Genomic DNA, 115343 nt, shown 5'->3' with positions numbered 1-115343 from the left:
AGAACAAGCTCGGCCGCTACCTCAAGGGCCGCCAGGTGCAGCAGACCCACGGACTGGCCGAGACCATCGAGCAGCTGGAGCGCGAGGACGCCCGCGACCCGGAGTTCCGCAAGCGGGTCGCGGCCTTCATCGACGGTCTGATCAGCCACTACGTGCTGGACGGCGGCAAGCTGGTGGTCTGCCACGCGGGTCTGCCCGAGAAGTACCACGGCCGCACCTCGGGCCGGGTCCGCTCGCACGCGCTGTACGGCGACACGACCGGCGAGACCGACGAGTTCGGCCTGCCCGTGCGCTACCCGTGGGCCGAGGACTACCGCGGGCGCGCCGCCGTGGTCTACGGCCACACCCCGGTCCCGAACACGTCCTGGATCAACAACACCATCTGCCTCGACACCGGGGCGGTCTTCGGCGGCAAGATGACCGCGCTGCGCTGGCCCGAGCGCGAGATCGTGGACGTACCGGCCGAGCGGGTCTGGTACGAGCCGGCCAAGCCGCTCGTGGTCGAGGCGCCCGGTGGCCATGACGGGCGCCCGCTCGACCTCGCCGACGTCACCGGGCGGCGGATCGTGGAGACCGGGCAGATGGGACGGCTCGCCGTCCGCGAGGAGAACGCGGCGGCGGCCCTTGAGGTGATGAGCCGCTTCGCCGTCGACCCGCGCCTGCTCGCCTACCTGCCGCCGACGATGTCGCCCTGCGCGACCTCGCGGCAGGAGGGCTGGCTGGAGCACCCGGCGGACGCCTTCGCCGACTACCGCGAGAGCGGTGTCGCCCAGGTCGTCTGCGAGGAGAAGCACATGGGCTCCCGCGCGGTCGTCCTGGTCTGCCGTGACGAGGCCGCCGCGCGGAAGCGCTTCGACGCGCCCGAGGGCACGACCGGCGCGGTGCACACCCGTACCGGGCGGCCGTTCTTCGACGACGGGGCCGTCACCGAGGAGGTGCTGGCCCGGCTGCGCGCGGCCGTCACGGCGGCCGGACTGTGGGACGAGCTGTCCACGGACTGGCTGCTGCTCGACGCCGAGCTGCTGCCCTGGTCGCTGAAGGCGTCCGGCCTGCTGCGCAAGCAGTACGCGGCCGTCGGCGCCGCGGGCGGCGCGGTCTTCCCCGCCGCCCTGAGCGCGCTCGAAGCCGCGGCGGCTCGCGGCACCGACGTCGCGGACCTGCTGGGCAGACAGCGCGAACGGGCGTCGGACGCGGCGGCGTTCACCGACGCCTACCGCCGGTACTGCTGGACCACCGACGGGCTCGACGGCGTACGGCTGGCGCCGTTCCAGCTCCTCGCCGTCCAGGGCCGCAGCCTCGCCGCGCTCCCGCACGACGAGCAGTTGGCGCTCATCGACCGGCTGGTCGAGGCCGACCCCACCGGGCTGCTCAGGACCACCGGGCGGCTGCTGGTCGACACCACGGACGAGGAGTCGGTCGCGGCCGGAGTGCGCTGGTGGCTCGAACTGACCGGCGCGGGCGGCGAAGGCATGGTCGTCAAGCCGCTCGCCGCGCTGGTCCGCACCGAGAAGGGGCGGCTGGTGCAGCCGGGCATCAAGTGCCGCGGCCGGGAGTATCTGCGGATCATCTACGGTCCCGAGTACACCCGTCCGGAGCACCTGGAGCGGCTGCGGTCCCGTTTCCTCGGCCACAAACGCTCGCTCGCCCTGCGGGAGTACGCGCTCGGCCTGGAGGCGCTGGACCGGCTGGCGGCCGGCGAACCGCTCTGGCGCGTCCACGAGGCGGTCTTCGCCGTACTGGCGTTGGAGTCGGAGCCGGTCGACCCCCGGCTGTGACGCCGTGAGCTGTGCCCGTCGAACGGTCGGGCCGCCCACACCCCTCCGGTGGGCGGTCCGACCGGGCTCGATCCCCGTGTGCCGAACCGGTCCTACCCCAGCAGCCGCAGCGCCGTCGCCGACCGGCCGAGGCGTACGGTCTGACCCCAGGTCAGCTCCAGCGCGTCGGACTCCATGCCGTCGCCGAAGGCGACCAGACGGTCGGACTCGACGGTCAGCCGGAGCCGGTCGGCCGCGGCCAGCACGCCCGCGACCTGCGAAGTGCCGGTCGCGGGGGAGGGCCAGGCCTCGCGGACGAACCACAGCAGCCGCGGCTCCGTGGGACCCGGCAGCGGAAGGCCGCTGCCGCGTTCCTGCCACAGCGACCGCAGCCAACCCGTGGCACCCGTGCCTGTACCCACCAGAACGCCCGATGACGCCTGGGCTTCCGCGGGCGCGGCGTCGTCGTCGGGACCGAGCCGGTAGCGGGCGGTCTGGTGTCCCGGCGGTCCGAGGTAGATCTCGTTGAGCGCCAGCAGCCGCTGTGTGTCGTCGGCGACGGCCTCCACCATGGTCAGTTCGTCGGCCCGGCCGCCGCGCGCGGCGGAGTCGAGCAGCTTGCCCGCGTCGCCCGCCCGGTGCCGGACGAGCACGCCCGGATTACGGCCGGGGTCGGTGTCGATCCCCACCACCGGCTGCCCCGACAGGTACTTGGCGGCGTTGGCGACCAGCCCGTCCTGGCCGATCACCACGACCACGTCCTCCGGCGCGAAGAGGAAGCGGTCCAGATCGGCCCGCTCCACCCGCGCCTGCCGCCACCGCAACGGCACCGCCGCGGCCACCTCGGCGAGCGCGGCCCGCCCGCGCTGATGGCGTTCGCGCACCTCCTGGATGCTCCGGCCGCGCGAGGAGAGGAAGAACGCCGCCTGGCCGTGGGTGCCGTGCCGGGCCAGTAACTCCTCGTACTCGCTGACCCGGTGCACCAGCACCGCGCGCGGGGCGAGGCTCACCGCCGCTCACCACCGGAGCCCGGGACCGCGCCGCCGCCGCTGGGGCGCCCGAGCCGTTCCACCAGGCCGGTGAGCATGTCGGGGGTGAGCGTGAGGCTGTCGATCCGCGGCAGATTCTCCGCGACCCGGTTGAGCGCCAGCGCGTGCAGCGTCGCCGGATCCACGTCGCCGTGCACCCGCAGCCACCCGGCCTGTGCCTCGGCGCGCGCCGTACCCGCCTCGCGCGCCGCCTCGGCCTTCGCGCGGGCGAGGCGGACGAGCCGGGCGGCCTCGGCCTCGGCGCGCACGGCGTCGGCCGCCGCGTTCTCCTCCGCCTCGCGGCGCGCGTTCGTGCCGTGCTGCTCGACCAACTGCTCCTCGCGCCGGGCCAGTTCGATCCGGCTGGCCAACTCGTTCTCGGCGATGGCCCGTTCGCGCTCGACGGCGACGGCCCGCCGCTCGTACGTGGCCCGGTCCGCCTCCTGCTGGATCTGCTCGCGCGCGGGCGTCCGCAGCGCGCGCTCCACCTCGGGCTCCGGCCGGATCGCCACCACGCGTACGGCGACGACCTCGATGCCGGTGGTGGCCAGTCGCGGCTCGTCGGCGAGCCCGTCGGCGATCCGCTGCCGTACCGCCGCCACGCCATCGACCAGCGCGGACGCCAGCGCGGTACGGGCCAGGACGTCGAGCGCGTGCTGCTGGGCGGTCTCGGTGAGCAGGGTGGCGAGCTGTTCCAGCGGGGCGCCGCGCCAGATCCCGGTGTCGGGGTCGATGGAGAAGTCCAGGCGCTCGGCTGCGGTGGCCGGGGCGCTGATCCGGTACGTCACGGTCGACTGCACGCTGACGTCCTGGAAGTCGGAGGTCCTGGCATGGAAGGACATCGCCAACTCGCGGTCGTCGACCGGCACTTCGGAGAGGGCCGCGGTCAGTGACCGGTACCAGAAGCTGAGGCCGGGCCCGTCGTGCACGAGCGCGCCGCGCGAGTGGTGGCAGATGTGCGCGGTGGGCGCCGAACGCAGATGGCGCCAGCCGAAGCGCCTGGTGATGTCGGCCATGGTGGGCCCCTCCTTCTCGTCAGTGCGACGATATCGAGCGATCCTCTTATCGTCAAGAGGACGAGATGGGGAGTTCGGCGTACCCGCCGGGGTGCGCTGGCGCGGGCTGACGGGGCGCGCGCGGCGCGTCCTGCCGCCGGGGCGCGTGAATCGCGGGCGCGGTGGTCAGGATGGAGGCATGGGATTCCACGTCGACTCCGAGACCGGGCGGCTGCGCCGCGTCATACTGCACCGCCCCGACCTCGAACTGAAGCGCCTGACCCCCAGCAACAAGGACGCGCTGCTCTTCGACGACGTCCTGTGGGTGCGCAGGGCCCGCGCCGAGCACGACGGCTTCGCGGACGTGCTGCGCGACCGGGGCGTCGAGGTCCACCTCTTCGGCGACCTGCTGCGCGAGTCGATGCTGGTGCCCGAGGCCAAGAAGCTGGTCCTCGACCGGGTCTTCGACGCCAAGGAGTACGGACCGCTGGCCACGCCCCATCTGCGGGAGGCGTTCGACCGGTTGGGCGTCGTGGAGCTGACCGAGGCGCTGATCGGCGGCATGACCAAGCGCGAATTCCTGGAGCGCTTCGCCGAACCCGTCTCCGTCCGCTTCCACGCCATGGACCTGGACGACTTCCTGCTCGCCCCGCTGCCCAACCACATCTTCACCCGCGACACCTCGGCCTGGGTCTACGACGGCGTCAGCATCAACGCCATGCGGTGGCCCGCCCGGCAGCGCGAGACGGTGCACTTCGAGGCGATCTACCGGCACCATCCGCTGTTCTCCGGCGGCGGCTTCCACGTCTGGTCCGAGGGGCAGGCCGACTACCCGTCCACCATCGAGGGCGGCGACGTCCTGGTCATCGGCAGCGGCGCCGTGCTGATCGGGATGAGCGAGCGCACCACCCCGCAGGCCGTGGAGATGCTGGCGCAGGGGCTGTTCGAGGCCGGCTCCGCGCAGACCATCGTGGCCCTGGACATGCCCAAGCGGCGGGCCTTCATGCACCTCGACACGGTGATGACGATGGTCGACGGCGACACGTTCACGCAGTACGCGGGGCTGGGGATGCTGCCCTCGTACACCATCGAGCCGGGCTCGGGCGCGGGCGACCTCAAGGTCACCGACCACTCGCCCGAGCACATGCACCGGGCCATCGCGGCGGCCCTCGGCCTGGACTCCATCGACGTGCTCACCGCGACGCAGGACGTGCACGCCGCCGAGCGCGAGCAGTGGGACGACGGCTGCAACGTCCTGGCCGTGGAGCCGGGCGTGGTCGTCGCCTACGAGCGCAACGCGACCACCAACACGTTTCTGCGCAAGCGCGGCGTCGAGGTGATCGAGATCCCGGGCAGCGAGCTGGGCCGGGGCCGGGGCGGCCCGCGCTGCATGAGCTGCCCGATCGAGCGGGACGCGGTCTGAACGCCCGACCGGAGCTGAGGGGCGGCCCGAACGCCTGGTCGGAGGCGGGGCGGGGTCTGAACGCCTGATCTCGGAGGGGTGCGTGTGCGGCGCGGGAGGGGTCTGTATAAGAATGCCGATCTACGTATAGACTTCCAGTCTTGTTCGTCCCGCACCCCGACCTAGGAGTCCCCGCATGGCCGTCGACCTCAAGGGCCGCCACTTCCTCAAGGAGCTGGACTTCACGCCCGAGGAGTTCCGCCACCTGGTGGAGCTGGCCGCGGAGCTGAAGGCGGCGAAGAAGGCGGGCACGGAGGAGCAGCGGCTGCGCGGCCGTAACATCGCGCTGGTCTTCGAGAAGACCTCCACCCGTACCCGGTGCTCCTTCGAGGTCGCCGCCGCCGACCAGGGCGCGTCCACCACCTACCTCGACCCGTCCGGCTCGCAGATCGGACACAAGGAGTCGGTCAAGGACACCGCCCGCGTGCTGGGCCGGATGTTCGACGGCATCGAGTACCGGGGCAGCGGCCAGGACGTCGTCGAGGAGCTGGCCGCCCACGCGGGCGTCCCCGTGTGGAACGGCCTCACCGACGACTGGCACCCCACCCAGATGCTCGCCGACGTCCTCACCATGACCGAGCACAGCGCGAAGCCGCTCACCGGCATCGCATACGCCTACCTCGGCGACGCCCGCTCCAACATGGGCAATTCGCTGCTGGTCACGGGCGCGCTGCTGGGCATGGACGTACGTGTCGCCGCGCCCGCCACCCTGTGGCCGCGGGAGTCCGTGGTCGCCGAGGCCCGCCGCCTCGCCGAGGTCTCCGGCGCCCGCCTCACCCTCACCGAGGACGTCACCGAGGCCGTGCGCGGCGCCGACTTCGTCCACACCGACGTGTGGGTGTCGATGGGCGAGCCGAAGGAGGTCTGGGACGAGCGGATCGCGCTGCTCGCGCCGTACGCCGTCACCGCCGACGTGCTCGCCGCCACCGGCAACCCGGACGTGCGCTTCATGCACTGCCTGCCCGCGTACCACGACCTGGGCACCGCGATCGGCCGCGAGATCCACCAGCGCACCGGGCTGACCTCGCTGGAGGTCACCGACGAGGTCTTCGAATCCGACCGGTCGGTCGTCTTCGACCAGGCGGAGAACCGTATGCACACCATCAAGGCGGTCCTGGTGGCGACGCTGGCCTGAGCCCGGTGCCGCCTCGGTCCTGAGGCCAGGCCCGGCCGCCCCGGCGGTCAGTGCAGGGTGAACCAGACGGCCTTGCCGGTGCCGGTCAGCCGGCAGCCGGAGTCGGCGCTCAGCGCGCGGATCAGGATCAGGCCGCGGCCGTGCTCGGCCAGCTCGTCGTGGCACGGGGGGTCGGGCTGGGCGGGGATCAGGAGATTGAGGCCGACGGGGAAGTCCAGGCCCTGGTCGTGGACCTCGACCTGGAAGCCGTGCGGAAGCAGCTCCACGAACAGCTCGATCGCGCCCGGCGGGGTGTGCTCCACGGCGTTGGCGACGACCTCGGCGGTGAGGAGCTCCGCGGTGTCGGTGTCGGGGCCGGTGTCCTGACCGAGTTCGACCAGGACGGTACGGACCATGGCGCGCGCCAGCGGGACGGCGGCGGGGGAGTGCGGCAGGTCGATCCGCCAGACCGTCGGCCGGTCGGGGAACTCGCCTGCGGTGCGGGTGGGGCTGGTCATCGCTACTCCGATCCGGACGGGGCGGGGGCTCGCTCACCCCGATGTCCTCCACCTTAGGAATCGGACAATACGGTCAGCAGAGGCGTCCGGAAGGAGGTCGTAGGGACCAAAGGCCCGCGAGCGGACGGACCTCCTGCCCGTACCCGGCCCGCGCGCCGCTCTCGTTCCGCCCGTGTCCGCGCCCCGCCTCCTCCTTGTCTCGCCCTCCTGACGACAGTCACAAACAGGTGATAACGTCGGGACGAGGAGGCCGCGCATGAGTCCGTATCCCAGCTCCGCGAGCCCCACCGGCCACTGGCGCCATCTGCGCGTCGACCGGGCCGAGGGCGTCGTCACCGTCACCTTCGACCGGCCCGAGCGGCTCAACGCACTGACCTTCGGCGCCTACGCCGACCTGCGCGACCTGCTGGCCGAGCTGGCCAGGGAGGGCGGGACCCGCGCCCTGGTCCTCGGCGGCGCGGGCCGCGGTTTCTGCTCGGGCGGCGACGTGGACGAGATCATCGGCGCCACCCTGGCCATGGGCACCGGCGAGCTGCTGGAGTTCAACCGGATGACCGGACAGGTCGTCCGGGCGATCCGCGAGGCGCCCTTCCCGGTGATCGCCGCCGTGCACGGCGTCGCCGCGGGCGCGGGCGCGGTGCTCGCCCTCGCCGCCGACTTCCGGATCGTGGAGCCCTCCGCGCGCTTCGCCTTCCTGTTCACCCGCGTCGGCCTGTCGGGCGCCGACATGGGCGCCGCGTATCTGCTGCCCCGGCTCGTCGGGCTCGGCCACGCCACCCGGCTGCTGATGCTCGGCGACAGCGTCGACGCGGCGGAGGCGGAGCGGATCGGCCTGGTCAGCCAGCCGGCACTGGAGGGCGGCGCCGACGAGACCGCCGCCGCGCTCGCCCGCAGGCTGGCGGCGGGCCCGGCGCTGGCCCACCAGCAGACCAAGGCGCTGCTCACCGCCGAGTTGGACATGCCGCTGGGCGCCGCCGTCGAAATGGACGCCGCGGCCCAGGCGTTGCTCATGACCAGCGGCGACTACGCCGAATTCCACGCCGCCTTCACCGCGAAGCGCGAGCCGACGTGGGAAGGCCACTAGCGATGCCGGGCGGTCACCGGACCGCGGGCGCCCGCCGTCCCGAGCGCGTCGCCGTCATCGGCGGCGGCCCCGGCGGCCTCTACGCCGCCGCGCTCCTCAAGCGCCTCGACCCGGACCGCACGGTCACGGTGTGGGAACGCGGCGCGCCCGAGGACACCTTCGGCTTCGGCGTCGTCTTCTCCGACGAGACCGTGGGCGGCATCGAGAACGCCGACCCGGCCGTCTACGCCGCCATGCGCGAGGAGTTCGTCCGCTGGGAAGCGATCGACATCCGGCACCGCGACCGCCTCACCCGCTCCGGCGGCCACGGTTTCGCGGCCCTCGACCGGCGCCGGCTGCTCGCGCTGCTGTACGAGCGCTGCCGCGACCTCGGCGTGGACGTCCGCGTCCGCACCCCGGCCCCCTCCGCCGACCGGCTCGCCCTCGACCACGACCTCGTGGTGGCCGCCGACGGCGCCCACAGCGCCACCCGCGCCGCGCACGCCGACGTCTTCCGCCCCCGCCTGACCACCCACGGCTGCCGCTACATCTGGCTCTCCGCCGACCTCCCGCTCGACGCCTTCCGCTTCGAGATCCTGGAGACCCCGCACGGTGTGATGCAGGCCCACGCCTACCCGTACCGGCCGGGCGCCAGCACCTTCGTCGTCGAGATGACCGAGGACGTCTGGCGGCGCGCGGGCTTCGACCGCGAGGCCGCCGAAGCCGCCGAGGGTGCTGTCGGCGCTGTCGGCGCGGAGGGCGCAGCGAACGGGTCCGATATGGAAGCCGTCACCGCCGCCACCATCGCCGCCTGCGAAAAGCTCTTCGCCCGCCTCCTCGACGGCCGCGCCCTGCACGCCAACCGCTCCCGCTGGCAGCCCTTCACCACCGTGGTCAACGAGCGCTGGCGGCACGGCCGTACGGTCCTGCTCGGCGACGCCGCCCACACCGCGCACTTCTCCATCGGCTCCGGCACCAAGCTCGCCATGGAGGACGCCCTGGCGCTCGCCGCCTCCCTGCGCGAACAGCCCGACACCGAAACGGCGTTGGCCGCCTACGAGAGCGAGCGGCGGCCGGTGGTGGAGAGCACGCAGCGGGCGGCGCTGGCCAGCCTGGAGTGGTTCGAACGGCTCGGCAGCTACGTGGACCAGCCGCCGACACAGTTCGCGTTCAATCTGCTGACCCGCAGCCGCCGCGTCACGCACGGCAATCTGCGGCTGCGCGACCGGGAGTTCACCGACCGCGTCGAGCGCGGCTTCGGGGCGCCGCCCGGCACACCGCCGATGTTCACCCCCTTCCGGCTGCGCGGCCTGACGCTGCGCAACCGCGTCGTCGTGTCACCGATGGACATGTACGTGGCGCGGGACGGCGTGCCCGGCGACTTCCACCTCGTCCACCTGGGCGCGCGGGCCCTCGGCGGGGCCGGTCTGGTGATGACCGAGATGGTCTGCGTCAGCCCGCGCGGCCGGATCACCCCCGGCTGCACCGGCCTGTGGAACGGCCAACAGGAAGCCGCCTGGCGGCGGATCACCGACTTCGTCCACCAGCAGGGCGGCGCGGGCGGGACCGGCGCGGGTGCGAGCGGCCCGGACGGAACCGGCCCGGACGAAACCGGCGCTGGTGGGACCGGCGCCGGCGGAACCGGCACCGCCATCGGCCTCCAACTCGGCCACAGCGGCCGCAAAGGCTCCACCCGCCTCATGTGGGACGGCATCGACCAGCCGCTCCCCGACGGCAACTGGCCGCTGGTCGCCCCCTCGCCGCTGCCGTACCGCGAAGGCGTCAACCAGGTGCCGCACGCCCTGCGCGCGGACGAACTCGCGCAGATCCGCGACCAGTTCGCGGCGGCGGCCGAGCGCGGCGCCCGCGCCGGTTTCGACCTGCTCGAACTGCACTGCGCCCACGGCTACTTGCTCTCCTCCTTCCTGTCCCCGCTGACCAATCACCGCACCGACCGCTACGGCGGCGACCTCGCGGGGCGGCTCCGCTTCCCGCTCGAAGTCCTGGACGCGGTACGGGAGTCGTGGCCGCCCGACCGGCCGCTGACGGTACGGATCTCCGCCACCGACTGGGCACCGGGCGGCGCCACGGGAGACGACGCCGTCGCCGTCGCCCGCGCGCTGGCCGAGCACGGCGCCGACGCCGTGGACGTCTCCACCGGCCAGGTCGTCGCCGACGAGCGGCCCGCCTTCGGCCGTTCCTACCAGACGCCGTACGCCGACCGGATCCGTAACGAGACGGGCCTGCCGGTGATCGCGGTCGGCGCCATCTCCTCCTGGGACGACGTCAATTCCCTGCTGCTCGCGGGCCGCGCCGACCTCTGCGCGCTGGCCCGCCCGCACCTGTACGACCCGCACTGGACACTGCACGCCGCCGCCGACCAGTCCTACGAGGGCCCCGGCGCGCCCTGGCCCACCCCGTACCTCGCGGGCCGCCGCCCGCCGCCCACCGGCCGTACGGACGCGCCGAAACCCCGGCTGGCGCTGGACTCCTGAGCGCAAGGGGCCGGGCTACTGGTCCGCCACGAAGCGCGCCCCCTGGTCGCGCAGCAGCACATGCAGGGCCGTGAACACCGCCGCCGAGCGGATGCCCGGCCAGTCCGCGGGCAGCAGCGCCGGGGGCAGGCCGGGGTCGGCGTACGGCAGGCGGCGCCAGGTGTCGAGCGCGCGCAGATAGTCTCCGAAGGCCCGCTCGGGCGAGCGCTCCTCGGCCCCGGCCCCGGCCTCAGCCTCGGACTCAGCCCCGGCCCCGGACTCGGCCGACCACCTCCCCAGCACCGGCTCGTGCGCCGCCAGGAACGTGTGGTGCAGCGCGGCCAGCGCGTCCAGATCCCACCAGCGCCGTACCGCCTCCTCGGTCGCGGTGAAACCGAGGTGCGCGCCGCGGAACAGGTCGACGTACGGGGCCAGTTCGAGCCGCCGCAGCACGTGCCGGGTCTCCTCGTGCAGCGCGCCGGGCGCCACCCACACACCGGGCGCGGCCGTACCGAAGCCGAGACCGGCCAGCCGGGACCGCAGCAGATGCCGCTTGTGCCGCTCGGACTCCGGCACCGAGAAGACGGCGAGCAGCCAGTCCTCCGGGTCGGGATCGGGCGCGGCGCCGACCCCGTAGATCCGCCCGTCGCCGTCCGCGAGCAGCAGCCGCGCGTCGTCGGACAGCGCGTACGCGGCGGCCCCGCCGACCCGGTCGGGCACGAGGAGGCCGCGCCGCTTGAGCCGGGAGACCGCGGACCGGACCGACGGCGGGTCCACGCCCACCGCCCCCATCAGCCGGATGAGCGCGGCCACCGGCACCCGGCCCGCCAACTCCGCGCGCCCGTAGGCACCGTAGAAGGTGAGGATCAGGGAACTCGGTGTGTGCTGCTCGGTCACATGATCACCCTAGGGCGTCTCAGTCCAGGTCGCGCAGCCGGAAGCGCTGGAGCTTGCCGGTGGGCGTACGGGGGAGCGCGGGCACGAAACGGATCTCGCGCGGCGCCTTGTACGGCACGATCACACTCTTGGCGAAGTCCCGCAGCGCGCCCGCCGCCCGGTCCCCGCCGTCCACGCCCTCGTGCAGGACGACGAACGCCCGGACGATCTGCCCGCGCTCCTCGTCCGGCACCCCGATCACCGCAGCCTCCCGCACGTCCGGGTGCCGCAGCAGCGCCTCCTCGACCTCGGGCCCCGCGATGTTGTACCCGGCCGAGATGATCATGTCATCGGCGCGCGCCACGTAGCGGAAGTAGCCGTCGGCGTCCCGGACGTAGGTGTCGCCGGTCAGATTCCAGCCGTCGCGTACGTACTCCGTCTGGCGTTCGTCGGCCAGATACCGGCAGCCGGTCGGTCCGCGCACCGCCAGCAGCCCCGGCTCGCCGTCCGGCACCGGCCGCAGGCGCTCGTCCACGATCCGCGCGGTGTAGCCGGGCACCGGCAGCCCGGTCGCGCCGGGCCGGGCCGCGTCGTCGGCGGCGGAGATGAAGATGTGCAGCAGCTCCGTCGCCCCGATCCCGTTGATTAGCCGCAGTCCGGTCCGCTCGTGCCAGCCCATCCAGGTCGCGGCGGGCAGATTCTCCCCCGCGGACACGCAGCGCCGCAGCGACGAGACGTCGTACGACGGCAGGTCGCCGAGCATCGCGCGGTACGCGGTCGGCGCGGTGAACAGCACGCTGACCCGGTGCTTCTCGACCGCCGCCAGCAGCTCCTCCGGTCCGGCCCGCTCCAGCAGCAGCGAGGACGCGCCCGCGCGCAGCGGGAAGACCACCAGGCCGCCGAGTCCGAAGGTGAAGCCCAGCGGCGGGCTGCCGGTGAAGACGTCCTCGGGCACCGGGCGCAGCACCCGCGCGGAGAAGGTGTCCGCTATGGCCAGCACATCGCGGTGGAAGTGCATGCAGCCCTTGGGGTGCCCGGTCGTGCCCGAGGTGAAGGCGATCAGCGCCACGTCGTCCGCCGAGGTCGGCACCGCCTCGTACGTCTCGGCGCGCCCCTCGGCCAGCCGCAGCAGATCGTCGTCGCCGGTACCGCCGTACGGGGTGATCCGCAGCCCCGCCACGCGCGCCGCCGTCAGCTCCTCCAGATACGCGGCGTCGCACAGCGCGTGCGTGACGCGGGCGATCCGGCCCACCTCCGCCAGCTCGTGCGCGCGCTGCGCGGCCAGGACGGTGACGGCCACCGCGCCCGCCTCCAGCACGGCGAGCCAGCAGGCGACCAGCCAGGGGGTGGTCGGGCCGCGCAGCAGGACGCGGTTGCCGGGGACGACGCCCAGCTCGTCGGTGAGGACGTGCGCGATCCTGGCGGTCGTCGCGCGCAGCTCGGCGTACGTCCACTCCGAGCCGTCGGGCAGCCGGAGGCAGGGGGCGTCGGGGCGTCCGGTGGCGAGGAGTTCGGCGGCGCAGTTGAGCCGATCGGGGTAGCGGAGACCGCCGTCGGCTCCGGGGCCTTCACCGAGGGCGTCGCGGTCGTCGCGGTCGTCGCCGTCGTCGCCGTCCAGGCCGTCGAGGCGCGGCCACTGGTCGGACGGCGGAAGGTGATCGCGCGCGAAGGTGTCCACATGGGCTGACGGCAGCAGGTCCATGGCGACAGTGCCCCTCGACGAGTAAGCATCCAGCGGACGATTTCAGCGTAACGTGTTGATGACGGCAGTCAACAGGACGCGATAAAGCTGGGAGGCGGGGCGATGGAGGACGGGGTTTCCCGCGGTGCGGATTCCGACGGTCCGGCGGCCGGGGAAGGAGCCGTGGGCCGCGCCGGTGGGGGCGGCATCGGTGGGGGCGGCGGCGCCGGTGGCACCCGTGTGGCGTTCACCCTCGACCCGGCACGGGCGGCCTGGGCGGACCGGATCAGGGTGCTCGCGGCGGAACGCCTGAAACCGCTGGCCGAGGCCGGTGAGCCGGGCCGCGTCAACCGGCCGCTGCTGGCCGAACTCGGCGCGCTCGGACTCCTGGCCCGCGTCCTGCCGGGAGACGGCGCCCCGGTCTCCGCCCTCGATCTCTGTGTACTGCGGGAATCGCTGGCGCGCGAGTGCACCGAGGCCGAGACCGCCCTCGCCCTCCAGGGCCTGGGCGCCCATCCGCTGCTCACCGCGCCCGCCGTCGCCGCGCGCTGGCTGCCCGAGGTGACCTCGGGCCGGGCCGTCGCCGCCTTCGCGCTCACCGAACCGGGCGCGGGCTCCGACGCGGCGGCGCTGTCCCTGGCCGCCGAGCCGGACGGCGCGGGCCGCTGGCGGCTGACCGGCGAGAAGTGCTGGATCTCCAACGCGCCCGAGGCCGACATCCTCACCGTCTTCGCCCGGACGGCCCCCGGGCCGGGCCCCGGCGGCAGCGGCGCGCGCGGTGTCACCGCCTTCGCCGTCCCCGCTGACCGCCCCGGCCTGACCGGCGAACACCTCGACATGCTCTCGCCGCACCCCATCGGACGGCTGGTCTTCGACGGCGTCCCGGTCGGCGCCGACGACCTCCTCGGCGTGCCCGACCACGGCTTCCGTACCGCCATGGCCACCCTCGACCTCTTCCGGCCCAGCGTCGGCGCCTTCGCGGTCGGCATGGCGCAGGCCGCACTCGACGCGGCCGTCGCGCACGCGGGTGAACGCACCGCGTTCGGCGGCCCGTTGAAGGACCTCCAGGCCGTCGCGCACCCGCTCGCCGAGATGGCCACTCGCACCGAGGCCGCCCGGCTGCTGGTCCACGCGGCGGCCACCGCGTACGACACCGGCGCCGCCGACCTGACCGCCCGCGCGGCGATGGCCAAGCTCTACGCCACCGAGACCGCGCAGTACGTGGTCGACGCCGCCCTCCAGATCCACGGCGCCCGCGCACTGCGCCGCGGCCACCTGCTCGAACACCTCTACCGCGAGGTGCGCGCCCCGCGGATCTACGAGGGTGCCACCGAGGTCCAACGGACCATCATCGCCAGGGAGTTGTACCGATGAGCCTGCGCCGTATCAACCCCGCCGAACTCTCGCCGCCCACCGGCTTCTCGCACGCCGTCACCGCCACCGGCCGCAGCCTGGTGATGCTCGCGGGCCAGACCGCGCTGGACTCCTCCGGCGCGGTCGTCGGCGACGGTCTGCCCGCCCAGTTCGAGCGCGCCCTCGCCAATCTGCTGACCGCCCTGCGCGCGGCGGGCGGCACCCCGGCCGATCTCGCCCGGCTCACCGTGCACACCACCGACGTCACCGCGTATCGCGCGTGCGCCGCCGAACTGGGCCGGATCTGGCGGGAGTCGGCGGGCCGGGACTATCCGGCGATGGCGGTGATCGGGGTGGTCGGACTCTGGGACGAACAGGCCCTGGTGGAACTGGACGGCATCGCGGTGCTGCCGTAACGCCCTTCCTCGCGTAACCCCCTTCCTCGCCTAACCCCCTTCCTGGGCTGCGGACTTGGCGGCACTACGCGTCCACGCCGGTCCGATAGCTCTCGCGCGTCCACGCGCGGGCCCGGTCGGTGAGGGTGAAGCCGAGGCCGGGGCGGTCGGACAGGTGCATACGGCCGTCCCGGATCTCCAGCCGCTCGTTGAACAGCGGTTCGAGCCACTCGAAGTGCTCGACCCACGGCTCGTGCGGGTAGGCGGCGGCCAGGTGGAGATGGATCTCCATGGCGAAGTGCGGGGCGAGTTGCAGCCGGTGGTGGTCGGCCAGCGCGGCCAGCTTGAGGAACTGCGTGATCCCGCCGACGCGCGGCGCGTCCGGCTGGATGATGTCGCAGGCCCGCGCGTCGATCAGCGCCACGTGCTCCGCGACACTGGCCAGCATCTCCCCGGTGGCGATCGGCGTGTCCAGCGCGGCGGCCAGCGCGGCGTGCCCCTCCGCGTCGTACGCGTCCAGCGGCTCCTCGATCCAGGTGAGCCCGAACGACTCAAGTGCCCGCCCCAGCCGCGCCGCCGTCGGCCGGTCCCACTGCTGGTTGGCGTCCACCATCAGCGGTACGCCGTCGCCGAGATGGGCCCGTACCGCTGCGAGCCGCTTGAGGTCCTCGGCGCTGTCCGGCTGCCCCACCTTGATCTTGACGCCGCCGATCCCGCGCTCCAGCGAGGCCGTCGCGTTCTCCATCACCTGCTCGACGGGCGTGTGCAGAAAGCCGCCGGAGGTGTTGTAGCACCGCACCGAATCCCGGTGCGCGCCCAGCAGTTTGGCCAGCGGCAGCCCCGCCCGCTTCGCCTTCAGATCCCACAGCGCGATGTCGAACGCGGCGATCGCCTGCGTGGCCAGGCCACTTCGGCCCACCGAGGCGCCCGCCCACACCAGCTTCCCCCACAGCCGCCCGATGTCGTTGGGGTCCTCGCCCACCAACTCCCCGGCCACCTCCCGCGCGTGCGCGAACTGCCCCGGACCGCCGGCCCGCTTGGAGTAACCGAACCCGATCCCCTCGTGCCCGTCCTCCGTCCCGATCTCCGCGAAGAGCAGCGCGACCTCCGTCATCGCCTTCTGCACCCCCGTCAGCACCTTGGCGTCGCTCACCGGCACCGCCAGCGGCAGATAGACGGACGACAATCTGACCGACCGGATCCGGTCACCGGCGGGCGGTATCGACACCACGGAAATCCTCCCGATCACATATCTAAACGCCAAGCGCATCCCTGAACGCGCCCAGCATACGACCAGCCCCCGCTTCCCGACCCCCGATGAGTTCGACCGGCCCGCCCGGTCGTACCCGGGGTACATGAACTCCTCCAGAGAGACAGAAGCGATCGTCGGGCACACCCGACGTCCGGCGGAATCAGCCGCCGCAGCCGGGCCCGGGACCGCTGTGCCGACGGCTCCGAAGCGGACCGTCTCCGACCTGGTCACGCACGTGGGTCAGACACAGAACTGGGTCGCGAGCGCGTGTTCCGACGACGCGCTCGACGCACCGGTGTTCAACCCCGCGGGGGACGGGCGGTCCGGAACACGGTTCTGGATGTCCGGCATGCTCAACGAGGCGGTCGTCCACGGCTTCGACGCGCGGCGGCCCGAGGGGGTGGCGTGGAAGCCGGAAGCCCGGCAGGCCGATGTCACGGTGACCGGCCCGGCCCGATCGCTGCCCCTGACCCTGACCCGGCGGCTTCCCCTCGCCGACCGCGAAGCGACCGGCATCAGGATCGACGGCGAGACCGGCCTCGCCCGGCACTGGCTCGACAACACCGCCCACGTCAGCGGCTGACCGACGCCGCGACCGGCGTGAGCCGTCCGGATGCCGCCGCACCCTGCCCGGACCCGCTCAACAGCAGGTCAGACGAGGTGCGGCGGCATCCGCTTGTCAGATGTCGCCGAAGAGACCAGCGAGTGCGGTGACTGCCGCGATGAGCGGTTAATGGTCGCTGACCTGGGCGAATGACCAATCGGCTATTTCGCGTTCGTACAGCTTGATGGGGCCGGAAGTCCCAGAAAAGTCCCAGAGGGCTCCCAAGGAGACCAGGCGTTCTTTCCAGGTCATGCAGGCTATGCAGGCCGTGCTGGAGCTCAGCGGTTGAGGGCCTCTCGGGGATGACGGGGGCAGGGACAGGTCCAGGCGACTGTCGATGGTGTAGTTGGCGAGACGCGGTGAGCGCCGGATGGGGCGGTTCCCTGCGGACGCGGGCGCGACGCGGCCGGAGCGACCTGGGTGGAGCTGTCCTCGCGGGCGCCGGGGACGACCTGCAGATCGTGCGGTTTGCAAGGGCTGGCGGGTGTCGGCTGGGGTGCTGCCCGACCTCACAGCGTTCCGTTCTGCCTGGAGGCACTGTCCGGATCGCCGTTTCATACCAGGGGCAATGTGATGGTGGTGGCGGTTGACAGTGGACCGAATGGGGGGAGCGGAGACATGCGCGATTCGTTGGAGAACGTAAAACTTACGGCGGCCGTTCGGGGCTTGCGGGATCAGCTGATGGACGCTGTGAACGCCGCAGACGGCCAGCGCGTCAGGTTCGAGGTGGTCTGTAGCCGCAGCGGCTATCACCCTCATCGGCGTCTCCAGCACAATGGTCATGGGCCGATGGCAGCTTCGGGCGGGTCTCCGTGCAGCGGACGCGACCGCTCGTGCCGGATTAGCTCAAGCAGTCGCGAGATCCAGCGCCGCACTCGGCGCCGCGCGAGCACAAGGATAAATGGAGCATGCCCAGTGGCGGTGCGGTATCCAATGTGGGATCTGCGGACCCGGCAGCTGCGACACCGGCTCGGTGAAGGCTGGGTGTCCGATGTGGAGCTGGGCCTGCTGGATGGGGTTCCGGTGGCCGTCACCGCCAACAACTACACCGTGATTGTCTGGGACCTCGGCGACGGCACACCCCTTCATGAGACCCGAATGCCCCCCGCTCCCCATGCCATCGCCTTTGCCCCCGGCGGTGAGCTCGTCGTCGGCGCCGGGTACGAAGTGATCGTCCTGGAGCGCTGAAGTGCAATGGCACGTCAGCTCGGAACTTCAGGGCCGACGGCAGCGCACAGCTCGCGATGCGCAGGGCCGTCATCCGGCAATGACCGGCGAGGCATGCTGGTAGCCGGTCGGGTACGCAGGCATTGACCAGCTCCAGCGTCGTGACCGGCTCAGAAGTTCATTTCTGCAGCGTGGCACCTCGGCGACGATGCGTCAGGATCGAGCCTGCAGGGACTATCAAGGAGTAGCTCATCACGTGAAGAGTGCGCTGCTCGCAAGCCGTCACTCTTGGCGCAAAGTCCCAGAAAAGTCCCATGGACTCCGTCACGCCCCTCTGTGTTCGGCGACGGTCTGTCGGGCGACGTATTCACGGGTGCGGGCGTCGCCGGACATGCGGTAGAGGGCGGAGTTTGGTTCCCGGTCGCCACTCCGGGAGAGACGGTGGCGGTGGGTCCTGCCGCTAGACACCGGAACGGGCGCGACGCAGTAGAGCGCCGCTCTGTCCACGTCGAGGGCCATAGCTGCCGTCGGTCAACTGCAATGGAGGGGTTACATCCGTCGAGACCCTGCAATGAGTGGGCCGGGGTTCCGGATTCGGTATTGTTCCGGAACCCCGGCGTGGTTAGTTGATGGTGGCGATGTCGCTCCAGCCGGCGTTGCCGATCTGGGCGGGTGTGCCGGGTGTGCCGTCGAATTGTGTTATTCCGCCGGTGGTGTTGCCGAGTTGGTCGATGAGTTTTCCGGTGGTAGTGGTGGCGATGAGGTCGGGGACTGCGTCTCCGCTGATGTCGCCGATGCTGATGATGAGGGGGTAGTCGGCGGCGGCGTATCCGGTGCCGATCTGGGTTCTGGTGCCGAGTGTGATAATTCCGTTGGCGTCGACGGTGTTTGTGTAGGAGTAGACGAAGCCGGTGGCGTTGTTGCGGGACCACAGGGTTGCGTGGCCGCCATCACTGGGGGTGTTGCCGGGGGCGATGGCGGTGAAGGTGTCCCAGCCGCCATTGCCGACAAGCTGGGGTGCGCCGAGCTTGTTGCTGGTGGTGGTTCCGGGGAAGAACCACAGAAGGTTGTTGGTTTCGGCGGTGATGAGATCGGGGAGGCCGTCGCCGTTCATGTCGCCGGGTGCGATGAGCTGTGCGACGGCCGACCAGCCGGAGGCGTAGAGGGCACAGGTTGCGGCGTCTGCGGTGCAGGCCGGGCGGGCGACGATGCCGCGGTTGTCGTCGGAGAAGTACTGGTTGCCGTGGGCGGTGATCCCGGAGCCGTTGACGTTGTTCCCGTAGAGGTAGAGCTGGTTGTTGGTGCCCAGGGCCCACATGTCGTCGGTTTTGGTTCCGGATGCGGATCGTTGGGGGGTGGAGCGGTGGGCAATGAAGGCGTCGTTCCAAGTGCCATTTGTGTTGGGGCCGTTGGCGTTGTCGGAGGCGATGGTGGGTGGGACGTTCGCGGTGTTAGTGGGGTAGAAGCGCAGGCCGGTGGGGGAGCCGGTATAGGTGTCTTTGGTGATGGCGGCGAAGTCGCGGTATCCGTCGCCGTCAATGTCACCGGGCGTGACGCCCATGAGCGGGTTGTCGGGGACGTAGAAGCTGTAGCAGACGGCTCCTGATTCGTTGCCGGCTTTGTCGACGGCGGCGACGTTGAGGAAGTAGGTGCCCCAGCTTCTTGGGGTGATGGCGAGTTTGGTGTCGCCGAGGGCGTGGTTGCCGCCGTTGTCGGCGAGGTCGGATGCGGCGCCGAGGGTCCAGTCGAAGTGGTCGACGCCGCTGCCGGTGTCGGTGGCGGCGAGGGCGAAGTAGTCGGTGGTGCCGGCCTTGCTGACGGTGCCGCCGTCGGTGCAGGAGCCGGTGCCGGGCCCGGAGCCGTTGATGCTGACGTTGGTGGGTGCGGTGGTGTCGTACTTGAAGTGGCAGACCGCCGTGGTGGCGGAGTGGTTGATGCCGTCGTCGGAGCGTACTTGCCATCCGTAGAGATGGCCGTGGATGAGATTGCTTGCTGGGACGGCCTTCGTGGCGGTGCTGCCTGAGGTCAGCCAGGTGGTGTTGCTGTTGACCGGTGCGCCAGGGGTTCCGTTGCCCATGGAGATGATGGCGGTGGCTGGGCTGGTGCTGTCGTCCCAGAGCGCGAACTGGCCGCGGACGAGCTGGCCGTCGCTGGAGTCGGGGTCGGTGACCTTCGCGGAGAGGGTGAGATTGCCGCCGGCGGCGCCGTTGGGGATCCATCCATAGGCGTCGGAGCCGCAGCCTTGTGTGTCTCCACCGGGGCCGGTCCGCGGTGTGGGTGTGGCTTTGGTTTCGGTCGGGACGCCGGGAGTGGTGTTGTAGGTGAAGCTGAGGGTCGCGGTCTTGGCGAAGCGTTTGAAGCTGTCGCGGTCGCCGGTTCCTTCGCTGCCGACGAGTTCCAGGGTGATCATGCCGTCGGTGTCGTTGCTGACGGCCGAGGTGACATCGAAGGCGGAGTGGAACGCTCCCGCGCATCCGGTGTTGTAGGCGCCGCCGATGGGCTGGGTGTCCATCAGTGTGCCGGTGGTGCCGTAGTAGTTGTTCCAGGTTGTGCCGTCGTTGATGTGGGTGGCCATGGAGTACGCCCGCACGTCGTGGGCAGTGCAGCCGTAGCTGGCGGTGTAGGTCTCATCGACGTTGAGCGTGGCGCTGTGAACGGTTTTCGCGTCGATCCAAGTCCCCAGGAACCACTGGTAGATGCTGCGCTCGACGCCGTTGGGGGAGTCATAGCCCTGGTATCCGACGCCGATGCCACGGTTGTCGTAGTCCTCGTTGGACTTCCAGTTGGACGTCCCGGGGTGGCCCTGCTGGATGTAGGTGTAGTCGCCGGTCTTTTGTGATCCGGGAACCCAGGTGGGCGTGTAGCCGGGGTCGATGAACACTGGGTAGGTGGTGCCGGCACCGGTGAGCAGGTCCGGGTCGGGTGTGAGTTGCAGGTCGCAGCCGTCCACCGCGACTGTCACGGGCGCGACCTGTGCGCCGGGCGCAGGACCGGCTGCCTCTGAAGCCGTATCGTCGGCCGGTCCGGCCGTTGCCGTGGCGGCCTTCGAGGCAGCGGGTGCGGAAGCGGTGGTGGAGTCCCACATCTCGGGCGCCGGCGCGTGGAAGATCAGGGTTCCCGAGCTGTCGGTTGCGGAGATGTTCCCGGCGCTGTCGGTGCTGAGCGTCACGTTCGTGCTGTCCGTGGCCAGGTGCAAGGTGCTCAGCGCAGGGTTCTGCGCGGCTTCGGCGGTTTTGACGATGATGGTGTCGCTGAATCCGCCCTGGTCGTTGGCCTGCACGGACAGGTCGACGCCGGGCAGTACCTCGGCGTAGAGCGCGGTGGATCCGGTCACGGTCGGTGCGGGCAGTGCGGTGGGCCAGGTGAATGAGAGTTTCTTGCCTGCGTCGTCCATTGTTGCCAGGGGTGCGGTGCCGCCCCCGGAGAGCGTCAGGGTTGCGGTGGTGGCGGTTGTCCCGTACGTCCCGTCGGCGTTGTGATGGAGCGTCGGGTCGAGCTGAACCCAGGAACCCTCCTGCTGCATGCGCTGCGGTGACGCGCTGACGTTCTGGGTGAACGTGCCGTCGGGCTGCGCGGTCAGGGTGGAAAAGGCGTCGGTTGCGTAGTCCACCTGTACCGGTCGTCCGCTGGCACGAGCCTGGTCCGCGGCAGCGATCTCCGCCGATTGCAGCGGCCCCGGAGAAGCGGCCGGAGGCGAATCGTCGGCCTGCGCGGGAACTGCCAGCGTCAATAGGGAGGCGAGAATTCCGCTTACCGCGGCGATTCCCGTCAACCGGAGACGGCGTCTGCCGCGCACGTAAGTGATGGTCACAGGTTCCACTTTCGAGTAGGTCGGACAAGGCGGAGCCTGGACGCTAGTTGGGGGATACATCAGGCCACAAGGCGCTTTTTCTTTCTTCCTTGAGGCGGCCCGCCTGTTGGTTTTCGGTTCTCCCGGGGTTCACATGCGGGCCCCAGCGGCTTCTGGAGAGATCGTCCCGGCAAAGAATTTTCGCCGTCATGGGAATTCTTTTAGCGAATCATGACTCCATGGTTGGGTCGGTACGTCTAGGTTCAGCGGGTCATTGGGGAGTTCCGTGCGTGCCGCACGGATGTGGGGGGAAGTTGATGCACCGTCATCAGCGCGCTGCCGCGCGCCTGAAGCTGCTTTCGTGCGCCGCCGTGCTCTCGGTCACCTCTGCCCTGCTGAGCGCGGCCGGTGCAGTGGCGGACCCCACGCCTCCGCCACTGTGGTCACCCGGACCTTTGCCGTTCCAGCCCTCGGTGTCGGTCACCGACGCAACAGCGCAATCCGGTCCGACGAAGCAGCCCGCCGCCCTGCGCGCCGCGCAAAACGCCAGGCCGACGAAGAGCTCGGCACCTTCACCGGTGCGGTGGCCGGCAGCAACCTCCGCGGATGTCTCCCTCGCACAGGGCCGGCCAACCAGACCATCGGCGCTGACGCCGGCACGAATCCGCGCTCTCACCGCGGGACCGCTGAAAGCCCCTCAGCTCGCCGTCCGCACACCGGTCAAGGCTGCCGGTGTGCCGGTATACGTTGGGCCCGCCGGCGCCCTGGGTATGAAGGTGCTGCCCGCGACGGCCGCGACTCGCGCGGCCATCAAGGCGAACAGTTCGGCTGCGGTTCCTCAGGCCGTGCACACTGCGCTCGCCTCGCATGCGGTTGCCCAACGCGCCGGGGTGAACGGGCTGCTGGTGTCGCTGTCACGTACCGACGCCAGCTCGGCCACCGAGCGGGTCTCCGTCGGACTGGACTACTCGGGGATCAAGGACGCCTTCGGCGCCGGATACGGCGACCGGCTGCGGCTCTCGACGTACCCCGCGTGTCTCCTGACGACACCGCAGGTTGCCGCGTGCCGCGTCGGAACGCCGGTCACGGCTTCCGTCAACGACACCGCGCACGACCGCCTGGTCGCCGATGTCACCCTCCCCGCGACCACCGACCCCACCGCACTTCCGGATGCGGCCGGCGTGGTGACGACCGCGCAGGTACGCAGCGCGACGTCCGCGGTGGTTCTCCTCGGAGCGACGGCAGACACATCCGGATCTTCCGGAAGCTTCAAGGCGTCGCCATTGTCGTCGTCCTCGAAGTGGGGCAGCTCAGGGGCCACGGGTGCCTTCACGTACTCGTATCCGATCGCAGTCCCTCCTGCGCTGGGCGGGACTGCGCCCAATCTGGCGCTGACGTACAACTCGCAGGATGCGGACGGCCGTACGTCCCAGACCAACAACCAGGGTTCGTGGGTTGGTGATTCGTGGACCTTGTGGCCGGGGTCGGTGAGCCGTTCGTACCGGACGTGTGCCGATGACGGTCAGGGCGCGACGGATCAGGAGCAGTGCTGGGCGGGTGACAACGCGACCCTGACCCTCAATGGTGCCAGCCATGAACTGGTCCACGACGGTAGTACGTGGCGGCTGGCCGATGACGACGGCTCGGTGATCAAGGAGGTGACGGGTGCGTCCAACGGTCTCAACGGTGGTGTGTACTGGCAGCTCACCGACCGGTCCGGCACTACGTATCTCTTCGGCGCCGACCACCTGCCCACCGCGCAGGGCGGCACCGGCTCGGATGCCTCGACCAACAGCGCCTGGGGCGCCCCGGTATACGGCAACAACGACAGTGAGCCGTGTCACGGGAGCACGCTGGACGCGTCGTGGTGCACGCAGGGCTGGCAGTGGAATCTCGATTTCAGCATCGACGCGCACAAGAACATCACCGTTTATCACTACGCGGCCGAGACCAATTACTACGGGCGGGGCAGCGCTCACACGCCGACCGCCTACACACGCGGTGGTGCTCTGACGTCGGTCACCTACGGGCAGAACGTCGCCGACTACAAGGCCGGCCACAACCCGGCGGCGAACGTCACCTTCACCCGTGCGGCTGACGGCCGGTGTGATGCGACCGGGTTCACCTGCACGGGCGCCACATTGTCGACCGCGAATGCCTCGCACTGGCCGGACGTTCCGTACGACCAGAACTGTGGCTCCTCCTCGTGCTCGAACTACGCGCCGTCGTTCTGGACCAATGACCGGCTGACCGGGATCTCGACCCAGGTGTGGGACACCAGCCTGACCACCCCCGGCTACCGCACGGTCGACACCTATGCACTGGCGAACCAGGACTTTCCCGACCCGGCCGACGGGTCCACCGGTACGAACCCGCACGCTCCGACGCCGAAGGCGATGTGGCTGGACTCGGTGACGCACACCGGTGCCGACACCGGCGGTGGGGGCGCGGCGGTGCCCGAAAACCCCGTCACGTTCGTTGGGGCCTTCTACCCCAACCGAGTGGACGGGCTGATCCAGCCCGCTGTTGTTCCGCTCAACCGGAAGCGGATGACATCTATCACTACCGAGACGGGTGCCACCATCGCTGTCGCGTACAAGAACGACACGTGCAGCCGTACCAGTCCGCCGTCGGAGGACAACGACCACACCACTTGCTATCCGGTCCGGTGGCAACCGTCGGGTTACTCTGCTCCGATCCTGGACTGGTTCAACAAGTACCTCGTCGGTGAGGTCGACGTTTCCGACAACCCGACCACGAGTTCGCCCGCACAGGTCACTAGATACGACTACGCCCAGGACAAGGCGGCGTGGCGCCACGACGACGACGAGATCACCGCGGCGAAGTACCGAACCTGGGACCAGTGGCGCGGCTACTCCGAGGTCACCACCCGCACCGGCGCCGGCCCCGACCCGATCAGCGAGTCGACCTCCTGGTACCTGCAGGGCATGGACGGCGACCTCAACGCCAACGGGAGCCACAAGACCGTATCGGTCAGCCCCGCTCGCGGCGGCACCATCACCGACCGCGACGCCTGGTCTGGGCTGAGTTATCAGACCGAGACGTACGACCACGACGGCGGCGACGCTCGCAAGCGCACCATCACGATCCCCTGGATCTCACCATCCACCGCCACCCATACCCGTTTGGACAACCTTCCTGACCAGGACGCGTACTACACTGGCGCCTCCGCTGCGTATGACATGACGTGGGTGACCGGAACGAATTGGCGCACCGCGGGAACCTTCGTCACCTACGACGACGCCACTGGTCTAGCGATGTCTGTAGATGACCGTGGTGAGGTCAGTAGTTCCAACGAGGTTGTAACGCCCAGTGGCACGCCGGAGAAGTGCTCCCGAGCCACCTACGCCACCACACCCACAGGAGGGGCAACTGGGCTGCCCGCCGAGGTCGTGACCGTCGCTGGCGACTGCAATACCACGGTCAATGCTGCACACGGACTGTCGGACGTGAGAACATATTACGATAACTCCACGACCCTTGGGCAAGTGCCGGGCGCCGGGGACGTCACGTCGACGACGAGCCTGAAGGACTTCAGCGGTGCCGGCGGCACAGCTCATTGGACGACCCCTTCGAAGATTGTCTACGACAGTTACGGCCGCGTGATGTCGGCAACTGATGCCCTGAGCCGTACAACGTCCACGGACTATCTGCCGGTGGGCTCCATAGCTCTACCTACGTCAACGAAGGCCACCAACTCCAAGGGTTGGACCACAACTACCACTATTGATGTCGCCCGTGGCCTCGCGTTGTCGACTCTGGACGCGAACAAGCAGGTGACCAGTCAGATCTACGATGGCCTTGGTCGGTTGGTGAAGGTTTGGTCGCCCACTCATTCGAAGTCCGCGAATTATTCGACGCCCGATGTGCAGTACACGTACAAGGTGTCGGCGACGGGTCCGTCGTGGGTGGAGACGCGGACGCTGCGTGAGGATCTGAGTTACAAGGTTGACTACAAAATCTACGACTCTTTGCTGCAGCAGCGTGAGGAGCAGACGATCACCGCGGACGACACCGCTGGAGCCCGTTTGATCTCGGCGAGTTTCTACGACTCCCAGGGCCGAGTCGTGGCGTCGGATGCGGCGTTCTTCAACGACAAGAGCGATCCCACGGGGACGTTCGTGCTCCCGGTCGATGCCGAAGTGCCGAACGAGACCGTCACCCATTTCGATGGGATGGGCCGTCCCATCAGCTCGGTCGTGGAGTACAACGCCGTCGCGCAGGCGACGACGACCACCAGCTACCCGTCCGGCAATGAAACGGATGTCACGCCGCCGGCCGGGGCGACTCCGACGGCGACGGTCACCGATGCCCGCGGGCAGTCGGTCGAGTTGCGCCAGTTCCACGGCAGCACCCCGACCGGCAGCTTCGACGCGACCCACTACGGCTACGACGCCGCCGGGCGCCAGACCTCGCTGGCCGACTCCTCGGGCAACACCTGGACCACGGCTTACGACCAGCTTGGCGACAAGGTCAAGTCCACCGACCCCGACACCGGCACCACGGTCAACACTTACAACGACGACAAGGAACTCACCGAGACCACCGACGCCCGGCACACGCCCAGCGGAGGTGTCACCACCAGCTACGACAGCCTCGGCCGCGCCACCGACACCTACGCGATACCAGCGGCCGGTGGCACGGCCGTGCATCTGACGCACACCGCCTACGACCCGACCGGGGCGCTGGGCCAAGTCTCCGCGGACACCAGCTACGACAGTGCCGGGCGTGCCTGGACCAACACGGTCACCGGCTACACCGCCGACTACCTTCCCACCGGATCCACCACGACGATCCCGGCCGGTGCGGTCGGCAATACCGCAGCCATCAGCTACACGACCGGCATCACCTACGAGCCGGTCACCCGGAACGTGGACACCACCTCACTGCCTGCGGCGGGTCCGATGGCGGCGGAGTCTGTCAGCTACGGCTACGACGACAACGGTCTGACGCTCGCCTCCGGAGGTAAGGAAACCTACCTGGCGTGGATGGAGTACACCCATCTCGGCCAGCCGCTGCGGGCCCACATGGGCGTCACCCCTACCCAGGTCGATGAGACCTACAACTGGGAAGCCTCCACCGGGCGGCTGCTGAACACCGCGCTGGACATGCAGACCGGGGACACACCGGTCGACACCACCGCCTACACCTACGACCCGGCCGGGCAGATCACGTCCATCAGCGACATGCAGGACAGCGGTGGCACTGCGAAGACCGACACACAGTGTTTCGCCTACGACTACCTGCAGCGTCTGACGCAGGCGTGGACCGACACCGGCGGGACGACGACCGCACCGCTGCCGTCGATCATGGGTGAGGGCGGCTGCACCCACACCGCGCCCAGCACCGCCAACCTCGGCGGTCCGGACCCGTACTGGCAGTCCTTCGGCTACGACGCCACCGGCAACCGCACGACCGAGACCGACCACTCGACCACCGGTGACACCGGCCAGGACGCCACCACCACCGAGACCTACCCCGCGCCCGGTGCCGCCCACCCGCACGCTGTCACCAGGACCACGGTCGTCGGTGACGGCGGCGGGCAGCAGGACTTCACCTACGACCCGGCCGGCAACACCACCGAGATCGAGCTGGCTACCGCCAACAAAACCCTTGCCTCCGGCGCCACCCTCGCCTCCGGCAACAGCATGGTCACCAACACCATCCGCCTGACCATGCAGAGCGACGGCAACCTGGTGATGTACGCCCGCAGGTCCGGTCAGGCCGTGTGGTCCAGCAACACCCCAGGCAACGCCGGCGCCGTCCTGACGATGGGCACCGACGGCAACCTCACCGTCCACACCACCAGCGGCACCACCCTGTGGTCCAGCGCCACCACCGGGACCGGCGACCATGCCCGGCTGGACGACGACGGCCAGCTCCTCGTCCTCAACGCCGCCGGAACCTCGGTGTGGAAGACCCCGACCTGGACCGCGGACCGCGCCGCCGACGACCTGAAGTTCGCCTACGACGACAACGGCCGACTGGCAACCACCACCCAGTCGACCACCACCACGACCTACCACTACGACGCCGCAGGCAACCTCCTCACCCGCACCGACAACGGCATCACCACGGTCTTCCTCGGCGCCGATCAGCTCACCCTCAACTCCTCCGGCACTGCCACCGCCGACACCCGCTACTACACCGTCGCCGGAGCCCCCACCGCGGTCCGCACCGCCACTACCGGGACGACGACCACAAAGCTGCACTTCCAGGCATCGGATCCCCACGGCACACCCACCACGGACATCACTGCCGACAACACCTCGGTCACCCGCCGCGCCTATACCCCCTTCGGCCAGGACCGCACCATAGGCGGCAACCCCACTACCTGGCCCGGCGATCAGGGTTACGTCGGCGGCACCCCCGACCCCATCACCGGCCTCACCAACCTCGGCGCCCGCGAATACGACCCCACCCTGGGCCGCTTCCTCAGCCCCGACCCGCTGCTGGACACCGGCCGCCCGCAGCAGTGGAATGGCTATAGCTACGCTGACAACGCTCCCAGCAATGCATCCGACCCCTCCGGTGCAATGCTCTACGATGACAATTCCGGTCTGGGATTCGGGAATGCTAAAGGAATAAAGGATTATTACAGCAAAAACTTTCCGAGCGTCAAGTATAGCAAAGAGTATCAAACTAACGTAGTGAAGGATGGCCGTGGTAATACCTACCGGATTGGCGAAGAAAAGGGAATCACCGCGGATGAAGTCAGCACGCGAAAGTATCTAAATTCTGCACTGCGGTCGGCAGGGGAATACTCTGACGGAAGCGATGCAGGAAGCGGACAGCAGTATTTGCCTGTGAACCCGATCAAGGGCTCGCGGAAAGGGAGTGGAACAGCGGACCTAGTACGGCTCACCTGGCGCAATGGGTTGCTAACAAAAGTCGACGCAGTCGACATCTATACACCCGCTACACAAAAGAATGACGTAAGCCCGATATTGCGATCAATCAAAAACAAAGAGGGCCAGGGCGATGAAGTCGTCGTAAATATGAAAAATATCAACGAAGAGCAAGTGCGTGATCTAGTGCAATCTGTCTCGAATACAAGCTTCAAACTCGATAGAGTGACCATTATTAAGGAGTCGTCTAGTTTCTACGATGAGATTTCTGATCTATCCGGATCCGCGCTAAATTCCGGCTCACCGGATCTTAATACTGGATCGATCGGTGCTCCTGCCCCCAATCCTGACCCAGTTGGAGGCAGTGACGAGGGTACTTCAGGTGGGAACTCCTACACTGGCCCCTGTCACTGCGAGGGCGCGGATGGGGGTCCAGTAGGCGGTCCCGTCGATCCTTCACGAATCATTGAAGAACTGTTGGAAGGTGGCGGAGAAGATGGCGTAGCCTGAATCCTGCAGTGCGGAGATAAAATATTCGAATGGGGAAGTAATTTGCATTACTCTGTCATTGAATTGATTCGAGAATTTGGTCTCAGTGAATTTTCCGTTGAGCGGTCCGTCTCCCCGGATGGTGCAGTTCTCGAAGGATTTCGGCCTCCGCGGCAAAGTATTCGCGAAATTTGGTGCCGTCTTCGGGACATCCATGAGCGGACCGGGCTATGGCCATTTGTAAGTCACTCTTCGCCGGAAGAGTGGGAATGGGATAAAAATTCTCGGACCGATGCTCCGCATTGTAAGAATGGCATAGATTCTGACAGTGCGCGCGGCGGATCCAAGGGTATGCAATTCCTAAACCCTAGCAGCGAAGCCATCCGTCGACTCCTAGCGCTCGGGCTGAGTAACAACCCGAATCCCTATCCGTATGGTGAGCTCATGGAGGCGCATTTCTACCGCCAGCCTGAGTGGATTATCATGACTGAAGTAGCAGAATCCTTCATGCTTCCGACTGTGTTGGACGCACCAGCGGTTTCGAATTTAAAAAATTACGGAGATTTTTCTAGAGACCCTTATGGACGGCACGCTGCGGTTTGGCGGGAATGGTATGAGAGATATGGTGCAACTGTATACTATGTCGGATCATCGGCTGCGGTGCTCGATGTAACGAGCCCTCCTCAAGCTCCCAGTGAAAGGGCTCGGTTGGCTGTGGAACAGGTCGACTACTGTGGTGATTTGAATCAAGTCATTGGCGATAGTTTTGATATTGCGGAACGTCAAGCGCCGTCGCATCAGTGGTTCTTTTGGTGGGACTGAAAGGGGCGCATGTCTCCGTATTCCGATTGAACGTCGATACGCTGCCTGTGGGGACTAAGATTACCCAGTCGAGGAGTCGTTTTGAGAGGTTGCAGTTGAACGGCTTGCCCGATTCTATGTCGGGTGCACTGTAGGCGTCGAACCCATCTGGTTCCGAGGTCACTCCGCTGCGGGGTGACCCCATCCTGGCTGTGGGGACCGAGTCCGGAGTCGCTCGATGGCGTGCGGGCACGGGAGAGGTGCTCCCAGACCTTGATACGTCTGGTGGGGCGGTGTGGGACGTCGCTGCCGGGATTCCGCCGGACGGCAGGGGCGATGATTGTGGGAGCCGGGCACAGCCACGTGCTCTATCGATGGGATGCGGTATCGGGGGAACCGTTCGGCGAGCCCCTGGTGGGCCACGAGTGCATTGTGGCGGCCGTCTCGGTAATCCATACGGGTGGCGGCGTGAGCATTGTGTCCGGTGACGAGCGGGGGCGGGTCCGGCGTTGGGACGCGGTCTCGGGTGAGGCGATCGGCGACGTCACCGCTGCGCCTAGAGCGTCGCCGTCGCCCTCACAAAGGAGTTCCACCTGGCCGGCTACATAGAAGGCCGATGGCTGAAGAAGCGCCCGAACCCGAAAACGCACAAACGCGACCGCACCGCCATGTACGGCAAGTGCACCCGCTACCGGGTCAAGGGCATCCCCGGCGTCAAGGACCGCTCCTTTGACGCCCTCCAGGACGCCAAGACCTGGCTCGCCCAGGCCCAGACTGACGCACGCCGACGCGAGTTCGTTGATCCCCGCCATGGGGCCATCTCCCTCAAGGACTACGTCGCAACGCACTGGTGGCCCAGCCAGAGCGGTGACCCGTCCACGATCCAGCGGATCGAGCAGAGGGTACGGCGGCACATCCTTCCCCACCTGGGCGCTCAGCCGCTCAACGCGATCGGAGCGGAAGTCCTGCGACACTGGAAGAAGCGGCTGGAGAAGGACCTCGGTCCGACCTCCATCCGTCTGGTCTGGGCGACGCTCTCCAGCATCCTCCAGGCTGCCGTCGAGGACCGCCGCCTCGGGCGCGACCCCTGTCGCTCCAGCACGGTCGGCCTCCGCCCGCCGCACCTGGCAGGGTCGAAGCATGGCCGCCCGAACGGGCGTTGGCGGTACGGACCGCCCTGCCGGATCGCTACCAACTCCTTCTCGTGATCGGTGCCGGCCTTGGGCTCCGGCAAGGGGAGGCGTTCGGACTCGCCGTGGAGGACATCGACTTCGCCAAGGGAGTCGTGCACGTCCGGCGGCAGGTCAAGATGGTGCGGGCGAAGCTGTGTTTCGCGCTCTCCAAAAGACGTAAGGTCCGGGACGTACCGCTTTCGGCCAGCGTGGCCCGGACCATGCGGCAGCACATGGAGCGGTTCGTGCCAGTGCCGGTCGCGCTCCCCTGGGACGACCCGACTCCGGCCAAAACGCCGGTGGGAGCCAAACACCGGCGGCCGAGGACCCACTGCCTCCTGGTGACGGGACGCGAGCGAAAAGCCGTCAACCGGAACTACTTCAACTCCTATGTATGGAAGCCTGCCCTGGCAACGCCGGGCGTGATCGCCCCACTAGGGGAAGGCGTCGCCGACGGCGCTCGCGTGTGGGAACCGTCCAGGGAACACGGCTTCCACGCCCTGCGCCACTTCTACGCCTCCGAGGAACTGGAGCCGGCGAATCGATCGTCTCCCTGGCACGCTGGCTCGGGCACTCCGACCCCGGGTTCACGCTGCGGGCGTACTCCCACTTCCTGCCCCGCGCCGGCGCACGGGGCACTGCCGCCATCGACGCGATCTTCGCGTAGCCGCGGCCGGTCGGCAGAGCCTGTGGAGCGTGGCTCGTAGCCCGCCGCAGGTCCAAAGTCCCAGAGATGCCGCCGCGCCCCATCTCGGTTTGCTGAAACGCTGGTCAGACGGGGTGCGGTGGCATCCGGGTGTCAGATGTCGCGGAAGATCTCGATCTGGGCGCCGATGGAGTTGAGACGCTCGGCGAGGTCTTCGTAGCCGCGGTTGATGACGTAGACGTTGCGGAGGACGGAGGTGCCTTCGGCGGCCATCATGGCGAGCAGGACGACGACGGCGGGGCGCAGGGCCGGGGGGCACATCATCTCGGCGGCGCGCCAGCGGGTGGGGCCCTCGACCAGGACGCGGTGCGGGTCGAGGAGCTTGACGGCCGCGCCGAGGCGGGTCAGCTCGGTGAGGTAGATGGCGCGGTTGTCGTAGACCCAGTCGTGGATGAGGGTCGAGCCCTGGGCGGTGGCGGCGATGGCCGCGAAGAAGGGGACGTTGTCGATGTTGAGCCCGGGGAACGGCATCGGGTGGATCTTGTCGATGGGGGAGCGCAGCTTGGACGGGCGGACGGTGAGGTCCACCAGCCGGGTGCGGCCGTTGTCGGCGCGGTACTCGGGAGTCAGCTCGTGGTCGAGCCCCATCTCCTCCAGCACGGCCAGCTCGATCTCCATGAACTCGATCGGCACCCGCCGGATCGTCAGCTCCGACTCGGTGACGACGGCCGCGGCCAACAGGCTCATCGCCTCGACCGGGTCCTCGGACGGCGCGTAGTCCACGTCGCGGTCGATCGAGGAGACGCCGTGCACGGTGAGCGTCGTCGTACCGATGCCGTCGACGCGGACGCCCAGCTCCTCCAGGAAGAAGCAGAGGTCCTGGACCATGTAGTTGGAGCTGGCGTTGCGGATGACAGTGACGCCGTCGTGCCGTGCGGCGGCCAGCAGCGCGTTCTCGGTCACCGTGTCGCCGCGCTCGGTCAGCACGATCGGCCGGGTCGGGGTGACGCTCCGGTCGACCTCCGCGTGGTACGTGCCGTCCGTCGCGGTGATGTCCAGGCCGAAGTGGCGCAGCGCGTTCATGTGCGGCTGGACCGTACGGGTGCCGAGGTCGCAGCCGCCCGCGTACGGGATGCGGAAGCGGTCGGTGCGGTGCAGGAGCGGCCCGAGGAACATGATCACACTGCGGGTGCGCCGCGCGGCCTCGGTGTCCATCGAGTCCAGGTCGAGGCTGGCGGGCGGCACGATCTCCAGGTCGTTGCCGTCGTTGATCCAGCGGGCGCGGACGCCAATGCTGCCCAGCACCTCCAGGATCCGGTAGACCTCCTCGATCCTGGCCACCCGGCGCAGCGTGGTGCGCCCGGCGTTCAGCAGGGTTGCGCACAGCAGGGCCACGCAGGCGTTCTTGCTCGTCTTGACGTCTATGGCGCCGGACAGGCGACGCCCGCCGACCACCCGCAGATGCATGGGGCCCGCGTAGCCGAGGGAGACGATCTCGCTGTCTAGCGCCTCGCCGATGCGGGCGATCATCTCAAGACTGATGTTCTGGTTGCCGCGCTCGATACGGTTGACTGCGCTCTGGCTGGTCCCGAGAGCCTCGGCGAGCTGGGACTGTGTCCAGCCTCTGTGCTGCCTGGCGTCCCGGATGAGCCTGCCGATACGTACGAGGTAGTCGTCGGTCATATCGCCGAGGCTATCTCACATATGAGATGCGGCAACCGCAGATCGGCCGTCCGTGACGGACCCCACTCCCGCCGCGTGCCATCCGGCGTACGCCAGCGCGTGCCGCCCGTGCCCGCACCCGCGACCGCCATCACCGTACTCGCGGGTCACGGCCGCGCAACCCGGAGCGCCGCCCGGCCCACCATCCGACCGCGGAACCCGGCCCCCGCGGCCCGATGCGCACGCCCCGGCCACGCGCCGCCGCGGGCGTACGTCACACTTCCGATCATGCTCACGCGCATACGTTCCCCACGGCCCGCGCGGCCCCGGCCCGCGCACCGCGCGGCCGGTGCGGGACTGGCCGTCGCCGTACTCGCCCTGGCCGGAGCGCTCGCCGGGTGCGGCGGCGGCGCGGGCCCCTCGCAGGACCAGCCGAAGCTGCCCTTCGGGTGGTCGCCGAGCGGACCCTCCCGGACACCCCCGACCCGGGCGGAGACGACGGGCGCCGCGGCCACGCGGGGTACCGGATCGCCCTCGGCCGGCTCGACGTTCGCCCTCACGGCGCCGCCGGCGCGCGCGGGCGCGACCGCGGTGACGCCCGGCGTGAGCGGGAACGCGCGCACGTGCCCGACCCCCGGACACCCGTATCGCGTCTGCGGCCACTACACGCTGGTCCGGCCGACGATCGACCCGTCCGCGCCGTGCGTCGACAGCGACCAGGGGGTCCACGGCGGCACGACGTATGTGTGCCTCTACGGCTCCTGGGTGGAGCTCCCGAAGGTCCCGACACCGGCCACGCCGACGTAGCGCGGCCGCTGCCCGCTACCGCCCGTGCGGTACGAAGATCCGCTCGTCGTCGGCCGCGGCCCGCGGCGCCGGAATCCGGCGGCGCGCCACCCACCGCGGCGTACGCGGCAGGACCACGGCCAGCAGGCAGCACACCGCCATGCCGAGCAGCCCGGTGACGACGCCGAGCTTGGTGGCCAGGGAGACCTGCGGCAGGACGAACACGGCGATGTCGAGGCCGAAGGACGCGGCGCTCACCACCGTCAGCGCCGCCGCGACACGGTTCAGCCGGGCGTCCAGCGCCTCCGCGCGCTGCGAGGACGCGGCCAGCAGGGAGTTGCTGACGTAACCGAGGAGCTTGTCGGCGCGCTCCTGGGTGTCGTCGAGCCCGATCACCTGGCGCGCGGAGAGATAACTGGCCCGGTGCGCCTGCGTCGACTCGATCCGGTAGCCGTCGAGATGGTGGAAGTCGGCCCACAGACCGTCGAGGAACCGCCGGAAGGCGTGCACATCGGTGGTCTCGGGGTGGCCGTGCGCCAGGTCGGCCAGCACCCACCGCCCGGCGACGAGCGCGCCCACCAGCAGCGACTGCTGCGCCACCGCGATGTCCGTGGGCTCGGTCATGGTCAGCAGATCGTGCAGCGGCGTCGCCGGATCGCGGTCCCAGGCGTAGGTGTACGGCAGCAGGATCCGGCAGTCGGGGCCCGATATCAGCGCGGGGACCCGTGCGTCGGCCGCCCACGGCGGGTCCCGCGTCACGAAGTGGCAGTTGTAGCGCGCCGATTGACGGTCGATCGGCGAACCCGCCCCGGTCAGCGCGAGATCGGGCCGCAGTGCGATCCCCTGGACTAGACCACTGGCGACGGCCGCGGCCAGCACCGCCGTCAGGATCGGCGCGTCCGCCTCCCGCAGCGCCTGGTTGACGGTCGCGTCGAGCGCGTCGAGGTCGTGCAGCGCCATCCGCCGCAGATCGGCCTCGTGCCGCAGCGCGTAGACCACCAGCACCGTGCCCGCGGTCAGGATGCGCGCGTGGCAGGCCACGATCTCCGTGCCCGGCAGGCTGATCGCCGGTCCGACCATGCCGGTCAGGTCCATCTCGATGGTGGTGTCCGGGTTGTACGCCAGCGACCGCAGGCCCCCGACCACCGGCCGTAACTCGCCGTGGCCCGGCACCGCGACCAGCTCCAACGAGCTGACGGGTGAGCGGTGGTGCAGCGGATACGCCCGGCTCTGGAGGTGCAGCACCTCGCTCGCGCCGAAGCTCATACTGCCGCTCGTGCCGCCGCTCATGCCGCCGCGCCCGCGCGGCCGGTGCCGGAGCCGGGGGTCCAGGAGACCGCCACGTACTCCGGGATAAGGTCGGACTCGCTCACCGACACCCCGCCCAGATAACGCCGTTGCAGATCCTCGGGGCCCCGGTCCTCGATCGCCGTTCCCAGCAGCGACTCCAGCTCGTCGTGCGTGAGATGGCTCGCGTCCGCGGGCACCGACCTGCGCAGGAACCAGTCGCGCTGCTCGGCCAGGACACGGCAGCCCGCCGCCGCCGCGGGCCAGTAGCTGACCGCGGTCACCGCCGTCGTGCCGAAACCGGCACCCAGCGTCACCACCGACCGTGCCGCGTCCCCCGGCAGATAGAAGACGACGCCCTCCGCGACGTACGCGACCGGCCGACCGGCCGCCAACTCGCGTGCGGCGGAGGTCACTTCGGCACGGCCCTGCGCGCTGTTCAGATCGGCCGCGAGATGCCGCACCTCACGCTCCGGCGCGACACCGGACGCCGTCAGCTCCGCCGCCCGCCGCCGCTTGGCCGCCGCCATCTCCGGCAGGTCCACCTCCAGCGCCGCGGGGAACGGCAGCAGCCAGGGATACGAGGAGAAACCGGCCCCGCACACCACGAGCACCGTGTCCGGGTCGGCGCGCAGCGCCCGCGCGAGGGTGTCGGCGATGTAGCGTCCGCGCAGCGACACCACCAGGTCGTCGTGCGGGTACACCTCGTCGGCGAACTCCCGCCACAACTCCCTCACCGCGGGCCGGTCACCGTCCGGAATCCACGCGCCCGCCAGAGGATCCTCGGCGAGGTCGGGCTTGCGCGCCCGCGACTCGTTGACCAGATACGCGGTCAGTTCGACCCCACCGTGCTGCATGACCCGTCGACCCCCGAGTGTGTGACGTTGCGTCACCCACCTTGGTATCACGTCCCGTTGCCGTTGTGGATCTCCCCGTCGGCCGCACGAAGGGTCCCGCGGGTCAGGTCCGCAGTCGCGCCAACTCCGCTTCCCTGGCGTCGATGCACGGTCCGAGGTCGGTCACGGTCGCCAACCGGACCTGTCCGATGGGCACGTGGTGCCCGACGACGGTGACCGTGACGGATTCCGCATCCGCATCCGCATCCGCATCCGCATCCGCATCCGCATCCGCGTCGGCGTCCGTACCGGCATCCGCCACCGCCTCGATCCGCGCCGCCCACCACGTCCCTTCCGTCAGCACATCGGCCGCCCGCGGCGCACCGTCCACGACGACCTCCGCCCGCGACGTACGGCCCGCCCCGGCCTCCCGCGCCGAAGGGTCCTCGTCCGCCCGCGGGTACCCGTCCCGCTCCAGCCGCAGCGACTCGGCCAGGCTCACCGGCTCGGCGTCACGCACCGCGCTGGTCACCCAGACCGCCGCCTCGTCCTGCCCCAGCCGTCCGTGCCGCACGGTGATCCGCTGCCATACGTCGTCTCTTCTGTGGCCTTCGGCGAACCACGCCGGTTCCGGCGCGGGACCGGTCACCGCGCACACCCGGAAAGGCGGCGCCCCGCGCAGCGCGGCCATCCGCCGCGCCGCCTCGGCCAGGACCGCCGCGACCCTCGCGCCCTCGTCCTCCGTCGCATACCGCATGAGGGCATTGTCCCGGCACCCGTCAAGCGGGCACACCCCCGCGCGAGGCCCGCGCCCCGTCCCGCGTCCGACCCGCCGCACGGCACGCCCGTCGGTCACGCCGTCGGTCACGCCCGTCCACCCGCCCGTCCGACCCGGCGGGCGCCACGCCGCCGTCCCCGGGCGGGCCGGGCATGACCCAGCGGCGGTCATGTACTAGAGTTATCTCGACATCGAGATATCTGCTGAGGCGTACGACGACCGCACCGCACGAGGTAAGGGTTACCTAACCAGAGCCCACCTTAGCGGACCGGCCGGCGGGCATGTCACCGACATGCGGCCGGGCCGGGGGACCGCGGTGGTACGCGCGCAATGACGCAAGACGACGCATGAAGGAGACTGTCGTGTCGGCGAACAGCTTCGACGCCCGCAGCACGCTGCGCGTGGGCGACGAGTCGTACGAGATCTTCCGGCTGGACAAGGTGGCGGGCGCGGCCCGGCTGCCGTACAGCCTGAAGGTGCTGCTGGAGAACCTGCTGCGTACCGAGGACGGCGCGAACATCACCGCCGACCACATCCGGGCGCTGGGCGGCTGGGACTCCCAGGCCCAGCCGAGCCAGGAGATCCAGTTCACGCCGGCCCGCGTGATCATGCAGGACTTCACGGGTGTGCCCTGCGTCGTGGACCTGGCCACCATGCGCGAGGCCGTCAAGGAGCTCGGCGGCGACGCCGCCCGGATCAACCCGCTCGCCCCGGCCGAGCTGGTCATCGACCACTCGGTGATCGCCGACCGCTTCGGCACCGCCGACTCCTTCGCGCAGAACGTGGAGCTGGAGTACGGCCGCAACAAGGAGCGCTACCAGTTCCTGCGCTGGGGCCAGACCGCGTTCGACGAGTTCAAGGTCGTCCCGCCCGGCACCGGCATCGTTCACCAGGTGAACATCGAGCACCTGGCCCGTACCGTCATGGTCCGCGGCGGCCAGGCGTACCCGGACACCCTGGTCGGCACCGACTCGCACACCACCATGGTCAACGGCCTCGGCGTGCTCGGCTGGGGCGTCGGCGGCATCGAGGCCGAGGCCGCGATGCTGGGCCAGCCGGTGTCCATGCTGATCCCGCGGGTCGTCGGCTTCAAGCTGACCGGCGAGCTGCCCACCGGCACCACCGCCACCGACCTGGTGCTGACCATCACCGAGATGCTGCGCAAGCACGGCGTGGTCGGCAAGTTCGTGGAGTTCTACGGCGAGGGCGTCGGCGCCACGTCGCTGGCCAACCGCGCCACCATCGGCAACATGTCGCCGGAGTTCGGCTCCACCGCGGCGATCTTCCCGATCGACGAGGAGACGCTGAAGTACCTGCGGCTGACCGGCCGGGACGCGCAGCAGGTCGCGCTGGTCGAGGCGTACGCCAAGGAGCAGGGCCTGTGGCTGGACCCGGCCGCCGAGCCGGACTTCTCCGAGAAGCTGGAGCTGGACCTCGCCACCGTCGTCCCGTCGATCGCCGGGCCCAAGCGCCCGCAGGACCGTATCGTCCTGGCGAACGCCTCCCAGCAGTTCGCCCACGACGTGCGCAACTACGTGACCGACGACGAGGAGGCGGGCAAGGAGTCCTTCCCGGCCTCCGACTCCCCGGCCACCCACAACGGCGTGCCGACCAAGCCGACCGTGGTGACCGCCCCCGACGGCAGCACGTACGAGATCGACCACGGCGCCGTCACCGTCGCCGCGATCACCTCGTGCACCAACACCTCGAACCCGTACGTGATGGTCGCCGCCGCCCTGGTCGCCAAGAAGGCGGTCGAGCGCGGTCTGACCCGCAAGCCGTGGGTGAAGACGACGCTGGCGCCCGGCTCCAAGGTCGTCACGGACTACTTCGACAAGGCGGGCCTGACCCCGTACCTGGACAAGCTCGGCTTCAACCTGGTCGGTTACGGCTGCACCACCTGCATCGGCAACTCGGGCCCGCTGCCCGAGGAGGTCTCCAAGGCGGTCAACGAGGCGGACCTCGCGGTCGCCGCGGTGCTCTCGGGCAACCGCAACTTCGAGGGCCGGATCAACCCGGACGTCAAGATGAACTACCTGGCGTCGCCGCCGCTGGTCGTCGCGTACGCCATCGCGGGCTCGATGAAGGTGAACATCACCGAGGACGTCCTCGGCACCGACACCGACGGCAAGCCGGTCCGCCTCCAGGACATCTGGCCGACCGAGGCCGAGGTCAACGACGTGGTCGCGTCCGCGATCGGCCAGGACATGTTCAACGAGTCCTACCGCGACGTCTTCGCGGGCGACGCGCAGTGGCAGGCGCTGTCGATCCCGACCGGCGACACCTTCGAGTGGGACCCGCAGTCCACCTACGTCCGCAAGCCCCCGTACTTCGAGGGCATGACGATGGAGACCACCCCGGTCACCGACATCGAGGGCGCCCGCGTCCTGGCCAAGCTCGGCGACTCGGTCACCACCGACCACATCTCCCCGGCCGGCGCGATCAAGGCGGACACCCCGGCGGGCAAGTACCTCACCGGACACGGCGTCGACCGCCGCGACTTCAACAGCTACGGCTCGCGCCGCGGCAACCACGAGGTCATGATCCGCGGCACCTTCGCCAACATCCGGCTGCGCAACCAGATCGCGCCGGGCACCGAGGGCGGCTACACCCGCGACTTCACCCAGGCGGACGGCCCGGTCGCCTTCATCTACGACGCCTCGCGCAACTACATCGAGCAGGGCGTGCCGCTGGTCGTCCTGGCGGGCAAGGAGTACGGCTCCGGCTCGTCCCGCGACTGGGCGGCCAAGGGCACCGCGCTGCTCGGCGTCAAAGCGGTCGTCGCGGAGTCCTACGAGCGCATCCACCGCTCCAACCTGATCGGCATGGGCGTGCTGCCGCTCCAGTACCCCGAGGGCGCCTCCGCGGCCTCCCTGGGGCTCACGGGCGAGGAGACGTTCGCCATCTCCGGCGTGACCGAGCTGAACGACGGCACGACCCCGCGCACGGTGAAGGTCACCACCGACACCGGCGTGGAGTTCGACGCCGTTGTCCGGATCGACACCCCCGGAGAGGCCGACTACTACCGCAACGGCGGCATCATGCAGTACGTGTTGCGGTCGCTGATCCGCAAGTAACGATCAAGTGACGTTCCGCTACGGCGGATACGCAGAAGAAACCGCAGGCGGGCCGCGCTCCTCTCAGGGGAGTGCGGCCCGTCCGCTTATGTCCGTACATGCAGACCGGCTCGGCCCGGTTCGGCCTTCACTACTTGAACGCACTTCCGTGACAGTCGTGTTGACTAGTGAATACAAGATCCGGCGCGCTCGGGATCGGTGAGACATCCCACGTTTCGCGGAGGTCTCAACTCGGGAAAGCTTGCCGCCCAAACCATCATTCGATCTTGCCCTGCCGACTGCAAGTGGACTATACCTGTCGGCGTCCAAGGAACCCGCTCACAGCGGGGCGGGGCGGGGGGGAACGTCGGGCAGAAACACCCGGCGGCCTACGGTGACGTACCCCTCCTCGATGGATGCACGGCATCACTCAAGCTTCAACTGTTCGCGGTCGTCGGCGGATTCCGCTGCACCGCATGAGTCCTGATGAGAGCGAGGACTTGAGCATGGGATCCGAAATGAACCGCCGGGATCTGGTCAAGCGTTCCGCGGCGCTTGGCCTCGTAGCCATTCCGTCGGCCGGTCTGCTGAGCGCCTGCGCGTCCAGCGGCGGTGACAGCAGTAGCGACAAGCCCACCAAGAGCGCGACTGCGGCCTCGAAGGACAACCCCTTCGGCGTGAACGACTCCACGGCCCTCGACATCGTCATCTTCGACGGTGGTTACGGCCACGACTACGCCACCGCGCTCGGCAAGCTGTACGAGTCCAAGCACCCGGGCTCCAAGTCCAGCGTCCTGCCCACGCAGGACATCGCCGGCAAGCTCCAGCCGCGCTTCAACGCCGGCAGCCCGCCGGACGTCATCGACGACTCGGGCGCCCAGCAGATCAAGCTGGACGTCCTGCAGAAGAGCGGTCAGCTCGCGGACCTCACCCCGCTGCTCGACGCGCCCTACATCGACGACCCGAGCAAGAAGATCCGCGACGTGCTCCAGCCCGGCACGATCGAGACCGGCACGCTCGACGGCAAGATGTACTCGCTGAGCTACATCTACACCGTGTTCGGCCTGTGGTACTCCGGCAAGCTGTTCAAGGACAAGGGCTGGACCGAGCCCAAGACGTGGGCCGACTTCATCTCCCTTTCCGCGGAGATCAAGAAGGAGAAGATCGCGCCCTTCTGTCACCAGGGCAAGTACCCGTACTACATCAACGTCGCGATCATGGACCTCATCGCCAAGAACGGCGGCCTGGAGCTCCAGAAGCGCATCGACACGATGGACCCGACGGCCTGGGACGACCCGGCCGTCAAGGCGGGCATCGAGGCGGTCTACGAGATCGTGGACAAGAACTACCTGCTGCCCGGCACCAACGGTCTGACCCACATCGAGTCGCAGACCGCGTGGAACCAGTACAAGGCCGCCTTCATCCCGTGCGGCTCCTGGCTGGAGAACGAGCAGATGAAGGCCACCCCGAGCGACTTCGACATGAAGTTCATGCCGATGCCGTCGCTCACGGGCGACAAGCTGCCCTTCGAGGCGATCCGGGCGGGCGCGGGCGAGCCGTTCATCGTCCCGGAGAAGGCCAAGAACAAGGCCGGCGGCCTGGAGTTCCTGCGCATGATGCTGACGAAGGAGGGCTCCGGCAAGTTCGCCGCCGCCGCCAACTCCCTCACCGTCCTCAAGGACGGCGTCGGCTCCGACGTCCAGCTCCGTCCGGGTACCGCGTCGACCGTGACCGCGCTGAGCGCTGCCGGTGCGAACACGTTCAACTACAACTACCCGAACACCAACAGCGAGTTCGATGTCGCCCTGCAGAACCTGAGCGGTGAGCTGATGGCCAAGCGCCTCACCCCCGCCCAGTGGATCTCGAAGGCCAAGGCGCTCGCGGCCAAGGCCAAGAAGGCCTGACCCAGCGACGTCGTGCGGTGCGGGGGCCGGAATCCGTCCGGCCCCCGCACCGGCATAGCCCCTCGATCAGGAGCAGGATCCATGCAGCATCGCAAATACCCCTTCATTGTGGGCTTCCTCATCGTCCCGATCGTCCTGTATGTGACGTTCGTGATCTGGCCGTATCTTCAGACGATCGGCTACTCGCTCACGGACTGGAAGGGCGAGTCCCAGACCTTCAACTTCGTGGGCCTGGACAACTACACGACCCTGTTCCACGACTCCGTCTTCAGGACCGCGTTGTGGCACAACATCCTGCTGCTGATCTTCCTGCCGGTGATCACCATCCTGCTGGCGCTGTTCTTCGCCTTCATGGTGAACGTGGGCGGTCGCAGCACGGCGGGCGGTGTCCAGGGCGTCCGCGGCGCCGGGATCTACAAGGTCGTCTACTTCTTCCCGCAGGTCCTGTCGGTCGCGATCCTGATCGTGCTGTTCGGCGCGGTCTACCGCAGTGACTCGGCCGGTCTGCTCAACGGCGTCCTGGTGAAGCTGCACCTGGAGGACGCCAACAACCCCATCGAGTGGCTGAACGACCCCAACCTCGTGCTCTGGTGCCTGCTGGCGATCCAGGTCTGGGCGGGCGTCGGCTTCTACCTCGTGCTGTTCTCCGCGGCGATGCAGTCCATCCCCAAGGACATCTACGAGGCCGCGCTGCTCGACGGCGCGGGCCGCTCGCAGACCTTCTTCAAGGTCACCCTCCCGCTGCTGTGGGACAGCGTGCAGACCTCGTGGGTGTACATCTCGATCTTCGCGATGGACTTCTTCGCCCTGGTCTCCGGACTGACCCCCGGAACCGGCTACGGCGGTGGTCCCGACCACCACAGCGAGGTCATGGCGACCTACCTGATGCGCAACTTCCTGTCCTTCGGCAAGAGCGGTTACGCCTGCGCACAGGGCGTGATCATCATGCTGGTGACCTTGATCGTTTCCGCTGTCACGCTGCGGGTCTCCCGCCGTGACCGCATCGAGTTCTGAGCGGGGAAGCACCATGACCTCACCCATCACCGAGGCGCAGTCCGGCGGACTGCTGGGCCAGGTACCCGCTCAGGGCGGGCCCGGCAAGAAGCGCAAGGGCAAGGGAGCGGAGGAGGCCGGCTACGACGGAGCCGGCGGCCGGGTGCTCAACGTCTTCTCGCACGGCTTCCTTGCGGTCTGGGCGATCATGATCATCCTGCCACTGGCATGGATCATCCTCAGCTCGTTCAAGAACAACAGCGAGATCGGCTCCAGCGCGTGGTCCTGGCCCTCGCACTTCACCTTCGGCGCGTTCAGCCGCGCCTGGGACAAGGGCATCGGCGACTTCTTCCTGAACACCGTGATCGTGATGGTGTTCTCGGTGCCGCTGACCATGCTCTTCGGCTCGATGGTCGCCTACGTGCTGGCCCGGTACGAGTTCCCCGGCAACAGGTTCATCTACTTCCTGTTCGTCGGCGGCGCGATGTTCCCGTACTTCCTCGCGCTGGTCCCGCTGTTCTTCATGGTGAAGAACCTCGGCATGCTGAACACGTACCAGGGTCTGATCCTGGTGTACGTCGCCTACTCGCTGCCGTTCACGACCTTCTTCATGCACTCGTTCTTCAAGACGCTGCCAACGGCCATCCATGAGGCGGCGGTGCTCGACGGCGCCTCGCACACCCGGACGTTCTTCCAGGTGATGGTGCCGATGGCCAAGCCCGGTCTGCTGAGCGTCGGCATCTTCAACGTGCTCGGGCAGTGGAATCAGTACATCCTGCCGGTCACGCTGATGCAGCCGCAGACCAGCACCGACAAGGACCACTCCATGCTGGCCCAGGGCCTGGTGAACCTCGCGCTGTCGCAGGGGTACTCGGGCGACTACCCGGCGCTGTTCGCCGGCATGGTGATCGCGATGCTGCCGGTGCTGGTGGTGTACCTGTCCTTCCAGCGCCAGGTCCAGGCCGGACTCACCGCGGGCACCCTGAAGTAGCCCGCGGCGGCGCCCCCGAGCGCCGTTGAGCAGGCCGTACGCCGCGAGGAGCGGCTCCGCGAGGGCGCGGAGCCGCTCCTCGGCGTTGGCGACCGATTCGCATAACGGTGTGGCTCTCCCCCTTGACGGGACATCACCCCAAACACTCAACTTAGAGTTCACATGTTGTAGACGACGGGGTCTCACCGATGTGGCAGGTACGACATCGGTCCGGGTCCCCGTCCGTGCGGGCAGCCGGGACGCTCCGGCTGCCGGGCAGGAGTGGATGTCGTGGTCGAGACTCCGGGATCGCAGTCGTCGCTGCACCGGGCCAACCTGGAACGCGTCGTGCGTGCCGTACGGCTGGCCGGGTCACTCACCCAGGCGGAGATCGCGCGCAGCACCGGCCTGTCGGCCGCGACGGTCTCCAACATCGTCCGCGAACTGCGGGACAACGGCACGGTGCAGGTGACGTCGACCTCCTCGGGTGGTCGGCGGGCCCGCAGCGTGGCGCTGTCCGGTGACGCCGGCATCGTCGTAGGAGTCGATTTCGGCCATTCGCATCTCCGGGTCGCGGTCGGCAATCTGGCCCATCAGGTGCTGGCCGAGCAGTCCGAGCCGATCGACGTGGACGCCTCCGCCTCCCAGGGCTTCGACCGCGCCGAGCAACTCGTCGCGCGGCTGGTGGAGTCCACCGGGATCAACCCCGACAAGGTGCTCGGGGTGGGTCTGGGCGTGCCGGGGCCGATCGACGTGGAGTCCGGGACGCTCGGTTCGACCGCGATCCTGCCCGGCTGGAGCGGTATCAACCCCCGCCAGGAGCTGACCGACCGGCTCGGTGTGCCGGTCCAGGTGGACAACGACGCGAATCTGGGCGCACTGGGCGAGTTGGTCTGGGGCGGCGGCCGGGGCGTGAAGGACCTGGCGTACATCAAGGTCGCCAGCGGCGTCGGCGCGGGCCTGGTGATCGACGGCAGGATCTACCGCGGACCGGGGGGCACGGCGGGTGAAATCGGCCACATCACCCTCGACGAGTCGGGTCCGGTGTGCCGGTGCGGCAACCGCGGCTGCCTGGAGACCTTCACCGCCGCGCGCTATGTGCTCGAACTCCTGCGCGGCAGCCACGGAGATGGCCTAACGGTCCCGAAGATGGTGCAGCTCGCACGCGAGGGCGACCCCGGCTGCCGTCGCGTGATCGGGGACGTGGGCCGCCACATAGGCATGGGCGTGGCCAGTCTGTGCAACCTCTTGAACCCCAGCAGGGTCGTGCTGGGCGGGGACTTGGCCGAGGCGGGGGAGCTGGTGCTCGGCCCGATAAGGGAGTCCGTGTCGCGGTACGCGATCCCCAGTGCCGCCCAACGGCTGTCCGTGGTGCCCGGGTCGCTGGGTGCCCGTGCGGAGGTTTTGGGGGCACTTGCCCTGGTGCTGAGTGAGATGGGTGATTCTACACTGTTGGATGGTAATACTCCGGTTGATACACCCGCCTTTTCGGCATAACTGAGCGTTCACACAGCTAACGAAACGGGTCGTTGCCATCTCGTTAAGTGTTTACTTCTTGACGGCATGGCGTCAGCCGGAGTTGACTCACGAGCACCTCGGCCGCGGTGTTGCGGCCCTGTCAGGGAGGCAACCTCACATGAACGCAATGACGCGTCGAATCGCCGTCGGGACGGTCGCTGTTTCGATCGCGCTCACGATGGCCGCTTGTGGCAAGGCGGGCGACAAGTCGTCCGACAGCAGCAAGGACAAGACCATCGGCCTGCTGCTCCCGGAGAACGCGACCACCCGGTACGAGAAGTTCGACCGGCCCCTGATCGAGGCGAAGGTCAAGGAGCTGTGCTCCGACTGCAAGGTCGACTACGCCAACGCCGCCGGTGACCCCGCCAAGCAGGCGCAGCAGGTCAGCAGCATGATCGCCAAGGGCGTCAAGGTTCTCATCCTGGACGCGCAGGACTCGGTCGGCATCCAGTCCTCGGTCCAGGCCGCGGTCGACAAGGGCATCAAGGTCGTCGCGTACGACCGCCTCGCGCAGGGCCCGGTCTCGGCCTACGTCTCCTACGACAACGAGAAGATCGGCGAGCTCCAGGGCCAGGCGCTGCTCAACGCCATGGGCGCCGACGCCAAGCCGACCTCGAAGATCGTCATGATCGACGGCGACCCGGCCGACCCGAACGCCGCCTCCTTCAAGGCCGGCGCCCACAAGATCCTCGACGGCAAGGTGAACATCGCCTACGAGCAGTCGGGTCTGTGGAAGGACACCGTCGCCAACCAGAAGGTCACCGCGGCGATCACCCAGCTCGGCAAGGCCAACATCAAGGGCGTCTACTCGGCCAACGACGGCATGGCCGGCGGTATCGCCACCGCCCTCAAGGGCGCCGGCATCAACCCGCCGCTGACCGGCCAGGACGCCGAACTGCCCGGCATCCAGCGGATCCTCGCGGGCACCCAGGCCGCGACGATCTACAAGGCGTACCAGCCGGAGGCCGACGCCACCGCCCAGATCGCGGTCGCGCTGCTCGAGGGCAAGGACTTCAAGGACGTCGCCGACACCACCGCCAAGAGCGGCTCGGGCCAGACGGTCCCCGCCCACCTCATCGGCGCCGTCGCGGTGACCAAGGAGAACATCAAGGACACGGTCATCAAGGACAAGCTGTACACCGTGGCCCAGATCTGCACCGCCGAGTTCGCCCAGGCGTGCAAGGACGCGGGCATCCAGTAGTACCCAGGGCCTCGGCCCGCCCCCGAAAGACCTGTCCGGTGCCCCGCCCCCACCATTCCACCCCGCTGCCGGGGCGGGGCACCGGACGGAAACGCTTCCGGGGTAGAGCGTTCGGGGAAGGGGTATGAGCCCGTTCCCCGTTGACTGATGTCATCCCAGTGCTTTATTGCACGTCCCCCGCGGCTGTCCCCCCAGTACGCGGCATCCCCGCCGGTCAGGCGGCGAAGGAGATGGTTCACGTGTCCGCTACGCCCGTGCTGGCGTTGCGCGGAGTCTCCAAGCGATTCGGTGCGGTTCAGGCCCTCACCGATGTCGAGTTGGAGGTCCACGCCGGAGAGGTTGTCGCCCTGGTGGGCGACAACGGAGCCGGTAAGTCCACACTGGTCAAGACGATCGCCGGTGTGCACCCCATCGACGAAGGCGTCATCGAATGGGAGGGCAAGGCGGTCAGCATCAACCGGCCGCAGGACGCCCAGAGCCTCGGCATCGCCACCACGTACCAGGACCTCGCGCTCTGCGACAACCTCGACGTGGTCGGCAACCTCTATCTCGGACGGGAGATCCTCCGGGTCGGAGTGCTCGACGAGGTCACGATGGAAAGGCGTGCGCGCGAGCTGCTCAACACGCTGTCCATCCGGATCCCCAGCGTGCGGATCCCGATCGCCAGCCTCTCCGGCGGTCAGCGGCAGGTCGTGGCCATCGCCCGCGCCCTGATCGGCGAGCCCAAGGTCGTCATCCTCGACGAGCCCACCGCCGCCCTCGGCGTCGAGCAGACCGCCCAGGTCCTCGACCTGGTCGAGCGGCTGCGCGAGCGCGGCCTCGGCGTGATTCTGATCAGCCACAACATGGCTGACGTGACGGCGGTCGCGGACACCGTCCACGTGCTGCGCCTGGGCAGGAACAACGGGTCCTTCCCGGTCAAGGGCACCACGAACGAGCAGATCATCGCGGCCATCACCGGAGCCACGGACAACGCCGTGACCCGCCGTCAGTCGCGCAATGTGGAGGCGGCGAAGTGAGCGACAAGACCACCCTGTCGAAGGCCGACGAGGAGCCGCCGGCCGCTCCGGTCGACGAAATGGCCCCGGCCGCGGTCGAGGTCATCGACCCCCGGCTGCTGGTCCGCCAAGAGGGCTTCAAGGGCTACATCACCGAGTTCAAGCGCAAGCTCAAGGGCGGTGAACTGGGCTCGCTGCCCGTCATCGTCGGCCTGATCATCATCTGGACCGTGTTCCAGCTGAAGGACAGCCTGTTCCTCAGCTCGACCAACATGGTCAACATCAGCTACTTCCTGGCCGCCACCGGCATGATCGCGGTCGGCCTGGTCTTCGTGCTGCTGCTCGGTGAGATCGACCTGTCGGTCGCCTCCGTCAGCGGTCTGTCGGCCGCGATCTTCGCGATCTTCTCCACCACGCACGGCATGAACATGTGGCTGGCGATGATCCTCACGGTCCTCACCGGCATCGGCATCGGCGCGATCCACGGCTTCTTCTTCGCCAAGATCGGCGTCCCCGCCTTCGTGGTCACCCTCGCGGGCAACCTCGGCTGGAACGGCCTGATGCTGTGGCTGCTCGGCTCCACCGGCTCGCTGTCCATCCAGGACAAGGGCCCGATGCACATCCTGGGCCAGCGCTCCTTCTTCATGGACCAGGACATCGCCGGCGCCTACATCCTGGCGACCGTCGGTGTCGTCGCGCTGCTCGCCGGTTCGCTGATCGAGCAGACCCGCCGCCGCAAGGCGGGCGTCCCGTTCCGCCCCACCAGCGAGATCGCGCTGCGCACCGTCGCCCTGGCCGTCGTGGCCTACGTGGCCGCGTACGTGCTCAACAAGTCCGCCGGTGTGCCGAACGCCCTGGTGATCTTCCTGGTCGCCCTGGTGATCTGCGACTTCGTCCTGCGCCGCACGCCCTTCGGCCGCAAGGTCTTCGCGGTCGGCGGCAGCATCGAGGCCGCCCGCCGCGCCGGTATCAACGTGGCGCTGATCCGGATCGCGGTCTTCGCGATCTCCGGCGGCTTCGCCGCCATCGGCGGTCTCTTCCTGGCCGCCCAGACCTACACCGCGACGCTCGCCGCCGGTACCGGCAACCTGCTGATGCTGGCGATCGCCGCCGCGGTCATCGGCGGCACCAGCCTCTTCGGCGGTCGCGGCAACGTCTGGTCGGCGCTGCTCGGCATGCTGGTCATCCAGTCCATCCAGACCGGACTCGACCTGCTCAACATGAACACCTCGATCCAGTACATGATCACCGGCGCCGTTCTGCTCGCCGCCGTGGTCATCGACTCGGTCTCGCGCCGTACGCAGAAGACCTCCGGCCGCGCGTAGCGGCACCGCGTACGACGGCGGCGCGCGTAACGGCTCGTAACAACGCGGGCGGACACGCGCGCCGCGGCAGCACCTCGAACCGCCGGGCGGACCTGGAAATCCAGGTCCGCCCGGCGGTTCGCCGTTGCCGTGCCGTGACATACATCGCACAGGGCGGCCGACAGCCTTGGAACCGGAAGATTAGACTCGTCGGATCGGCCGTATCGAAGCGATCCGGCCGTGTCGGCGTCCACGTCGGCAAAACCGTGGGACAGACCTTCGACAGGTGCCGACAGGTACCGACAGGCAGCAGAGGGAGGAACGGGTGGCAGTGCTGACCCGTATCAACGGACCGCGCGACCTCGACCGGCTCAGCCAGCAGCAGCTCGTGGAGCTGGCGGGGGAGATCCGTGCCTTCCTCGTCGACGCGGTGTCCAAGACCGGCGGGCACCTCGGCCCCAACCTCGGTGTGGTCGAGCTGACCATCGCCCTGCACCGCACCTTCCACTCGCCCGTCGACCGGATCCTCTTCGACACCGGCCACCAGGCGTACGTGCACAAACTGCTCACCGGACGCAAGGACTTCGCGAAGCTCAAGAGCAAGGGCGGCCTGTCCGGCTACCCGTCGCGCGCCGAGTCCGAGCACGACGTGATCGAGAACAGCCACGCCTCCACCGTCCTCGGCTGGGCCGACGGTCTCGCCAAGGCCAACGAGGTGCTGGGCCGCACCGACCACGTGGTCGCCGTGATCGGCGACGGCGCGCTCACCGGCGGCATGGCCTGGGAGGCGCTGAACAACATCGCCGCCGCCCAGGACCGCCCGCTGATCATCGTCGTCAACGACAACGAGCGGTCCTACGCGCCCACGATCGGCGGCCTCGCGGACCACCTGGCGACCCTGCGCACCACCGACGGCTACGAGCGCTTCCTGTCCCGTACCAAGGACCTCCTGGAGCGCACCCCGCTGATCGGCCAGCCGCTCTACGAGACGCTGCACGGCGCGAAGAAGGGCCTGAAGGACTTCATCGCCCCGCAGGGCATGTTCGAGGACCTGGGCCTGAAGTACGTCGGCCCGATCGACGGCCACGACGTGGAGGCGCTGGAGTCCGCGCTGCTGCGCGCCAAGCGGTTCGGCGGCCCGGTCATCGTGCACTGCATCACCGAGAAGGGCCGCGGCTACAAGCCCGCCGAGCAGGACGAGGCCGACCGCTTCCACGGCATCGGCCCGATCCACCCCGACACCGGTCTGCCGGTCGCCGCCGCGGGCGCCGACTGGACGTCCGTCTTCGGTGACGAGATGGTCGCGCTCGGCAAGGAGCGCGACGACATCGTCGCCATCACCGCCGCGATGCTCCAGCCGGTCGGCCTGGAGAAGTTCGCCAAGGCGTTCCCCGACCGCGTCTACGACGTCGGCATCGCGGAACAGCACGGCGCGACCTCGGCCGCGGGTCTGGCCACCGGCGGACTGCACCCGGTCTTCGCGGTCTACGCGACCTTCCTCAACCGCGCCTTCGACCAGGTCCTGATGGACGTGGCCCTGCACAAGTGCGGTGTCACCTTCGTCCTGGACCGGGCGGGCGTCACCGGCAGCGACGGCGCCTCGCACAACGGCATGTGGGACATGTCCATCCTCCAGGTCGTGCCGGGACTGCGGATCGCCGCCCCGCGCGACGCCGACCAGGTACGCGCCCAGCTCCGCGAGGCCGTCGCGGTGGACGACGCGCCGACCGTGGTGCGCTACTCCAAGGGCGCGGTCGGCCCGGCCGTCGCCGCCGTCGGCCGGATCGGCGGCATGGACGTGCTGCGCGAGCCGTCCGAGGGCGAGCGCCCCGACGTCCTGCTGGTCTCGGTCGGCGCCCTCGCGCCGATGTGCCTGGAGATCGCCGGGCTGCTGGACGCGCAGGGCATCACCACCACCGTGGTCGACCCGCGCTGGGTCAAGCCGGTGGACGAGGCGCTGCCCGGCCTGGCCGCCAAGCACCGCGTCGTGGTCACCGTCGAGGACAACGGGCGGGTGGGCGGCGTCGGTTCCGCCGTCGCGCAGGCGCTGCGCGACGCGGAGGTGGACGTGCCGCTGCGCGACTTCGGCATCCCGCAGCGCTTCCTCGACCACGGCTCGCGCAAGGACGTGATGGCCGACATCGGGCTCACCGCACCGGACATCGCCCGCCAGGTGACCGGCCTGGTCGCCACCATCGACGGCCGCTTCGCGGACGACGCGGACCACGCGCGCGAGATCGCCCGCGACTGATCCCACCGCCCGCCCGCCCCTCGCCGGGGACACGGCGGCGCACCCGTACGACGCGGGGGTCCACCCATACGGGTGGACCCCCTCTTCCATCGGCGTACGCGTAGGCGCGCCTATTCGGGTGAGACGGACCTCCGGAGTGCAGTAACGCAGTAGCGGCTGCCGACCGACGGAATCGACCGGCCGAACCGACCGGCCGCCGGACGATCTGGAGGTGTGACGGTGGACACCGACACGCGTGACGACACGGCCCCCCGACCCCGGGGGGTGTTCCGCACCAAGAGCATCGAACAGTCGATCGCGGACACCGAGGAGCCGGAACACGGCCTGCGCAAGGAGCTGTCCGCGCTCGACCTGATCGTCTACGGGGTCGGCGTCATCGTCGGCACCGGCATCTTCGTGGTCACCGGCTCGGTCGCCAAGGACTACGCGGGGCCCGCCGTCGCGCTCGCCTTCATCGTCTCCGCGATCGTCTGCGGCCTGGCCGGGCTCTGCTACGCCGAGTTCGCCTCGACCGTGCCGGTGGCCGGATCGGCGTACACTTTCAGCTACGCCTCCATCGGCGAACTGCCCGCCTGGATCATCGGCTGGGACCTGATCCTCGAACTGGCGCTGGGCGCGGGCGTGGTGGCGGGCGGCTGGTCCGGCTACATGGCCAATCTGCTGTCGCACTTCGGCATCGACATCCCCAAGGTCCTCACCCACGACGGCGGCGGCTTCGGCTTCGACCTGCTGGCCGCGGTGCTGGTGCTGGTGCTCACCGGCATCGTGATGGCCGGAATGAAGCTGTCCGCGCGGGTCACCACGCTGATCGTCGCCGTCAAGGTGACCGTGGTGCTGCTGGTGATCTTCGCCGGGCTGTTCTTCATCACCGGCAGCAACTACCACCCGTTCCTCCCGGCGTCGAAGGCCAACACCGGCAGCGGCTCCGACCTGCACGCGCCGCTGGTGCAGATGATCTTCGGCTTCACCCCGTCCTCGTTCGGCGTGATGGGCATCTTCTCCGCCGCCGCCGTGGTCTTCTTCGCCTTCATCGGCTTCGACATCGTCGCCACCGCCGCCGAGGAGACCAAGAAGCCGCAGCGGGACATGCCGCGCGGCATCCTCGGCTCGCTGGTCATCTGCACCGTGCTGTACGTGGCGGTCTCGCTCGTCGTCACCGGCATGCAGAAGTACTCGGACCTGGACACCACCGCGCCGCTGGCGTCCGCCTTCAAGTCGGTCGGCGCGCCCTTCTGGTCCGGCCTGATCAGCTTCGGCGCGGCCGTCGGCCTGACCTCCGTGGTGATGATCCTGCTGATGGGCCAGACCCGGGTGTTCTTCGCGATGAGCCGCGACGGGCTGCTGCCGCGCGCCTTCTCCCAGGTGCACCCGAAGTTCGGCACCCCCTACCGCACCACGGTGCTGCTCGGCGTGATCGTCGCGCTGATCGCCGGATTCTTCACCGTCGGCGAACTGGAGGAGATGGTCAACGTCGGGACGCTCTTCGCGTTCGTCGTCGTCGCCATCGGCGTCGTCGTGCTCCGCCGCACGCGCCCCGACCTGCCGCGCGCCTTCCGCGCCCCCTGGGTGCCCGTCCTGCCGGTGGCCTCGGTGTGCGCGTCCCTGTGGCTGATGCTCAACCTCAGCGTGGAGACCTGGCTCCGGTTCGCCGTATGGATGGTGATCGGCTTCGTCATCTACTTCGGCTACGGCCGCTCCCACAGCAGGCTGGGCCGCGGGCGCTAAGTGCAGCCGACGAGCGCGGTACTGGCGGCGCGGCCGGCCGTACCGGTGGCCGTACCCGCGGGTGCCCCCGGCCGCCGCGACCGGTGCTACTGGTCGCGGCTGGCCGCGCTGCTCGCGGCGCTCACCGTCCTGCTGCGCCTGCCGTCCTTCGCCCGCCCGGTGTGGAATCCCGACGAGGGCTATCTGGCCGTCCAGGCGCGGCTGCTGGCGCACGGCGGGGTGCTGTACGACACGGTGGTCGACCGCAAGCCGCCGCTGCTGCCGTGGCTGTACCAGGGGCTCTTCGCGGTCTTCGGCGACGGCTCGCTATGGCCGCCGCGCACGGCCGCGCTGCTGGCGCACCTGGCGACCGCGCTGCTGCTGGCCGCGGTCGCCCGCCGCCGCTGGGGCGACCGGTCGGGGGCGGCGGCGGGCGCGGGATACCTGCTGCTGTCGGTCGGCCTCGCGCCCGAGGACACCCTGGCGGCCACCTTCGAGGTCTTCATACTCCCGTGGACCGCCGCCGCCGTCTGGTGCGCCGACCGCTCCCGCTGGGGACTGGCGGGCGTGGCCGTGGCGGGCGCGGCCCTGACCAAGCAGACCGGCGCGGTGATACTGCTCCCGGTGGCCTGGACGCTGTGGCGGGCGGCGCGGGCCGGACGCGCCCCGGCGCTCGCGGGCGCGCTGCGGCTCTGCCTCGGCTTCGCGCTGCCGGTCGGCGCGGTGGCCCTGCTGACCGGACCCGGCCGCTTCCTGTTCTGGACGGTCACCGGCTCCGCCGAGTACGTCTCGCCGCGCGGCGCCTGGCTGACCGGGCTGAGCCGGGCGGCGGGCGGCGCCAGCGTCCTGGCGGTGGCCGCCGCCGGAATGCTGCTGGCCGCGGGCGCCGCCTGGGCGCTGCGCCGCCGCCCGGTCCCCGCCGACCTGTGGGTGTGGCTGGCCGCCTCCGGGGTCGCCGTGGTCTCCGGCTTCCAGTTCTACGGCCACTACTTCCTCCAGATGGTGCCCCCGCTGGTGCTGATCGGCGTGGCCGCCGTCCGCGCGCTGCCCCGGCTGCGCGCCGCCGTCACCTGCTGGACGGTCCTGGCCTGCGCCGGATTCCTGGTCTGGGACCTGGCCGCGCCGAGCCGCGAGCTGGACCACGCGGTCGCCGTCGCCGCCGCGGTCCGCGCGCACACCGCGCCCGACGACCGCGTCCTGGTGTGGGGCATACACCCCGAGACGTACTGGTTCGCCGACCGGCGGCCCGCCAGCCGCTATCTGACCGCGGGCTTCCTCACCAACTTCAGCGGCGGGCGCGGCGGGGTCCGGGTGGGGGAGCGGTACGCGGTCCCCGGCGCCTGGCGTGCCTTCAACGCGGAATTCTCCGCGCACCCGCCCGCGCTGGTGGTCGACGACTCCCGCGGCGACCCGTACGCGATCTCGCGCACGCCGACCCTGCGTGACCTGCTGGGTTCCGGCTACCGGCGGGTGGCGAGGGTCGACGGCGCGGTCGTATGGGCGCGCGAGGCCGCAGGACCGGCCGGGCGCGGCGGCGCCCATGGGGGACCGGCTGGACGTGGCGCATGGGGGCGATGGTAAAAAGGCGCGAGAGCTGGTGCGGCAATATCGAGGTGGCGTTGTCATGACGGAGTCCAAGGGACCCGGGAACCAGGACCGTGCGAAGGACGGGGGGAGCAAGCCCAAGCGCAAGTCCCTCCTGGACCGGGTACGGCCCTACGCGGTCGGCACGACCGCGATCGTGGTGGTCTTCGGCGGGTCCGCGCTGATCGGCCAGCACGTACGCAGCACCAAGGACGACAAGGTGCGCGAGCCCTCGGGCGTCATCGCCGCGCCCATCGTGCCCACGGGCCCGGTGGACACCGCGTCGCCCAGCCCCAGCGCCGCCCCCACGGGCCCCAAGCTCGGCCTGCCGGTGCGGCCGTCCGTGCCGGTCACGGTCACGATCTTCGTGGACCTGCGCAGCCCCGACTCCAAGGCGTTCGCCGACGAGTACCAGGCCACGCTGACGCAGTTGCTGACGACCGGCCAGGCGGAGCTCCAGTACCGCCTGGTGACCGCCTCCGACCAGCAGTACGGCGGCGAGGGCTCCAAGACCGCGGCCAACGCGGCGGCGTGCGCGCAGGACCAGAGCCGCTTCACGCAGTTCATGAAGGAGGTCTGGAAGCACCAGCCGGACCCGAAGAGCGACACGCTGACCCACCTGAACTTCCTGAAGGAACTGGCCGTCAAGGCCGGGAAGATCAAGCTCAGCACCTTCGAGCCGTGCCTGGAGCAGGGCGACCACAACGGCTGGGTGCAGCAGTCGCAGAACGACTTCGCGAAGTCCGACCTCGGCTCGATCCCGGTGGTGGAGATCAACGGCACGCCGGTCAAGGACGTGCACTCCACGCTGACCCCGCAGAAGCTGCGCAAGATGGTGCTCGCCGAGGCCAAGCGCGTGATCGCGGTGCAGGCCACGCCGTCGGACACGCCCGCGCTGCTGGGCTGACGGACTGTCGGATTTCTCCGGCCGCTCCGTCGTCCGCACCGCGGTAGCTCCGCTGTCCCGCCGCTCCCCGCGGTCGGGTGTTTCGTGCCCTTGAATCATCGGTATGTCAGATTTCGTCAACTTTTAGGCGAAATCGGGTACTGAAGGCATGTGACACCCGATCACGGAGGAGTGGTGCGCATGTCCATACCGGTGTTCGATGACGTCGAACCGCTGCCCGCCTGCGGTTGCGAGGAGTGCGCCCGACGGCGCCTCACCGACTCGATGGCGCGCGACACCGGTGGACCGGCCACCGGCGCGACGACCCGTGTGGTGGTCGTGGCCGCCGCCGCGGGCACCGCGCTGGGCAGCGCCGCCGGAGCGGTCGCCGCCGTGCCCGTGCCGTCGGAGGCCACCGCCTTCACCACGGGCCACGCCGCGCTCGCCGCCGCCCCCGCCACGGTCCCGGCCGCCACCCCCCTGCGGCTCACCCGCGACCAGATCATCCAGCGCGCCCGCACCTGGGCGGACGCCAAGGTGCCGTACAGCATGACCGCGTACTGGAAGGACGGGTACCGGCAGGACTGCTCCGGCTTCGTCTCCATGGCCTGGGGTCTGGGCAGCAGCGCCTGGACCGGCAGTCTGGCCGGCTACGGCGTCCGGATCACCAAGGACGAGCTGATGCCCGGTGACATCCTGCTCTTCCACAACGCCGCCGACCCCGAACACGGGTCGCACACGGTCATCTTCGACGGCTGGGTGGACGACGCGCACACCGCGTACACCGGCTACGAGCAGACGGTCCCGGCCACCCGGGTCCAGACCACGCCGTACGCATACTGGTCCAATTCCGGGAAATACATTCCCTACCGGTACAAGTATCTGGCGGGTGGCAGCAATTCGGGATCGGGGTCCGGTGGGTCGTCGTCGGGTTCCACGGCCTTCCCCGGCACGTCCGCCTTCGGCCCCGGCGCCGACAACGCCAACGTCACCCGACTCGGCACCATGCTGGTCGGCCGCGGCGCCAGCTCGTACTACAAGGTCGGTCCCGGACCGAAGTGGAGCGAGTCCGACCGCGGCGCGACCAGCGCCTTCCAGCGCGCCCAGGGCTGGTCGGGCAGCGACGCGGACGGGCTGCCCGGCCCCACGACCTGGTCGTACCTCGTCCAGGACAAGGGCCGCGACATCTCCGGCGCCCCGCGGGCCTCCGGCGGCACCCCCGCCAAGGTCCCGGCCTACCCCGGCGCGGGCGCCTTCCGGCCCGGCCAGACCAACGACTCGGTACTCGCCCTCGGCAAACGGCTCGTCGCCAAGGGCTTCGGCAAGAACTACACGGTGGGCCCCAGCCGTACATGGGGCGAGGCAGACCGGCGCAATGTCGAGGCGTTCCAGCGGTCCCTGGGCTGGACCGGGCGCGATGCGGACGGCTACCCCGGCCCCGAGACCTGGAGACGACTGTTCACGTGACGACATCTTCCACCGCCGCCGGGACGGGGCTGCCGGAGCAGACCCGCCCGGCCGCCCACAGCGGCGGCACCGAAGTCCACCCCGCCCCCGCCGCCCCGCCGGAGCTCGTCGAACGGCCGGGGCCCTGCCTGCCCGGCTGGACCGCGACCGCCGTCGTGCTCGCCGCGACCGTCGGCGTCTGCTGGCTGCTGTGGCGCGCCGGCGTCCTGCCCGCCGACGTCGCCGGCCGCCCCCTGCTGCCGCCCCCGCCCGGCGGCGGCTCCGCCAGCGGCCTGTGGAGCGGCGTCCTGCTGCTCGCCGCGGTCGCCGCCTTCGCCGCGGGCGGCCTCACCAGAGGCCGCAACGGCAGCGTCTGGGTGCTCACCCGGCACGGCTCCTACCGCGGCACGGTCCGCCGTACCGGCCTGCTCTGGATCAGCCCGCTGCTCACCCGCCGCAGGCTCGACGTGTCCCTGCGGCACTGGCGCAGCCGCCCGATCGACGCGGTCGACGCCAACGGCACCCCGCTCCAGCTCAGCGTCCTGCTGGTGTGGCGGGTCAGGGACACCGCCAAGGCGGCCTTCGCCGTCGACGACCACAACCTCTTCCTGCGCGAGCAGGTCGAGGCCGCCGTCGCGCTGGCCGTCTCCCGGCACCCGGCCGACGACTTCCGCGGCGCCGCGCCCACCCTGCGCGACAGCGAACGGCTCGGCGACCACCTCACCAAGCTGATCGCCGCCGACCAGCGCCCGGTCGGCATCGAGGTCTTCTCGGCCACCCCGGTCCGCCTCGACTACGCCCCCGAGGTCGCCGCGGCCATGCGGCGCGCCCAGATTTCCGCGCTGGACGCCAAACACCGCAGAGCCGTACTCGACGACGTCCTGGCCACTGTCGCCGAGACCGTCCGCGGCATCACCGAGCGCGGCCTCGTGCAGCTCGACGACTACGAACGCAAGGCGCTGGTACGGGACCTGACGGTGGCGCTGTGCACGACCGTGCCGAAGAAGTGAGCCGCGCCGGGACCCGCGTGAGCTGAGCCGGAACGGCGAAGCGCCGGACGGCCCCCTGACATCGGGGCCGTCCGGCGCTTCGCCGCGTCCGTCCTAGGCGGGGACGCTCGCCACGCCAGGCGCCAGGAACGGCTTGCCGTTCACCCGCTGGGACACGCCCTCGCGGTCCAGGTACGGGGTGACGCCGCCCAGGTGGAAGGGCCAGCCCGCGCCGGTGATCAGGCACAGGTCGATGTCCTGCGCCTCGGCCACCACGCCCTCGTCCAGCATCAGGCCGATCTCCTGCGCGACGGCGTCCAGCACCCGGTCGCGCACCTGCGCCTCGGTGAGCACCGAGTCGCCCTGCTTGAGCAGCGCGGCGACCTCGGGGTCCAGCTCCGGCACGCCGGAGTCGTAGACGTAGAAGCCGCGCTTGCCCGCCTTGACCACGGCCGCCAGATTCTCCGAGACGGTGAAGCGGTCGGGGAAGGCGCCGTGCAGCGTCTCGGAGACGTGCAGACCGATGGCCGGGCCGACCAGTTCGAGCAGCACCAGCGGCGACATCGGCAGGCCGAGCGGCTCGACGGCCTTCTCCGCGACGGCGACCGGCGTGCCCTCGTCGATGACGTTCTGGATCTCGCCCATGAAGCGGGTCAGGATGCGGTTGACGACGAACGCCGGGGCGTCCTTGACCAGCACCGCGGTCTTCTTCAGCTTCTTCGCCACGCCGAAGGCGGTGGCCAGCGACGCGTCGTCGGTCCGCTCGGCGCGGACGATCTCCAGCAGCGGCAGCACCGCGACCGGGTTGAAGAAGTGGAAGCCGACGACCCGCTCCGGGTGCTCCAGCTTCGAGGCCATCTCGGAGACCGACAGCGAGGAGGTGTTGGTGGCCAGGATCGCGTCCGGGCGCACCACCGCCTCCAGCTCCGCGAAGACCTGCTGCTTGACGCCCATCTCCTCGAAGACGGCCTCGATGACGAAGTCCGCGTCGCCGAAGGCGGTCGCCTTGTCCAGGTGACCGGAGACCAGCGCCTTGAGGCGGTTGGCCTTGTCCTGGCCGACGCGGCCCTTGGCGAGCAGCTTGTCGATCTCGCCGTGGACGTAACCCACGCCCTTGTCGATCCGCGCCTGGTCGATGTCGGTCAGCACGACCGGCACCTCCAGGCGGCGGGCGAAGAGCAGCGCGAGCTGCGAGGCCATCAGGCCCGCGCCGACCACGCCGACCTTGGACACCGGGCGGGCCAGCGACTTGTCGGGCGCGCCCGCCGGGCGCTTGCCGCGCTTCTGCACCAGGTTGAAGGCGTAGATGCCGCTGCGCAGTTCGCCGCCCATGATGAGGTCGGCCAGCGCCGCGTCCTCGGCGTCGAAGCCCTGCCGCAGATCGCCGTTCTTCGCCGCGGCGAAGATGTCCAGCGCGCGGTACGCGGCAGGGGCCGCTCCGTGCACCTTGCTGTCCGCGACGGCCCGGCCGCGGGCCACGGCCTGGTCCCACGCCTCGCCGCGGTCCACCTCGGCCCGGTCCACCTCCAGCTCGCCCTTGAGGATGGCCGCGGTCCAGGCCAGCGACTGCTCCAGGAAGTCCGCCGCCTCGAACAGCGCGTCGGCGATGCCCAGTTCGTACACCTGGGCGCCCTTGAGCTGACGGTTCTGGTTGAGCGAGTTCTCGATGATGACGGTGACCGCGCGGTCCGCGCCGATCAGGTTCGGCAGCAGTACGCAGCCGCCCCAGCCGGGCACCAGGCCGAGAAAGACCTCGGGGAGCGAGAAGGCGGGCAGCGAGGCCGACACCGTGCGGTAGGTGCAGTGCAGACCGACCTCGACACCGCCGCCCATGGCCGCGCCGTTGTAGTACGCGAAGGTCGGCACGGCCAGGGACTGGAGCCGCTTGAAGACCTCGTGACCGCTCCTGCCGATGGTCAGCGCCTCGTCGCGTGTCCTGAGCACCTCGACGCCCTTGAGGTCGGCGCCGACCGCGAAGATGAACGGCTTGCCGGTGATGCCGACGCCGGTGATCGCGCCCTCCGCCGCCTCCTTCTCCACCTGGTCGAGCGCCGCGTCCAGGTTGGCCAGCGACTGCGGGCCGAAGGTGGTCGGCTTGGTGTGGTCCAGGCCGTTGTCCAGCGTGATCAGCGCGAAACGGCCCGCGCCCGGCAGCTCCAGGTGCCGCACCTGGGCCTGGGTGACGACCTCGCCGGGGAACCGCTCGGCCGCCCCCTTCAACAGCTCGGTGGTGCTGCTCACTTGGTGCCTCCGTCGAAGTGGGGGTTCTCCCAGATGACCGTGCCGCCCATGCCGAAGCCGACGCACATGGTGGTGATGCCGTAGCGCACGTGCGGCTGCTCCTCGAACTGCCGGGCGAGCTGCGTCATCAGCCGCACACCGGAGGAGGCCAGCGGGTGGCCGTAGGCGATGGCGCCGCCGTACTGGTTGACCCGCGGGTCGTCGTCGGCGATGCCGTAGTGGTCGAGCAGCGAGAGCACCTGGACGGCGAACGCCTCGTTGATCTCGAACAGGCCGATGTCGCCGATCGACAGACCGGCCTTGGCCAGCGCCTTCTCGGTCGCCGGGATCGGGCCGATGCCCATCACCTCGGGCTCGACGCCCGCGAAGGCGTACGAGACCAGGCGCATCCGTACCGGCAGGTCCAGCTCCCTGGCGACGTCCTCCGCGGCGAGCAGCGAGGCGGTGGCGCCGTCGTTGAGACCGGCCGCGTTGCCCGCGGTGACCCGGCCGTGCGGGCGGAAGGGGGTCTTCAGACCCGCGAGCTGCTCCAGCGTGGTGCCCGGCCGCATCGGCTCGTCCGCCGTCGCCAGGCCCCAGCCGGTCTCCCCGGCCTCGGGGGTGGTGCGGCGGATCGCGATCGGCACCAGGTCCTGCTGGATCCGGCCGTTGGCGTACGCCTTCGCGGCCTTCTCCTGGCTGCGGACGGCGAATTCGTCGGCGCGCGCCTTGGTGAGCTGCGGGAAGCGGTCGTGCAGATTCTCCGCGGTCATGCCCATGAACATCGCCGACTCGTCGACGAGCTTCTCCGAGACGAACCGCGGGTTGGGGTCGACGCCCTCGCCCATCGGGTGCCGTCCCATGTGCTCGACGCCGCCGGCCACCACGACGTCGTACGCGCCGAAGGCGATGCCGCCGGCCGTGGTCGTCACCGCGGTCATCGCGCCCGCGCACATCCGGTCGACGGAGAAACCGGGCACGGTGGTCGGCAGCCCGGCGAGAATGCCCGCCGTCCGGCCCAGGGTGAGGCCCTGGTCGCCGATCTGCGTGGTCGCGGCGACCGCGACCTCGTCGATCCGCGCCGGGTCCAGATCCGGGTTGCGCCGCAGCAGCTCCCGGATGCACTTGATCACCAGGTCGTCGGCCCGGGTCTCGTGATACATGCCCTTCGGGCCCGCTTTGCCGAACGGGGTGCGGACGCCGTCAACGAATACGACGTCCCTTCCGGTACGAGGCACGGTGGGTCTCCCTCTTCGACGATGTGGAACGCGGCGCTGAAGCACGCTTCCTACGGCTCGCCTCACATGCTACTCGCCGGTAACTCGTGTGCACAGCTTCCCTCGCGGAAGCGGCGCAGCTCACATCGCACGGATGTTACCGAAGGTTACCCCTGTGGCGGGAGACCCTGAGGGAGCGCCGCGGGCGGGTCGGCCGTTCGACACGGAACCACCGGCGGCGGACCACCGACGCAGGACCACGGACGGGGAACCGCCACCCGCGGACGGACCACCGGCCCCGGCGGGCTATTCGCCCGGGGGCGGGTCCGCCGGGCGGGCGGTCAGCGCGACCGTCAGCAGCGGGGTGGTCAGCTCGACCTGCCACGGGCGGGCGCCCATGTCCGCGAGCTGGGCGGCCACGACCTCCTCGCTCGCGTTCGCCGGAGGCGCCCAGCACAGCCGACGCACCGTGTCCGGGGTGATCAGATTCTCCTGGGGGAGATTCAGCTCCTCGGCCAGCGCGCTCACCGCGGCGCGCGCCGCGGAGAGCCGGGCGGCGGCGACCGGGTCCTTGTCCGCCCAGGCGCGCGGCGGCGGGGGGCCGGTGTACGCGGCGGCGGGCTGCGGCAGCTCCCGCTCGGGCAGCGCGCGCGCCCGGTCGATCGCGGACTGCCACTGGTCGAGCTGGCGGCGGCCCATCCGGTGCCCGAAACCGGGCAGGGCGGCCAGCGCGTGCGCGTTCGGCGGGCTCTCCAGCGCCGCCGTCACGATCGCGGCGTCGCTGAGCACCCGGCCGGGGGAGACGTCCCGCTCACGGGCGGTACGGTCGCGCGCCAGCCACAGCTCGCGCACCACGGCGATCTGCCGACGCCGCCGCACCTTGTGCATGCCCGAGGTCCTGCGCCAGGGGTCGACGCGCGGCGCGGCCGGCGGGGCGGCGGCGATGGCCGCGAATTCCTGGAGCGCCCACTCCAGCTTCCCCTGGGTGCGCAGCTCCTCCTCCAGCGCGTCCCGCAGATCCACCAGCAGCTCGACGTCGAGCGCGGCGTACCGCAGCCACGGGTCGGGCAGCGGGCGGGTGGACCAGTCCACCGCCGAGTGGCCCTTCTCCAGTGCGAAGCCCAGCACGTTCTCCACCATCGCGCCGAGGCCGACCCGGGCGAACCCGGCCAGCCGCCCGGCCAGTTCGGTGTCGAACAGCGAGGTGGGGTGCATGCCGATCTCGGACAGGCACGGCAGATCCTGGGTGGCGGCGTGCAGCACCCACTCGGTGCCGGTCAGGGCGTCGCCCAGGGTGGACAGGTCGGGGCATCCCGTGGGGTCGATCAGCGCGGTCCCTGCTCCGGCGCGGCGCAACTGGACCAGATAGGCCCGCTGCCCGTAGCGGTAGCCGGAGGCGCGCTCGGCATCGACGGCGACCGGACCGGAACCCGCGGCGAAAGCCGCGACGACATCTGCGAGAGCCTCCGGGCTGGCGGTCACCGGCGGGATTCCCTCGCGCGGGTCCAGCAGCGGGACCGGCGCCGGGCCTGCTTGGGTTGCGGTCTCTCTGGCGTCGGTCACTTGTTAAGGGTAGCCGGGTACGGCGTGTCAGGTGGAGATCCAACGGACAGGGCGTACGGTACGTCGCCGCCGGGTCCGTGAGCGCCGGGGCCGCGGCACCGCCAGGACGGCCGACGCGCGCGCGTATACGGCGGGCGTACGCGCGGACACGGGCGCGCGTATACGAAACGACCCCCGGCGGAACGTTCCGCCGGGGGTCGCTCACGGCCGGGGCCTCAGTGGATGATTCCGGTGCGCAGGGCCACCGCGACCATGCCGGCGCGGTCCCCGGTGCCCAGCTTCCTGGCGATCCGGGCGAGGTGGCTCTTGACGGTCAGCGCCGAAAGGCCCATGGAGACGCCGATCGCCTTGTTCGACTGGCCTTCCGCGACCAGCCGCAGCACCTCGACCTCGCGGCCGGACAGCTCGCGGTAGCCGCTGGGGTGGCCGGGTGCGCCCGGCGGGCGGCGCTGCATACGGGCCGCGGTGGCGCCCAGCGGCGCCAGTCCCGGCCGGGTGGCGAGACCGCCGGGGCTGTTGCGGGTGCCGGTCACGACATAGCCCTTCACCCCCCCGGCAAGCGCGTTGCGCACGGCGCCGATGTCGTCGGCGGCGGAGAGTGCGAGGCCGTTGGGCCAGCCTGCCGCGCGGGTCTCGGCGAGCAGGGTGAGGCCGGAGCCGTCGGGGAGATGGACATCGGCGACGCAGATGTCGCGGGGGTTACCGACCCGGGGACGGGCCTCGGCGATGGACGAGGCCTCGATCACGTCGCGAACCCCGAGAGCCCACAGGTGTCGGGTGACAGTGGAGCGGACGCGGGGGTCGGCTACGACGACCATGGCCGTCGGCTTGCTGGGGCGGTAGGCGACCAGGCTCGTGGGCTGCTCGAGAAGAACGGACACCGGGCCTCCTGTGGCAAAGGGGACTGAAACGGTCACAATCTCCTTCGGCAGCAATTGCTCCGGCCTTTAGGGAAAGATCACGATTTATTGAGGATCATTTCCGGCAATTCGGACGAGAAATCGAACATGCGAGAAGTGAGTGCGCCGCGCGATACGCCGGGGAGTGCGCGGGGGCGCGTCATCGGGGGCGCGTGACGTCACCGCAGGCCGGGGCGGTACGCCGGGCTACGGAAGCGGTCCGACGGACTCAGGTACGGCGCTTCGGCATCGGCACCACGCCGCTGCCCCCGCGCACCAACGGCTCCGGGCCCTCCGACGGCGGCAGACCCGCGCACGCGCACAGCAGATCGCACCAGGCCGCCAGGTGCGCCGCCACCTCGGGCGCGCCCCCCGCCCGCTCCCTCGGCGTCCACGACGCCCGGATCTCGATCTGCGTGTCGTCCACCCGGTCCGCCAGCGCGCCGAAGTAGTGCGACGACGCCCGCGAGACCGTACCGCTCGGGTCGTTGTACGCCGCCCCGCGCGCCGCCAGCGCCCCGGTCAGCCAGGACCAGCTCACCTCGGGCAACAGCGGATCCCCCGCCATCTCCGGCTCCAACTCGGCCCGCACCAACGTCACCAGGCGGAACGCGCCGTGCCACGCCTCGTGCCCGTCCGGCTCGTGCAGCAGCACCAACCGCCCGTCGGCCAGCTCCTCGCCGTCCGCCAGCACCGTCGCCTCCAGCGCGTACGCGTACGACGCCAGCCGCTTCGGCGCGGCCGTCTCCTCGATCCTGACCTCCGGCCTCACCCGCACCGAGCGCAGGGTGTCCACCGAGCGCCGAAAGGGGAGGGGGACGTCGTCACTGCCGTCGCCGAGGTGCCCGTGAACCGCTGCCATGCCCGGAAGACTAAGCCGCCGATGCCCTCCGGGCTCGGAACAACACCCTTATTGCCCTTCGGGGCGCCTTCCCGCTCCCCGCGAGGAGCACCCTTGCGCCTGCCACGCGCCCCCAACCCCCCGACTGCGCGGCGGGGTTCGCGGCTGGGGTGGTTGTGGGGTGAACGTCAAGGGGGGGGCGGTCTTGAGTGGGGTCAGCGGTACGGGGGGGCGGGGGTGGGAGCCGTCTTTTCTATGCTCACCGCGATTCCCTTTTTTTGCCGCCCTCTCGCCTCCGGCGGCTTAGATCCGGTGTCGACGCTCCTCTTCGACGGTCGCTCGTTCCTCGCTCCCTGCTCATCGTCGCTTTCGACACCGGCGCCGCCTTTGGCTCGCTGGCTACCGGCGAACCCCACCGCGCAGCGGTGCCGTAGGGGCGCAGCCCCTCGCGCAGCCGCACCCACCGGCGAACCCACCTGCGCAGCGGTGCCGTCGGGGCGCAGGACCCTCGCGCGGACGGGTGCTAGGGGCGCAGCCCCCTTGGTGGGGGTGGTGGGGGAGACGTGGGAGGATTCTCGGCGTGAGTGCGCACCAGCAGACCGCTGCTTCCCCGTTCATCCGCGCCTGTCGGCGCGAGCCCGTGCCGCATACGCCGGTGTGGTTCATGCGGCAGGCCGGGCGTTCGCTGCCCGAGTACCTGAAGATTCGCGAGGGCGTCGCGATGCTGGACTCGTGCACGCGGCCCGACCTCATCGCCGAGATCACGATGCAGCCGGTGCGGCGGCACAAGGTCGACGCGGCGGTCTACTTCAGCGACATCGTGGTGCCGCTCAAGGCGATCGGGATCGACCTCGACATCAAGCCCGGCGTGGGCCCGGTGGTGGCGGACCCGATCCGTACGCGGGAGGACCTGAAGCGGCTGCGGGCGCTGGAGCCCGAGGACGTCGGTTACGTCACCGAGGCGATCGGCCTGCTGACGGCCGAACTCGGCGAGACGCCACTGATCGGATTCGCTGGCGCGCCCTTCACGCTGGCCAGCTACCTCGTGGAGGGCGGCCCGTCGCGCAACCACGAGCGGACCAAGGCGCTGATGTACGGCGACCCCGAGCTGTGGCGTGACCTGCTGGACCTGCTCGCCGACATCACCGTGGGCTTCCTGAAGGTGCAGATCGAGGCGGGCGCGAGCGCCGTCCAGGTCTTCGACTCGTGGGTGGGGGCGCTCGCGCCCGTCGACTACCGGCGCTACGCGATGCCCGCGTCGGTGAAGGTCTTCGACGCGGTCGAGGACTACGGCGTCCCGCGCATTCACTTCGGCGTCGGCACCGGCGAACTGCTCGGTCTGATGGGCGAGGCGGGCGCGGACGTCGTCGGCGTCGACTGGCGGGTGCCGCTGGACGAGGCGGGCCGTCGGGTCGGTCCCGGCAAGGCGCTCCAGGGCAACCTCGACCCGTCGGTGCTCTTCGCCCCGACGGCGGCCGTCGAGGCGAAGGCCCGGGAGGTGCTGGACGCGGCCCCGGCCACCGGCCATGTGTTCAACCTCGGCCACGGTGTCCTGCCCAGCACCGACCCGGACGCTCTCACCCGTCTCGTCGACTTCGTGCACACCTCGACCGAGGTGTGACGGCTCAGTCCGTCGGCGGCTCCTCCGCACGCTCCGGCGCGTCCGTACCCGCCGGAGCCGTGGAGGGCGTGCGCTGCGGGTGGATCGGCGCGTGCGAGGACGGGCTCCAGGGGCGCGGCGCCATTGTCGGCGGCTCCTGCCGGGGCCAGCGGCGGCGCACCAGCCGGTAGCCGATGAAGCCGGCCAGCGCGACCACCAGGAACGGCAGCACGGCCGACAGGACGACCAGCACACCGCGGATCGTCACGTAGAAGGCGTGCCAGCCGCCGCCCAGCGCGTGGCCGACCTGCGTCCAGAATCCGTCCTCGTGCTTCGGCTTCGGCTTCGCCGCGACGTGCTTCACCGGCGGCTCGACCAGCCGCAGCGTCACCGTGGCCAGATCCGTCCGCTCCCGCAGTGCCGCCTGCTGCGCCTGGAGGGACTCCAAGTCGGCCTCGCGGGTGCTCAGTTCGCGCTCCAGCGACACCACGTCGCTGAGCGAGCCCGCCTGGTCCATCAGCTTGCGCACCCGGGCCACACTGGCCTGCTGCGACTTGATCCGGCTCTGTACGTCGACCACCTGGCCGGTGACGTCCTCGACGCCGACCTTGCGCTCCATCAGCGTGCCGAGCCCGGCCAGCCGGGTCAGCAGACCGTCGTACGCCGCGGGCGGCACCCGGAGCTGGATCGTCGACTGCTCGTGGCCCCCGGCGTCGACCGAGGTGTCCTCGGTGCCCGCGTAACCGCCCGCGTCGGCGACCATCGCGCGGGCCTTGTCGAGCGCGTCGCCCACCTTCGGGGTGCGGACGGTCAGGTGGGCCGTACGGACGAGGTAGCTGGGCGCGGACGGCTTGGCGTTGTTGCCGGTGGTGGCGGCCTTGTCCGACGCGGAACCGGGCGTACCGGAAGGCGCGTTCCCGGCGTCCGTACCGCTGCCGCCGTTCTTCATCGAGTCGCTGCCGCTGTCGTCCTGGCCGCGGGCCGCCGGGGCGGCGGCCTTGTCGGAAGCGCCGCCGCTTTCGCTGCTGCACCCGGCGACCGCGAGCGAGGCGGCCAGCAGCAGCGCGGCAGGGACGGCGGCCAGCCGCCGTCGTCCGCGCCGGCCGGCGTGGTGCGCGCGCCCGGTGCGCGGCGCTCCGGGTCTGTGTGTCCTCACGTCAATTCCCCCCGGGTGCGAGCCTCGTGAGGCCCGCCTAGTGACCTGTAGTGACAGTTGGACGTGGACGGTCCGCGCCGGGTTGCGGTCCCGCGGTAGCGATGGGATCACGTTCGGAACTCGGAACGGAGTCTGAGACAGTGGACGCATGAGCCAGACGCACAACGGCACGGGCGCTCCTGAACACGCGATCGTCATCGGCGGCGGAATCTCCGGACTCGCCGCGGCGCACCGGCTGGCGGGCGCGGGCGTCCGCGTCACGCTGCTGGAGGCGTCGTCGCGGCTGGGCGGCAAGCTGTACGCCGACGAGATCGCCGGGGTGCCGGTCGACCTCGGCGCCGAGTCGATGCTGGCCCGCCGCCCCGAGGCGATCGCCCTGGCCCGCGAGGTCGGGCTCGGCGACGACCTGGAGCCGCCCGCGGTGCTCGGCGCCGCGCTGTGGACGCGCGGCAAGCTGCGGCCCATGCCCAAGGGACACGTCATGGGCGTGCCCGGCGACCTCGGGCCGCTCGCCTCGTCCGGTGTGCTGTCCGCCGCGGGTCTCGCCAGGCTCCCGCTGGACCACGTACTGCCGCGCACCGAACTCGGCGACGATGTCGCGGTCGGCGCCTTCGTCGCCGCCCGGCTCGGCCACGAGGTCGTGGACCGGCTCGTCGAACCACTGCTCGGCGGCGTCTACGCGGGCAACGCCTACGAGATCTCGCTGCGCGCCGCGGTGCCGCAGCTCTTCGAGGCCATGCGCACCGGGCGCTCCCTGATCGAGGCGGCCCGCGACATCCAGCGCCGGGTCGCGGCCAGGGCGGGCGGCGCGGGACCGGTCTTCAACGGCATCCGCGGCGGCGTCGGACGGCTGCCGCTCGCGGTCGCCGAGGCGTGCCGCGCCGCGGGCGTCACCATCGAGACCGACGCGCCCGTACGCGAGCTGCGGCGCACCCCGCACGGCTGGCAGGTCGGCCTCGACGGCCGCGCGCTGGAGGCCGACGCCGTGGTGCTCGCCGTGCCCGCGCCCACCGCGGCCCGGCTGCTCGCCGCCGAGTCGCCCGCCGCCGCGGCCGAACTGGACACCGTCGAATACGCGGGCATGGCGCTGGTCACCATGGCCTTCCGCCGCCGTGAGATGACACGGCTGCCCAACAGCAGCGGCTTCCTCGTCCCGCCGGTCGACGGCCGCACCATCAAGGCGTCCACCTTCTCCAGCCGCAAATGGGGCTGGCTCGGCGAGGCAGGCGGCGACACCGTCGTCCTGCGCACCTCCATCGGCCGCCACGGCGACGAGGCGGACCTCGCCTGGGACGACACCGACCTCGTCCGCCTCTCCCGCGACGACCTGGAGGCCGCCGTGGGCCTGCGCGCCGCCCCGATCGCCGCCCGCGTCACCCGCTGGACCGCGGGTCTGCCCCAGTACCCGGTCGGCCACCTCGCCCGCGTCGCCCGCGTCCGCGAACACCTCACCAAGCTCCCCGCCCTGGCCGCCTGCGGCGCCGCTTACGACGGCGTCGGCATCCCCGCCTGCATCGCCGGAGCCCACCGCGCCGCGGCCGAGCTGCTGCCGCGGGGCTGAACGGCTCCGCGCCGGGTGGCCCCGCGGGCGTCGTGGGGGACCCTGGTGCCGGGAGCGCCGGGGGGCGCGGGAGAATGGGGGGTATGACCGACTCGACTGCCGACCGCGCTTCCGATTCCGCCGACGCCACGTCGGCGAAGGCCCCCAACGCGGGGAAGAAGGCCAAGGACCTCAACGAGGTCATTCGCTACACGCTCTGGTCGGTGTTCCGACTGCGCGACACCCTGCCCGAGGACCGCGGCGGGTACGCGGACGAGGTCGAGGAGCTGTTCGCGCAGCTCGCCGCCAAGGACATCACGATCCGCGGGACCTATGACGTCTCGGGGCTGCGGGCCGACGCCGATCTGATGATCTGGTGGCACGCGGAGACGGCCGAGGAGTTGCAGGAGGCGTACAACCTCTTCCGCCGCACCAAGCTGGGGCGCGCGGTGGAGCCGGTGTGGTCCAACATGGCGCTGCACCGCCCGGCGGAGTTCAACAAGTCGCATGTTCCGGCCTTCCTCGCCGATGAGACGCCGCGCGAGTGGGTCAGCGTCTATCCCTTCGTGCGCTCCTACGACTGGTACCTGCTGCCGGACGAGGACCGCCGCCGGATGCTCGCCGACCACGGCAAGATGGCCCGTGGCTACCCCGACGTGCGGGCGAACACCGTCGCGTCCTTCTCGCTCGGCGACTACGAGTGGATCCTGGCCTTCGAGGCCGACGAGCTGTACCGGATCGTCGACCTCATGCGGCACCTGCGCGCCTCCGAGGCCCGCTTGCACGTCCGCGAGGAAGTTCCCTTCTACACCGGCCGGCGCCGCGAGATCGCCGACCTGGTCGCGGGCCTGGCCTGACGCAGCAGCGCCCGTATCGCGGGGTCGCGCGGCGTGCGCGGCCCACGGGCGGCCAGGGCCGACAGCGGCGGCGCGTCCCGGGGTATCCCCCGGAGCGCCTCCTGCCCGGCCGGGGCCGCCCACCGCGTGTACGGATAGACCTCGACGCGCGCCACCGCCCAGCACGCCCCCGTCAGCAGCAGCGGCAGCACGTACCAGAGCAGCGCGGGCGTGCCGTCCGGCGCACGGACCGACCCGTTCAGCGCGACGGTGGCCACCGCCATCGCCAACGTCAGCCCGGTGGCGCCGCGCACCTGCCGCACCCCCGCCGCGAGCCGTTCGCGTGCCGCCGCCGGAACCCCGAGCCCGGCGGCCACCAGCCGCTCGCCGAGCGCGCGTACGGCCTCCGGCCAGGAACGCCGTTTCGTACCGCCCGAGTTCGACGCCGTCCGTGGGCAGCCGCTCTCCGGGCGCTCCACCGGCCGCGGCGACCCCGGCCAGGCACAGGCGCGCGCCGGCGGCGGTCGCCGCGGCACACGCGACGAGCAGCAGAAGAATCCACATGAGGGATTTCTATCGGACTCCGCCGACACCGCGTTCTCGGCCTGTGGATAACTCCGCGGTCGGGCTGGCGGGGCCCGTCAGAGCGGGCCGGGGGCGGGATGCGCGCGCAGGGACGGGTGGTCGGCGACGACGGTGGCGGAGCCCGGGGCGACCTCGGTGAAGCCCGCGTCGCGGACGACGGGGAGCGCGGAGGCGCTCAGGCGGGTCCACAGGGCGGGGGAGGGGGTGCGGACGGCCAGGGGGAAACCGGCGGCGCGCCAGGCGTCGCGGTCGGCGTCCGACAGCTCCCACCAGGCGAGTTGGGCACCGTGTCCGGCCTGGGCCATGGCCTTCCCGGCCGACATGGTGACGTCGGGATTCATCCACAGGACGGGGCGCGGGTCGCCGGGTTCGAGCGGTGACGGCGGCTGCGGGTCGTCCAACTCCGTGCCGGAGACCTGGAGTTTGGCCAGTTCCTTCGGCCAGCCGTCGAGCGGCACGGGCGGGTAGACCCGCACTTCGGCGGGCGGCACATCGGCCGTACCCGCTTCCGTGTCCGCCCCCGGCACCGATCCCGACGCGGACCCCGATCCCGATCCCGATCCCGTCACCGTGATGCCCGGCAGGGCCGCCGCCCGCCGCCACTCCGCTCCGCGCGCCCGCCGTACGACCTTGCGGATTCTGGCGTCCTGCCAGTTCCGTACGGCCTGCGCCCACTCGCCGTCGTCGGCCGTCGCGCGCTCGTCGCAGAGCAGGGTGAGGACGGCGCGCGCCGCTGTCTCCAGAGCGTCGGTACGGGTCGGGGGCGCGTCGCGCTCGATCCGGACGACGAGCGGGAGGACGAACTGGGGTGCCGCGTCGCGGTCGGCGGCCTGGTGCTGGAAGGGGCTGCTCACCGCCCCAGTCTGCCACCCGCTGCTGGACGCCGATCCGCCGTGGCGTGCGGCGTCGGTGCGTACGGAAGCGGCGGCGGCTGCGGCGGCCGCGGCGGCCACGCCGGAACCGGTGGCGCCCGCCGATGTCGTCGTGCCAGCCACGATGCTCCCGCAGGGGCACCGCCCGCCCCGGCGGGGCGGTTCGGTTGTCTCCGGACCACCGGCCGGTGGGGGCTGGTCGCGCAGTTCCTCGCGCCCCTTCGGGGCCCGTCCCGCCGTGGAGACGGTGGCCCGCCGTCGTGGCGGGCCGCGCAGTTCCTCCCCCAGCCTTCGGCCGGGAGGTGCCCCCAGCGCCCCTTCGGGGCCCGTTCCGCCGCGGGGGCTGGTCGCGCAGTCCCCGCGGCGCTGAACGGCTGCCCCCCGCCGGAGGCGCACCGCACCCCCGGAGGGGTTACTCCGTGGGGGTCAAGGTCAGGGAGAGGGAGTTGATGCAGTAGCGCTGGTCGGTCGGTGTGCCGTAGCCCTCGCCTTCGAAGACGTGGCCCAGGTGGGAGCCGCAGCGGGCGCAGCGGACCTCGACGCGGGTCATCCCGAGGGTGCGGTCCTCGATGAGTTCGACGGCGTCGGTGTCGGCGGGGTCGTAGAAGGAGGGCCAGCCGCAGTGGGACTCGAATTTGGTGTCGGAGCGGAAGAGCTCGGCGCCGCAGGCACGGCAGGCGTAGACGCCGGTCGTCTTCGTGTCGGTGTACTCGCCGACGAAGGGCCGCTCGGTACCGGCTTTGCGCAGGACCGCGTACTCCTCCGGCGACAGCTCGGCGCGCCACTGCTCGTCGGACTTGCTGACTTCGTAGGACATGGAGGTCTCCTCAGCTGCCGAGGCGGGCGAGAATCAGGGGACCGAGGTCGGTCACGTCGCCCGCGCCCATGGTGAGAACGAGATCACCCGGCTTCGCCATTCCTGCGACCACGTCCGGCACCGCCTGCTTGTCGTGTTCCGCGGTCACGTCGGCGCCCGCCGCGCGGGCCGCGTCGATGATGAGTGCGCTGGTCACACCGGGGATCGGGTCCTCGCGGGCCGGGTAGATGTCGAGGACGACGGAGGCGTCGGCGAGGGCGAGGGCGGCGCCCATCTCGGTGGCCAGCTCGCGGGTGCGGCTGAAGAGGTGCGGCTGGAAGACGACCAGGACGCGGGCGTCCCCGGCGGCGCCGCGGATCGCCTCCAGGTCGGCGGCCATCTCGGTCGGGTGGTGGGCGTAGGAGTCGATGACCTGGACGCCCGCCGCCTCGCCCTTGAGCTGGAGGCGCCGCTTGACGCCGGTGTACTTCGCGAGGGCCGAGGCCAGATTCCGGGTCGGGGCGCCGATCGCGGTGCCCGCGGCGAGCGCGGCGACGGCGTTGTGCGCGTAGTGGCGGCCCGGCACGGAGACGGTGAAGGTCAGCGGGCGGCCGTCGATGACGACGGTGACCTCGCTGGTCAGCCCGCGCGGGTTGATCTTCGTGATGCGTACGTCGGCGGTCTCGGCCTCGCCGACCGTCACGATGGTCAGACCGCCGATGTCCCGTACCCGCTTCGTCAGCTCGACGGCGCCCGGCTGGTCGGCGGAGATCACCAGTGTGCCGCCGGGGCGGATCTTGCCGACGAAGGTCTCGAAGGAGTCGTAGATCTCGTCCATCGAGGCGTAGTTGGCGTGGTGGTCGAGCTCCACGTTGAGGATGATCGCGACCTCCGGCGCGTACGTGTGGAAGCTGCGGTCGCTCTCGTCGGCCTCCGCGACGAAGATCTCGCCGCCGCTGTGGTGCGCGTTCGAGCCGGGCGCGTCCAGGTCGCCGCCGATCGCGTACGACGGCTCGCTGCCGAGCGCCGTCAGCGCGACCGCCAGCATCGAGGTGGTGGTGGTCTTGCCGTGGGTGCCCGCGACCGCGATAGGCCGGGTGCCCTCCATCAGCGCGGCCAGCGCGTCACTGCGGTGCACGACGGGGACGCCGCGCTCGCGGGCCGCCGCCAGCTCCGGATTCTCCGGGCGGATCGCGCTGGAGACGACCACCGAGGTGGCGTCCTGCGCCAGGTGCGCCGCGTCGTGGCCGATGTGCACGGTCACGCCGAGCGCGCGCAGCGCGCCCGCCGTCTCCGACTCACGTGAGTCACTGCCCGCCACCCGCGCCCCGCGCTGCGCGAGGATCTTCGCGATCCCCGACATTCCGGCGCCGCCGATGCCGATGAAGTGCGGTCGGTCCATGGCGGGGGGAACGGACGGGCTCATACGGAGGTCTCCCGGAGATGTGCGTGGTTCGTTTATTGACCGGGTCCTGATTCTCGCACCTCCGGGCGCGCGGACGACTCTGCCCGCGCGCCCGTGGCACCTTCCGCCGACTCTGCCCGCGCGCCCGTGGCACCGCGCGCCGACCCTGACCACGCACCCGTGGCACCCCCCGCCCGGCGAGACGTTTCTGCAAGGGGTGCCCGGGACACACGACGCCCGAGCCGCCGGGCGGCGCGGCACCGCCTCGCCGCGCTCACCGCGCTCGCCGCCTCATCGTGCCCTGCGGCTCATCGCGCTCGGCGGCTCATCGCGCGCTGCGCCTAATCGTGCTCGGCGAAGAGCTTCAGCACCGGCACCCCCACCTTGTGCCGCGCCCGCGACGTCCAGTCGCGGTGGAAGAACTCCTCCACGAAGTGCGGCGCGGTGAGCACGATGACCTCGTCGGCGTTGGTCTCCTCGACGACCGTGCGCAGCAGGTCGAGCGGGTGCTTGTCGACGATCCGGCCCACCGCCTCCGCGCCGGAGGCGCGCAGCGCCTCCAGGGAGTGCGCCAGGGCCCGCTCCGCGACCGGGGTGGCGTCGTCGCCCTCCGGCTCGCGGTCCTCGTGCGCGGCGTCATCCAGATAGCCGAGCGCCACGTCGTCGACGGCCCGCAACAGCCGGTCCTGGTCGCCGCGTGGCTGCATGAGCACGACGAAGGAGACCTGCTCGTCGCCGTGGAGAGAGGTGACGAGCTCCACGTCGGCCGGTGCGAGCGGCTTCTCGATCATGAGTACGGTCGTGAACACGGACGCGTCCTTCTTTCTCGTGCTTCGTCGGGGCCACCGGGCCGGCGTTGGAACGATCCTGCCCCGATCTTCGCGGGGCACTCGGGTAAGTGTTCCCGCGCGGAGCAAAACGGAACGAGGGAATCCGCTTTTTTCGGTCGCGGTTCCACCGTGCGGCGCGCCGCTGGTCAGGTGGGTGGCATGAGGGGTGTCGGTGGGACGGTCGGGCGGTCAGGCCCGGACGTAACGGGTGAACAGGAAGCCGTCCTCCTCCAGGACGGAGCGCGGGACGAGGCGGGCCGGGCCCGGAACGTCGGGGCCGTGCATGATCCGGGGCGCGTCGCCGCCCCCGAGCACCGGGGCGACGGTCAGGCACAGTTCGTCCAGCGTGTCGGCCGCGGCGAACTGCGCGAGGACTCGCGGGCCGCCCTCGTGGAGCAGCCGCGTGTGGCCCAGCGCGGCCAACTCGCGCACCGCGCGGACCGGGTCGACGCCTTCGCCGTCGCCCGCGACGACCACATGGGCGCCCGCCGCGCGGGCGGCGGCGACGCGGTCGGCGGGCGGCGACGCGCCGGTCAGCACCAGGGTGGGGGTGACCGGCGCGGTGAACAGCGGTGTCGTGAAGTCCAGATCGAGTCCGCGGCTGATCACCGCGACGGCGGCGGCCGGGGTCTGGCCGTCCGCCGCCCTGCGCGCCGCGAACACCTCGCGGGCCCTCGCGGGCCGGTAGCCCTCCAGGCGAACCGTTTCCGCACCCACCAGCACCACGTCGGCCAGCGCGCGGAGCACGCCGAAGACCCGCATGTCCGCCTCCGACGACAGCGGCGCCGACCTGCCGTCGTACCGGGCCGCGCCGTCCAGCGACGACACCATGTTGGCCCGGAGGTACGGGCCCGCTCCCCGTTCGGGGTACGCGTACGCGTCCGCCAGACCGAGCGGGGTCTCCAGCCCGGCCGAATCGTTCGCTCCCGCTACGGGATAGAGCCGTCGCATCCCCGAAGTCTCCCACGCCGCGCCGCTACGGGCCGGTCGGCGCCCTCGGCCCGCCGCCCCCGTACGCGTGGGGTCGGACACATGCCGGCGGGGGCGGAACCGGGAGGCACTACGCTGGTGAGCTGTGTCGACCTCTGTCGTTTCGTCTGGGAGTGCCGCGATAGGCGGCGATGGCGGGCCCGTGTCACTCAGCGCGCGCACGCCGCATGTGCCGGTGGAGCGATTGGTGGCGGAGATGGTGCCGCCGCCGCGGTTCGACGGCGTCAGGTTCGAGACCTACGTGCCCGACCCGAATCAGCCCAGCCAGGCCGCGGCCGTACGGGCCCTGGCCGGTTTCGCGGCGTCGCTGACGGCCGCGCCGACGCCCAAGCGGTGGTTCCGGCGGGAGGCACCCGCGCCCGGCGGCCCCGGCGGGGTCTACCTCGACGGCGGTTACGGCGTCGGCAAGACCCACCTGCTGGCGTCGCTGTGGCACGCCACCCCGGCGCCCGCCGAGCGCAAGGCGTTCGGCACGTTCGTGGAGCTGACCAATCTGGTCGGCGCCCTCGGCTTCCAGCACGCGGTGGCGGCGCTCAGCGACCACCGGCTGGTCTGCATCGACGAGTTCGAACTGGACGACCCGGGCGACACGGTGCTGGTGTCCACGCTCCTCGGCAAGCTCGCCGACGCGGGCGTACGGCTGGCGGCGACGTCGAACACGCTGCCCGGCAAGCTCGGCGAGGGCCGCTTCGCCTCCGCCGACTTCATGCGGGAGATCCAGGGCCTGTCCGCCCGCTTCACCAGCCTGCGGATCGACGGCGAGGACTACCGGCACCGCGGCCTGCCCGAGGCGCCGACCCCGCACACCGACGAGCAGGTCACCGCCGCCGCGGCCGTCACACCCGGCGCCGCGCTCGACGACTTCGGCGCGCTGGCCACGCACCTGGCCACCGTCCACCCCAGCCGCTACGGCGCGCTCTGCGACGGCGTCGGCGCCGTCTTCCTGCGCGGCGTGGAACCCGTCACCGACCAGGCGACCGCGCTGCGCCTGGTGGTGCTCGCCGACCGGCTCTACGACCGCGAGATCCCCGTCTTGGCCTCCGGCGTGCCCTTCGACCGCGTCTTCGGCCAGGACATGCTGGCGGGCGGCTACCGCAAGAAGTACTTCCGCGCCGTCTCCCGGCTCACCGCGCTCGCGCGGGACGCCGAGAAGCTGACCGGCACTGGCGGAGACCGCTGATCCGGCGCAGGATCGGTGCATGGCCAAGAGCGGGAGCAAGGACAAGGGCAAGGGCAAGCACGGCGCCGAGCACGCGCACGTGGACCGGCACGCGCACGAGGACGGCCGGGGCGGCAAGCACGCCGACGCCGCCGCCAAGAAGGCGCAGAAGGACCCGGGCCTGCGCTCCCTGCTGCGCGTGCCGCCCGGCGGCGGACCGGTCAACCTGCGGGCGTACGACCCCTCCGCGACCCCCGGCGGCCCGCGCGACAAGGCGACGGCCCTGGCCGCGACCGCGGAGCTGCGCGCCCGGCTGGCCGAGCTCCAGGAGCGGCTGTGGGCGCAGAGCACCGCGGGCGACCCGCACTGCGTGCTGCTGGTGCTCCAGGGCATGGACACCTCGGGCAAGGGCGGCACCGTCAAGCACGTGTCCTCCGGGCTGAACCCGTCGGGCATCCGCGTCACCGCGTTCAAGGCGCCCACCGAGGAGGAGCGCCAGCACCCCTTCCTATGGCGCATCCGCCGCGCGCTGCCCCGCCCCGGCGAGCTGGGCGTCTTCGACCGCTCGCACTACGAGGACGTGCTGATCGCCCGCGTGCGCGACCTCGTGCCGCGCGCCACCTGGAGCCGCCGCTACAGCGTCATCAACCGCTTCGAGCAGTCGCTCGCCGACGACGGCGTCACCGTCGTCAAGGTCTTCCTGCACATCAGCTACGACAAGCAGCGCGAGCGGCTGCTGAAGCGGCTCGACAACCCGGACAAGCACTGGAAGTTCAACCCCGGTGACATCAGCGAGCGCGCGCTGTGGCCCGCGTACCAGAAGGCGTACGAGGTGGCCCTGGAGCGCTGCTCGACCGACGCCGCGCCCTGGCACGTCGTGCCGTCCGACCGCAAGTGGTACCGGAACTGGGCGGTCGCCAAGCTGCTGCTCGAACACCTCGAACTGATCGACCCGGCCTATCCGAAGGCCGACTTCGACATTGAGGAGAACCGCGTCGCGCTCCTCAAGACCTGACCCGCGTGCCCCGGTCCTAGCCGGAGCACGCGGTGCGCTGCGCCTCTTGCCACTCGCACACCGGGCAGTACGTCGCGCCGCGCGTGCTCGCCGGATACTCGGTCGGCTCACCGCACAGCACGCAGTCCGCGAGGGCTTCCGCGTCGGGCGTCGGGGTCGTCTGTGTCACCCGTTCACCGTAGCGCGGGCGCGCAGCACGGCGGCCCCCCGGGGCGGAAGCTGGACGGCCGCGTCCGGGCCCGGCAGCACCTTGCACGACGGCCGGGCCAGCACCACCTCGCACGGCACGTCCAGCGGCACCCGCGCGGGCGCGTCGGAGAAGTTCACGACCGTACGGAAGGGGCCGCGGGCCAGCCGCAGCGTCCGGCCGCCCGCGGTCGCCGCGACCGTGTCGAGCTGGGGATCGGTCAGGGCGGGCTCCGACCTGCGCAGCGCGATCAGCCCGCGGTACCACTCCAGCAGCTCGCGGTGCCCCGCCTTGTCCGGCTCGGCCCAGTCCAGGCACGAGCGGTCCCGGGTCGCGTGGTCCTGCGGATCGGGCACGTCCTCCTCCGCCCAGCCGTGGTCGGCGAATTCGCGGCGCCGCCCGCGCGTGATGGCCGCGCCCAGCTCCGGGTCGTCGTGGTCGGTGAAGAACTGCCAGGGCGTGCCCGCGCCCCACTCCTCGCCCATGAAGAGCATCGGGGTGAACGGCGAGGTCAGGACGAGGGCCGCGGCCACGGTGAGCTGGTCAGGGGTGAGCCGGTCGCCGGTCGCGCGGTTGCCGATCTGGTCGTGCGTCTGCGCGTAGCCCAGCAGCCGGTGGGCGGGCGCGGCGGCCCGGTCCAGCGGGCGGCCGTGGTGCCGGCCGCGGAAGGAGGACCAACTGCCGTCGTGGAAGAAGCCCCCGGTGAGCGTCTTGGCCACCGCGGCGGGCCCGGCGGCGGCGAAATCCGCGTAATAGCCCTGCGCCTCGCCGGTGACGGCCGCGTGCAGGGCGTGGTGGAAGTCGTCGCTCCACTGGGCGTGCAGGCCGAGGCCGCCCGCCTGGCGCGGGGCCGTCGTCCGCGGGTCGTTCAGATCGGACTCGGCGATCAGGAACAGCGGGCGGCCGAGCGCGGCTGACAGCCCGTCCACGGCCGTCGACAGCTCCTCGAGGAAGTGCAGGGCGCGCGTGTCCACCAGCGCGTGGACGGCGTCGAGGCGCAGCCCGTCGAGCCGGTAGTCGCGCAGCCACGACAGCGCGCTGCCGATCAGGAAGTCCCGCACCTCGTCGGAGCCGGGCGCGTCCAGATTGACCGCGTCGCCCCAGGGGGTGTGGTGCCGGTCGGTGAAGTACGGGCCGAACGGCGGCAGATGGTTGCCCGACGGGCCCAGGTGGTTGTGGACCACGTCGAGGACGACGCCCAGGCACTGCTTGTGCGCCGCGTCGACAAATCGCTTCATTCCCTCGGGGCCGCCGTACGGCTCGTGCACCGCCCACAGCGACACGCCCTCGTACCCCCAGCCGTTGGTGCCGGGGAACGGGCACACCGGCATCAGCTCGATGTGCGTGATGCCCAGCCGGGCCAGGTGCGGCAGCCGCTCGATCGCCGCGTCGAAGGTGCCCTCGGGGGTGAAGGTGCCGACATGCAGTTCGTAGACCACCGCGCCGGGCAGCGCGCGGCCCGGCCACGGCACCGTCCAGGCGAACGCGTCGTGGTCGACGACGGCGCTCGGCCCGTCCGGGCCCTCCGGCTGGCGGCGCGAGCGCGGATCGGGCAGCGGCGGACCGCCGTCGAGCAGATACGCGTACCGCGTGCCCGGCCTGGCGGACACCTCCGCGCGCCACCAGCCGGCCCGCGCCGGGTCGGGGCCGAGGCCGTGCCGTGTGCGGTCGTCGATCAGGATCTCCACCTGCTGGGCATCCGGCGCCCACACCTCGAACAGCACCCACGGCTCCCGTCTCGTCATCCGGTTCGTTCAGCGTCTTCGGTCTTCCGCGCGGCGGTCTTCCGCGCGGAAGTTCTCCGTACAGCGGTTTTCTGTACGGCGGTACGGCGGTCTTCTGTACGGCAGTCTTCTGTACGGCGGTCTTCTGTGCGGGCGCCCCCGAGGCCGTTCCTCGCGGGTGCCCGGGGCCGTGGCCGCGCCACGGACCCCGGGCACATGCATGCCCACGGAACGGCCTCCCGCATCACCGCGAGCGGATCAGCGGGGGAACATCACACTGCGTCGGGGACGAAGTCGATCCGCTCCTGAACGATCGGGTACCCCGCCTTCGCGAAATTCCGCGCCATCGGGACATTCGTCCGGTCGGTGGCCGCCGCGACCTTGACCGCGCCGCGGTCGACCAGGTCGTGAGTGCACTCGACCAGCAGGTCGTACGAGTAACCGCGGCCCCGCTGCTCGGGCACCACGGCGATGAAGCCGATGCACGGGCCGGCCGGATTGCGCGCGGGCACGTGCAGCCCGGCCACCTCGCCGTCCGGGGTGTACGCCACCCGCCGCCAGTCGGCGGGCGAGGGGAACCAGTCGAAGAAGCCGATGGTCTCGTCGAGGGCGGCCTCCAGGCCCTGTTCGGCGATCATCCGGCGGTCGTGGGCGTCGAGAGTGCCCTCCATGATGCGGGCCATGACGGCCCGGAAGGCGGTGTCGTCCGGCTCGGGCCGGTACTCAAGACGCCCGGTGCGCGGCGGCAGCGGGCAGTCCGCCGTCCACTCGTAGCGGTACCGCTCGACCAGCTCGCGCAGCCCCGCGGCCTCGACGGCCGCCGCGCGGCTCCGCGCCGCCGCCGTCACGTCGGGGCGCTCGCGCCAGTCGGGCGGCAGCAGCAGGCTGTACTCGGTGTTCAACGGCGCGGCGCGCAGCAGTTCGGTCGCCGCCTCGGCTTCGCCCTCGGCGAAGTCGAACCAGTCCAGGGCCAGCGGCTCGCTGTCCTCGGGCTTGGCCCACCACGCGGCCCGCGCGACGACCTTCGCGCCGCGCAGCGCGACCCACGACCACTCGGGCCGGTACTCGCCGCCCGCGTCGAGGGTCGCGAAGGACTGGCCGAGCAGGGCGCGGCCGACGAACGTGTCGCCGGTGCCGGTACGCGTGCCGGATGCCGTCTCGGCAAGGGAGTTGAACAGGGCGGACTCGCCCGCGACCAGCGGGCGGAAAACCAGATCGGACATGGTGAAGCGATTCCTTCGGGAGTTCGACGGAGCGCTCCCGGGACCATCTCCCCGTGGATCTACGGACGCCCTGCGGAGGGGCGGGAGCGCGGCACAGTGATGTACGTCATCGCTCTCGCCTCCTTCTCGTCCGGTCATGGGCGTGATCAGCACCCTAGGCGGGCGACGGCCGACAAGGCCACCGGTTTTACGCGGCGGCCCTGTCGGGATGGCGACGCGGGTGCGCGGGAGCGGGCGGGGGCGGCTCAGGCCGCCGGGCTCACCTCGCCGCGCTCACTTCTCCGGGCTCGCCTCTCCGCGCTCACCTTTCCGGGGTCAGCAGGGCCACAGGGCTGCGGCCCAGCAGTTCGGCCAGCGGGGCCGCGCCCTCGTACGTCCCGCCGCCCAGGCGGTCGTGCCAGCGGCCCGGAGGGAGCGGCAGCGACGCCTCGCGCCAGCCGCCCGCCGCGGCGAGGCGGGCGGACAGCCGGGTGACGACGGTGAGGGCGGAGCCGCCGCGCAGGAAGGCGAGGCAGTGGTCACCGGCAGGACCCTGCGCGACGAGGGGGATGTACGAGGCGGTGGGGCCGTACCACTCGGGGCGGTCGCGCCGCAGCCGGAGCGCCACGGCGGTCAGGCGCAGCTTGGCCTCGTCGAAGGAGCCCGGCGCGGCGCCGTCCAGCAGGCCGTCCAGGGTGCGGTCGACGCCGAACCGCTGGGTCCCGCCGACCGGCCCGTTCATGGGGCCGCGGTTGTCCGGGTCGACCAGGGTGTACACCGGGAATTCGGTGTTCTGGTAGACGTCGGGCACCCCCGGCATCGTCAGGTGCACCAGCGCCGCGCCGAGCGCGTTGGCGTCGGCGTACGGGGCGAGGGAGTTGACGAATTCACCGACGTCGTAGACGCCCGCGCCGCACGGGCCCTGCTCGGTGAAGTCGGTGACGGCCTTCTCGTACGCCTCGTCCTGCTCGGTCCACGAGGTGTGCAGGCCCGCCTCGCGGACCGCCTTGAGGGCGGCGGGCACCAGCCGGTCCGGGTGGCAGAAGCCGAGGCCGACGCCGGTCTGGAAGACGGTGTACGCGGTGTGCCGGTCGGGTGCGGGCGCGTCGCCTGACCGCTCGGCGCGGGCCTCGCGGGCGCCCATCCACTCCCGCCAGGCGTCGGGGAGTTCGGACAGGACGGCCAGCCGCAGCCGCAGGTCGGCGCTGCGCTTGGTGTCGTGCGTGGACAGGACGGTGCCGGTGCCGGGGTGGTCGCGCTGGATCCGCGCGCAATAGGCGTGGAATTCCTCCGGGGCCGTCGCCGGATGCGCCGGGCTGCGGCCGACCTCGCACAGCGACAGCAGCGGCGAGTAGCGGTAGAAGGCGGTGTCCTCGACGGACTTGGCGTGCAGCGCGGAGGCGACCTGCGCGAAGCGGACGGCGAAGTCGTCGGCGTCCTCACCGGGCACCGTCGCGCCCTCGGCCGGGCGGCCGAGCGCAAGGTCGCGCAGCAGGCCGATCGCCGGGGCGAGCCGCCCGTCGGCGCTTTCCGCCGCACTGGAGGCGGCCTCGGTCACCATCAGGGTGTCGCCGGGCGTCGCCGGGGTGCCGGGGCGTACGTACGGGCGGTACACCGGGATACGGACCAGCAGCTCGCGCAGCGCCTCCTCCAACACGGACGTCGCATAGGGCGCCGTGTAAGGGTCGGTCTCCTGGTGCTCGGCTGTTACCGGCCCGCCCGCCCCCTCGGTCCCGCCGCCCGTGCCGGGGCCCTGCGCCCGCTGCGCGCTCGCCGCGAGGCGGGAGACCTCCGCGGCGAGGTCGTGGCCGACGATGCGGTGGGCGGCGCGCCGCGCGGTCGGCTCCCACCGGCCGCCGCGGCTGTCCTCGACGCCGGTGAACTCCCGGTAGAAGTCGGTCACTTCGGCGACGCCCGCCGGGTCGGTGAACAGCCCGTCGATCCGGTCGAGCGCGTCGTACCCGGTGGTGCCCGCGCACGCCCAGTCGGCGGGCAGCGCCTCGTCCCGCTGGAGGATCTTCTCCACCACCGTCCACCGCCCCTCGCTGGCCTCGGCCAGGCGGCGCAGGTAGCCCGCCGGGTCGGCGAGGCCGTCCGGGTGGTCGATCCGCAGCCCGTCGGCGACGCCTTCGCGCAGCAGCCGCAGCACGGTCGCGTGGGTGGCCTCGAAGACGTCCTGCCGCTCGACGCGGACCGCGATCAGGTCGGAGATCGTGAAGAAGCGGCGGTAGTTCAGCTCGGTGCGGGCCTGCCGCCAGTACGCCAGCCGGTACCACTGCGCCTCCACCAGTTCCGGCAGCGGCAGATTCTCCGTGCCCGGCCGCAGCGGGAACCGGTGGTCGTAGTAGCGCAGCACCTCGCCGCCCGCGCGCTTGTCGGAGACCACCGAGAGCTGCCCGAGGACGTCGGGCAGGGGGTCGCCCAGCACGGGCAGCAGCACCTTGCCGCCCAGCGCGGCCCAGTCGATGTCGAACCAGTCGGCGTACGCGGAGCCGGGACCGTCGCGCAGCACCTCCCACAGCGGGCCGTTGAGGTGTTCGGGCGCGGGCACCGCCATGTGGTTGGGGACGATGTCCAGGATCAGGCCGAGGCCGTGCTCGCGGGCGGTGTGCGACAGTGCCCGCAGGCCCTGCTCGCCGCCCAGCTCCTCGCGTACCCGCGAGTGGTCCACCACGTCGTAGCCGTGGGTGGAGCCGGGCACCGCTTCGAGGATCGGCGACAGATGCAGGTGCGAGACGCCGAGCGAGGCCAGGTACGGCACGTGCGCGGCGGTGTCGGCGAAGGTGAAGCCGGGCTGCACCTGCACCCGGTAGGTGGCGGAGGGCGTCACGGGAAGTCCGGTCATGAGGTCTTCTCTACCCCGGATTCGGCCGTGAAGCGGCCGAACGCGCCCGGGTCTCCCCGGACGCCGTCCGTATCGCCGAAAGCGGCCCGTCCTTCCCCGTGGCAGGCCGGCCGCGTCGCCGACCCGCGGGCCACCTGCCGCGCCGCCGACCCGCGGGCCACCGGCCGCGCCGCCGACCCGCGGGTCACCGGCCGCGCCGCCTTACGCGGAGCACGTGTCGCGCCGCCCGGGCCGCTACAGCGCCGGGCGCTGGAGCACCACCATGCTGCGGTCGGCCAGCTCCACCCGGTCCCCGGCCTGTACGCGCTGGCCGGTGCCCGGCGGGACGCCCCCGGCCAACTGGGTGTCCACCACGAGCTGCCACTCCATGCCGTGGTTGACCGGGACCACGAACTCCTGCGGCTTCGGCGCCGCGTTGACCATCAGCAGGAACGAGTCGTCGGTGACCGGCTCGCCGCGCGGCCCCGGCTCGGAGATCGCGTTGCCGTTGAGGAAGACCGACATCGACCTGGCGTGCGCCGCCTGCCAGTCGCGCTGCGCCATCTCCTGCCCCTCGGGCGTGAACCAGGCGATGTCCGACAGTTCGTCGTGCGTGCCCTCGACCGGCCGCCCGTGGAAGAAGCGCCGCCGCCTGAACACGGCGTGGTCGCGCCGCAGCCACACCATCGTGCGCAGGAACTCGTGCAACTGCTGCGCCTCGTCGTTCGGCCCGCCGTCGTCCGGCTTGCCGGGCCAGGACACCCACGCCAGTTCGTTGTCCTGGCAGTAGACGTTGTTGTTGCCCTTCTGGGTGCGGCCGAACTCGTCGCCGTGCGAGATCATCGGCACGCCCTGCGAGAGCATCAGCGTGGCGAGGAAGTTGCGCATCTGCCGCCCGCGCAGCGACCGCACCTTCTCGTCCTCCGTCGGCCCCTCCGTACCGCAGTTCCACGACCGGTTGAAGCTCTCGCCGTCACGGTTGTTCTCGCCGTTGGCGTCGTTGTGCTTGTCGTTGTACGACACCAGGTCGCGCAGCGTGAAACCGTCGTGGCAGGTGACGAAGTTGACCGAGGCCAACGGGCGGCGGCCGTCGTCCTGGTAGAGGTCGGAGGAACCGGTCAGCCGGGAGCCGAACTCGGCCAGCGTGGCGCTCTCGCCGCGCCACAGGTCCCGTACCGTGTCGCGGAACTTCCCGTTCCACTCGGTCCACAGGGGTGGGAAGTTGCCCACCTGGTAGCCGCCCTCGCCGACGTCCCACGGCTCGGCGATCAGCTTCACCTGCGAGACCACCGGGTCCTGCTGGACCAGGTCGAAGAAGGACGAGAGCCGGTCCACCTCGTGGAACTGCCGGGCCAGTGTGGCCGCGAGGTCGAAGCGGAAGCCGTCCACGTGCATCTCGGTGACCCAGTAGCGCAGGCTGTCCATGATGAGCTGGAGGACGTGCGGGCTGCGCATCAGCAGGCTGTTGCCGGTGCCCGTGGTGTCCGTGTAGTACCGCTTGTCGCCGCCGAGCCGGTAGTACGAGGCGTTGTCCAGGCCGCGCAGCGACAGCGTCGGCCCGAGGTGGCTCCCCTCGGCCGTGTGGTTGTAGACCACGTCCAGGATCACCTCGATCCCGGCCCGGTGCAGCGCGCGCACCGCCGTCTTGAACTCCAGCACCTGCTGCCCGCGGTCGCCCAGCGAGCAGTACGAATGGTGCGGCGCGAAAAAGCCGATGGTGTTGTAACCCCAGTAGTTCGCGAGGCCCGCGTCCACCAGACGGTGGTCCTGGATGAACTGATGCACCGGCATCAGTTCCAGTGTCGTCACCCCGAGTTCCACCAGATGGCCGATCACCGCCGGGTGAGCCAGCGCCGCGTAGGTGCCGCGGATCTCCTCCGGCAGACCCGGGTGAGTCATCGTCAGGCCCTTGACGTGGGCCTCGTAGATGATGGTCTTGTGATAATCGATCCGCGGGGCGCGGTCGTCGGCCCAGTCGAAGTACGGATTCACCACGACGGACGTCATGGTGTGCGGGGCGGAGTCCAGATCGTTGCGCGAGTCGGGCTGTCCGAAGCGGTAGCCGTAGACCGCCTCGTCCCAGTCGATGCTGCCGCTCATCGCCTTGGCGTACGGGTCGAGGAGCAGCTTCGCGGAGTTGCAGCGGTGGCCGCGGGGCGGGTCGTAGGGCCCGTGCACCCGGAAGCCGTACCGCTGACCCGGCATCACCCCCGGCAGGTAGGCGTGCCGTACGAAGGCGTCCGCCTCGCGCAGCTCGACGGCCGTCTCCGACCCGTCGTCGTGCAGCAGGCACAGCTCGATACGGGACGCCACCTCGGAGAAGACGGCGAAGTTGGTGCCCGCGCCGTCGAAGGTGGCACCCAGGGGGTACGACTGACCCGGCCAGACTTGCATCTCGTGACTCTTCCACTCCCGGACCGGGAGAGCGCGGACCGATTCCGCGCACCCGGCCAGCTTCGTTGCCGAATTCGTTGCCGAGAGTGCATCCTCCCACCTGGTCCACCCGAGGGTGACAAAGCCACAACAGCCAGCTACCGCAAGGGTGATGAGCTTGTCCGGTAGTAGTCAAGTAGGGTCAACAGGGCTGCGGGGCACCCTGCACCGCAGTACCCTTCCTTGATCGTGGACGGGGGTGGGAGGCGGGTGGCGTGGAGACGTCCGGAGGTCTGATGCTCCCGGGTGGTGGAGATCAGGAGGACCGTCAGGTCGCGGACGGTGCCGCCGCCGAGGCGGTGCAGAGCGCGGTCACCCTCGCCCAGCCGCTGGAGATCGGAGCGGAGCTGGACTGGGGCGCGGAAGCCTGGTCGGAGGTACGCACCCGCGCCACGCGCGCCGGGCGGGCCTACGTATGGCTCAACCTCGTGGAACAGCGCCTGCGCGCCGTCGTCAACGCGGTGCTGCGCCCGATCTACGAGCCCGTGCACGGCGAGGAGTGGGTGGTCGCCGCCGCGGGCCCGGCCGGGCACGAATGGGTGCAACGGGCCGTCGCCGTACGGGAAGTGAGCCGCCGTAAGGGCTTCCTGCTCGACCCCGCCGACGACAATGTGCTCAGCTTTCTGACGCTGCCCCAGCTCCGCGAACTGGTCGTCCAGCACTGGCCGTGCTTCGAGCCGTACTTCGACGACCGCCGCGACCTCGAACTCGCCCTGGACGAGCTGGAGGTGGCCCGGCACGTCGTCTCGCGCAACCGGGCGCTGTCCAGGACCGTCCTGGACCAGGCCGAGCGGGCCGCCGCCAAGCTGCTGGAGCTGCTGGGCGCGGGACCCGCCCGTACGGCCGCGCAGCGGCTGCCGGTGGACGCCGTCGAGGACCTGGTCGCCGACCGCTACTCCGACGTCATCGGCGTCTACCCGGACCGCGTGCGGCTGCAACGGCAGCTCCCCGTCGAGGACTTGTTCGCCGGCGCGCGCCGGCTCGACGCGATAGGCATCGGCCTCAATCTGCTGGTGCAGAACTACTCGGGGCGGCGCCTGGTGCGGCTCGCCGAGTCCGGCTGCCGGGTCAGACTGCTCTTCCTCAACCCCGCGAGCAGTACGGTCCGCCGCCGCGAGCGGGAACTGGGCCTGGGGCGCGGTGAGCTGGCCAGGTCGGTCGAGATGAACATCATGCACATGCGCCGGGTGCGGGCCCGGCTGCGGGACCCCGACGCCTTCGAGATCCGGGTCTTCGACGAGACCCCGCGCTTCACCGCCTACCTCGTCGACGGCGACACCGGCGACGGCCTGGCCGTCGTGCAGTCCTATCTGCGGCGGGCCCGCGGCATGGAGGTGCCGGTGCTGCTGCTGCGCGGCGGGTCCCGGCAGGTGGTCGCCGAGGAAGGGCCCGCGGAACACGGGCTCTTCGAGGTCTACCGCGAGGAGTTCGAGGGCATCTGGACGGATTCCCGTCCCGTGTCGTGACCTCCGGGGGAGGGGCGGGGACGCCCCGGGAAACGGAACCCCGCCGTCCGGCGCTGTCAGTGGTCCGCGCGATGATGGCAGGGCACACGGGGGTTACGGGGAAATGGGTGGGAAGGATGCTCGCCATGGCATGGCATGAGGAGCTGTTGGTCGGGTTCGACCTGGAGACGACGGGGACGGATCCGCGCCAGGCGCGGATCGTGACCGCGGCGGTCACCGAGGTGAAGGACGGGGAGCCGGTACGGCACCGGGCGTGGCTGGCCAATCCCGGCGTCGCCATTCCCGAGGAGACCACCGCCATCCACGGCATAAGCACCGCCCGCGCGGCGGCCGAGGGGCGCCCGGCGCCGGAGGTCGTCGCCGAGATCGCCGACGCCCTGCGGGGGTACTGGGCGGCCGGGGTGCCCGTCGTCGTCTACAACGCGCCCTTCGATCTCACCCTGCTGGACGAGGAGTTGCGGCGGTACGCGCTGCCGCCGCTGGCCGTTCCCGGGGCTCGCCCGGGGCCCGTGCTCGACCCGCTGGTGATGGACCGCGCCCTCGACAAGTACCGGCGCGGCAAGCGCACCCTGGAGGCCGCCTGCGGCGTCTACGGTGTCGTCCTCGACGGCGCGCACGAAGCGGGCGCCGACGCCCTCGCCGCCGTCCGCGTCGCCCGCGCCCTCGCCGCCCGCTACCCCCAGGTCGCCGACGCCGACCTCTGGGACCTCTACGACGAGCAGCGCGGCTGGTACGCCGACTGGGCCGAGGACTTCGCCTCCTGGCTCCGCCGCAAGGGGTCCGCCGACGCCTCCACCATCGACCGCGCCTGGCCGCTGCGCGTCTCCGCCGCCTGACCCCTCCGGGGCCGGTCACCCGCCAACCCGCGGCCCGCCGCTGCGGCGGATCGAAGAGGCGCCCCCTCTTCGGCTCACCTGTGCGTCGCGGTCAACCGGCGGCCGTGCGGGGGGTGATGGGGCGGGGGAAGGCGGCGGCGCCTTCCTTGAAGGCCGCCGCGGTGGGGCGGGGTCAGAAGGAGTACCAGCGGACGGTGGGGTCGGCGGCTCTCAGCGAAGCGACACGTCGGCGGAATTCGTTGAGGGCGGCCGGGCTGGCGGGGGCGTGCTGGGCGACCCAGGCGCAACTGGCGGTCTCGCGGGCACCGCGCAGGACGGTGATGCCGGGCCACTCGGTGACGTCCCAGCCATAGGCGGCGGTGAAGGCGTCGTACGCCGCCGCGGGCACCCCGTAGCGGTCACGGCTGAGCGCCTGGACGACGAGGTCGTGCTCGCGCAGGTCGGAGGAGAAGGTCTCCAGGTCGACCAGGACCGGCCCGTCGGGCCCGATGTGCACATTGCGCGGCAGCGCGTCCCCGTGGATCGGCCCGCGCTCCAGGTGCGGTACGAGCTCGGCCGCGGCGGTCGCGAAACCGTCGCGCCGATTGCGCAGATACGCGGCGTCCGCCGGATCGATCGCGTCCCCGGCCAGCCGCAGCCAGCGCTCGACCCCGCCGAGCAGCTCACGCGGCGGCAGCCCGAAGTCCGGCTCGGGCAGCGCGTGCACGAGCAGCAGCAGCGGCGCCACATCGGCGGGCTCCGCGGGCCGCAGCGGCTCGGGCAGCCGCTGCCAGTACGTGATCGGGTGGCCGTCCACCAGCCGCACCTCGGACTCCGCCGAGCGCACGGCGGGCACATCGTGCTTGGCCAGCCAGTCGGCGGTGCGCACCTCGCGCCGGGCCCGCTCCAGCAGATCGGCGCTGCGGCCGATCTTGATCACCAGACGCCCGGCGGCGTAGACCGCGTTCTCGCCGAAGGCGAGCAGCTCGGCCTCGTGATGCCCGGCGGCATCCAGCACCGCCCGCGCCCGCTCCCGCGTGAACACCCTCGTGTCCGCCATGCCGAAACCCGAACCCTTCGCCGAATCGCCCGCAGTCCCGAATCGTCCACTGTCCCGTACCGCCGTGCCCGCCCGCGCCCTCCCCGTACGCCCCCGCCGTGTCACGCGCCGCCCCACCGACGTGCCGCTTTCCGTACCGCATATGCCGACAGCATCGGTCAACGGCGCGGAACTAGGCCAGTGTCGCATCCGCGCGCCCCCTGAACGCGCGTCACCGGCTGAGAATGCGCCGTGAATACGCCCGAATACGTCGGGCGCGCAGCGATGAATCCTGGCCGCCCGGCCGGTCGGTATCCATGAAGGCCCGTCCGGGGGCCAGGTCCAGGAGAGGCGGAGAAGACTGTGACGGCGGCACCCGGCCCGACGGAACCCCTGGTCGTGGACGTGACCGGGCTCCCCGGCGGCGCGCCCGGCACCATCGGCGCGCTCGCCCGGCTGGGGCTGGCCGCGCACAGGACCGGGCACACCGTGCGGTTGCGCGGCGCCACCGCGGAACTCCGCGAATTGCTCGAACTCGCCGGGCTAGCGGGGCAGTTCGAGTGGGAGGCCGAAAAGCGGGAATAGGTGCGCGGTGTCGAGGAACGCGTTGATGCCGGTGATCCGGCCGTCGGTGATCTCCAGCACCTGGAGCGCCCACGGGTGGTGGCCGCCCTCCGGGCCGTTCGACCGGTACTGCCCGAAGCCGGGCGATCCGTTCGCCCACACCGGCAGCAGCCGGGAGTCCTTGCACTCGATACCGGTGCCGAGGAACCAGTCGCGTATGTCCTGGTGACCCTGGAGCCACAGGGCGTACGGCGGCATGGACAGCGTGACGTCCTCGTGCAGCAGGGCGGTCAGCGAATCGAGGTCGTAGCGCTCGAAGGCGTCCACATAGCGCGCGAGCAGCTTCTCCTGCGCCTCGTCCATCGGCGCGGCGGCGGCCTTGGCGTAGTCGGTCCCCGCCGTGCTCACCCCGGCCTCGCTGAGCGTGGCGCGGGCGCGCTGCAACGCGCTGTTGACGGACGCCACCGTCGTACCGAGCAGCTCCGCGGTCTCGCTGGCCTTCCAGGCCAGCACCTCGCGCAGGATCAGAACGGCCCGCTGCCGGGCGGGCAGGTGCTGGAGGGCGGCGACGAAGGCCAGCTTGATCGTCTCGCGGGAGACCACGACATCGGCCGGGTCGCCGGAGGACGGCAGGGCGCGGACGTCGGGCACCGGCTCGATCCAGACGCTCTCCGGGGAGGCGGCGGGCAGCGTCGCGTCGGCGTGCGACGCGGGGGACAGGTCCATCGGGCGGGCCCGGCGCTTGCCCGCGTTGAGACTGTCCAGGCACACATTGGTCGCGATCCGGTACAGCCAGGAGCGGAACGAGGCCCGCCCCTCGAAGCCGCGCTGCCCGCGCCAGGCGCGGACCAGCGTCTCCTGCACGGCGTCCTCGGCCTCGAACACCGAGCCGAGCATGCGGTAGCAGTAGCCGGTCAGCTCTGCCCGGTGCTCCTCAAGACGGAGCTCCACCTCGTCGGCAGCCAGGGCGGTACCGCTCCCGGCGCTTTCGCTCTCTCTCACGGTCACGCTTTCCACACTAGGCCCGCCCACTGACAACGAGCCCGGAAAAGGGGCCCGGAACACCGCCCGGAACGCGCCGGAGCCCCCGTCCCGGGCGGGACAGGGGCTCCGTGACCTGCGGAGAAACGCGGGATCCGAATTTTCCGAGGTAATTTTCGCGCCGGGCCGAGGCGGGCCGGGCCGGGCCGGGAACAGGTCCCGGGGCCCAGGTCGGGCCGGGAACAGGCCCCGGGGTCCTCCCCGGCCCCTGGCCGGGGATCAGACCCGGTCGGGCACCTGGTCCCGGTACGGCTCCTCCGGCAGCGCGACGACCGGCGGCGGGGCCAGGGTCGACTCGTCGTGCGTCATGTCGGGCAGCCGGTGCATCCAGCGCGGCAGGTACCAGTTGCGCTCGCCGAGCAGGCTCATCACGGCCGGGAGCAGCACCCCGCGGATGACGGTCGCGTCGATCAGCACCGCGAAGGCCAGGCCGACACCCATCTGCTTCATGCTCTGCATGGACAGCGTCCCGAAGATCGCGAACACGGCGACCATGATGACGGCGGCGCTGGTCACGACGCCCGCGGTGGTGGTGATGCCGTGCTCGATCGCGCCGCGGGTGCTCATCCCGCGCACCTTGGCCTCGCGGATCCGGGAGACCACGAACACGTGGTAGTCCATGCTCAGCCCGAACAGGATCACGAAGAGGAACAGCGGCAGCCAGGCCACCACCGCGCCCGTACCGGTGGCGCCCACCAGCGACGCGCCCCAGCCGTGCTGGAAGACCGCGGACAGGATGCCGTAGGCCGCGCCCACCGAGAGCAGATTCAGCACGATCGAGGTCAGCGCGATGGTCAGCGACCTGAAGGACAGCAGCATCAGCAGGAAGGCGAAGACGGTCACGAAGGCGAAGACCGGCAGCACACTGCTGGTGATCTTGGCCGTGAAGTCCATCGACCCGGCCGTCCCGCCGGTCACCGGCGCCTGGAGGCCGTCGACCTTGCCGAGCGTGTCGGGCCGTACGTGGTCGCGCAGCGTCCGCACGTTGTCCTGGGCCTTGGCGCGGTCGCTGCCGCCGGCCAGTGGTACGTCGATCTGGGCGACGTTCTGCGCGGCGTGCACGGTCAGGGTGACCGGGCCCTTGCTGGCGCCCGAGGACACGGCCTCGGCGCGGAAGGCGGCGATCGCCTTCTTGACCGCCGGGGCGTCGATGTCGTCGGCCTTGACGACCACGTTGGCCTGGTCGGGACCGCCGGGGAACGCCTCGTTGATGTGCTCGTAGGTCTGGATGATCGGCAGCTTGCTGCCCAGTTCCTGCGGCATCGACAGATTCGCGGTCTTCATGCCGAACGCGGGGAGCGCGATGACCAGCAGCGCGCCGCCCGCCATCACCGTGGCGGTCTTGGGGTGGCTCAGCACCGGGCCCAGGACGGTCTTCCAGAAGCGGCTGCTGGGGTTGGCGGCGCGCCGGGCGGTGTTCTTCCGGCCGCGGTTCAGGAACGGGATGCGGCCCTTCTCGACCCGGTGGCCGAGCAGCGACAGCAGCGCGGGCAGCACGGTGACCGAACCGAACATCGCGATGGCGACGACGATCATCGTGGCCAGGCCCATCGCCTTGAAGTCACCGATGCCGGTGAAGAGCATGCCCGCCATGGCCACGATCACGGTGATGCCGGAGATCAGGATGGCCCGTCCCGAGGTGGCCGCCGCGATCTTGATCGCGGTCTGTCCGTCGTGCCCCGCGGCCCGCTCCTCACGCTCGCGGCGCAGGTAGAACAGGCAGTAGTCGACGCCGACGGCCAGGCCGACCAGCAGCATCACGGAGTTGGCGGTGTCGCTCATCGGGATGATGTGGCTGACCATCGCCACCACACCGCCCGCGGCCATGAACGCCGTCATCGCCAGCGCCACCGGCAGCAGCGCCGCGACCAGCGCGCCGAACGCGATCAGCAGGATGCCCAGTGCCACGGGCACGGCGGAGAACTCGGCGGTCTTGAAGTCGCTGCCGAAGGCGTCGTTGAGCACCTTCCCGCCGCTCGCGTCGCCGAATTCCTCGATCCGCAGGTCCGTGTGGCGCGACTGGACCTTCTTCACCGCGTCCATGACCGGCTGCACCTTGTCGGGCGCGTCGTCCGCCAGGCCGAGCATGTCGAAGCGGACCAGCGCCGAACGCCGGTCGGCGGAGACGGCCTTGGTGTCATAGGGCGAGGTGACCGCGGTGACCTTGCCCGTGCCCTTGACCGCGGTCATCACCTCGGCGACCGCGGTGCGGAAGGCCGGGTCGGTCGCGTGACCCGAGCCCTTGGCCTGGATCAGCACCATCTCGCCCGCCGCGCTCTTGAGCCCGGCGTTCTCCTTTATCGTGGCGGCCTGGTTGATCTCGCCGGACATCGACTTGTCCTGGTCGAGGTCGACCCGGCCCGCCGACTGTCCGACGAACATCGCCAGCATGACGAAGAGCAGCCACCCGCCCACCGCCGCCCAGCGGTGCCGGGCGCTCCAACCGCCCATAGCCGCCGCGATGCCCATCCTGCTGCCGTGTGCGCCTGAGCGACTCACGGTGTCCCCCTTGAAGGATCGTCATGGGTGGCGGCCTGACCTGGTGATCCGGGGCCGCTCCGTACGCCTATGACGCTATGGGGACGCGGGGCGCCGACCCATCCGGCCTGCTGGTGACTTCCGGGAGGGCGGGCTCCCCCTCAGGGGTGGGGACAACCCCACCATGGCCGGGAAGTTGGCCCTTACACCGACACCAGTCGGCGCGCGGGCAGCAGCGCCTCGTCGTACCGGCGCAGCAGCAGTTCGGCCAGCTCCGGCGCGGCGCCGAGCACCGGCGCGAGCACGTCGGCGCCCGCCTCCCGCGCGCCGCGGGCGATCCGGTCGGGCAGGAAGCCCGGCGCGATGACGTACGGGGCCACGGCGATCCGGCGGACGCCCTCGGCGCGCAGCGCGCGTACGGCGTCCTCGGTGCGCGGCAGGGCGGCGGAGGCGAACGCGGGCCGCACGGCGCGCCATCCGGTGCGCCGCCACTCCCGCGCGATGTCGGCGATCACCGCCCTGGCCTCCGGGTCGGTGGAGCCCGCGGAGGCCAGCACGACACCGGTCGAGGCGCGGTCGCCCGGCCGCAGCCCGGCCTCCGTCAGCCGCCGCTCCAAGGTGGCGACCAGCAGCGGCGACGGGCCGAGCACGTCGGCCTGCGTGATCCGCAGCCGGGAGGGGGCGTCCCGCAGTACGGCGGGGATGTCGGCCTTGGCGTGGAAGGCGCGGGTCAGCAGCAGCGGAAGGGCGACGGTCTCCCGTACGCCCTCGGCCGCGAGCCGTTCCAGCACCTGGGGCACCGAGGGGGCGCAGAAGTCCAGGAAGCCGGTCTCGACCCGCAGACCCGGCCGCGCCGCCCTGACCCGCCGGGTCAGCGCGCGCACGGTCTCGGCGTGCCGCGGGTCGCGGGAACCGTGCGCGATGACGACCAAGGGGGGCCGGGCGGCGGGGCGCACTACTGCTGGGCCCCGGCGGTCAGGCCGCGGCTGCGCAGCACCCAGCGCTCCAGCGGGCTGAAGATGATCTGGTCGATGGCGATGCCGACGAACAGGATCAGCAGGATGCCGAGGAAGACCCCGGCCATGTCGGAACCCTCGCGCATGTTCTCCAGGTAGCGGCCGAGGCCGACGCCCAAGTCCGGTGAGGACGCGATGAGTTCGGCGGCCATCAGGGAGCGCCAGGAGAACGCCCAGCCCTGCTTGAGGCCCGCGACGTAACCGGGCAGCGCGGCGGGCAGCAGGATGAACCAGGCGCCGCGCAGGCCGGTCGCGCCGATGGTGCGGCCTGCGCGCAGGTACAGCGGCGGCACCTGGTCGATGCCGGACACCAGGCCGTTGGCGATCGACGGCACCGCGCCCAGCAGGATCACCGTGTACATCGCCGAGTCGTTGATGCCCAGCCAGATCACCGCGGCGGGCACCCACGCCACCGACGGCAGCGACTGGAGCCCGGACAGGATCGGGCCGATCGCCGCCCGTACGAACGGCACACGGGCCACCAGCAGGCCCAGCGGGGTGCCGATGGCCAGCGCGGCGACGAAGCCGAGCAGGCCGCGCTGCACGCTGGTCCAGATGATGGAGAGCAGGTCGCCCTCGTTCCACCGCTCGGACAGCGCCTGGCCGACGGCGTGCGGGCTGGGCAGCTTCGTCGGGTCGGAGAAACCGCCCCACACCGCGAGCTGCCAGACCACCAGCACCAGCAGGATCGCGGTGACCGGCGGCAGCACCTTCTTGAACAGGATCTCCCAGAAGGGCGCCCGCCGGACCTCGACGGTCTCCAGCGCGTCGAGGCCCGCTTCGAGCCCTGACAGGTCGTGCCGGTCCGCGGCGCCCGGCCCGTCCGTCTTCCCGAGCGGGACGGCGCCTTGCGCGGACGTCTCAGTGCTGGCCATGGCGGCGGATCTCCCCACGCAGTTCTTCGGTGATCTCGACGGACAGGTCCGCCACGGCCGCGTCCTCGATACGGCGCGGCTGCGGGATGTCGATGGTCCACTCACGGGCGATCCGCCCCGGCCGCGACGACATCAGCACGACCCGCTCGGCGAGCCGTACCGCCTCCCGGACGTTGTGCGTCACGAACAGCACCGACAGGTCGGTCTCGGACCAGATCCGGGTCAGCTCGTCGTGCAGCACATCGCGGGTGATGGCGTCCAGCGCCGCGAACGGCTCGTCCATCAGCAGCAGTTGGCTGTCCTGGGCGAGCGCGCGGGCCAGTGCCACGCGCTGCCGCATACCGCCGGACAGCTCGTGCACCCGCTTGCCGTACGCGCCGCCGAGCCGTACGAGGTCCAGCAGCCGCTCGGCCTCCGGGCGGCGCTCCTCACGGGGCACGCCCCGCAGCCGCAGGGCCAGTTCGATGTTCTTGCCCGCCGTCAGCCACGGGAACAGCGCGTGTTCCTGGAACATCAGGGCGGGCCGCCCGCCGGGCGCCGCGATGGCGCCCGCGGACGGCTTGTCGAGTCCGGCGACCAGATTGAGCAGGGTGGACTTGCCGCACCCCGAGGCCCCCAGGAGGCAGACGAACTCACCGGGCCGCACGTCGAGCGTGATGTCGTCCAGCACGAGTTGCCGGGCGCCGGGCCTGCCGAACGCCTTCGACACATGGTCGAGCCGCGCGGCGTACGCCTCGGGCTCCGCGGTCTGCGCGTCGGCACTGGTGAGGGTGTCGGCCATGGGTGTCACCTCCTGGGGTCCTACGGGGCGGGTGCGGTTGACGCCGCTACGGGTCGTCGGGGGGCGGGTGTCGCGGGCGGGGCTACTGAGTGCCGAGCCCCGCGGCGTCCACCGTCGGCTTGCCGTCCGCCGTGAGTACCTTGTTGAGCAGCGTCAGGTCGTACAGCCCGTTGAGCTTCGGCGCCTTGAGCAGACCGGCGTCCACGGCGTGCTGCGCCTCCTCGCCCGCGGTCTTCGCCAGCGGGTCGTCCAGCACCTGGATGGACTTCCAGGCCGGGTCGAGGACGTTGGCCGGGAGCGCCTTCTGCGTCAGCTTCTTGAGCTGCTCGTTCGCGTCCGCCTTGGCCTTGTCGGGGTTGGCCGCGATCCACGCGTTGGTGTTCACCGAACCGCGCAGCACCGCCTCGACCACGTCCGGGTGCGCCTTGAGGAACTTCTGCGACACGATCACATTGGTGATCACGAACTTGTTGTCGGGCCACAGCGTGCTCTCGTCCAGCAGCACCTTCGCGCCCTCGGCGACCAGCTTCGACGCGGTGGGCTCCGGCACCCACGCGCCGTCGATGGAGCCCTGCTTGTACGCGTCGGGGGTGATCTTGTTGTCGGTGCGGACCACCGACACATCGCCCTTGCCGCTCTGTGCGTCGACCTTCCAGCCCTTGGTCTTGATCCAGTTCAGCAGCGCCACGTCCTGGGTGTTGCCGAGCTGCGGGGTGGCGATCTTCTTGCCCTTGACGTCGTCCAGCGTCTTGATCTTGTCGGGGTTGACGACGAGCTTCACACCGCCGGACGCCGAACCCGAGATGATCTTCAGGCTGGCGCCGTTCGACTTGGTGTAGCCGTTGATCGCGGGGGAGGGGCCGATCCAGCCGATGTCGATGGAACCGGCGTTGAGCGCCTCGATCTCCTCGGGGCCCGCGTTGAAGGTCAGTTCCTTGACCGTGGTGGCGCCCAGTTCCTTCTGGAAGATGCCTTCCTTGAGGCCGACCAGCGGGGTGGCGTGCGTCAGGTTCGGGAAGTAGCCGATCTTGACCTGGTCGGCGGAGAGCTTCTTCGCGTCGGCACCAGCACTGGCGGCCGGCGCGGTCGTCGCGTCACTCGACTTGTCGTCGTTGGAGCCGTAGCCGCAGGCGGCGAGAGCGCCGAACAGGATCGGCAGGGCGGCGGCCGCGGCGGTGAGTCTGCGGCGGCGGAGGGCGCGGGATACGGGACGGGACTGGGCAGACACGTGGGTGTCCTCTCGTAAGGCCCGGCGTGTCGCGCTCGTGGTCAGGGCGCGGCCGGAAGTTCGTCAGGTCTTCGAAAGCGGTGCAACGGGGGCCGCTGTGCGCGGCGCTGGGGTACGGCGGCGGTCACGGCGTGCCCGTGGTCCGCGGCCGGGCGCGTCAGCCCACACATCGTGCGACCCCGCCCGTACCCGCGCCGAGCGAGCCGCTGCCGACGCGGCCGCCCTCCTTCGCGAAACCCGAGAAGGCATCCTGAGTCATCGTCAGAAGTCCCAACCCTCGTCGTCGGCCGCGGCACCCGCGGCCGGATCCGTCTTCTCCGCGAACGCCTCGCCCGCCATGCCCGCGGTCAGCGTCGTACCGTCCGCCGGGTCGATCAGCAGGAAGGAACCGGTCAGCCGGGAGTCCGCGTACGCGTCCACCGGCAGCGGCTCCGCGGTGCGCAGCAGCACCGCTCCGATGTCGTTGACCTCCAGTTCGGCGGGCTCGTTGTCGTGCGCGAGACCGTGCGAGAGGTCGATCCGGTACGGCAGGCCCTTGACGATCGCCTTCACCGTCCGGGTGGTGTGCTTGAGCAGCACGCGGTCGCCGATCCGCAGCGGACGCTCGTGCAGATGGCACACCGTGGCCCTGATGTCCTGGGTGATCGCGGGCGCCGTCGCGGTCGGCGCGATCATGTCGCCGCGCGAGATGTCCAGGTCGTCGGCGAGCAGCACCGTCACCGACTGCGGCGCCCACGCGGTGTCGACGGCCTCACCGAGCGCGTCGATCCCGGAGATCGTGGTGGTACGGCCCGACGGCAGCACGGTCACCGCGTCGCCGACGCGCAGCAGCCCCGAGACGATCTGGCCCGCGTAACCGCGGTAGTCCGGGTGCTCCGCGGTCTGCGGCCTGATCACGTACTGCACGGGGAACCGCGCGGGGCAGCCGGTCAGGTCGTGGCTGACCGGGACCGTCTCCAGGTGCTCCAGGACGGTCGGGCCGCCGTACCAGTCCATGTGCGCGGACGGCTCGACGACATTGTCACCGGCCAGCGCGGAGATCGGGATCGCGGTGATCTCCGGGACGCCCAGCGAGGCCGCGTAGGAGGTGAACTCCTCGGCGATGGCGGCGAACACGGGCTCCGCGTAGTCCACCAGGTCCATCTTGTTGACCGCGAGCACCACGTGCGGGACGCGCAGCAGGGCCGCGACGGCCGCGTGCCGCCTGGTCTGCTCGATCACGCCGTTGCGGGCGTCGACCAGCACCACGGCCAGCTCCGCCGTCGAGGCGCCGGTGACCATGTTGCGGGTGTACTGCACATGGCCCGGGGTGTCGGCGAGGATGAACCGCCGCCGCGCGGTGGCGAAGTAGCGGTAGGCGACATCGATGGTGATGCCCTGCTCGCGCTCGGCCCGCAGGCCGTCGGTGAGCAGCGCCAGGTCCGGGGCCTCCTGGCCGCGGCCGAGCGACGCCCGCTCGACCGCCTCCAGTTGGTCGGTGAGCACCGACTTGGAGTCATGCAGCAGCCGCCCCACCAGCGTGGACTTGCCGTCGTCGACGGAGCCCGCGGTGGCGAAGCGCAGCAGCGTGGTGGCCGACAACTGCTCGGCGGTGAGGGGGTTGGTGGGACCCGTGGTGGCGGTCATGGTTAGAAGTACCCCTCGCGCTTGCGGTCTTCCATCGCGGCTTCCGACATCTTGTCGTCGGCGCGGGTCGCGCCCCGCTCGGTCAGCCGGGAGGCGGCGATCTCGGTGATCACCGCGTCGAGCGTGGTGGCGGCGGAGTCGACGGCGCCCGTGCAGGACATGTCGCCGACCGTGCGGTAGCGCACCTGGCGGGTCTCCACCGGCTCACCGGCCTTCGGGCCGCCCCACTCGCCCGCGGTCAGCCACATCCCCGACCGGTTGAACACCTCGCGCTCGTGCGCGAAGTAGATCTCGGGCAGCGCGATCTTCTCGCGGGCGATGTACTGCCACACGTCCAGCTCGGTCCAGTTGGACAGCGGGAAGACCCGTACGTGCTCGCCCGGCGCGTGCTTGCCGTTGTAGAGCTGCCACAGCTCGGGGCGCTGGCGGCGCGGATTCCACTGCGAGAACTCGTCGCGTAGGGAGAACACCCGCTCCTTGGCCCGCGCCTTCTCCTCGTCGCGCCGTCCGCCGCCGAACACCGCGTCGAAGCGGTGCTCCCTGATGGCCTCGGTCAGCGGCACCGTCTGGAGCGGGTTGCGGGTGCCGTCGGGGCGCTCGCGCAGCCGCCCGTCGTCGATGTACTCCTGCACCATCGCGACATGCAGCCGAAGGCCGTGCTCGGCGACCGTACGGTCCCGGAACTCCAGCACCTCGGGGAAGTTGTGCCCGGTGTCCACGTGCAGCAGCGAGAACGGCACCGCCGCGGGCGCGAACGCCTTCAGCGCCAGGTGCAGCATGACGATCGAGTCCTTGCCGCCGGAGAAGAGGATCACCGGCCGCTCGAACTCGCCCGCCACCTCCCGGAAGATGTGCACGGCCTCGGACTCCAGCGCGTCCAGGTGCGAGAGGGCGTACGGGCTGTCCGTGCTTCCGGAGTGCGCGACGGCGGCGGTCATATGGTGAGCCCCTTCTCGACAAGCAGCGCGTGCAGTACGGAAGCCGACTCCTCGACCGTGCGGCCCTGGGTCTCGATCCGCAGATCGGGGTCGGCCGGGATCTCGTACGGGTCGTCCACGCCGGTCAGGCCGGTCAGTTCACCCGCGGCCTGCTTGGCGTACAGGCCCTTGACGTCACGCACCGAGCAGACCTCGACCGGTGTCGCGACATGCACCTCGACATAGCCGGTGCCCTGCTGCTGGTGGCGCTTGCGGACGGCCTCGCGGCTGTCGGCGTACGGCGCGATGACCGGGACGAGCGCCAACACGCCGTGCGAGGCGAGGAGTTCGGCGACGAAGCCGATGCGCTGCACATTGGTGTGCCGGTCCTCGCGGCTGAAGCCGAGGCCCGCGGAGAGGAATTCGCGGATCTCGTCGCCGTCGAGCACCTCGACCCGGCGGCCCTGCGCGCGCAGCCGCTCGGCGAGTGCGTGGGCGATGGTGGTCTTGCCCGCGCTCGGCAGACCGGTGAGCCAGACGGTGGCGCCGGTGGTCATCCCCAACTCCTGACTGGTCGTCACTGCCTCGGTCGTCACCGCGCCGGTCCGCGTGGGGCCCTTCGTGGCACCGGTCCCCGTCCGACCGGCCGTCACAGGTGGATCCCGCACTCGGTCTTGCCCAGGCCCGCCCAGCGGCCGGCGCGGGCGTCCTCGCCCTCCAGTACCCGGCGGGTGCACGGCGCGCAGCCCACCGAGGCGTAACCGTCCGTCAGCAGCGGGTTGGTGAGGACCCCGTGCTCGGCGACGTACGCCTCCACGTCGTCCTGCGTCCAGCGGGCGATCGGCGCGATCTTGACCTTCCGCCGCTTGGCGTCCCAGGACACCACCGGGGTGTTGGCCCGGGTCGGCGACTCGTCGCGGCGCAGGCCCGTCGCCCACGCCTCGTAGCCGCGCAGGCCCTCCTCCAGCGGAGCGACCTTGCGCAGCGCGCAGCACCGGTCGGGGTCGCGGTCGTGCAGCTTCGGCCCGTACTCGGCGTCCTGCTCGGCGACGGTCTGGCGCGGGCTGATCGTGATGACGTTGACGTCCATCACGGCCGCGACCGCGTCCCGCGTGCCGATGGTCTCGGGGAAGTGGTAGCCGGTGTCGAGGAAGACCACGTCCACGCCGGGCAGCGCCCGCGAGGCGAGGTGCGCGACCACGGCGTCCTCCATCGAGGACGTGACGCAGAACCGCGGCCCGAAGGTGTCGGCGGCCCAGCGCAGCACGTCGAGCGCGGACGCCTCCTCCAGGTCTCGGCCCGCCTGCTCGGCCAGGGTGCGCAAGTCCTCGGCGGTGTGCTGTGCGGTGGTCACGAGGCGCCTCCATGCGGGGAGTTGGCGGTCGTTCCCCTGGACAGCAGCCCGAGGAACTTCAGCGTGAATGCGCGATTGCAGGCGTGGCATTCCCACGCGCCGTGGCCTTCCTCGGACGGACGCAGGTCCTCGTCCCCGCAGTAGGGGCAGTAGAACGGCGCGGCCCGCTCGCTCATGACAGCTCCTCAGCGGAGGCGCGCGCCGCCCACTGCGCGAAGCGCTCGCCGTCGGTGCGACCGGCCTGGAAGCGGGTCAGCACCCGCTCCACGTAGTCCGGCAGCTCCGCCGAAGTGACCTTCAGACCGCGGACCTTGCGGCCGAAGCCCGCCTCCAGGCCGAGGCTGCCGCCCAGGTGCACCTGGAAGCCCTCGACCTGCTCGCCGTCGGCGTCGGTGACGAGCTGTCCCTTGAGACCGATGTCCGCGACCTGGATACGGGCGCAGGAGTTGGGGCAGCCGTTGATGTTGATGGTGACCGGCTCGTCGAAGTCCGGCAGCCGCCGCTCCAGTTCGTCGATGAGCGAGGCGCCGCGCGCCTTGGTCTCCACGATGGCGAGCTTGCAGAACTCGATTCCGGTGCAGGCCATCGTGCCGCGCCGGAAGGGCGACGGCGTGGCCTGGAGGTCCAGCGACTCCAGACCCGCGACCAGTGACTCGACCCGGGACTCCTCGACGTCCAGGACGAGCATCTTCTGGTCGACGGTGGTCCGCAGCCGGTCGGAGCCGTGCTCGGCGGCCAGTTCGGAGATCTTCGTCAGCGTCGCGCCGTCGATCCGGCCGACCCGCGAGGCGAAGCCGACGTAGAAGCGGCCGTCCTGCTGCCGGTGCACGCCGATGTGGTCGCGCCACTGCCGCACCGGCTGGTCGGGCGCCGGACCGTCGGTCAGCTCGCGCTTGAGGTAGTCGTCCTGGAGCACCTGGCGGAACTTCTCCGGACCCCAGTCGGCGACCAGGAACTTCAGCCGGGCGCGGGCGCGCAGCCGCCGGTAGCCGTAGTCGCGGAAGATGCCGATGACGCCCGCCCACACCTCGGGCACCTCGTCCAGCGGCACCCAGGCGCCCAGCCGCACACCGAGCTTGGGGTTGGTGGACAGCCCGCCGCCGACCCACAGGTCGAAGCCGGGGCCGTGCTCGGGGTGCCGGACGCCGACGAAGGCGATGTCGTTGATCTCGTGCGCCACGTCCAGCAGCGGCGAGCCGGAGACCGCGGTCTTGAACTTCCGCGGCAGGTTGGAGAATTCCTTGCTGCCGATGTAGCGGTCGTGGATCTCGTCGATCGCGGTGGTGCCGTCGATGATCTCGTCCTCGGCGATGCCCGCGACGGGCGAGCCGAGGATGACGCGGGGCGTGTCGCCGCACGCCTCCATGGTGGACAGGCCGACCGCCTCCAGGCGGCGCCAGATCTCCGGTACGTCCTCGATCCGGATCCAGTGGTACTGGATGTTCTGCCGGTCGGTGAGGTCGGCGGTGCCGCGGGCGAACTCCTGCGAGATCTCGCCGATCACCCGGAGCTGGGCCACGGTCAGCCGGCCGCCGTCGATCCTGACCCGCATCATGAAGAACTCGTCGTCCAGCTCCTCCGGCTCCAGGATGGCGGTCCTGCCGCCGTCGATCCCGGGGCGGCGCTGCGTGTACAGCCCGTACCAGCGCATCCGGCCGCGCAGGTCGGCGCCGTCGATGGACTGGAATCCGGCCTTGGAGTAGATCGTCTCAATGCGTGTCCGCACATTGAGACCGTCGTCGTCCTTCTTGGTCTGCTCGTTGCCGTTGAGCGGCGTGAAGTGCCCCATGGCCCACTGGCCCTCACCGCGGTGCCGTCCGGCCTTGCGGCGCGACGCGGCAGCCCCGGCGGCGGCGTCTCCGGCCGGAGTCTGGGGCAGGTCAGGGGTGGAAGCCATGGCGATGCGTCCTTCGGGCAGGCTCGAATACGGTCGATTACGCGCGGGAGCACCCTATGGCCTGGGAAAACGCAGGGCTGTGAAACACAGCGGGGCGGCCGGGGACTCCCGGGCATCCACGACGACGGGGATGGCGGGGAGCGGAGCTAAGTCGGTCAGACCGCCGGACAGATGGCGCTGGACACGCGGCAGAAGTCGACGTGCGGCCGACCTACCAAGGCGATTCCAGTGCGTGACATGACGAAAGCGTGGCATGCGGGTCTCCGGAGAGTCCACCGCCATCCATTATGTGGACCAGATAATCTCACCAGGTGAGAAACTGTGGCGTCGGTCACGCCCCGCCCGGCGCGACCGGCGCGTGGACGGTCACGCGCCCGGCGGAGTGGACGGGGAAGCGGCGACCGTCGTGTCGAACACCCGGAAGCCGCGCCGCCGGTAGTTGTCCAGCGCGTACGGCCCGTCCAGCGAGCAGGTGTGCACCCACACCCGCTCGGTCGGTTCCCTTCCCTCCCAGCGGTCGCCCAGGTCCCAGGCCCGCTCGGTGCCGAAGGACAGCAGATGGCCGCCGAGACCGCGGCCCCTGGAGTCCGGCAGCAGCCCGAAGTACACGATCTCCACCACGCCCGCGTCCTGCGCCCCCAGCTCCACATAACCCGCGGGGGTGCCGTATTCGTACGCCACCCACACCTCGGTGCCGGGCCGCGCCAGATGCGCCCGCCACTGCTCCGGCGGCCACGGCAGCCGGTCCCGCCACGCGCAGTCCGCGCCGACCGCCGTATACAGAAAGCGCCCGAATTCGGCCGACGGGACCTGCGACCGCACGATCCGGACACCCGACGCCTCGGGCGGCACGGCCGCGGCCCGCAGCTCGTCGGGCGAGGTCAGTTCGAGGGACCAGGTGGTCACGGGCGTACTCATGCGGCCCACCCTAGGCGGTGCGGCCCCGCGCCCCGGGCCCACCCCGGACGCCGCGACCGGGCACCCGGTGGCCGGATCTCGCCCCCGGCCCGCGCCCGTACCGCGCTCCGCGCGCCCCCACCGCGCGGACACGTCCTCTTGACGGCCGCGCCGCCGACTCGTTTCGATGGTCATCACGCGAATGCGGCCGGACACGTACGGTGACCGGCCGCGCCCGGCGGCCGTACGGTCAGCGGCGCGCGGCCAGCACCGCGGGCGCGAGCGAGTGCGGGAGGAGGTCCAACGGGTGGTGCGGACGGATGAGTTCGACATTCACCCCGTCGGCGAAGCGGTACGGCCGGTGCGCCAGCACGCCCGCCAGATTCCGCCGCAGCCGGGACAGCTCCGCGCGCACCGTCACCGTACGGCTCGGATCGCCGAACAAGTCGGCGGCCAGCTCGGCCGCGGTCCTGCCGCCGCGGTGCACGGCGAGCACGAACAGCAGTTCCGCGTGGCGCGGACTGAGCTGCTGCGCCCAGCTCCCGGCCGCGCCGCTCACCGTCACCATCCAGTTGCGCGGACGGCTCACGTCCAGCACCACCTGGCTCGCGCCCGACGCCCGCTCGCGGCTGCCCAGCCGTACCAGCCAGCCGCCCGGCAGCGGCTCCACCGAGCACAGGCCGAGCGAGGGCAGCCACATCTGCCCGGCGCTGACGGCCGCGGGCAGTTGCAGCCGGTCCGGCGGCGCCATCCCGGCCACCGCGGCCACCCAGCCGTTGGGGTCGACGGCCAGCGCCTGGCCCTCCATCCGGGCCAGCAGCGGCGCGGCCACCGACCGCAGCCGCTCGACCGCCGCCCAGTGCCTGGCCCGCAGTTCGCCCTCGGCGACCCTGGCCACCGCGGAGACCAGCGACAGATTCGCCGGGTGCGCGGTGGAGGCGGGACCGGTCACATTCACCACGCCCAGCAGCCGTCCGTCGCGCGGATCGTGCAGCGGGGCCGCGGCGCAGGTCCAGCCGTGCAGATTGCGCACGTAGTGCTCGGCGGAGTGCACCTGGAGGGGGGTGCCGGTCACCAGCGCCGTACCGATCGCGTTCGTGCCGACCGCGTCCTCGGCCCAGCTCGCGCCCTCGGCGAAGCCCAGCCGGTCCGCGAGGGACTTGCGGGACGCGAGGCTGCCGTCGCGCCACAGCACCCGGCCCTCCGGGTCGGTGACGATCATGATGTGCCCGGCCACGTCCGCGACCGCGTGCAGACCGTCGCGCAGCAGCGGCAGCAGACCGCCGAGCGGGGTGGACTGCCGCCGGTACTCCAACTCGTCGGTGCCCAGCAGCCCGTCGTTGCGACCGGTGTCCGGGTCCAGGCCCCGGCTCAGGGCGCGTGTCCATGACTCGCCGATCACCGGCCGCGGCGGCTTCGGCGGCACATCACCCGCAAGAGTGGCTTCCCGGACCGAGGCCAGCAGGTGCGCGGACGCGCGGGCGTCCATCGCGTCCCTCCGGCCGACCTGGATCGGAAAGTGTGTCACGTCGCCCCCGCCCTGCGTGCTCTCCGTCTTCCACTGCCCATGGTGCCGCCGTACGGGCCCGGCCGTCGCGATTTCCCTCCCCTCCGCCGGAGGTCCCCACACGGCCTGACGACATGTGCAACGGGCTGCAACCATTGCGAGCGTACGCGACTTCGACGGAGAGTGACGCGGCGTCACCGGCGCGCGGCAGCCCCCCGCCCGCGCTGCCGGGACGGTCGGCCTGACGGCCCAACAGACCGGGGGTGGTGCCGAGTCGGCGCGGCGCCACCCTCCGTGGGCGCGGCGGCGGAAACCTTTCTGCTCCCCCTTCGGGGGGCGAGCGGAGGGACAGCCGCTGCCGCGCCGTTTTCCGTTCCGCCGCGACGGGACTTCGCGGACGCGCCCTAGGACTGGACCGGGCGGGCGCGGTCGACGATCGAGGACAGGTCCAGGGTGTGGGGGAGGGTGCCGAAGGTGGCGCCCCAGTCGTGGCCGAGGCGGGAGGCGCAGAAGGCGTCGGCGACCTCGGGGGGCGCGAAGCGGACCAGGAGGGTGCCTTGGAGGACCAGCGCCATGCGCTCGACGATGCGGCGGGCGCGGGTCTCGACACCGTCGAGGTCGGCGAGTTCGCCGAGGAGGTCCTTGACGGCGCCGTCGAGGCGGTGGTCGGCCCCGCGGGCCAGCCCCAGCTCGGCCAGGAAGGCGTTGAGGGCCAGCGGCTCCCGCTGAAGGACGCGCAGCACGTCGAGGGCCTGGACGTTCCCCGAGCCCTCCCACACCGAGTTCAGCGGCGACTCGCGGAAGATCCGCGGCATGCCGGACTCCTCCACGTAGCCGTTGCCGCCCAGGCACTCCAGCGCCTCCGCCGCGACGACCGGACAGCGCTTGGTGACCCAGAACTTGGTGACGGCCACCGCCAGCCGCCGGAAGTGCCGCTCCTGCTCGGTGTCCGCGTCGCAGGCCGCCGCCAGCCGCAGCGCCGTGGTCGTCGCGGCCTCCGACTCCAGCGCGAGGTCCGCCAGCACGTTGCGCATCAGCGGCTTGTCGGCCAGCGGCCCGCCGAAGGCGCTGCGGTACGTGGCGTGGTGCACGGCCTGCGCCACCGCCTGCCGCATGAGGGCGGCCGAGCCCAGCGCGCAGTCGAGACGGGTCGCCGCGACCATCTCGATGATGGTGGCCACCCCGCGCCCCTCGTCGCCGACCCGCCGCGCCCACGTACCGCTGAACTCCACCTCGGAGGAGGCGTTGGAGCGGTTGCCGAGCTTGTCCTTCAGCCGCTGGATCGCGAAGACGTTACGGGTGCCGTCCGGCAGCACGCGCGGCAGCAGGAAGCAGGTCAGCCCTCCCGGCGCCTGCGCCAGGACGAGGAAGCCGTCCGACATCGGCGCGGAGCAGAACCACTTGTGCCCGGTCAGCGCGTACGCGCCGTCCTCCGCCAGCGGCTCGGCGTGCGTGGTGTTGGCCCGTACGTCGGAGCCGCCCTGCTTCTCCGTCATGCCCATTCCGAACAGCGCGCCCGGCTTCTCGCCGGCCGCGACCAGTTGCGGATCGTAGACCCGCGACCCGAGCCGCGGCTCCCACTCGGCGGCCAGCGCCGGGTCGGTGCGCAGCGCGGGCACCGCCGCGTGCGTCATCGACACCGGACAGCCGTGCCCGGCGTCGACCTGCGACCAGACCAGGAACCCGGCGGCCCGCCTGAGGTGCCCGTCGGGCCGCGACCAGGCGTCGGTGAGACCGGCGGTGACCGCGTGCCCGAGCAGCCGGTGGTACGAGGGGTGGAAGTCCACCTCGTCGATCCGGTTGCCGTAGCGGTCGTGGGTGCGCAGCACGGGCGAGTACGTGTTCGCCTCCTCGCCCCAGCGCTGTGCCTGGGCGGATCCCGCGGCCTTGCCCAGCTCGCTCAACTCGTCCGTGATCTCCGTGAGCCCGGCCGGATCGGCGTGGCGGGCCACGGCCTCCACGAGGGCGCTGTCGGTGCTGTACACGTCATGGCCGACCAGCGGCGGAGCCTGATTGGTCACCGTGTGAGTGAGGGTGCTCATGGCAGCTAACGTAAGGGGGTGCAAGCAGCCGAAGAAAGAGGCCATCGTCGCCCGAGCAGGTGGCGCCGGGCTCGGGTGGTGTACCGCAACGTCTCCAAGCGCAAGGTCGCTTGGCTGCTGCTGAAGGACACCGTCAACTCCTGCATGGAGTACCGGGTGACCGGCCTCGCCGCCGAGGCGGCCTTCTTCGTCCTGCTGTCGCTGCCGCCGCTGCTGCTCGGCCTGGTCGGCGCCCTCGGCTACGTCGACACCGTCATCGGCCTCGACACCATCGACCACATCCGGCACAACATCCTCACGGCGTCCTCCACCGTGCTCTCCGACAAGGGCGTCAACCAGCTCGTCAAACCCCTGGTCGACGACGTCTTCCACGGCCGCCGCCCGGACCTGATCTCGCTCGGCTTCCTGATCGCCCTGTGGTCGGGCTCCCGCGCGGTCAACGTCTTCGTGGACACCATCACCATCATGTACGGCCTGGAGGGCCGCCGCGGCATCGTCAAGACCCGGCTGATGTCGCTGGTGCTGTACGTCGTCGCGCTGATACTGGGCGCCGCCGTCCTGCCGCTGGTCGTCGCGGGACCCGACGCGGTGGTCGACGTGCTGCCGGGCGGCGAGGGCGCGGTCGCGGTGCTGTACTGGCCCGCCGTCCTGCTCGCCACGATCGCCTTCCTCACCACGCTCTACCACGTGTCGGTGCCGGTGCGCTCCGCCTGGTACGAGGACGTGCCCGGCGCGCTGATCGCGCTGCTGATGTGGGTGGTCGGCAGCTTCGTCCTGCGCATCTACCTCACCCACACCGTCGAGGGACCGACGATCTACGGCTCGCTGGCCGCACCGGTCGCCGTCCTGCTGTGGATCGGCGTGTCCGCCTTCGCCGTCCTGGTCGGCGCGGCCGTCAACGCGGCCGTGGACCGGGTGTGGCCGTCGCTGGCCACCGCCGCGGCCCGCGAGGAGAACGCCAGGCTGCGGGAGGCCGCGGCGGCCGAGGTCGTCGCGCAGGCCGCCGCCCGCAGGGCCGCGTACGCCGGGGACGAGGACGGCGACCCCGACGACGACCCGCCCGCCGAATACCCCGAGCGGTGGGCGGAATTCCTGCCGCACGCCGATGTGCGGTCCCGGCTGCGCCGCCGCCCCGACGTACCGCCGATGGCTCCGGCGCCCCCGCCCGCCCGGCACTCGGCCCCGCACCGCTCGGCCTCCCGGCCCGCGCCTCCGCCGCCCGCCGCGCCCCCGCCGCCGATGCCGCCCTTTCCGCCGGAGCTGTGACGCGCGGCTCGGCTCGGCGGGACCGGCGGCCGGGTCGCGGTGCACCATGGAGGCATGTACGAGGAACGTGCCGCCGCGGTGCCGGGCGTCACCGTGTGGACCCGTGAGAACGGCGGCGGGTCCTACCGCGTGCTGCCCGACGGCTGCATGGACCTGATCTGGTACGACGGCGGTCTGCTGGTCGCGGGCCCCGACACCCGCGCGTTCGTCGCCGACGACCCGCCGGGCGGCTCGTACGCGGGGCTGCGGTTCGCGCCGGGGCTCGGCCCGCTGGTGCTGGGAGTGCCGGCCCGCGAGCTGCGCGACCGCAGGGTGCCGCTGGACGCGCTGTGGCCCGCGGCGCGCGCCGGACGGCTGGCGGACCGGCTGGGCGGCCGGGACGCCGCGGCCGTCCTCGACGCCTGGGCGGTGACGCGGCTCCGTGCGGCGGGGCCCGTCGATCCCCTCCCGGGCGGCGTCGCCAGGGCGCTGGCCGCAGGCCGCCCGGTGGGCGCGATCGCGGCCGGGACGGGCCTGGGGGAGCGGCAGTTGCGCCGCCGCTGCGAGGCCGCGTTCGGCTACGGGCCCAAGACGCTCGGCCGGGTGCTGCGGCTGCAAAGGGCGCTGGAGCTGGCCCGCGGGGGCACCGCGTTCGCGCAGGTCGCGGCGGTCGCGGGCTACGCCGACCAGGCCCATCTCTCGCGCGAGGTCAAGTCGCTCGCGGGCGTGCCGCTCGGGCGGCTCATCCAGCCGACGGCTCCGGCATAGCGGCGAAGAGGTCGACGGTGTTGCCGTCCGGGTCGTACACGGCCGCGTAGCGCTGGCCCCAGAAGGCGTCCCACGGCTTGAGGTGGCCCGTGTGCCCGGCCTCGGTCAGCTCGGCGTAGGCCGCGTCCACGCCCTCGGGGGCGCCGCAGTCGAAGGCCAGCGACATCCGGGAGCCGGTGGCGGGCGACCAGTCGGGGTCGAAGGAGCGGACGGTCTCCACGGTGTCCCAGGCCAGCCGCAGACCGCCGGGGAGCGTGACCTCGACGTGCGGCTCCGCGTCCGCCGCCGCGGGCAGCTCGATGCCCAGGCGCCGGTAGAAGGCGAGCGAGGCGGCCATGTCCGCGACGACGAGGCCGATCAGATCGATACGGGGCGTGAGGGGTGCGTTCATGCCGTTCACGCTAGGCGGGCCGGGCGCCGGGTGTCTTGAACGAAACGGACACCCGGCACCCGACCTGCGACCCCCCGGCCCCCACCGGGGTTGTGAGCGTCGCCGCGGTCGCGCACCGTGCTCCGCGGGCGACGCGGTCCGAAGGATGCGATGAGGCCGATGGGGACTGATGAAGGCCGATGGGGTCGGATGAGGCCGATGGGGTCGGACGGGGCCCGACGGGGAGGAGTACGGGCCAGTGGTAAGGGGGAGGTATGCGGTGGTGCGTGGAAGGAAAGCTTCTTGTCCGTTGGTTCGGAAGGATCGCCCCACCGGGCCGCCGCGTCAAGGGCTGGGTCAAGGAAGTGAACGAAAAACAACTCACCCCCCGGTCAACGCTGTTACTAGGTCAAGGATTCGACCGCGAGTCATTGACATGAACATAGTCTGGACCTTTCAATCGCGGTACAGGCGCACGTCCCCCACCGTCGCGCACAAGGAAGGTCCCCCACATGATCAGATCCCGCACACAAATACCCTGGTCGCGCACCCTGTTGAGGCTGTTCGCGCTGTTCGCCGTGGTGCTCGGGGTACAGGCGGGGCCCGCGCACACCGCGCAGGCCGCCGACTTCAAGGTGATCGCCTTCTACGACGGCACGTACGACGCCGCCCACATCAACTTCGTCCACGAAGCGAACGCGTGGTTCCCGCAGCACGCGGCGCAGTACGGCTTCTCGTACACCTCGACCAACGACTGGAGCCAGCTCAACACCGCCAACCTGGCCCAGTACCAGGTGGTCATGTTCCTCGACAACGCCCCGCAGACCGCGGCCCAGCAGAGCGCGTTCCAGACGTACATGAACAACGGCGGCGGCTGGATCGGCTTCCATGTCGCGGCCTACAACGACGCGTCGTCCAACGGCTGGTCCTGGTACCACCAGACCTTCCTCGGCACCGGCACCTTCAAGTCCAACACCTGGGGGCCGACCGCCGAGACGCTGAAGATCGAGGACCCGAACCACCCGGCCACCGCGGGCCTGCCCGGCACGATCGCCTCGTCCGTCAGCGAGTGGTATAGCTGGCAGAACGACCTGCGGCAGAACCCGAACATCGACATCCTGGCCTCGATGGACCAGTCGACGTTCCCGATCGGGACCGACCCCAACCAGACCTGGTACAGCGGCTATTACCCGATCGTGTGGACCAACAAGAACTACAAGATGGTCTACAACAACTTCGGGCACAACGCGATGAACTACGACACCAACACCGCGCTGTCGTCCACCTTCGCCAGCGCCCAGCAGAACCAGTTGCTGATCCAGGAGATCCGCTGGGCGGCGGGCCAGAGCGGCCCGGTCACCCCGCCGCAGGGCGGCCCGACCGGCGCCATCCACGGCTACGGCGGCAAGTGCGTGGACATCGCGGGTGCCAGCAGCACCAACGGCGCGGCCGTACAGCTCTACGACTGCAACGGCACCAGCGCCCAGACCTGGGCGGTCGGTTCCGACGGCACGCTCAAGGCCCTCGGCAAGTGCATGGACGTCACCTCGGCGGGCACGGCCAACGGCACCAAGGTGCAGCTCTACGACTGCAACGGCAGCGCCGCCCAGAAGTGGACGCGCAGCGGGAGCACGCTGGTGAACGCCGGGTCGGGCAAGTGCCTGGACGCGACGGGGCCCAGCAGCGCCAACGGCACCCGGCTCCAGATCTGGACCTGCGGCACGGGCGCCAACCAGCAGTGGACGCTGCCGAGTTGATCCCCCGGCCGGGCTGATCTCCGCGGCCGGCCGACACCCGAGCGGAGCCGGGCCACGGCCCGGCTCCGTACTCGTACGCCCCACGCCCACCTGAGGCCACACCCACCCCGGATGAACGCGGCGCGCGCCGGTCGCGTATTACTCCCACAGGGGTTGCGGCGTGCGCCGCCCCCGGGGGAGGGGACGACCGGTGACACCGGAAGAACGCGAAACCGGGCAGCACACCGAGCACTACGAGATGCTGGTGTCGTTCGCCCTCGGCCACGTGCGCGACCGCGCGCAGGCCGAGGACGTGGCCCACGAGACGCTGCTGCGCGCCTGGCTGCACCTCGGCCGGATCGAGCCGGGCAGCGCCACCGTCCGCGCCTATCTGCTGACCATCGCCCGCAATCTGCTGGCCGTGACACCGGGGGCCGGCTCGCCGCCGAACTCCCGCTGAGGGCCGCCGCGTCGGTACCGCTGAGCCCCGCCGGCCGGCCGGCTCACGCGGGATAGGCGTGCGTCTGGGCCGCCTTGACCGTCGCCCACACCTGCGCGCCCTCGTGCAGGCCCAGTTCGGCCACGGACACCGCCGTCAGGTCGGCGGTCAGCGGCAGTTCGTCGGCGCTTCCGGTGAGGGCGACACGGATCTGGTCGCCGTGCGACTCCAGGCCGCAGATCCTGGCCCGCCAGGTGTTGCGCGCGCTGGAGTCCGGCCGGTCGGTGGAGAGCGTGACCGCGCTCGGCGGGAAGGCCACGAAGGCGGGCCCCGTCAGCTCCTCCGTGGCGGTCACGGTCAGCTCCGGACCGAGCCGGACCGTATGTCCCTCGGCCTCGCCCCGGTAGAGATTGAGCCCGACCAGCCGCGCGATGTAGTCCGTACGCGGACGCCGGGCGATCTCCGCGGGCGTGCCCTCCTGCACCACCCGCCCGTGCTCGATCACCACCAGCCGGTCGGCCAGCACCATCGCGTCCAGCGGGTCGTGCGTCACCAGCACCGCCACCGCCTCGAACGCGGCCAGATGGCGGCGCAGCTCCGCCCGTACGTCCAGCCGCGCGCGGGCGTCCAGCGCCGCCAGCGGCTCGTCGAGCAGCAGCAGCCGCGGCCCGGTCGCCAACGCCCTGGCCAGCGCCACGCGTTGGGCCTGCCCGCCGGACAGCCGCCGCGGCTTGACGCCCGCGTGGTCCGCGAGCCCCATCCGGTCCAGCAGATCCGCCGCCCGCGCCCGCGCGTCCGCCTTGGACGCGCCGTGGCAGCGCGGCCCGAAGGCGACGTTGTCCAGCGCCGTCAGATGCGGGAAGAGCAGATAGTCCTGGAAGATCACTCCGACCGGCCGGTCCTCGGCCGGCACCCGCCGCCGTACCGCCGGTTCCTCCAGCGTCCGCCCGTCGAGCCGCAGATGGCCGCCGGACAGCGGGGCGAGACCGGCCAGCGTACGCAGCGCGGTGGTCTTGCCCGCGCCGTTCGGACCGAGCAGCGCCAGCACCTCGCCGGGCGGCACCGACAGCCGTACGTCCAGCCGGAAGGTGCCGCGGTCCAGGACGAGACGCGCGTCGAGGCCGTCGGCGTCCTCGGCGCCCCGCACGTCGGGCCCGTCACCCTTGTCGAGTCTCATGACGCGGCCGTCCAGCGTTCGCGCAGCCCGGCGAGGACCGCGACGGAGACCGCGAGCAGGACGAGGCTGAGCGCGATGGCGGCGGCCGGATCGTCCTGGAGCGCCAGATACACCGCCAGCGGCATCGTCTGCGTACGGCCGGGGAAACTGCCCGCGAAGGTGATGGTCGCGCCGAACTCGCCCAGCGCCCTGGCCCAGGCCAGCACCGCGCCCGCCGCGACACCCGGTGCGATCATCGGCAGGGTGACCCGGCGGAAGGCGGTGAACCGCGAGGCGCCCAGCGTCGCCGCCGCCTCCTCGAACCGCGTGTCGGCCGCCCGCAGCGTCCCCTCGACGGTGATCACCAGGAACGGCATCGCCACGAACGTCTCCGCCACCACCACACCGGCCGTCGTGAACGGCAGCGTGACGCCGAACGCCGAGTCGAGCCAGCGCCCCACCACACCGTTGCGCCCCAGCGCCAGCAGCAGCGCCACACCGCCGACCACCGGCGGCAGCACCAGCGGCAGCGTCACCAACGAGCGCACCAGACCGCGGCCGGGAAACGTCGTACGGGCCAGCAGCCACGCCAGCGGGACCCCGAACACCAGCGACACGGCGGTCGCCGTGGTCGCGGTCTCCAACGACAGCCGCAGCGCCGTCCACACCTCGGAACTGGTGAGCTGCGACGGCAGGCTCCGCCACGGCGCCCGGATCAGCAGCGCCAGCAGCGGCAGCAGCAGAAAGACGAGCGCGATCAGCGCGGGCAGCAGCAACGGCAGCGGGACACCGCCGCGGCTGCGCACGAAGCGGCGCCGCGGCCGGTGCCCGGGAAGTCCCGGACCGGCCGCGGCGCCCCACCGCTCCTGACCGGTCACGGGTTGAGGAAGCCCGCCCCGGTGAGCGCCTTCTGGCCCTCGGCGGACCGCACCAGCGCGATGAACGCCTGCGCGGCCGTCCCGTTGGGCGCGTTCTTCAGCTCCACGATCGGGTACGTGTTGATCGCCTTCGCCGACTCGGGGAAGTCCACGCCCTGCACCTTGCCGCCCGCGGCCTTCACGTCGGTCTTGTAGACCACCGCCGCGTCGACCTCCTTCAGCTCCACCTTCGTCAGCGCGGCCTTCACGTCCTGCTCGTAACTGACCGGCGTCAGCTTCAGCCCGCTGTCGGTCAGCGCCGTCTGCGCGGCGGCCCCGCACGGCACCGTCTTCGCGCACAGCGCGACCTTGAGGCCGGACTTCGTCAGGTCCTTCAGCGACGCGATCTTGTCCGGGTTGCCGGGCAGCGTCGCGATCTCCAACTGGTTGCGCACGAAGGGGGCGGGAGCGCCCGCCGCGTCCTTGGCGTCGGTGACGATCTTCATCGTCTTCGTACTGGCCGCCGCGAAGACGTCAGCGGGCGCGCCCGAGGTGATGCTGGCCGCGAGCACGTCGCTGCCGCCGAAGTTGAACGTCACCTTCGTGCCGGGGTACGCGGCCTCGAACTGCTTGCCGAGCGTCGTGAAGGACTCCTTCAGCGACGCCGCCGCGAACACGGTCACGGAACCGGTGACCTTCGGCGTGGTCGCCGACGCGGAAGCGGAGGACGAGGCGGAGGGGGACGACGACGAGGCGTCGGAACCCTTGTCCGAGGACGAGCAGGCAGTGAGCGCCAGCAGTACGGCGGCGCCGCCGACGGCCGCCACCATGCCGCGGCGCCGTTCGGTACGGATCATCACAGGAACTCTCTCTCTGCCGCGCACCAGGTCATTGTGACGATCATAGTGACGCACCTGCGAGGGATAAGTCTCCTGGCGCATTGCATAAGCCGCATGATCCAGCTGTCCGCCTCGTTTGTGCGATCACACAACCATGATGACGTCCAGGGTGCGGGGGCCGTGGACGCCTTCGACGCGGTCGAGTTCGATGTCGCTGGTGGCGGAGGGGCCTGAGATCCAGGTCTGAGGCCGGGTGGGGTCCAGGCGGGGGAGGGCCTGGGGGACCGAGGCGACGATCTGCGCGGGGGTGATGACGCAGATGTGGTGGTCGGGGACGAGGGTGATCCGGCGGCGGCCCTGGTCGGGGGAGGTGTCGAGCACGATGGTGCCGGTCTCGGCGATGGCCAGCGCGCAGCCGGTGATCACGGTGTCGATCGCGTCGAGGTCGTAGGTGGTCTGCTCGGGCCGGTCGGTGTGCCGCTCGGTGTCCGGGCCGATCGCGTCGAGCCAGTGCGCGGGCAGGCCCTGCGGGGTGACGACGCTGCGGCTGCCGTGCTCGGCGATCAGGCGGGCGACGGTCGCGGGCAGTCCGGTCTCGTCCGTGTGGTGGACGTGGGCCCGGTAGTCGGTGAGGTTCTCCGCGAGCAGGGTCGCGGTCTCCTGCGGGGTGCGGTCGGCGTGGGTGTGCAGGTAGTCCCTGGTGAGGGGGGTGTCGTGCGGGCGGTCGTCGCGGGGGACGTCCGCGAGGGCGTTGCGGATGCGGGTGAGGACGGTGTCGCGGGAGGTCACTGGCCGTTCTCCTTGGTCTGGGGGTGGTTGGCTGGTTGGTTTTTCTGCCAC

Annotated in this window: 90 protein-coding genes (1 of these 90 running past the window's edge); 39 read left to right on the top strand and 51 right to left on the bottom strand. The window is 71.1% G+C overall.

Annotated features, from left to right (window positions below):
- On the top strand, positions 1 to 1775 hold the 3' portion of the coding sequence (locus ACFZAM_RS23120) for a polynucleotide kinase-phosphatase (protein WP_391048840.1). 769 nt of this gene lie to the left of the window's left edge; only the last 1775 of its 2544 coding nucleotides appear in the window; the start codon falls outside the window, past its left edge; the stop codon is at positions 1773 to 1775.
- Positions 1776 to 1867: 92 nt separating this feature from the next.
- Here ACFZAM_RS23120 and ACFZAM_RS23115 read toward each other — a convergent pair whose 3' ends face one another.
- On the bottom strand, positions 1868 to 2764 hold the full coding sequence (locus ACFZAM_RS23115) for a hypothetical protein (RefSeq protein ID WP_391048839.1): 897 nt from the start codon (positions 2762 to 2764) through the stop codon (positions 1868 to 1870).
- On the bottom strand, positions 2761 to 3798 hold the full coding sequence (locus ACFZAM_RS23110; RefSeq protein ID WP_355338571.1) for an SPFH domain-containing protein: 1038 nt from the start codon (positions 3796 to 3798) through the stop codon (positions 2761 to 2763). The genes ACFZAM_RS23115 and ACFZAM_RS23110 overlap by 4 nt, the downstream gene beginning before the upstream one ends.
- A 178-nt stretch (positions 3799 to 3976) precedes the next feature.
- Between ACFZAM_RS23110 and ACFZAM_RS23105 the strand changes: the two genes are divergently transcribed.
- Positions 3977 to 5200: an arginine deiminase gene (locus ACFZAM_RS23105; protein WP_355338574.1), complete on the top strand. Its 1224-nt coding sequence runs from the start codon at positions 3977 to 3979 to the stop codon at positions 5198 to 5200.
- 175 nt (positions 5201 to 5375) lie between these two features.
- Positions 5376 to 6374, top strand: a complete 999-nt coding sequence (gene argF, locus ACFZAM_RS23100; RefSeq protein ID WP_391048835.1) for an ornithine carbamoyltransferase — start codon at positions 5376 to 5378, stop codon at positions 6372 to 6374.
- A 47-nt stretch (positions 6375 to 6421) separates the two neighbouring features.
- Here argF and ACFZAM_RS23095 read toward each other — a convergent pair whose 3' ends face one another.
- Positions 6422 to 6871, bottom strand: coding sequence for an ATP-binding protein (locus tag ACFZAM_RS23095; RefSeq protein WP_355338580.1), 450 nt, complete (start codon positions 6869 to 6871; stop codon positions 6422 to 6424).
- 256 nt (positions 6872 to 7127) lie between these two features.
- On the opposite strand from ACFZAM_RS23095, the gene ACFZAM_RS23090 reads away from it, so the two are divergent.
- Both ACFZAM_RS23090 and ACFZAM_RS23085 read left to right on the top strand, forming a co-directional pair.
- Positions 7128 to 7955, top strand: a complete 828-nt coding sequence (locus tag ACFZAM_RS23090) for an enoyl-CoA hydratase family protein (RefSeq protein ID WP_391048832.1) — start codon at positions 7128 to 7130, stop codon at positions 7953 to 7955.
- Positions 7956 to 7957: 2 nt separating this feature from the next.
- On the top strand, positions 7958 to 10429 hold the full coding sequence (locus tag ACFZAM_RS23085) for an FAD-dependent monooxygenase (protein WP_391048829.1): 2472 nt from the start codon (positions 7958 to 7960) through the stop codon (positions 10427 to 10429).
- Positions 10430 to 10444: 15 nt separating this feature from the next.
- Here ACFZAM_RS23085 and ACFZAM_RS23080 read toward each other — a convergent pair whose 3' ends face one another.
- Both ACFZAM_RS23080 and ACFZAM_RS23075 read right to left on the bottom strand, forming a co-directional pair.
- The gene (locus tag ACFZAM_RS23080; RefSeq protein WP_391048826.1) at positions 10445 to 11305 is read right to left on the bottom strand and encodes a PaaX family transcriptional regulator C-terminal domain-containing protein; all 861 of its coding nucleotides are present in this window, start codon (positions 11303 to 11305) and stop codon (positions 10445 to 10447) included.
- 19 nt (positions 11306 to 11324) lie between these two features.
- Complete coding sequence (locus tag ACFZAM_RS23075) at positions 11325 to 12986, bottom strand: AMP-binding protein (RefSeq protein ID WP_391048823.1); 1662 nt, start codon at positions 12984 to 12986, stop codon at positions 11325 to 11327.
- Between the two features lie 219 nt (positions 12987 to 13205).
- Here ACFZAM_RS23075 and ACFZAM_RS23070 point away from each other — a divergent pair, with 219 nt between their 5' ends.
- Positions 13206 to 14339 (top strand): acyl-CoA dehydrogenase family protein, encoded by a 1134-nt coding sequence (locus ACFZAM_RS23070; protein WP_391049034.1) that lies wholly within the window; start codon positions 13206 to 13208, stop codon positions 14337 to 14339.
- Positions 14336 to 14734 (top strand): Rid family hydrolase, encoded by a 399-nt coding sequence (locus ACFZAM_RS23065; RefSeq protein WP_391048820.1) that lies wholly within the window; start codon positions 14336 to 14338, stop codon positions 14732 to 14734. Before ACFZAM_RS23070 ends, ACFZAM_RS23065 begins: the two co-directional genes overlap by 4 nt.
- Before the next feature lie 64 nt (positions 14735 to 14798).
- On the opposite strand, the gene ACFZAM_RS23060 is transcribed toward ACFZAM_RS23065, so the two are convergent.
- Positions 14799 to 15941, bottom strand: a complete 1143-nt coding sequence (locus ACFZAM_RS23060; protein ID WP_391048818.1) for an enolase C-terminal domain-like protein — start codon at positions 15939 to 15941, stop codon at positions 14799 to 14801.
- 259 nt (positions 15942 to 16200) lie between these two features.
- Between ACFZAM_RS23060 and ACFZAM_RS23055 the strand changes: the two genes are divergently transcribed.
- Both ACFZAM_RS23055 and ACFZAM_RS23050 read left to right on the top strand, forming a co-directional pair.
- Positions 16201 to 16548, top strand: coding sequence for a hypothetical protein (locus ACFZAM_RS23055; RefSeq protein ID WP_391048815.1), 348 nt, complete (start codon positions 16201 to 16203; stop codon positions 16546 to 16548).
- 1005 nt (positions 16549 to 17553) lie between these two features.
- Complete coding sequence (locus ACFZAM_RS23050; protein WP_391048812.1) at positions 17554 to 17757, top strand: hypothetical protein; 204 nt, start codon at positions 17554 to 17556, stop codon at positions 17755 to 17757.
- Positions 17758 to 18060: 303 nt separating this feature from the next.
- Here ACFZAM_RS23050 and ACFZAM_RS23045 read toward each other — a convergent pair whose 3' ends face one another.
- Positions 18061 to 18255, bottom strand: a complete 195-nt coding sequence (locus ACFZAM_RS23045) for a transposase (RefSeq protein ID WP_391048809.1) — start codon at positions 18253 to 18255, stop codon at positions 18061 to 18063.
- 103 nt (positions 18256 to 18358) lie between these two features.
- Positions 18359 to 21346 carry a hypothetical protein gene (locus tag ACFZAM_RS23040; protein ID WP_391048806.1) on the bottom strand — a complete coding sequence of 996 codons (2988 nt, stop codon included), beginning with the start codon at positions 21344 to 21346 and terminating at the stop codon, positions 18359 to 18361.
- Between the two features lie 497 nt (positions 21347 to 21843).
- On the opposite strand from ACFZAM_RS23040, the gene ACFZAM_RS23035 reads away from it, so the two are divergent.
- The 3 genes from ACFZAM_RS23035 (at position 21844) to ACFZAM_RS23025 (ending at position 30893) form a co-directional block, all read left to right on the top strand.
- On the top strand, positions 21844 to 28905 hold the full coding sequence (locus ACFZAM_RS23035; RefSeq protein WP_391048803.1) for an RHS repeat-associated core domain-containing protein: 7062 nt from the start codon (positions 21844 to 21846) through the stop codon (positions 28903 to 28905).
- A gap of 423 nt (positions 28906 to 29328) precedes the next feature.
- Complete coding sequence (locus ACFZAM_RS23030) at positions 29329 to 29706, top strand: DUF4253 domain-containing protein (RefSeq protein WP_391048800.1); 378 nt, start codon at positions 29329 to 29331, stop codon at positions 29704 to 29706.
- A gap of 647 nt (positions 29707 to 30353) precedes the next feature.
- On the top strand, positions 30354 to 30893 hold the full coding sequence (locus ACFZAM_RS23025; protein WP_391048797.1) for a hypothetical protein: 540 nt from the start codon (positions 30354 to 30356) through the stop codon (positions 30891 to 30893).
- Positions 30894 to 31656: 763 nt separating this feature from the next.
- On the opposite strand, the gene ACFZAM_RS23020 is transcribed toward ACFZAM_RS23025, so the two are convergent.
- A complete protein-coding gene (locus tag ACFZAM_RS23020; protein WP_355338602.1) occupies positions 31657 to 33186 on the bottom strand; it encodes a UDP-N-acetylglucosamine 1-carboxyvinyltransferase in 1530 nt (509 codons plus the stop codon).
- Between the two features lie 267 nt (positions 33187 to 33453).
- Here ACFZAM_RS23020 and ACFZAM_RS23015 point away from each other — a divergent pair, with 267 nt between their 5' ends.
- Positions 33454 to 33972 carry a hypothetical protein gene (locus ACFZAM_RS23015; RefSeq protein ID WP_391048794.1) on the top strand — a complete coding sequence of 173 codons (519 nt, stop codon included), beginning with the start codon at positions 33454 to 33456 and terminating at the stop codon, positions 33970 to 33972.
- 15 nt (positions 33973 to 33987) lie between these two features.
- Here the strand turns inward: ACFZAM_RS23015 and ACFZAM_RS23010 are convergent, their stop codons facing one another.
- From ACFZAM_RS23010 to ACFZAM_RS23000, 3 genes are all read right to left on the bottom strand, one after another.
- Positions 33988 to 35241, bottom strand: coding sequence for a hypothetical protein (locus ACFZAM_RS23010; protein ID WP_391048791.1), 1254 nt, complete (start codon positions 35239 to 35241; stop codon positions 33988 to 33990).
- On the bottom strand, positions 35238 to 36095 hold the full coding sequence (locus ACFZAM_RS23005; RefSeq protein ID WP_391048788.1) for a class I SAM-dependent methyltransferase: 858 nt from the start codon (positions 36093 to 36095) through the stop codon (positions 35238 to 35240). The genes ACFZAM_RS23010 and ACFZAM_RS23005 overlap by 4 nt, the downstream gene beginning before the upstream one ends.
- Positions 36096 to 36198: 103 nt before the next feature.
- Positions 36199 to 36831 carry a hypothetical protein gene (locus ACFZAM_RS23000; RefSeq protein ID WP_391048785.1) on the bottom strand — a complete coding sequence of 211 codons (633 nt, stop codon included), beginning with the start codon at positions 36829 to 36831 and terminating at the stop codon, positions 36199 to 36201.
- 383 nt (positions 36832 to 37214) lie between these two features.
- Between ACFZAM_RS23000 and acnA the strand changes: the two genes are divergently transcribed.
- From acnA to ACFZAM_RS22930, 14 genes are all read left to right on the top strand, one after another.
- Positions 37215 to 39929, top strand: a complete 2715-nt coding sequence (gene acnA / locus ACFZAM_RS22995) for an aconitate hydratase AcnA (RefSeq protein ID WP_391048782.1) — start codon at positions 37215 to 37217, stop codon at positions 39927 to 39929.
- 485 nt (positions 39930 to 40414) lie between these two features.
- Positions 40415 to 41812, top strand: a complete 1398-nt coding sequence (ngcE, locus tag ACFZAM_RS22990) for an N-acetylglucosamine/diacetylchitobiose ABC transporter substrate-binding protein (protein ID WP_355338620.1) — start codon at positions 40415 to 40417, stop codon at positions 41810 to 41812.
- Positions 41813 to 41893: 81 nt separating this feature from the next.
- Positions 41894 to 42826, top strand: coding sequence for a sugar ABC transporter permease (locus ACFZAM_RS22985; RefSeq protein ID WP_355338623.1), 933 nt, complete (start codon positions 41894 to 41896; stop codon positions 42824 to 42826).
- 13 nt (positions 42827 to 42839) lie between these two features.
- Complete coding sequence (locus ACFZAM_RS22980) at positions 42840 to 43796, top strand: carbohydrate ABC transporter permease (protein ID WP_355338626.1); 957 nt, start codon at positions 42840 to 42842, stop codon at positions 43794 to 43796.
- 261 nt (positions 43797 to 44057) lie between these two features.
- On the top strand, positions 44058 to 45272 hold the full coding sequence (locus ACFZAM_RS22975; protein ID WP_355338629.1) for an ROK family transcriptional regulator: 1215 nt from the start codon (positions 44058 to 44060) through the stop codon (positions 45270 to 45272).
- A 139-nt stretch (positions 45273 to 45411) separates the two neighbouring features.
- Positions 45412 to 46494 (top strand): substrate-binding domain-containing protein, encoded by a 1083-nt coding sequence (locus ACFZAM_RS22970; RefSeq protein WP_355338632.1) that lies wholly within the window; start codon positions 45412 to 45414, stop codon positions 46492 to 46494.
- Between the two features lie 230 nt (positions 46495 to 46724).
- On the top strand, positions 46725 to 47513 hold the full coding sequence (locus tag ACFZAM_RS22965; RefSeq protein WP_188282659.1) for an ATP-binding cassette domain-containing protein: 789 nt from the start codon (positions 46725 to 46727) through the stop codon (positions 47511 to 47513).
- The gene (locus ACFZAM_RS22960) at positions 47510 to 48817 is read left to right on the top strand and encodes a sugar ABC transporter permease (protein ID WP_355338636.1); all 1308 of its coding nucleotides are present in this window, start codon (positions 47510 to 47512) and stop codon (positions 48815 to 48817) included. The genes ACFZAM_RS22965 and ACFZAM_RS22960 overlap by 4 nt, the downstream gene beginning before the upstream one ends.
- A 304-nt stretch (positions 48818 to 49121) precedes the next feature.
- Positions 49122 to 51047, top strand: a complete 1926-nt coding sequence (dxs, locus tag ACFZAM_RS22955; RefSeq protein WP_355338639.1) for a 1-deoxy-D-xylulose-5-phosphate synthase — start codon at positions 49122 to 49124, stop codon at positions 51045 to 51047.
- A 219-nt stretch (positions 51048 to 51266) separates the two neighbouring features.
- Positions 51267 to 52772, top strand: coding sequence for an amino acid permease (locus ACFZAM_RS22950; protein WP_391048774.1), 1506 nt, complete (start codon positions 51267 to 51269; stop codon positions 52770 to 52772).
- A complete protein-coding gene (locus ACFZAM_RS22945) occupies positions 52773 to 54332 on the top strand; it encodes a glycosyltransferase (protein WP_391048772.1) in 1560 nt (519 codons plus the stop codon). It begins immediately after the preceding gene.
- Positions 54333 to 54375: 43 nt separating this feature from the next.
- Positions 54376 to 55242, top strand: coding sequence for a thioredoxin domain-containing protein (locus ACFZAM_RS22940; protein WP_391048769.1), 867 nt, complete (start codon positions 54376 to 54378; stop codon positions 55240 to 55242).
- A 180-nt stretch (positions 55243 to 55422) separates the two neighbouring features.
- Positions 55423 to 56688 carry a peptidoglycan-binding protein gene (locus ACFZAM_RS22935; protein WP_391048767.1) on the top strand — a complete coding sequence of 422 codons (1266 nt, stop codon included), beginning with the start codon at positions 55423 to 55425 and terminating at the stop codon, positions 56686 to 56688.
- A complete protein-coding gene (locus ACFZAM_RS22930; protein WP_391048764.1) occupies positions 56685 to 57677 on the top strand; it encodes an SPFH domain-containing protein in 993 nt (330 codons plus the stop codon). The genes ACFZAM_RS22935 and ACFZAM_RS22930 overlap by 4 nt, the downstream gene beginning before the upstream one ends.
- 93 nt (positions 57678 to 57770) lie before the next feature.
- On the opposite strand, the gene ACFZAM_RS22925 is transcribed toward ACFZAM_RS22930, so the two are convergent.
- The 5 genes from ACFZAM_RS22925 to ACFZAM_RS22905 all read right to left on the bottom strand — a co-directional run bounded on the left by ACFZAM_RS22925 (position 57771) and on the right by ACFZAM_RS22905 (position 64417).
- Positions 57771 to 59897, bottom strand: a complete 2127-nt coding sequence (locus ACFZAM_RS22925; RefSeq protein WP_391048762.1) for a 3-hydroxyacyl-CoA dehydrogenase NAD-binding domain-containing protein — start codon at positions 59895 to 59897, stop codon at positions 57771 to 57773.
- The gene (locus ACFZAM_RS22920; RefSeq protein WP_355338657.1) at positions 59894 to 61114 is read right to left on the bottom strand and encodes an acetyl-CoA C-acyltransferase; all 1221 of its coding nucleotides are present in this window, start codon (positions 61112 to 61114) and stop codon (positions 59894 to 59896) included. The genes ACFZAM_RS22925 and ACFZAM_RS22920 overlap by 4 nt, the downstream gene beginning before the upstream one ends.
- 285 nt (positions 61115 to 61399) lie before the next feature.
- The gene (locus tag ACFZAM_RS22915) at positions 61400 to 62656 is read right to left on the bottom strand and encodes a ribonuclease D (protein ID WP_355338660.1); all 1257 of its coding nucleotides are present in this window, start codon (positions 62654 to 62656) and stop codon (positions 61400 to 61402) included.
- Positions 62657 to 62871: 215 nt separating this feature from the next.
- Positions 62872 to 63537: a LuxR C-terminal-related transcriptional regulator gene (locus ACFZAM_RS22910; RefSeq protein ID WP_188280408.1), complete on the bottom strand. Its 666-nt coding sequence runs from the start codon at positions 63535 to 63537 to the stop codon at positions 62872 to 62874.
- 247 nt (positions 63538 to 63784) lie between these two features.
- Positions 63785 to 64417, bottom strand: coding sequence for a DUF3000 domain-containing protein (locus tag ACFZAM_RS22905; RefSeq protein ID WP_188280407.1), 633 nt, complete (start codon positions 64415 to 64417; stop codon positions 63785 to 63787).
- A gap of 559 nt (positions 64418 to 64976) precedes the next feature.
- Here ACFZAM_RS22905 and hemE point away from each other — a divergent pair.
- Positions 64977 to 66017 (top strand): uroporphyrinogen decarboxylase, encoded by a 1041-nt coding sequence (gene hemE / locus ACFZAM_RS22900; RefSeq protein ID WP_391048758.1) that lies wholly within the window; start codon positions 64977 to 64979, stop codon positions 66015 to 66017.
- 4 nt (positions 66018 to 66021) lie between these two features.
- Here the strand turns inward: hemE and ACFZAM_RS22895 are convergent, their stop codons facing one another.
- Positions 66022 to 67152 (bottom strand): DUF4349 domain-containing protein, encoded by a 1131-nt coding sequence (locus ACFZAM_RS22895; protein WP_391048756.1) that lies wholly within the window; start codon positions 67150 to 67152, stop codon positions 66022 to 66024.
- Between the two features lie 148 nt (positions 67153 to 67300).
- On the opposite strand from ACFZAM_RS22895, the gene hemG reads away from it, so the two are divergent.
- Together hemG and hemQ are read left to right on the top strand one after the other, a co-directional pair.
- Positions 67301 to 68713 carry a protoporphyrinogen oxidase gene (gene hemG / locus ACFZAM_RS22890; protein ID WP_391048753.1) on the top strand — a complete coding sequence of 471 codons (1413 nt, stop codon included), beginning with the start codon at positions 67301 to 67303 and terminating at the stop codon, positions 68711 to 68713.
- Positions 68714 to 68796: 83 nt separating this feature from the next.
- The gene (hemQ, locus tag ACFZAM_RS22885; RefSeq protein WP_355338673.1) at positions 68797 to 69549 is read left to right on the top strand and encodes a hydrogen peroxide-dependent heme synthase; all 753 of its coding nucleotides are present in this window, start codon (positions 68797 to 68799) and stop codon (positions 69547 to 69549) included.
- Here the strand turns inward: hemQ and ACFZAM_RS22880 are convergent.
- The 6 genes from ACFZAM_RS22880 to ACFZAM_RS22855 form a co-directional block, all read right to left on the bottom strand.
- Positions 69498 to 70007, bottom strand: coding sequence for a hypothetical protein (locus tag ACFZAM_RS22880; RefSeq protein WP_391048750.1), 510 nt, complete (start codon positions 70005 to 70007; stop codon positions 69498 to 69500). The genes hemQ and ACFZAM_RS22880 overlap by 52 nt on opposite strands.
- Positions 70008 to 70169: 162 nt before the next feature.
- Positions 70170 to 70967: a peptidyl-tRNA hydrolase gene (locus tag ACFZAM_RS22875; RefSeq protein ID WP_391049031.1), complete on the bottom strand. Its 798-nt coding sequence runs from the start codon at positions 70965 to 70967 to the stop codon at positions 70170 to 70172.
- 430 nt (positions 70968 to 71397) lie between these two features.
- Complete coding sequence (msrB, locus tag ACFZAM_RS22870) at positions 71398 to 71802, bottom strand: peptide-methionine (R)-S-oxide reductase MsrB (protein ID WP_391048748.1); 405 nt, start codon at positions 71800 to 71802, stop codon at positions 71398 to 71400.
- Between the two features lie 10 nt (positions 71803 to 71812).
- Positions 71813 to 73207, bottom strand: a complete 1395-nt coding sequence (murC, locus tag ACFZAM_RS22865; protein WP_391048745.1) for a UDP-N-acetylmuramate--L-alanine ligase — start codon at positions 73205 to 73207, stop codon at positions 71813 to 71815.
- 320 nt (positions 73208 to 73527) lie between these two features.
- Positions 73528 to 73995, bottom strand: coding sequence for an indole-3-glycerol phosphate synthase (locus ACFZAM_RS22860; protein ID WP_355338685.1), 468 nt, complete (start codon positions 73993 to 73995; stop codon positions 73528 to 73530).
- A gap of 210 nt (positions 73996 to 74205) precedes the next feature.
- Positions 74206 to 74967 carry a pyrimidine reductase family protein gene (locus tag ACFZAM_RS22855; RefSeq protein ID WP_355338688.1) on the bottom strand — a complete coding sequence of 254 codons (762 nt, stop codon included), beginning with the start codon at positions 74965 to 74967 and terminating at the stop codon, positions 74206 to 74208.
- Positions 74968 to 75148: 181 nt separating this feature from the next.
- On the opposite strand from ACFZAM_RS22855, the gene zapE reads away from it, so the two are divergent.
- Both zapE and ACFZAM_RS22845 read left to right on the top strand, forming a co-directional pair.
- A complete protein-coding gene (zapE, locus tag ACFZAM_RS22850) occupies positions 75149 to 76186 on the top strand; it encodes a cell division protein ZapE (RefSeq protein WP_391048743.1) in 1038 nt (345 codons plus the stop codon).
- A 19-nt stretch (positions 76187 to 76205) separates the two neighbouring features.
- On the top strand, positions 76206 to 77180 hold the full coding sequence (locus ACFZAM_RS22845; protein WP_355338694.1) for a PPK2 family polyphosphate kinase: 975 nt from the start codon (positions 76206 to 76208) through the stop codon (positions 77178 to 77180).
- A gap of 16 nt (positions 77181 to 77196) precedes the next feature.
- On the opposite strand, the gene ACFZAM_RS22840 is transcribed toward ACFZAM_RS22845, so the two are convergent.
- The 5 genes from ACFZAM_RS22840 to glgX all read right to left on the bottom strand — a co-directional run bounded on the left by ACFZAM_RS22840 (position 77197) and on the right by glgX (position 85511).
- Positions 77197 to 77349, bottom strand: a complete 153-nt coding sequence (locus ACFZAM_RS22840; protein ID WP_223186409.1) for a hypothetical protein — start codon at positions 77347 to 77349, stop codon at positions 77197 to 77199.
- The gene (gene treZ / locus ACFZAM_RS22835; protein ID WP_391048737.1) at positions 77346 to 79112 is read right to left on the bottom strand and encodes a malto-oligosyltrehalose trehalohydrolase; all 1767 of its coding nucleotides are present in this window, start codon (positions 79110 to 79112) and stop codon (positions 77346 to 77348) included. The genes ACFZAM_RS22840 and treZ overlap by 4 nt, the downstream gene beginning before the upstream one ends.
- A gap of 251 nt (positions 79113 to 79363) precedes the next feature.
- On the bottom strand, positions 79364 to 80314 hold the full coding sequence (locus tag ACFZAM_RS22830; protein ID WP_391048734.1) for a GNAT family N-acetyltransferase: 951 nt from the start codon (positions 80312 to 80314) through the stop codon (positions 79364 to 79366).
- Positions 80315 to 80615: 301 nt separating this feature from the next.
- Positions 80616 to 83138, bottom strand: coding sequence for a malto-oligosyltrehalose synthase (treY, locus tag ACFZAM_RS22825; protein ID WP_391048733.1), 2523 nt, complete (start codon positions 83136 to 83138; stop codon positions 80616 to 80618).
- Between the two features lie 234 nt (positions 83139 to 83372).
- Positions 83373 to 85511 carry a glycogen debranching protein GlgX gene (glgX, locus tag ACFZAM_RS22820; RefSeq protein ID WP_391048730.1) on the bottom strand — a complete coding sequence of 713 codons (2139 nt, stop codon included), beginning with the start codon at positions 85509 to 85511 and terminating at the stop codon, positions 83373 to 83375.
- 275 nt (positions 85512 to 85786) lie between these two features.
- Between glgX and ACFZAM_RS22815 the strand changes: the two genes are divergently transcribed.
- Complete coding sequence (locus ACFZAM_RS22815; protein WP_391049028.1) at positions 85787 to 87016, top strand: SAV2148 family HEPN domain-containing protein; 1230 nt, start codon at positions 85787 to 85789, stop codon at positions 87014 to 87016.
- Positions 87017 to 87141: 125 nt separating this feature from the next.
- Positions 87142 to 87852 (top strand): exonuclease domain-containing protein, encoded by a 711-nt coding sequence (locus ACFZAM_RS22810; protein WP_391048729.1) that lies wholly within the window; start codon positions 87142 to 87144, stop codon positions 87850 to 87852.
- 172 nt (positions 87853 to 88024) lie between these two features.
- On the opposite strand, the gene ACFZAM_RS22805 is transcribed toward ACFZAM_RS22810, so the two are convergent.
- Positions 88025 to 88891 (bottom strand): aminoglycoside phosphotransferase family protein, encoded by an 867-nt coding sequence (locus ACFZAM_RS22805; RefSeq protein ID WP_355338711.1) that lies wholly within the window; start codon positions 88889 to 88891, stop codon positions 88025 to 88027.
- Positions 88892 to 89233: 342 nt separating this feature from the next.
- Between ACFZAM_RS22805 and ACFZAM_RS22800 the strand changes: the two genes are divergently transcribed.
- Positions 89234 to 89455 (top strand): STAS domain-containing protein, encoded by a 222-nt coding sequence (locus ACFZAM_RS22800; protein WP_188280389.1) that lies wholly within the window; start codon positions 89234 to 89236, stop codon positions 89453 to 89455.
- On the opposite strand, the gene ACFZAM_RS22795 is transcribed toward ACFZAM_RS22800, so the two are convergent.
- The 16 genes from ACFZAM_RS22795 to ACFZAM_RS22720 form a co-directional block, all read right to left on the bottom strand.
- Positions 89414 to 90436, bottom strand: coding sequence for a sigma-70 family RNA polymerase sigma factor (locus ACFZAM_RS22795; protein ID WP_355338814.1), 1023 nt, complete (start codon positions 90434 to 90436; stop codon positions 89414 to 89416). The genes ACFZAM_RS22800 and ACFZAM_RS22795 overlap by 42 nt on opposite strands.
- A 258-nt stretch (positions 90437 to 90694) precedes the next feature.
- Positions 90695 to 92944, bottom strand: a complete 2250-nt coding sequence (locus ACFZAM_RS22790) for an MMPL family transporter (RefSeq protein ID WP_391049024.1) — start codon at positions 92942 to 92944, stop codon at positions 90695 to 90697.
- A 212-nt stretch (positions 92945 to 93156) separates the two neighbouring features.
- The gene (locus ACFZAM_RS22785) at positions 93157 to 93909 is read right to left on the bottom strand and encodes a sirohydrochlorin chelatase (protein WP_355338717.1); all 753 of its coding nucleotides are present in this window, start codon (positions 93907 to 93909) and stop codon (positions 93157 to 93159) included.
- A complete protein-coding gene (locus tag ACFZAM_RS22780; RefSeq protein ID WP_355338720.1) occupies positions 93909 to 94844 on the bottom strand; it encodes an ABC transporter permease in 936 nt (311 codons plus the stop codon). Before ACFZAM_RS22780 ends, ACFZAM_RS22785 begins: the two co-directional genes overlap by 1 nt.
- On the bottom strand, positions 94831 to 95634 hold the full coding sequence (locus ACFZAM_RS22775) for an ATP-binding cassette domain-containing protein (RefSeq protein WP_391048725.1): 804 nt from the start codon (positions 95632 to 95634) through the stop codon (positions 94831 to 94833). Before ACFZAM_RS22775 ends, ACFZAM_RS22780 begins: the two co-directional genes overlap by 14 nt.
- A 73-nt stretch (positions 95635 to 95707) precedes the next feature.
- Positions 95708 to 96853, bottom strand: coding sequence for an aliphatic sulfonate ABC transporter substrate-binding protein (locus ACFZAM_RS22770; protein ID WP_391048723.1), 1146 nt, complete (start codon positions 96851 to 96853; stop codon positions 95708 to 95710).
- Positions 96854 to 97114: 261 nt separating this feature from the next.
- Positions 97115 to 98479, bottom strand: coding sequence for a GTP-binding protein (locus ACFZAM_RS22765; RefSeq protein WP_391048720.1), 1365 nt, complete (start codon positions 98477 to 98479; stop codon positions 97115 to 97117).
- Between the two features lie 2 nt (positions 98480 to 98481).
- Entirely contained in the window at positions 98482 to 99417 is a 936-nt protein-coding gene (gene cysD / locus ACFZAM_RS22760) for a sulfate adenylyltransferase subunit CysD (protein WP_355338732.1), read from the bottom strand.
- On the bottom strand, positions 99414 to 99953 hold the full coding sequence (cysC, locus tag ACFZAM_RS22755) for an adenylyl-sulfate kinase (protein ID WP_355338820.1): 540 nt from the start codon (positions 99951 to 99953) through the stop codon (positions 99414 to 99416). The genes cysD and cysC overlap by 4 nt, the downstream gene beginning before the upstream one ends.
- Before the next feature lie 92 nt (positions 99954 to 100045).
- A complete protein-coding gene (locus tag ACFZAM_RS22750) occupies positions 100046 to 100750 on the bottom strand; it encodes a phosphoadenylyl-sulfate reductase (RefSeq protein WP_355338735.1) in 705 nt (234 codons plus the stop codon).
- A complete protein-coding gene (locus ACFZAM_RS22745) occupies positions 100747 to 100926 on the bottom strand; it encodes a hypothetical protein (RefSeq protein ID WP_355338738.1) in 180 nt (59 codons plus the stop codon). The genes ACFZAM_RS22750 and ACFZAM_RS22745 overlap by 4 nt, the downstream gene beginning before the upstream one ends.
- On the bottom strand, positions 100923 to 102647 hold the full coding sequence (locus ACFZAM_RS22740; protein WP_391048716.1) for a nitrite/sulfite reductase: 1725 nt from the start codon (positions 102645 to 102647) through the stop codon (positions 100923 to 100925). The genes ACFZAM_RS22745 and ACFZAM_RS22740 overlap by 4 nt, the downstream gene beginning before the upstream one ends.
- Before the next feature lie 155 nt (positions 102648 to 102802).
- Positions 102803 to 102886: a putative leader peptide gene (locus ACFZAM_RS22735; RefSeq protein WP_355338823.1), complete on the bottom strand. Its 84-nt coding sequence runs from the start codon at positions 102884 to 102886 to the stop codon at positions 102803 to 102805.
- 127 nt (positions 102887 to 103013) lie between these two features.
- Positions 103014 to 103565: a GNAT family N-acetyltransferase gene (locus ACFZAM_RS22730; protein ID WP_391048713.1), complete on the bottom strand. Its 552-nt coding sequence runs from the start codon at positions 103563 to 103565 to the stop codon at positions 103014 to 103016.
- A gap of 229 nt (positions 103566 to 103794) precedes the next feature.
- The gene (locus ACFZAM_RS22725) at positions 103795 to 105072 is read right to left on the bottom strand and encodes a GAF domain-containing protein (RefSeq protein WP_391048710.1); all 1278 of its coding nucleotides are present in this window, start codon (positions 105070 to 105072) and stop codon (positions 103795 to 103797) included.
- A 383-nt stretch (positions 105073 to 105455) separates the two neighbouring features.
- Positions 105456 to 107093, bottom strand: coding sequence for an acyl-CoA dehydrogenase family protein (locus tag ACFZAM_RS22720; RefSeq protein ID WP_355338747.1), 1638 nt, complete (start codon positions 107091 to 107093; stop codon positions 105456 to 105458).
- 18 nt (positions 107094 to 107111) lie between these two features.
- Here ACFZAM_RS22720 and ACFZAM_RS22715 point away from each other — a divergent pair, with 18 nt between their 5' ends.
- Positions 107112 to 108359: a YhjD/YihY/BrkB family envelope integrity protein gene (locus ACFZAM_RS22715; protein WP_391048707.1), complete on the top strand. Its 1248-nt coding sequence runs from the start codon at positions 107112 to 107114 to the stop codon at positions 108357 to 108359.
- 54 nt (positions 108360 to 108413) lie between these two features.
- Positions 108414 to 109106, top strand: a complete 693-nt coding sequence (locus ACFZAM_RS22710) for a helix-turn-helix domain-containing protein (RefSeq protein WP_391048705.1) — start codon at positions 108414 to 108416, stop codon at positions 109104 to 109106.
- Here ACFZAM_RS22710 and ACFZAM_RS22705 read toward each other — a convergent pair.
- A complete protein-coding gene (locus ACFZAM_RS22705) occupies positions 109081 to 109497 on the bottom strand; it encodes a VOC family protein (protein ID WP_391048703.1) in 417 nt (138 codons plus the stop codon). The two genes, ACFZAM_RS22710 and ACFZAM_RS22705, sit on opposite strands and share 26 nt — an antisense overlap.
- A 491-nt stretch (positions 109498 to 109988) precedes the next feature.
- Between ACFZAM_RS22705 and ACFZAM_RS22700 the strand changes: the two genes are divergently transcribed.
- Together ACFZAM_RS22700 and ACFZAM_RS22695 are read left to right on the top strand one after the other, a co-directional pair.
- A complete protein-coding gene (locus ACFZAM_RS22700; protein WP_355338759.1) occupies positions 109989 to 111233 on the top strand; it encodes a ThuA domain-containing protein in 1245 nt (414 codons plus the stop codon).
- 190 nt (positions 111234 to 111423) lie between these two features.
- Positions 111424 to 111672 carry a sigma factor gene (locus tag ACFZAM_RS22695; RefSeq protein WP_355338762.1) on the top strand — a complete coding sequence of 83 codons (249 nt, stop codon included), beginning with the start codon at positions 111424 to 111426 and terminating at the stop codon, positions 111670 to 111672.
- Between the two features lie 43 nt (positions 111673 to 111715).
- On the opposite strand, the gene ACFZAM_RS22690 is transcribed toward ACFZAM_RS22695, so the two are convergent.
- The 4 genes from ACFZAM_RS22690 to ACFZAM_RS22675 form a co-directional block, all read right to left on the bottom strand.
- On the bottom strand, positions 111716 to 112828 hold the full coding sequence (locus ACFZAM_RS22690; RefSeq protein ID WP_391048697.1) for an ATP-binding cassette domain-containing protein: 1113 nt from the start codon (positions 112826 to 112828) through the stop codon (positions 111716 to 111718).
- Positions 112825 to 113685 carry an ABC transporter permease gene (locus tag ACFZAM_RS22685; protein ID WP_391048694.1) on the bottom strand — a complete coding sequence of 287 codons (861 nt, stop codon included), beginning with the start codon at positions 113683 to 113685 and terminating at the stop codon, positions 112825 to 112827. Before ACFZAM_RS22685 ends, ACFZAM_RS22690 begins: the two co-directional genes overlap by 4 nt.
- The gene (gene modA / locus ACFZAM_RS22680) at positions 113682 to 114521 is read right to left on the bottom strand and encodes a molybdate ABC transporter substrate-binding protein (protein ID WP_391048691.1); all 840 of its coding nucleotides are present in this window, start codon (positions 114519 to 114521) and stop codon (positions 113682 to 113684) included. The genes ACFZAM_RS22685 and modA overlap by 4 nt, the downstream gene beginning before the upstream one ends.
- Before the next feature lie 126 nt (positions 114522 to 114647).
- On the bottom strand, positions 114648 to 115292 hold the full coding sequence (locus ACFZAM_RS22675; RefSeq protein WP_355338774.1) for a lactate utilization protein C: 645 nt from the start codon (positions 115290 to 115292) through the stop codon (positions 114648 to 114650).
- Positions 115293 to 115343: the final 51 nt, after the last annotated feature.

This window comes from Streptomyces sp. NPDC008079, from assembly GCF_042957385.1.
Taxonomy (GTDB): domain Bacteria; phylum Actinomycetota; class Actinomycetes; order Streptomycetales; family Streptomycetaceae; genus Actinacidiphila.
This window is presented reverse-complemented; position numbering and strand designations above follow the sequence as displayed.

Excerpts from the sequence above, each read along its gene's own strand:
- ACFZAM_RS23110 (WP_355338571.1), bottom strand. The coding sequence starts at position 3,798 with ATGGCCGACATCACCAGGCGCTTCGGCTGGCGCCATCTGCGTTCGGCG.
- ACFZAM_RS23105 (WP_355338574.1), top strand. The coding sequence starts at position 3,977 with ATGGGATTCCACGTCGACTCCGAGACCGGGCGGCTGCGCCGCGTCATA.
- argF (WP_391048835.1), top strand. The coding sequence starts at position 5,376 with ATGGCCGTCGACCTCAAGGGCCGCCACTTCCTCAAGGAGCTGGACTTC.
- ACFZAM_RS23095 (WP_355338580.1), bottom strand. The coding sequence starts at position 6,871 with ATGACCAGCCCCACCCGCACCGCAGGCGAGTTCCCCGACCGGCCGACG.
- ACFZAM_RS23090 (WP_391048832.1), top strand. The coding sequence starts at position 7,128 with ATGAGTCCGTATCCCAGCTCCGCGAGCCCCACCGGCCACTGGCGCCAT.
- ACFZAM_RS23085 (WP_391048829.1), top strand. The coding sequence starts at position 7,958 with ATGCCGGGCGGTCACCGGACCGCGGGCGCCCGCCGTCCCGAGCGCGTC.
- ACFZAM_RS23075 (WP_391048823.1), bottom strand. The coding sequence starts at position 12,986 with ATGGACCTGCTGCCGTCAGCCCATGTGGACACCTTCGCGCGCGATCAC.
- ACFZAM_RS23065 (WP_391048820.1), top strand. The coding sequence starts at position 14,336 with ATGAGCCTGCGCCGTATCAACCCCGCCGAACTCTCGCCGCCCACCGGC.
- ACFZAM_RS23045 (WP_391048809.1), bottom strand. The coding sequence starts at position 18,255 with ATGGCCCTCGACGTGGACAGAGCGGCGCTCTACTGCGTCGCGCCCGTT.
- ACFZAM_RS23035 (WP_391048803.1), top strand. The coding sequence starts at position 21,844 with ATGCACCGTCATCAGCGCGCTGCCGCGCGCCTGAAGCTGCTTTCGTGC.
- ACFZAM_RS23030 (WP_391048800.1), top strand. The coding sequence starts at position 29,329 with ATGGAGGCGCATTTCTACCGCCAGCCTGAGTGGATTATCATGACTGAA.
- ACFZAM_RS23025 (WP_391048797.1), top strand. The coding sequence starts at position 30,354 with ATGTACGGCAAGTGCACCCGCTACCGGGTCAAGGGCATCCCCGGCGTC.
- ACFZAM_RS23020 (WP_355338602.1), bottom strand. The coding sequence starts at position 33,186 with ATGACCGACGACTACCTCGTACGTATCGGCAGGCTCATCCGGGACGCC.
- ACFZAM_RS23015 (WP_391048794.1), top strand. The coding sequence starts at position 33,454 with ATGCTCACGCGCATACGTTCCCCACGGCCCGCGCGGCCCCGGCCCGCG.
- ACFZAM_RS23010 (WP_391048791.1), bottom strand. The coding sequence starts at position 35,241 with ATGAGCGGCGGCACGAGCGGCAGTATGAGCTTCGGCGCGAGCGAGGTG.
- ACFZAM_RS23005 (WP_391048788.1), bottom strand. The coding sequence starts at position 36,095 with ATGCAGCACGGTGGGGTCGAACTGACCGCGTATCTGGTCAACGAGTCG.
- ACFZAM_RS23000 (WP_391048785.1), bottom strand. The coding sequence starts at position 36,831 with ATGCGGTATGCGACGGAGGACGAGGGCGCGAGGGTCGCGGCGGTCCTG.
- ngcE (WP_355338620.1), top strand. The coding sequence starts at position 40,415 with ATGGGATCCGAAATGAACCGCCGGGATCTGGTCAAGCGTTCCGCGGCG.
- ACFZAM_RS22985 (WP_355338623.1), top strand. The coding sequence starts at position 41,894 with ATGCAGCATCGCAAATACCCCTTCATTGTGGGCTTCCTCATCGTCCCG.
- ACFZAM_RS22980 (WP_355338626.1), top strand. The coding sequence starts at position 42,840 with ATGACCTCACCCATCACCGAGGCGCAGTCCGGCGGACTGCTGGGCCAG.
- ACFZAM_RS22970 (WP_355338632.1), top strand. The coding sequence starts at position 45,412 with ATGAACGCAATGACGCGTCGAATCGCCGTCGGGACGGTCGCTGTTTCG.
- ACFZAM_RS22965 (WP_188282659.1), top strand. The coding sequence starts at position 46,725 with ATGGTTCACGTGTCCGCTACGCCCGTGCTGGCGTTGCGCGGAGTCTCC.
- ACFZAM_RS22940 (WP_391048769.1), top strand. The coding sequence starts at position 54,376 with ATGACGGAGTCCAAGGGACCCGGGAACCAGGACCGTGCGAAGGACGGG.
- ACFZAM_RS22935 (WP_391048767.1), top strand. The coding sequence starts at position 55,423 with ATGTCCATACCGGTGTTCGATGACGTCGAACCGCTGCCCGCCTGCGGT.
- ACFZAM_RS22905 (WP_188280407.1), bottom strand. The coding sequence starts at position 64,417 with ATGGCAGCGGTTCACGGGCACCTCGGCGACGGCAGTGACGACGTCCCC.
- hemG (WP_391048753.1), top strand. The coding sequence starts at position 67,301 with ATGAGCCAGACGCACAACGGCACGGGCGCTCCTGAACACGCGATCGTC.
- hemQ (WP_355338673.1), top strand. The coding sequence starts at position 68,797 with ATGACCGACTCGACTGCCGACCGCGCTTCCGATTCCGCCGACGCCACG.
- msrB (WP_391048748.1), bottom strand. The coding sequence starts at position 71,802 with ATGTCCTACGAAGTCAGCAAGTCCGACGAGCAGTGGCGCGCCGAGCTG.
- murC (WP_391048745.1), bottom strand. The coding sequence starts at position 73,207 with ATGAGCCCGTCCGTTCCCCCCGCCATGGACCGACCGCACTTCATCGGC.
- ACFZAM_RS22855 (WP_355338688.1), bottom strand. The coding sequence starts at position 74,967 with ATGCGACGGCTCTATCCCGTAGCGGGAGCGAACGATTCGGCCGGGCTG.
- ACFZAM_RS22845 (WP_355338694.1), top strand. The coding sequence starts at position 76,206 with ATGGCCAAGAGCGGGAGCAAGGACAAGGGCAAGGGCAAGCACGGCGCC.
- treZ (WP_391048737.1), bottom strand. The coding sequence starts at position 79,112 with ATGACGAGACGGGAGCCGTGGGTGCTGTTCGAGGTGTGGGCGCCGGAT.
- ACFZAM_RS22830 (WP_391048734.1), bottom strand. The coding sequence starts at position 80,314 with ATGTCCGATCTGGTTTTCCGCCCGCTGGTCGCGGGCGAGTCCGCCCTG.
- treY (WP_391048733.1), bottom strand. The coding sequence starts at position 83,138 with ATGACCGGACTTCCCGTGACGCCCTCCGCCACCTACCGGGTGCAGGTG.
- glgX (WP_391048730.1), bottom strand. The coding sequence starts at position 85,511 with ATGCAAGTCTGGCCGGGTCAGTCGTACCCCCTGGGTGCCACCTTCGAC.
- ACFZAM_RS22815 (WP_391049028.1), top strand. The coding sequence starts at position 85,787 with ATGCTCCCGGGTGGTGGAGATCAGGAGGACCGTCAGGTCGCGGACGGT.
- ACFZAM_RS22810 (WP_391048729.1), top strand. The coding sequence starts at position 87,142 with ATGGCATGGCATGAGGAGCTGTTGGTCGGGTTCGACCTGGAGACGACG.
- ACFZAM_RS22805 (WP_355338711.1), bottom strand. The coding sequence starts at position 88,891 with ATGGCGGACACGAGGGTGTTCACGCGGGAGCGGGCGCGGGCGGTGCTG.
- ACFZAM_RS22790 (WP_391049024.1), bottom strand. The coding sequence starts at position 92,944 with ATGGGCATCGCGGCGGCTATGGGCGGTTGGAGCGCCCGGCACCGCTGG.
- ACFZAM_RS22780 (WP_355338720.1), bottom strand. The coding sequence starts at position 94,844 with ATGGCCAGCACTGAGACGTCCGCGCAAGGCGCCGTCCCGCTCGGGAAG.
- ACFZAM_RS22765 (WP_391048720.1), bottom strand. The coding sequence starts at position 98,479 with ATGACCGCCACCACGGGTCCCACCAACCCCCTCACCGCCGAGCAGTTG.
- cysD (WP_355338732.1), bottom strand. The coding sequence starts at position 99,417 with ATGACCGCCGCCGTCGCGCACTCCGGAAGCACGGACAGCCCGTACGCC.
- cysC (WP_355338820.1), bottom strand. The coding sequence starts at position 99,953 with ATGACCACCGGCGCCACCGTCTGGCTCACCGGTCTGCCGAGCGCGGGC.
- ACFZAM_RS22745 (WP_355338738.1), bottom strand. The coding sequence starts at position 100,926 with ATGAGCGAGCGGGCCGCGCCGTTCTACTGCCCCTACTGCGGGGACGAG.
- ACFZAM_RS22740 (WP_391048716.1), bottom strand. The coding sequence starts at position 102,647 with ATGGCTTCCACCCCTGACCTGCCCCAGACTCCGGCCGGAGACGCCGCC.
- ACFZAM_RS22735 (WP_355338823.1), bottom strand. The coding sequence starts at position 102,886 with ATGTCACGCACTGGAATCGCCTTGGTAGGTCGGCCGCACGTCGACTTC.
- ACFZAM_RS22730 (WP_391048713.1), bottom strand. The coding sequence starts at position 103,565 with ATGAGTACGCCCGTGACCACCTGGTCCCTCGAACTGACCTCGCCCGAC.
- ACFZAM_RS22720 (WP_355338747.1), bottom strand. The coding sequence starts at position 107,093 with ATGAGCACCCTCACTCACACGGTGACCAATCAGGCTCCGCCGCTGGTC.
- ACFZAM_RS22710 (WP_391048705.1), top strand. The coding sequence starts at position 108,414 with ATGTACGAGGAACGTGCCGCCGCGGTGCCGGGCGTCACCGTGTGGACC.
- ACFZAM_RS22705 (WP_391048703.1), bottom strand. The coding sequence starts at position 109,497 with ATGAACGCACCCCTCACGCCCCGTATCGATCTGATCGGCCTCGTCGTC.
- ACFZAM_RS22700 (WP_355338759.1), top strand. The coding sequence starts at position 109,989 with ATGATCAGATCCCGCACACAAATACCCTGGTCGCGCACCCTGTTGAGG.
- ACFZAM_RS22690 (WP_391048697.1), bottom strand. The coding sequence starts at position 112,828 with ATGAGACTCGACAAGGGTGACGGGCCCGACGTGCGGGGCGCCGAGGAC.
- modA (WP_391048691.1), bottom strand. The coding sequence starts at position 114,521 with ATGATCCGTACCGAACGGCGCCGCGGCATGGTGGCGGCCGTCGGCGGC.